Source organism: Mesorhizobium sp. M0106, from assembly GCF_040322715.1.
Lineage (GTDB): Bacteria > Pseudomonadota > Alphaproteobacteria > Rhizobiales > Rhizobiaceae > Mesorhizobium.
This window is the reverse complement of sequence record NZ_JAMYUA010000027.1, coordinates 1-82,456: the sequence shown is the minus strand read 5'-3', so window position 1 is coordinate 82,456 and position 82,456 is coordinate 1. Positions and strand designations below refer to the sequence as shown.

General features: G+C 63.4%; 77 protein-coding genes. 33 read left to right on the top strand and 44 right to left on the bottom strand.

The annotated features are described in order from the left end of the window. Nucleotides 1-177: 177 nt before the first annotated feature. From NKJ55_RS23730 to NKJ55_RS23720, 3 genes are all read right to left on the bottom strand, one after another. Nucleotides 178-597 (bottom strand): VOC family protein, encoded by a 420-nt coding sequence (locus tag NKJ55_RS23730; protein ID WP_352451986.1) that lies wholly within the window; start codon nucleotides 595-597, stop codon nucleotides 178-180. 73 nt (nucleotides 598-670) lie between these two features. Beyond that, on the bottom strand, nucleotides 671-1,498 hold the full coding sequence (locus tag NKJ55_RS23725) for a helix-turn-helix domain-containing protein (protein WP_352451985.1): 828 nt from the start codon (nucleotides 1,496-1,498) through the stop codon (nucleotides 671-673). A gap of 109 nt (nucleotides 1,499-1,607) precedes the next feature. Beyond that, a complete protein-coding gene (locus tag NKJ55_RS23720; protein WP_352451984.1) occupies nucleotides 1,608-1,778 on the bottom strand; it encodes a hypothetical protein in 171 nt (56 codons plus the stop codon). A 154-nt stretch (nucleotides 1,779-1,932) separates the two neighbouring features. Here NKJ55_RS23720 and NKJ55_RS23715 point away from each other — a divergent pair, with 154 nt between their 5' ends. Next, the gene (locus tag NKJ55_RS23715) at nucleotides 1,933-2,364 is read left to right on the top strand and encodes a TerB family tellurite resistance protein (protein ID WP_352451983.1); all 432 of its coding nucleotides are present in this window, start codon (nucleotides 1,933-1,935) and stop codon (nucleotides 2,362-2,364) included. Nucleotides 2,365-2,370: 6 nt separating this feature from the next. Here NKJ55_RS23715 and NKJ55_RS23710 read toward each other — a convergent pair whose 3' ends face one another. The 5 genes from NKJ55_RS23710 to NKJ55_RS23690 form a co-directional block, all read right to left on the bottom strand. Beyond that, the gene (locus NKJ55_RS23710) at nucleotides 2,371-3,990 is read right to left on the bottom strand and encodes an ABC transporter ATP-binding protein (protein ID WP_352451982.1); all 1,620 of its coding nucleotides are present in this window, start codon (nucleotides 3,988-3,990) and stop codon (nucleotides 2,371-2,373) included. Next, nucleotides 3,987-4,856 (bottom strand): ABC transporter permease, encoded by an 870-nt coding sequence (locus NKJ55_RS23705; RefSeq protein WP_352451981.1) that lies wholly within the window; start codon nucleotides 4,854-4,856, stop codon nucleotides 3,987-3,989. Before NKJ55_RS23705 ends, NKJ55_RS23710 begins: the two co-directional genes overlap by 4 nt. Continuing rightward, a complete protein-coding gene (locus tag NKJ55_RS23700) occupies nucleotides 4,853-5,800 on the bottom strand; it encodes an ABC transporter permease (protein ID WP_352451980.1) in 948 nt (315 codons plus the stop codon). Before NKJ55_RS23700 ends, NKJ55_RS23705 begins: the two co-directional genes overlap by 4 nt. A 233-nt stretch (nucleotides 5,801-6,033) precedes the next feature. Next, a complete protein-coding gene (locus NKJ55_RS23695) occupies nucleotides 6,034-7,512 on the bottom strand; it encodes an ABC transporter substrate-binding protein (protein WP_352451979.1) in 1,479 nt (492 codons plus the stop codon). Between the two features lie 130 nt (nucleotides 7,513-7,642). Then, entirely contained in the window at nucleotides 7,643-8,932 is a 1,290-nt protein-coding gene (locus NKJ55_RS23690) for an acetylornithine deacetylase/succinyl-diaminopimelate desuccinylase family protein (protein WP_352451978.1), read from the bottom strand. 222 nt (nucleotides 8,933-9,154) lie between these two features. Between NKJ55_RS23690 and NKJ55_RS23685 the strand changes: the two genes are divergently transcribed. Next, a complete protein-coding gene (locus NKJ55_RS23685; RefSeq protein WP_023676467.1) occupies nucleotides 9,155-9,583 on the top strand; it encodes a L,D-transpeptidase in 429 nt (142 codons plus the stop codon). Nucleotides 9,584-9,727: 144 nt separating this feature from the next. Here the strand turns inward: NKJ55_RS23685 and NKJ55_RS23680 are convergent, their stop codons facing one another. The 8 genes from NKJ55_RS23680 to NKJ55_RS23645 all read right to left on the bottom strand — a co-directional run bounded on the left by NKJ55_RS23680 (nucleotide 9,728) and on the right by NKJ55_RS23645 (nucleotide 18,540). Then, on the bottom strand, nucleotides 9,728-10,720 hold the full coding sequence (locus tag NKJ55_RS23680) for a lipid A biosynthesis lauroyl acyltransferase (protein ID WP_352451977.1): 993 nt from the start codon (nucleotides 10,718-10,720) through the stop codon (nucleotides 9,728-9,730). A 2-nt stretch (nucleotides 10,721-10,722) separates the two neighbouring features. Next, nucleotides 10,723-11,751, bottom strand: a complete 1,029-nt coding sequence (locus NKJ55_RS23675; RefSeq protein ID WP_352451976.1) for a zinc-binding dehydrogenase — start codon at nucleotides 11,749-11,751, stop codon at nucleotides 10,723-10,725. Nucleotides 11,752-11,787: 36 nt separating this feature from the next. Beyond that, entirely contained in the window at nucleotides 11,788-13,077 is a 1,290-nt protein-coding gene (locus tag NKJ55_RS23670; protein ID WP_352451975.1) for a beta-ketoacyl-ACP synthase, read from the bottom strand. A 75-nt stretch (nucleotides 13,078-13,152) separates the two neighbouring features. Next, on the bottom strand, nucleotides 13,153-14,340 hold the full coding sequence (locus NKJ55_RS23665) for a beta-ketoacyl-ACP synthase (RefSeq protein WP_352451974.1): 1,188 nt from the start codon (nucleotides 14,338-14,340) through the stop codon (nucleotides 13,153-13,155). Nucleotides 14,341-14,379: 39 nt separating this feature from the next. Then, a complete protein-coding gene (locus tag NKJ55_RS23660; RefSeq protein WP_023676462.1) occupies nucleotides 14,380-14,664 on the bottom strand; it encodes an acyl carrier protein in 285 nt (94 codons plus the stop codon). A 213-nt stretch (nucleotides 14,665-14,877) separates the two neighbouring features. Beyond that, entirely contained in the window at nucleotides 14,878-15,426 is a 549-nt protein-coding gene (locus NKJ55_RS23655) for a histidine phosphatase family protein (RefSeq protein ID WP_352451973.1), read from the bottom strand. Between the two features lie 105 nt (nucleotides 15,427-15,531). Next, nucleotides 15,532-17,328, bottom strand: a complete 1,797-nt coding sequence (locus tag NKJ55_RS23650) for a tetratricopeptide repeat protein (RefSeq protein WP_352451972.1) — start codon at nucleotides 17,326-17,328, stop codon at nucleotides 15,532-15,534. Between the two features lie 3 nt (nucleotides 17,329-17,331). Next, nucleotides 17,332-18,540, bottom strand: coding sequence for a caspase family protein (locus NKJ55_RS23645; RefSeq protein ID WP_352451971.1), 1,209 nt, complete (start codon nucleotides 18,538-18,540; stop codon nucleotides 17,332-17,334). Nucleotides 18,541-18,676: 136 nt separating this feature from the next. Here NKJ55_RS23645 and NKJ55_RS23640 point away from each other — a divergent pair, with 136 nt between their 5' ends. The 6 genes from NKJ55_RS23640 (at nucleotide 18,677) to NKJ55_RS23610 (ending at nucleotide 28,390) form a co-directional block, all read left to right on the top strand. Continuing rightward, nucleotides 18,677-19,627 carry an AEC family transporter gene (locus tag NKJ55_RS23640; RefSeq protein WP_352451970.1) on the top strand — a complete coding sequence of 317 codons (951 nt, stop codon included), beginning with the start codon at nucleotides 18,677-18,679 and terminating at the stop codon, nucleotides 19,625-19,627. Nucleotides 19,628-19,838: 211 nt separating this feature from the next. Then, on the top strand, nucleotides 19,839-21,296 hold the full coding sequence (locus tag NKJ55_RS23635) for an NAD-dependent succinate-semialdehyde dehydrogenase (RefSeq protein ID WP_352451969.1): 1,458 nt from the start codon (nucleotides 19,839-19,841) through the stop codon (nucleotides 21,294-21,296). 81 nt (nucleotides 21,297-21,377) lie between these two features. Further along, entirely contained in the window at nucleotides 21,378-22,403 is a 1,026-nt protein-coding gene (locus tag NKJ55_RS23630) for an aldose epimerase family protein (RefSeq protein ID WP_352451968.1), read from the top strand. A gap of 335 nt (nucleotides 22,404-22,738) precedes the next feature. Continuing rightward, nucleotides 22,739-24,667: an adenylate/guanylate cyclase domain-containing protein gene (locus NKJ55_RS23625; protein WP_352451967.1), complete on the top strand. Its 1,929-nt coding sequence runs from the start codon at nucleotides 22,739-22,741 to the stop codon at nucleotides 24,665-24,667. Between the two features lie 1,316 nt (nucleotides 24,668-25,983). Then, nucleotides 25,984-27,720 (top strand): adenylate/guanylate cyclase domain-containing protein, encoded by a 1,737-nt coding sequence (locus NKJ55_RS23615; RefSeq protein WP_352451966.1) that lies wholly within the window; start codon nucleotides 25,984-25,986, stop codon nucleotides 27,718-27,720. 187 nt (nucleotides 27,721-27,907) lie between these two features. After that, the gene (locus NKJ55_RS23610) at nucleotides 27,908-28,390 is read left to right on the top strand and encodes a GNAT family N-acetyltransferase (protein WP_352451965.1); all 483 of its coding nucleotides are present in this window, start codon (nucleotides 27,908-27,910) and stop codon (nucleotides 28,388-28,390) included. Between the two features lie 379 nt (nucleotides 28,391-28,769). On the opposite strand, the gene NKJ55_RS23605 is transcribed toward NKJ55_RS23610, so the two are convergent. The 5 genes from NKJ55_RS23605 to NKJ55_RS23585 form a co-directional block, all read right to left on the bottom strand. Then, nucleotides 28,770-29,690: a phosphorylase family protein gene (locus tag NKJ55_RS23605; protein WP_023676454.1), complete on the bottom strand. Its 921-nt coding sequence runs from the start codon at nucleotides 29,688-29,690 to the stop codon at nucleotides 28,770-28,772. Between the two features lie 14 nt (nucleotides 29,691-29,704). Further along, nucleotides 29,705-30,496 carry an ABC transporter permease gene (locus NKJ55_RS23600; RefSeq protein ID WP_352451964.1) on the bottom strand — a complete coding sequence of 264 codons (792 nt, stop codon included), beginning with the start codon at nucleotides 30,494-30,496 and terminating at the stop codon, nucleotides 29,705-29,707. Further along, nucleotides 30,489-31,376, bottom strand: coding sequence for an ABC transporter permease (locus NKJ55_RS23595; protein WP_352451963.1), 888 nt, complete (start codon nucleotides 31,374-31,376; stop codon nucleotides 30,489-30,491). Before NKJ55_RS23595 ends, NKJ55_RS23600 begins: the two co-directional genes overlap by 8 nt. Continuing rightward, the gene (locus tag NKJ55_RS23590) at nucleotides 31,373-32,410 is read right to left on the bottom strand and encodes an ABC transporter ATP-binding protein (RefSeq protein ID WP_352451962.1); all 1,038 of its coding nucleotides are present in this window, start codon (nucleotides 32,408-32,410) and stop codon (nucleotides 31,373-31,375) included. The genes NKJ55_RS23595 and NKJ55_RS23590 overlap by 4 nt, the downstream gene beginning before the upstream one ends. Before the next feature lie 127 nt (nucleotides 32,411-32,537). Beyond that, nucleotides 32,538-33,578 (bottom strand): ABC transporter substrate-binding protein, encoded by a 1,041-nt coding sequence (locus tag NKJ55_RS23585; protein WP_352451961.1) that lies wholly within the window; start codon nucleotides 33,576-33,578, stop codon nucleotides 32,538-32,540. A 145-nt stretch (nucleotides 33,579-33,723) separates the two neighbouring features. On the opposite strand from NKJ55_RS23585, the gene NKJ55_RS23580 reads away from it, so the two are divergent. Then, nucleotides 33,724-34,773 carry a LacI family DNA-binding transcriptional regulator gene (locus NKJ55_RS23580; protein WP_352451960.1) on the top strand — a complete coding sequence of 350 codons (1,050 nt, stop codon included), beginning with the start codon at nucleotides 33,724-33,726 and terminating at the stop codon, nucleotides 34,771-34,773. A 12-nt stretch (nucleotides 34,774-34,785) separates the two neighbouring features. Here NKJ55_RS23580 and NKJ55_RS23575 read toward each other — a convergent pair whose 3' ends face one another. Then, nucleotides 34,786-35,370, bottom strand: a complete 585-nt coding sequence (locus NKJ55_RS23575; protein ID WP_352451959.1) for a TetR/AcrR family transcriptional regulator — start codon at nucleotides 35,368-35,370, stop codon at nucleotides 34,786-34,788. A 106-nt stretch (nucleotides 35,371-35,476) separates the two neighbouring features. On the opposite strand from NKJ55_RS23575, the gene NKJ55_RS23570 reads away from it, so the two are divergent. From NKJ55_RS23570 to NKJ55_RS23560, 3 genes are all read left to right on the top strand, one after another. After that, a complete protein-coding gene (locus tag NKJ55_RS23570) occupies nucleotides 35,477-36,292 on the top strand; it encodes an oxidoreductase (protein ID WP_352451958.1) in 816 nt (271 codons plus the stop codon). Between the two features lie 86 nt (nucleotides 36,293-36,378). Continuing rightward, the gene (locus tag NKJ55_RS23565) at nucleotides 36,379-37,326 is read left to right on the top strand and encodes an alpha/beta fold hydrolase (protein ID WP_352451957.1); all 948 of its coding nucleotides are present in this window, start codon (nucleotides 36,379-36,381) and stop codon (nucleotides 37,324-37,326) included. 5 nt (nucleotides 37,327-37,331) lie between these two features. Beyond that, on the top strand, nucleotides 37,332-38,333 hold the full coding sequence (locus NKJ55_RS23560; RefSeq protein WP_352451956.1) for an NADP-dependent oxidoreductase: 1,002 nt from the start codon (nucleotides 37,332-37,334) through the stop codon (nucleotides 38,331-38,333). Here the strand turns inward: NKJ55_RS23560 and NKJ55_RS23555 are convergent. Beyond that, nucleotides 38,326-39,255 (bottom strand): sugar kinase, encoded by a 930-nt coding sequence (locus NKJ55_RS23555; protein WP_352451955.1) that lies wholly within the window; start codon nucleotides 39,253-39,255, stop codon nucleotides 38,326-38,328. The genes NKJ55_RS23560 and NKJ55_RS23555 overlap by 8 nt on opposite strands. A gap of 157 nt (nucleotides 39,256-39,412) precedes the next feature. Between NKJ55_RS23555 and NKJ55_RS23550 the strand changes: the two genes are divergently transcribed. Continuing rightward, the gene (locus tag NKJ55_RS23550) at nucleotides 39,413-39,859 is read left to right on the top strand and encodes a FixH family protein (RefSeq protein WP_352451991.1); all 447 of its coding nucleotides are present in this window, start codon (nucleotides 39,413-39,415) and stop codon (nucleotides 39,857-39,859) included. A 7-nt stretch (nucleotides 39,860-39,866) separates the two neighbouring features. Then, a complete protein-coding gene (locus NKJ55_RS23545; RefSeq protein WP_352451954.1) occupies nucleotides 39,867-41,066 on the top strand; it encodes a cytochrome-c peroxidase in 1,200 nt (399 codons plus the stop codon). Nucleotides 41,067-41,267: 201 nt separating this feature from the next. Here the strand turns inward: NKJ55_RS23545 and NKJ55_RS23540 are convergent, their stop codons facing one another. Then, complete coding sequence (locus NKJ55_RS23540) at nucleotides 41,268-41,720, bottom strand: Lrp/AsnC family transcriptional regulator (protein ID WP_023676441.1); 453 nt, start codon at nucleotides 41,718-41,720, stop codon at nucleotides 41,268-41,270. Nucleotides 41,721-41,882: 162 nt separating this feature from the next. Here NKJ55_RS23540 and putA point away from each other — a divergent pair, with 162 nt between their 5' ends. Continuing rightward, nucleotides 41,883-45,494 (top strand): bifunctional proline dehydrogenase/L-glutamate gamma-semialdehyde dehydrogenase PutA, encoded by a 3,612-nt coding sequence (gene putA, locus NKJ55_RS23535; RefSeq protein WP_352451953.1) that lies wholly within the window; start codon nucleotides 41,883-41,885, stop codon nucleotides 45,492-45,494. Between the two features lie 66 nt (nucleotides 45,495-45,560). Here the strand turns inward: putA and tolA are convergent, their stop codons facing one another. Genes tolA through NKJ55_RS23520 form a run of 3 tightly spaced genes read right to left on the bottom strand, consistent with a single transcriptional unit; the run spans nucleotide 45,561 to nucleotide 49,512 of the window. Then, a complete protein-coding gene (tolA, locus tag NKJ55_RS23530) occupies nucleotides 45,561-46,826 on the bottom strand; it encodes a cell envelope integrity protein TolA (RefSeq protein WP_352451952.1) in 1,266 nt (421 codons plus the stop codon). A 36-nt stretch (nucleotides 46,827-46,862) separates the two neighbouring features. Continuing rightward, nucleotides 46,863-47,294 carry a hypothetical protein gene (locus NKJ55_RS23525; RefSeq protein ID WP_352451951.1) on the bottom strand — a complete coding sequence of 144 codons (432 nt, stop codon included), beginning with the start codon at nucleotides 47,292-47,294 and terminating at the stop codon, nucleotides 46,863-46,865. Nucleotides 47,295-47,298: 4 nt separating this feature from the next. Beyond that, the gene (locus NKJ55_RS23520; RefSeq protein ID WP_502901441.1) at nucleotides 47,299-49,512 is read right to left on the bottom strand and encodes a TonB-dependent hemoglobin/transferrin/lactoferrin family receptor; all 2,214 of its coding nucleotides are present in this window, start codon (nucleotides 49,510-49,512) and stop codon (nucleotides 47,299-47,301) included. A 201-nt stretch (nucleotides 49,513-49,713) separates the two neighbouring features. Here NKJ55_RS23520 and hemP point away from each other — a divergent pair, with 201 nt between their 5' ends. Genes hemP through NKJ55_RS23495 form a run of 5 tightly spaced genes read left to right on the top strand, consistent with a single transcriptional unit; the run spans nucleotide 49,714 to nucleotide 53,810 of the window. Beyond that, nucleotides 49,714-49,920: a hemin uptake protein HemP gene (gene hemP, locus NKJ55_RS23515; protein WP_352451949.1), complete on the top strand. Its 207-nt coding sequence runs from the start codon at nucleotides 49,714-49,716 to the stop codon at nucleotides 49,918-49,920. A 9-nt stretch (nucleotides 49,921-49,929) separates the two neighbouring features. Beyond that, complete coding sequence (locus NKJ55_RS23510) at nucleotides 49,930-50,988, top strand: hemin-degrading factor (protein ID WP_352451948.1); 1,059 nt, start codon at nucleotides 49,930-49,932, stop codon at nucleotides 50,986-50,988. Between the two features lie 11 nt (nucleotides 50,989-50,999). Further along, nucleotides 51,000-51,908 (top strand): heme/hemin ABC transporter substrate-binding protein, encoded by a 909-nt coding sequence (locus tag NKJ55_RS23505; RefSeq protein WP_352451947.1) that lies wholly within the window; start codon nucleotides 51,000-51,002, stop codon nucleotides 51,906-51,908. Nucleotides 51,909-51,913: 5 nt separating this feature from the next. Further along, entirely contained in the window at nucleotides 51,914-53,011 is a 1,098-nt protein-coding gene (locus tag NKJ55_RS23500; RefSeq protein WP_352451946.1) for a FecCD family ABC transporter permease, read from the top strand. 10 nt (nucleotides 53,012-53,021) lie between these two features. Further along, nucleotides 53,022-53,810, top strand: coding sequence for a heme ABC transporter ATP-binding protein (locus NKJ55_RS23495; protein WP_352451945.1), 789 nt, complete (start codon nucleotides 53,022-53,024; stop codon nucleotides 53,808-53,810). A 65-nt stretch (nucleotides 53,811-53,875) separates the two neighbouring features. Here the strand turns inward: NKJ55_RS23495 and rirA are convergent, their stop codons facing one another. Beyond that, nucleotides 53,876-54,337, bottom strand: a complete 462-nt coding sequence (rirA, locus tag NKJ55_RS23490; RefSeq protein WP_023676431.1) for an iron-responsive transcriptional regulator RirA — start codon at nucleotides 54,335-54,337, stop codon at nucleotides 53,876-53,878. Between the two features lie 191 nt (nucleotides 54,338-54,528). Here rirA and NKJ55_RS23485 point away from each other — a divergent pair, with 191 nt between their 5' ends. From NKJ55_RS23485 to NKJ55_RS23475, 3 genes are all read left to right on the top strand, one after another. Beyond that, nucleotides 54,529-55,833 carry a DUF445 domain-containing protein gene (locus NKJ55_RS23485; protein WP_352451944.1) on the top strand — a complete coding sequence of 435 codons (1,305 nt, stop codon included), beginning with the start codon at nucleotides 54,529-54,531 and terminating at the stop codon, nucleotides 55,831-55,833. An 83-nt stretch (nucleotides 55,834-55,916) separates the two neighbouring features. Next, complete coding sequence (locus NKJ55_RS23480) at nucleotides 55,917-56,345, top strand: phasin family protein (RefSeq protein ID WP_352451943.1); 429 nt, start codon at nucleotides 55,917-55,919, stop codon at nucleotides 56,343-56,345. A gap of 138 nt (nucleotides 56,346-56,483) precedes the next feature. Continuing rightward, nucleotides 56,484-56,981: a MaoC family dehydratase gene (locus tag NKJ55_RS23475; RefSeq protein WP_292664992.1), complete on the top strand. Its 498-nt coding sequence runs from the start codon at nucleotides 56,484-56,486 to the stop codon at nucleotides 56,979-56,981. 30 nt (nucleotides 56,982-57,011) lie between these two features. Here NKJ55_RS23475 and NKJ55_RS23470 read toward each other — a convergent pair whose 3' ends face one another. Then, complete coding sequence (locus NKJ55_RS23470) at nucleotides 57,012-58,415, bottom strand: aminotransferase-like domain-containing protein (RefSeq protein ID WP_352451942.1); 1,404 nt, start codon at nucleotides 58,413-58,415, stop codon at nucleotides 57,012-57,014. 113 nt (nucleotides 58,416-58,528) lie between these two features. Between NKJ55_RS23470 and NKJ55_RS23465 the strand changes: the two genes are divergently transcribed. Next, nucleotides 58,529-59,428 carry a DMT family transporter gene (locus NKJ55_RS23465; protein WP_352451990.1) on the top strand — a complete coding sequence of 300 codons (900 nt, stop codon included), beginning with the start codon at nucleotides 58,529-58,531 and terminating at the stop codon, nucleotides 59,426-59,428. Between the two features lie 42 nt (nucleotides 59,429-59,470). Here NKJ55_RS23465 and NKJ55_RS23460 read toward each other — a convergent pair whose 3' ends face one another. Beyond that, entirely contained in the window at nucleotides 59,471-60,919 is a 1,449-nt protein-coding gene (locus tag NKJ55_RS23460) for an MFS transporter (RefSeq protein ID WP_502901440.1), read from the bottom strand. A gap of 139 nt (nucleotides 60,920-61,058) precedes the next feature. Here NKJ55_RS23460 and NKJ55_RS23455 point away from each other — a divergent pair, with 139 nt between their 5' ends. Continuing rightward, a complete protein-coding gene (locus NKJ55_RS23455; protein ID WP_352451988.1) occupies nucleotides 61,059-61,952 on the top strand; it encodes a LysR family transcriptional regulator in 894 nt (297 codons plus the stop codon). A 19-nt stretch (nucleotides 61,953-61,971) separates the two neighbouring features. Here the strand turns inward: NKJ55_RS23455 and NKJ55_RS23450 are convergent, their stop codons facing one another. Genes NKJ55_RS23450 through NKJ55_RS23440 form a run of 3 tightly spaced genes read right to left on the bottom strand, consistent with a single transcriptional unit; the run spans nucleotide 61,972 to nucleotide 64,403 of the window. Further along, complete coding sequence (locus NKJ55_RS23450) at nucleotides 61,972-63,012, bottom strand: zinc-dependent alcohol dehydrogenase family protein (RefSeq protein ID WP_352451941.1); 1,041 nt, start codon at nucleotides 63,010-63,012, stop codon at nucleotides 61,972-61,974. Nucleotides 63,013-63,045: 33 nt separating this feature from the next. Beyond that, nucleotides 63,046-63,696 carry a maleylacetoacetate isomerase gene (gene maiA, locus NKJ55_RS23445; protein WP_352451940.1) on the bottom strand — a complete coding sequence of 217 codons (651 nt, stop codon included), beginning with the start codon at nucleotides 63,694-63,696 and terminating at the stop codon, nucleotides 63,046-63,048. After that, nucleotides 63,693-64,403, bottom strand: a complete 711-nt coding sequence (locus tag NKJ55_RS23440) for a fumarylacetoacetate hydrolase family protein (RefSeq protein ID WP_352451939.1) — start codon at nucleotides 64,401-64,403, stop codon at nucleotides 63,693-63,695. The genes maiA and NKJ55_RS23440 overlap by 4 nt, the downstream gene beginning before the upstream one ends. 372 nt (nucleotides 64,404-64,775) lie before the next feature. Here NKJ55_RS23440 and NKJ55_RS23435 point away from each other — a divergent pair, with 372 nt between their 5' ends. Then, nucleotides 64,776-65,798, top strand: coding sequence for an acyltransferase family protein (locus tag NKJ55_RS23435; protein ID WP_352451938.1), 1,023 nt, complete (start codon nucleotides 64,776-64,778; stop codon nucleotides 65,796-65,798). Nucleotides 65,799-65,817: 19 nt separating this feature from the next. Here NKJ55_RS23435 and NKJ55_RS23430 read toward each other — a convergent pair whose 3' ends face one another. Both NKJ55_RS23430 and NKJ55_RS23425 read right to left on the bottom strand, forming a co-directional pair. After that, nucleotides 65,818-66,306: a GNAT family N-acetyltransferase gene (locus tag NKJ55_RS23430; protein ID WP_352451987.1), complete on the bottom strand. Its 489-nt coding sequence runs from the start codon at nucleotides 66,304-66,306 to the stop codon at nucleotides 65,818-65,820. Nucleotides 66,307-66,337: 31 nt separating this feature from the next. Continuing rightward, nucleotides 66,338-67,102, bottom strand: a complete 765-nt coding sequence (locus NKJ55_RS23425) for a copper homeostasis protein CutC (protein ID WP_352451937.1) — start codon at nucleotides 67,100-67,102, stop codon at nucleotides 66,338-66,340. Between the two features lie 241 nt (nucleotides 67,103-67,343). Between NKJ55_RS23425 and NKJ55_RS23420 the strand changes: the two genes are divergently transcribed. After that, the gene (locus NKJ55_RS23420) at nucleotides 67,344-67,799 is read left to right on the top strand and encodes a carboxymuconolactone decarboxylase family protein (protein WP_352451936.1); all 456 of its coding nucleotides are present in this window, start codon (nucleotides 67,344-67,346) and stop codon (nucleotides 67,797-67,799) included. Nucleotides 67,800-67,826: 27 nt separating this feature from the next. Here NKJ55_RS23420 and NKJ55_RS23415 read toward each other — a convergent pair whose 3' ends face one another. Then, a complete protein-coding gene (locus NKJ55_RS23415) occupies nucleotides 67,827-68,735 on the bottom strand; it encodes a LysR family transcriptional regulator (protein ID WP_352451935.1) in 909 nt (302 codons plus the stop codon). 122 nt (nucleotides 68,736-68,857) lie between these two features. On the opposite strand from NKJ55_RS23415, the gene NKJ55_RS23410 reads away from it, so the two are divergent. The 4 genes from NKJ55_RS23410 (at nucleotide 68,858) to NKJ55_RS23395 (ending at nucleotide 71,532) form a co-directional block, all read left to right on the top strand. Further along, entirely contained in the window at nucleotides 68,858-69,361 is a 504-nt protein-coding gene (locus tag NKJ55_RS23410; protein ID WP_352451934.1) for a nuclear transport factor 2 family protein, read from the top strand. 59 nt (nucleotides 69,362-69,420) lie between these two features. Further along, entirely contained in the window at nucleotides 69,421-70,404 is a 984-nt protein-coding gene (locus NKJ55_RS23405; protein ID WP_352451933.1) for an alpha/beta hydrolase, read from the top strand. Next, entirely contained in the window at nucleotides 70,401-70,955 is a 555-nt protein-coding gene (locus NKJ55_RS23400; protein WP_352451932.1) for a nuclear transport factor 2 family protein, read from the top strand. Before NKJ55_RS23405 ends, NKJ55_RS23400 begins: the two co-directional genes overlap by 4 nt. 130 nt (nucleotides 70,956-71,085) lie before the next feature. Continuing rightward, nucleotides 71,086-71,532: a nuclear transport factor 2 family protein gene (locus tag NKJ55_RS23395; protein WP_352451931.1), complete on the top strand. Its 447-nt coding sequence runs from the start codon at nucleotides 71,086-71,088 to the stop codon at nucleotides 71,530-71,532. A gap of 55 nt (nucleotides 71,533-71,587) precedes the next feature. Here the strand turns inward: NKJ55_RS23395 and NKJ55_RS23390 are convergent, their stop codons facing one another. Further along, nucleotides 71,588-72,019: a cupin domain-containing protein gene (locus tag NKJ55_RS23390; protein WP_352451930.1), complete on the bottom strand. Its 432-nt coding sequence runs from the start codon at nucleotides 72,017-72,019 to the stop codon at nucleotides 71,588-71,590. A gap of 70 nt (nucleotides 72,020-72,089) precedes the next feature. After that, nucleotides 72,090-72,920 (bottom strand): AraC family transcriptional regulator, encoded by an 831-nt coding sequence (locus NKJ55_RS23385; protein ID WP_352451929.1) that lies wholly within the window; start codon nucleotides 72,918-72,920, stop codon nucleotides 72,090-72,092. 84 nt (nucleotides 72,921-73,004) lie between these two features. Here NKJ55_RS23385 and NKJ55_RS23380 point away from each other — a divergent pair, with 84 nt between their 5' ends. Next, nucleotides 73,005-74,204, top strand: coding sequence for an amidohydrolase (locus NKJ55_RS23380; RefSeq protein ID WP_352451928.1), 1,200 nt, complete (start codon nucleotides 73,005-73,007; stop codon nucleotides 74,202-74,204). On the opposite strand, the gene NKJ55_RS23375 is transcribed toward NKJ55_RS23380, so the two are convergent. From NKJ55_RS23375 to NKJ55_RS23355, 5 genes are all read right to left on the bottom strand, one after another. Continuing rightward, nucleotides 74,143-76,404, bottom strand: coding sequence for a xanthine dehydrogenase family protein molybdopterin-binding subunit (locus NKJ55_RS23375; RefSeq protein ID WP_352451927.1), 2,262 nt, complete (start codon nucleotides 76,402-76,404; stop codon nucleotides 74,143-74,145). The genes NKJ55_RS23380 and NKJ55_RS23375 overlap by 62 nt on opposite strands. Beyond that, nucleotides 76,401-77,390 carry an FAD binding domain-containing protein gene (locus NKJ55_RS23370; RefSeq protein ID WP_352451925.1) on the bottom strand — a complete coding sequence of 330 codons (990 nt, stop codon included), beginning with the start codon at nucleotides 77,388-77,390 and terminating at the stop codon, nucleotides 76,401-76,403. Before NKJ55_RS23370 ends, NKJ55_RS23375 begins: the two co-directional genes overlap by 4 nt. Next, the gene (locus NKJ55_RS23365) at nucleotides 77,387-77,872 is read right to left on the bottom strand and encodes a (2Fe-2S)-binding protein (protein WP_352451924.1); all 486 of its coding nucleotides are present in this window, start codon (nucleotides 77,870-77,872) and stop codon (nucleotides 77,387-77,389) included. Before NKJ55_RS23365 ends, NKJ55_RS23370 begins: the two co-directional genes overlap by 4 nt. Nucleotides 77,873-78,121: 249 nt before the next feature. Continuing rightward, entirely contained in the window at nucleotides 78,122-79,102 is a 981-nt protein-coding gene (locus NKJ55_RS23360; RefSeq protein WP_352451923.1) for an NADP-dependent oxidoreductase, read from the bottom strand. Between the two features lie 128 nt (nucleotides 79,103-79,230). Continuing rightward, the gene (locus NKJ55_RS23355) at nucleotides 79,231-80,304 is read right to left on the bottom strand and encodes an alkene reductase (protein WP_352451922.1); all 1,074 of its coding nucleotides are present in this window, start codon (nucleotides 80,302-80,304) and stop codon (nucleotides 79,231-79,233) included. An 83-nt stretch (nucleotides 80,305-80,387) separates the two neighbouring features. Here NKJ55_RS23355 and NKJ55_RS23350 point away from each other — a divergent pair, with 83 nt between their 5' ends. Further along, complete coding sequence (locus tag NKJ55_RS23350; RefSeq protein WP_352451921.1) at nucleotides 80,388-81,257, top strand: LysR family transcriptional regulator; 870 nt, start codon at nucleotides 80,388-80,390, stop codon at nucleotides 81,255-81,257. A 432-nt stretch (nucleotides 81,258-81,689) separates the two neighbouring features. Here the strand turns inward: NKJ55_RS23350 and NKJ55_RS23345 are convergent, their stop codons facing one another. Next, nucleotides 81,690-82,340, bottom strand: coding sequence for a hydrolase (locus tag NKJ55_RS23345; RefSeq protein ID WP_352451920.1), 651 nt, complete (start codon nucleotides 82,338-82,340; stop codon nucleotides 81,690-81,692). Between the last annotated feature and the right edge of the window lie 116 nt (nucleotides 82,341-82,456).

Genomic DNA, 82,456 nt, shown 5'->3' with positions numbered 1-82,456 from the left:
TCAAAGGCCGGACATATGGACGCAAGCGATCGAAAACGACGCAAAACAACCGTTGCAGGCAGGGCGCCGTCCACATATGGATCCTGGGGTCTGCGCCGCGTCGCTTCGCTCCTGCTCCGCCCAGGGATGACGAAATTGGGAGGCTTCGGCCAATCCCGAATGTGCAGCGCTACTAGTTCATGCTTTCTCGTCAGCCTTCGGCCAGTAGGTGCCGAACGACCAGACGTTGCCTTCCGGATCGCGGCAGATGAATTCGCGGCTGCCATAGTCGCGGTCGGTGAGTTCTTCCAGAATCTCGGCGCCGGCGGTCTTTGCCCGCGCGTATGCCGCGTCTGCGTCAGCGACCGCAACGTAGATCGACTTGCCGCCACCCGAACCCGGCGCGCCGACCATCTTGCCATAGGCGTCGTCGCGCGCCGTGCCGAGCATGACGATCGAAGAGCCGAAAGCGAGTTCGGCGTGGTGCACCACGTCGCCTTCGCCATAGCGGGCGCGAACGCTGAAGCCGAAGGCCTCGCACAGCCAATCGATCATCTTGCCGGCATTCCTGTAGCGCAGCGCCGGATAAAGCCGCGGTGGTTCGGGGGTGTTCGGCATGGCTGATCTCCTTCAGCGGGTTGGTCGATCAACCCAGTCTGCGCGACGGCCGGTTGCGCGTCTTGAAGAAATGTTACCTCGCGGCAAGCGCCGTCGGCGCGACGCCTGCCAGGTCGCGAAACTCGCGTACCAGATGCGCCTGGTCGGCATAGCCGCAGTCGGCGGCGATGTCGGCCCAAGCGCTGTTCGCCTGTCTCGACAGGCCAAGCGCATGATTGAAGCGGACGATGCGCGAGAGCGTTTTTGGGCCGGTGCCGATAGCGTCCGAAAATTTTCCGGTAAGATGCTTGCGGCTCCAGCCAAGCTTTTCGGCCAGCGTCGAGATGCGGGTCCGCCCACGCGTCGAGACGATCGTCTCATAGGCCCAGACCATTTCGGCCTGGGTGCGGTCCGCGGTTGCCAACCGATCGCCAACGAAGGCTTCGGCGATGGCAAAGCGTGTGCTCCAATCCGGCGCATTGCCGAGCCTTTCGCGAAGCGCGATGCCTTCGACGCCGAGCACGTCATCCAGGCCGACCATGCGGTCGGTCAGTTCGCTCATCGGGCGGCCGAAGAAGCGACGAGCGCCGAGCGGGGTGAAATTGATCTGCACACAGCAGGTGCCGCCGCAGGATTCGATCACTACCGGCCCGGCATAAAGGCCGGAGGCAAAACTGGTGAAGCGGTCATTGTCGCCTGGGTCCTGGCCGAGCCCAATGGCAAAGGGTTCGGCAAAGCTGATGACCAGCGGCACGGTCAGCGAGGCATATTCGACGGCGCGGAAATGGCCTGGCATGGTTTCGCGAAAGCCGCACATGTCGGTGACGACGCCCTGAAGCCGATGGCTCGGCGCGCGCCGCACCATCTCGAACCGATCGAGGCCTGGGCTTTCGTGGCGGCTGCCGTCTTCGCTGTCGGGCATGCGCTTTCCTTCCGCCACGCGACTTTAACAGACCATACGCCGGAATCAAAAGCGCCCGGTTTTGGCCGGGCGCTCCGAGTTGCCTGAGATTCTGATTGTCTGGACGTGTTTAGGCGCCGCGCATCAGGCAGCCGGCGGCCAGCACGATGTAAGCGATGACAACAATCCACACAGCAGCCAAAGGGATGAACGCAAGGACGCCAAGCGCGGCGAGAACGCCGATGATGGCGATGACAAGGGATATAATGAAAATAAGCTGGGTAGGCGCACTGAGATTCATGTTCGGTCCCTCCTCAACATGATTCGTACAGCGGCATAGTATCAGGCGCGCGGTCACACACCAATGAGCGCACGCAGGCGGCTTTTCCACCATTCGCACCCCGTTTGCGCAAATCCGATTCCGCGCTACCTTCCGAACGAATCGGAAGGGGCTGATGGCGATGGGATTGCTGGACCAGATACGCTCGATCTTCGACGGCGACCCCGGCGTGCGCAAGGTGGCGGACGATCCGGTGCTGTCGGCGGAGCTGCTCATGCTGTTCCGTATGATCCTCGCCGACGGGTCGGTCAGCGAAAGCGAAATGACCGCCTTCAGGCGTATCTGCCGGGACGCCTTCGGCATACCCGAAACCAGCATCGACAGCGTCATCGAATATCTCAACGAATTCGGCTACGAGACCAACGGCTCGCAGGCCGTCGCGCAGTTCCGCGACCTCGACGTCGAACGGCGCAAGCTGCTCGCCCGCCACATGGCCGAAATCGCCAAGGCCGATTCGCAACTCGCCGGGAGCGAAATGCAGCTGTTGCGCCGCACTCTCGACCTGCTCGACATCAGCCCGGCCGATTTGGTCAAGCCACAAGGCTGAGTCCGCTCACCCCTGTTCCTGAAGTCGTTTCGCGATCGCCCGATTCAAATCGGGAGCGGCGGCGACCAGCGCCTTGGCCGCTTCGGATTGTGGGTGGTCGAGTACTTCGCTCGTCCTGCCGCGCTCGACGATCTTGCCGTCATGCATGACCATCACTTCGTCGGTGATGGCGCGGGCGACGGTCAGATCATGGGTGATGAACAGATAGGCGATGCCGAGTTTTTGGTTGAGCTCGGCGAACAAATCGAGAATCTGCGCGCGGATCGAGACGTCGAGCGCCGAGACCGGCTCGTCGGCGACGACCAGTTTCGGCCGGGTGATGATGGCGCGGGCGATCGACAGGCGCTGGCGCTGGCCGCCCGAAAACTCGTGCGGGTATTTGTCCATGTCGCCTGGTGAGAGGCCGACCTCGTGCAGCGCATGCGCCACCATCTCGCGCCGCGCGGCGGGCGCCGGCTTCTTCTCCAGCACATGCAGCGGCTCGGCCACCAATCTCTCGACCTTCTGGCGTGGGTCGAACGAGCCGTACGGGTCCTGGAACACGACCTGCATGTCGCGCCGCGCCGGCTTCAGCTCCGCCTCGCTCTTGCCGGTGAGGGTATCGCCGCGGAAGCGGATTGTCCCTGATGTCGGCCTGTCCAGCGCCAGGACCATGCGGGCCAGCGTCGACTTGCCGCAACCGGAGCGCCCGACCAGCGCCACCGACTGGCCGGGCGCCATGGAGAAGGAAACATCGTCGACGGCGCGGACGGGAGCCCCTCGCTTGAAAAGCGAAATGCGCCGTGCCGGATAGTCGCGCGTCACGCTGTCTACCTCAACCAGAGGTTTTCCTTGGCCGACGCTGTGCCTAGCCCGCGCGGGCACATGCATCGAGGCCTGCGCCAGCTGGCGCGTATAGGAATGAAGCTGTTCGGACAGGACACGCGCCGTGTCGCCGGCATCCATCACCTCGCCATGGCGCAGGATGGTGATGCGGTCCGCCATCTCGGTCACCACGGCGAGATCGTGCGAGATCAGCAGCAGCCCCATGCGGTTTTCCGCGACGAGGTCGCGCAGCAGGTCGAGGATCTGCGCCTGCAGCACCACGTCGAGCGCGGTCGTCGGTTCGTCGGCGATCAGCAGCTTGGGCTTCAGCGCACAGGCGATGGCGATGACGACGCGCTGGCGCTGGCCTCCGGACAGCTCATGCGGATAACGCGACAGCGGGAACTGCGCCGCCGGCAAGCCGACCCGGTCGAGCATTTTTCGCGCCCGTTGCTCGGCGTCCGCGCGGCTCGCCCTGGTGTGCCAGCGAATACCCTCGGCAACCTGCTCGCCAATGGTCTTGACCGGGTTGAGCGCCGTCATCGGCTCCTGGAACACCATGCCGATGTCGTCGCCGCGCAGCGCGCACATCTGGTCCTCGCTCGCCGCCAGAATATCGATGCCGTCGAAGGTAACGCGTCCGCTGGCGCGTGCCGCCCAGGGCAAGAGCTGCATCACGGTGAGGGCCGTCATCGACTTGCCGGAGCCGGATTCGCCGACCAGGCCCATGACTTCGCCGGGCGCGACGGACAGCTCGATGTCCCTGAGGATGGGCGTGCCGCCGATGGCCAGCGACAGCTTCTCGATTTCGAGCAGGCTCATCGCTGCCGCCGCGATTTCGGATCGAGGATGTCGGCGATGCCGTCGCCGAGCAGGTTCAGGCCAAGCACGGTGACGACGATCGCCATGCCCGGAAAGATCGCCATCCACGGCGCCACCACCATGCGGGTCTGGGCGTCGAACAGCATGCGGCCCCAGCTCGGCATCGGCGGCTGGGTGCCCAGCCCGACATAGGAAAGCCCGGCTTCGGCCAGTATGCCCAGCGCGAACTGGATGGTGCCTTGCACCAGCAGCAGCGTGGCGATGTTGGGCAGCACATGTTCGATGCTGATCAGCGTCGTGCTCTTGCCGGCGGCGCGGGCGGCGAGGATGAATTCGCGCGGCCAGATCGCCAGGGCGCCGGCGCGGGCGACGCGCGCGAAGACCGGGATGTTGAAGATGCCGATGGCAATGATGGCGTTGAACGCGCCGGGCCCGAAGATGGCGGTGATCATGATTGCCGAAAGCAGCGCCGGAAAGGCGAAGACCAGGTCGTTCAGCCGCATCAGCACGTCATCAACGAAGCCGCCGCGCGCCGCGGCAAAGGCGCCGAGCGGCACGCCGATGCCCATGCCGATGCCGACCGCCACCAGCGCCACGGCAATCGAGTTGCGGGCGCCGACCATGATCATCGACAGGATGTCGCGACCGAAATGGTCGGTGCCGAACCAGTGCGCCAGCGACGGCGCCTGGGTCTTGTCGGAAATGACCAGTCTGGTGACGTCGTAAGGCGTCCACAAGAAGGAGAGGATCGCGACCGCCGCCACCAGTGTGGTGACGACGAAGCCGGCGAGGAACGAACGGTTTCGAAACGCCTTGGCCAGGATGCTGGCAAGGTTCTCGTCGGGGATGTCGATGTGCAGCGTCATTGCCGGCCTCTCAGGCGCGGATCGACCACCGCATAGGAGAGATCGACAACGAAATTGACGATGATGACGGCGGCAACCAGCAGCATGACGACGCTCTCGACCACGATCAGGTCACGCTGGTTGATTGCCTGGAACACCAGCCGCCCGAGGCCGGGCAAATAGAAGACGTTCTCGATGATGATGGTGCCGGCAAGCAGGAAGGCGAATTGCAGGCCTAAAATGGTGACCACCGGGATCATGGCGTTGCGCAGCGCATGCCGCCACAAGACAAGGCGATAGGGCAGGCCCTTGGCGCGGGCGGTGCGGATGTAGTCCTCGTTCAGCACTTCGATCAGTGCCGAGCGGGTGACCCGGGCGAGGATCGCCGCCTGCGGCAGAGCGAGGGCGATTGCCGGCAGGAGCAGCGATTTCAGCGCCGGCCAGACGCCGGCGCTCCAGCCGGGAAAGCCGCCGCCGGGCACCAACCGCAGCCAGACGGCGAAAAGATAGATCAGCATCAGCGCGAACCAGAAGTTGGGCACGGCGACGCCAAGCTGGGCGGCGCCCATCGCGATCGTGTCGCCGGCGCGGCCGCGTCGGCTGGCGGAAAACAGTCCGACCGGAATGGCAATGACGGTGGACAGCGCCAGCGCCATCAGCGCCAGCGGCAGCGAGACGACGAGGCGCTCGCGGACCAGATCGATGACCGGCACCGAATAGGTGTAGGAACGGCCGAAATCGAGGCTCAGCAAGCCGCCGGCCCAGTGCAGGTAGCGCAGCACGACGGGAGCGTTGAGACCCATCTGGTTGCGCAGCAATTCGATCTGGTCGGCACTGGCGTTCAGGCCAAGCATCAGCCGCGCCGGGTCGCCGGGAATGATCTCCAGCACGGCAAAAACGACCATCGAGGCCAGAACCAGCGTGACGACGGCGATGGCGAGGCGCTTGAGGAGGTAGGCGGTCATGAGCTGCCTGATGCAAGCACTGGGCGAAGGTAGCGTTCCCGCCCACCCCCCTCTGTCCTGCCGGACATCTCCCCCTCAAGGGGGGAGATTGGCAGTTTCCACGCCCGTCTTCTCTTCAATGCTGGAGATTGGCGAAAACCGGAGCGACGTCCGATCTCCCCCCATGAGGGGGAGATGTCCGGCAGGACAGAGGGGGGTGTGACGGAGTGCAACTTTCGCCTTTCTGTCAGCGATCAATCCGTCCACTTCACCTTGGTCAGGTCGTTGGCCTGGATCGGGGCATTTTCCCACAGGCCCTGCAGTTTGGCGTCCCAGACGCCGACCTTCGGCAATTCGTAGAGGAAGCCGACCACGGCGTCATCGGCCAGGACCTTCTGCGCCTCGCCGAGCAGCGTCATGCGCTTGGCCTCGTCGGAGGTAAGGTTCAGCTCGTCGATGATCTTGTCGAAGGCCGGGTTGTCGTAGTTGAAGTAATAGTCCTTGCGCGAATAGATATCGATGTCGTTGGGCTCGGTGTGGGAAACGATGGTCAGGTCGTAGTCCTTCTTGGTGAAGACCTGGTCCAGCCATTGCGCCCATTCGACCGGGATGATCTCGAGATCGATGCCGATTTCGCGAAGCTCCGAGGCGATGATCTCGCCACCAAGCCGCGCATAGGAGGGCGGCGGCAGCTTCAGCATCGCCTTGAAGCCATTCTCCAGGCCGGCTTCCTTCAGCAACTCCTTGGCCTTCTCCACATTGTGCGGATAGAGGCCGGTGAGGTCGACATAGGCTTTGCTGGCGGGCGACATGTGCGAGCCGATCGGCACGCCGAGGCCGGCCGAGGCGCCGTCGATGATCGCCTTGCGATCGAGCGCAAAGGAAATCGCCTGCCTGACCTGCAGCTTGTCGAAGGGCGGCTTCTTGTTGTTGATCGACAGGATGGTTTCACCCTCGGTCGAGCCGATCACCACCTTGAAGCGTGGGTCGTCCTTGACCTGGGCGACGCTGTCGGGGTCGAAGAACGGAAAGGCCTGGACGTCGCCGGAAAGCAGCGCCGGAACGGCGGCGGCGGCATCGGGAATGATGCGGAACTCGGCCTTGTCGAGGAACACCGGGGCGCCCCAGTAATTGTCCGACTTGACCAGCGTGATCGACGAGCCCTTGGCCCAGTTCTGGAATTTGAACGGGCCGGTGCCGATCGGTTTTTCCTTGTTGGTGTCGGCTGTCTCAGGCGCCACGATCACCGCGTCGCCCCAGCCCATATTGTAGAGGAACGAGCCCTGCGGGTTCTTCAGCGTGACCTTCACCGTCGTGGGATCGACGACCTCGACCTTGTCGATGGCGGCGAACAGGCTCTTTTGCGCGTTGACGGAATTGTCGGCGCGGGCACGATCGAGCGAGAATTTCACGTCGTCGGCGTTGAAGTCGCTGCCGTCATGGAATTTCACGCCTGTATGCAGCTTGAAAGTGTAGACCTTGGCGTCGTCGGAAATGCTCCAGCTTTCGGCGAGATCGGGCAGCACCTCGCCGTTCGGGCCGATGCGGGTCAGGCCCTCGAAGACATTGGCATAGAGTACCTCGTCGATTGCCGCGGCGGCACCCGCGGTCGGGTCGAGATGCGGGGGTTCGAGCGTAATGCCGATGACCAGGTCGGTGCGCGCGGCCATCGCCGAGGTTCCGGCGGCCAACGCCAGCGCCGCGGCAGCCAGAATGGTTTTCCACAATTTCATCGTGCAACTCCCCATATCTAAAACACGTGCTCAAACCCGGGCGGATAGAAGCGTGAATTCGCCGCCGAGTAAATTGCGTTTCGTACCGTCCGCCATCGCCGGGAGGAATGTTTTTTCGCCCATGGCCGGATCATCGCGGGCCGGCGTCCCTCAGCAGAACGTCGAGGCCGATCGCCATCACCTTTGCCGAGTCCAGCATGTCGGCAATGCCGACCCATTCATCGGGCCGGTGGGCGAGATCGAGGATGCCCGGGCCATAGGCGATGCAGTCATAGATGTGGCCGATACGGGCGATGTGCTTCTGGTCGTAGGTGCCGGGCGAAATCACGTAATCCGGTTCGCGGTCGAATATCTCCATGATGCCTTGCGCGACCGCCTTAACCACCGGCGCGTCGCGCTCGGTCATCAGCGGCAGCACCTCCATCAGATCGCGGATTTCGTAGTCGAACTTTTTGCGCTCGCGCTTCAGCCGTTCCAGGATATCGGTCACCTCGCTCTTGACCGTAGCGAGATCCTCTTCGAGCAGAAAGCGGCGGTCGATGGTCAGCCGGCAGGAATCGGGCACGTTGGGCGAGGGCAGGCCGGGCCGGAAATCTTCCGTCTGGCCGCCATGGATCGAGTTGATGTTCATGGTCGAGCGTTTTGCGCCTTCGGGCACGACCGGCATGCGCGTCATCTTGCGGTCGAGCGCCGGAAACAATTCCTCCTCGAAGGCCCGCAGCACGGCGCCCATATGGCGCACCGCATTGTCGCCGAGGAACGGCATCGAGCCGTGCGCGATCTCGCCTTTGGTCTCGATCTCCGCCCACCAGACGCCGCGATGGCCAAGGCAGATGCGATCCTTGTTGAGCGGCTCGGGAATGATGACGTGGTCGACCTTCGGCCTGGAGAAATAGCCGAGCTTGGCCAGATGCGCGACGCCGCCAAAGCCGCCGGACTCCTCGTCGACCGTGCCTGAAATCTCGATGGCGCCGGGAAAATCGGGAAAGACCTCCATGAAGGCTTCAGCGGCGATGATCGAGGCGGCAAGCCCGCCTTTCATGTCGCAAGCGCCGCGGCCATAGACCTTGCCATCCCTGACGATGCCGGCGAACGGATCGAGGCTCCAGCCGTCGCCGGCCTCGACCACGTCGATATGCGAATTGAAGTGCACGCAAGCACCCGGCGCCCGGCCATCGAAGCGGGCGACGACGTTGACGCGCGGGTAACGGTCAGTGTCGCCAGGCGTGCCCTCGGCACGGATGAATTCGATCTCAAAACCACGCTTCTTCAGCCGCGCGCCGATATATTCGGCACATGGCCGATAGGCTTCGCCGGGCGGATTGATGGTCGGAAAGCGGATCAGATCCGCAGTCAGTGCAACCAGATCATCGGCTCGGTCATCGATAGCCTTGAGGAGCCGTTCGTTCGGTTCGTTCATTCGGCGAATTGAGCAGCGGATGAGGGAGTTTTGCAAGCCCGATGGCGAATTGCGAGGCGATTGCGTGTCGTTACGGCAACTATTGCGGGAAATCGTTCAAATTCGCTGCTTTGGATTGGTGAAATCGTCAGGGAGTGGGTGTTAGCTCGCTGGCTTGCCATCAAAACGCTGGAGAACAGCGCGAGGGCAGGCAGGCAAGGGGCATCAAAGGGGTTTGATTGCATGAAAAACACTGTTCTCATGGCAGCGGCATTGATGGCGATGCTGTTCGGTTCGTCGTTCGAGAGCCGGGCGGCCAGCCTGGTCGCGAACATCGACATATCCTCACAGACGATGACGGTAAGATACGGGCTTTCGTATTACCGGTGGAGCGTTTCCACCGCCCGCAAAGGCTACATCACGCCGCGCGGCAGTTACCGGCCACAGCGGACGGCCCGGATGTGGTATTCGCGCAAATACGACATGTCGCCGATGCCCTATTCGGTGTTCTTCCGCGGCGGCTATGCCATCCACGGCACCGGCGCGATCCGGCAATTGGGGCGCCCGGCATCGCATGGCTGTGTGCGCCTCCACCCCAGCAACGCCGCCGCTTTCTATTCGATGGTGCGCAAAGCCGGCTTCGGCAATACGCGGATCCTCGTGACGAATTAGGGCCTGCTCCTCGGCCCGCAATAAAAAACCCGCCGGAGCGGCGGGTTCGTCGGGGCCAAATAGCACCATACCAAAATTAGTAGCATAGCTGCCGGCACAAAGCAAGAACAAAATAGGGGCCGGTGCCCAAAAAGATCGTTCCGCTCAGGCGGCTTTGTCGCGCACTGTCGCCGGCCGACGCTTTTTGCGGCCGCTGATCTCCCAGCGCTTGTGGAACCACATCCACTGGCCGGGGTCTTCGCGCACCCAGCGCTCGACCACGTCGTTGAGGAGCTGGGTGGTGGCGCGGACGTCGACACTGCCGCCGGCGGTGCGCGGCAAGGTGAGCTTGTCCTCGATCTCGAGCCGGAAACGGTTGTTCGGCAGGCGCACGCAGCGCGCCGGGTAGACATCGCAATCGTAGTGCCGCGCCAGGGTGCCGAGGACCCGGTTGCTCTCGCAGGGGCGGCCGAAGAATGTCGTCTCGAGCCCGCCGGTGAATTTCTGGTCGACCAGCACGCCGATATTGCCGCCTTTCTCCAGGATGGCCGCAAGCGCAAACGAGGCACCGGTCGAAGACGGCAGCAGCGATCCCATGCTCGAGCGGCGGGTCGAGAGGATGTAATCGGCGAGATAAGGGTTGTTGGGCGGGCGAAACAGCGCCGTGATGTTCATGCCGAAGGTCGCCGCCGCCACCGGCAGCAGCTCGAAATTGCCGAGATGCCCGGTGAAGACGATATGCGGCTTATCCTCGCCCGCGATGCGCACGAAATGCTCCACGCCCTTGACCTCGACACGGCCCGGCTTCGTCGCAGCGGGATCGTAGTCGAACAAAGCATCGAGAAAGATGTATTCGGCGGCCAGGCGGGCCATGTTGCCCCACATGTCGGAAGCGATCGCCTCGATCTCGGCATCGCTCTTTTCCGGATAGGCCTTGCGCAGATTGTCGACGGCAACCTGATGGCGCGCTACCCAGGGGCCGATGCGGCGGGCAGCGCGGTCGGCGAAATTGAGCGCGCTGTCGGGCGGCAGCAGGCGCAGCGCTGAGATGATGAACATCGCGACCCGCGCGACCAGCCAGTAGTTGAACTGGCGAAGCCGCCTGCCATAGCGGAATCCCAGGTCCCTGCGGATCTTCCTGAAGGCGTTGCCGATCATTCTCAGCCGACGCGCAGGATGATCTTGCCGAAGACGTCGCGGCCTTCCATGCGTTTCAGCGCCGCATCGATGCCGTCGAAGCCAACCTCGGTGTCGATCACCGGCGCGACCAGGCCCGCCGCCATCTTCTGCATGGCGTCGGCCATGTTTTCCATGCGGCAGCCGAACGAGCCTAGCAGCTTCAGCTGCTGCTGGAACAACTGCATCAAATTGATCTGCGTCGACACGCCGGAGGTCGAGCCGCAGGTGACCAGCCGACCGCCGCGTTTGAGGCACAGCATCGAGGCGGCAAATGTGTCGGCGCCGACATGCTCGAACACCACGTCGACGCCCTTCTTCTTGGTCAGCTTGCGCACGACGCCTTCGAAGCGGTCGTCGCGGTAATTGATGACGTGGTCGGCGCCGAGCGCCTTGGCCTTGTCGATCTTGTCGTTCGAGCCGACGGTGGTGATGACCGTGCAGCCCATCTTCTTGGCCAGCTGAATCGCGGCGGAGCCGATGCCGGAGCCGCCGGCATGGACCAGTATCGTCTCGCCGGGCTGCAGCCGGGCATTGTCGAACAGCATGTGCTCGACCGTGCCGAAGGTGACAGGCGCCACCGCCGCGCCGATTTCGCTCACGCCGGGCGGAGCTGGGACCAGAAGGCGCGCCGGCAGGTTGATCTTTTCCTGCGCAAAGCCGTCGAGATGGAAGCCGTGCACGCCCGAAACATGCTCGCAGAGATTGTCGCGGCCTTCGCGGCAGGCGCGGCAAAGACCGCAAGTGCGGGCGCCATAGATCGACACCAATTGCCCGGGCACAAGGCTGGAAACGCCGGGGCCGACCGCCTCGACCTCGCCGGAAGCCTCGGCGCCGACGACCAGCGGCAGCTTGCGCTTGGCAAAAGCCATGCCGCGCCAGCCCCAGACGTCGATGTGGTTCAGCGCCACGGCCTTGATGCGCAGCGTCACCTCGCCGAGCGCAGGTTGCGGCGGGGGCGGCAGGTCCACCGTTTCAAGGCGGCGGTCCTCGATAAGTTGCAATGCGCGCATGGTGCCTGTCGGTTCAGTCTGGCTGAAAAAGGTCGCTTAGACCGGTTCCCGCGCCATGACAAGGCAGGTGTTCTGGCCGCCGAAGCCGAAGGAGTTCGACAGGACCGTGCCGACCTCGGCGTTGCGCTTGGTGTTCGGCACCACGTCGAGCACGATTGCCGGGTCGGGATTGTCGTAGTTGATGGTCGGCGGAATGACGCTTTCGCGCATCGTCATCAGCGAAAATGCGGCCTCGACGGCACCGGCAGCCGATAGGGTGTGGCCGATCATCGACTTATTCGACGAGACCGGCATTGACGAGATCCGCTCGCCGAACACCGTCGACAGCGACAAATGCTCCATCTTGTCGTTTTCGGGCGTCGAGGTGCCATGGGCGTTGACATAATCGATCCCGTTCTCACTCAAGCCGGCATCGGCAAGAGCGGCGCGCACCGCCGCGATCGCCGGCGAACCGTCCGGCTTGGAGCGGGTGCGATGGAAGTCGTCGGCCTTTTCGCCGCAGCCGCGCAATATGCCGAGAACGGTGGCGCCGCGGGTAAGTGCTGCCTCCAGCGACTCCAGCACAAGGGCGCCCGAGCCTTCGGCGAGCACGAAGCCGTCGCGATCCTTGGAGAAGGGTTTTGAGGCCTTTTCAGGGATGTCGTTATGGGTGGAGAGCGCCGATAGAAGCGAGAAGCGGATCAGCGCCTCGGCGGTCGCCGAGCCATCGGCGCCGATCGACAGCGCCCTGTCGCATTCGCCGCGGCGGATCGCCTCGACGCCGAGCTGGATCGCGGTGGCGCCCGAAGCGCAGGCTGTCGACAGCGTGATCGGCAGGCCGCGTGTGCCGAAACGGTCGGCAAGCCGGTCGGCAATCGAGCCGAACTGGGTGGTCTCGAAGATGTCGAGTTCCCTGAGGCCGCGCGCTACCCGCAGCAGCCTCTCGGCACCGGTGTCGTGCCTGTCTGAATTATTGGGCGTGTCGAAATTGTAGAGCGAAAAGCGCTCGCTCCAGTCGAGCTCGACCGGCGGCGAAGCGAGGAACAGCGGTCCGCCGAAATCGCCGGCATCGAGGCCGGCCTCCGACATCGCTTCCTGGGCGGCGGTTTCGGCAAGCTCATAGGTGAGGAGACTGGCGCCCTTGGAACTCGACGGCAGGAAATCGACCATGCCGGAGATGCGGGTGTTGAGATGATCGACCGGGAAGCGGGTGATCGGATGGATGCCGGATTTGCCTGACGTAAGTGCCGCCCAATTGTCGGCTTTGCCGACACCGAGCGACGTCACCACGCCGATGCCGGTGACGGCGACGATGGGCCTGCCCATATGGTCGTTCAGATTGGCCATTTGTTGTCCAAAAACCTGTTTCTCTTGGAGCGTCGGATCGCCCGAAAACCGCGCCACACGTTTCGGTCCGATGCTCTAGGCGGCTTTGATCAGCGCCATGCCCTCGAATTGGTGATAGCCGATTGCCGTTGCAAGGACGGTCTTCGGGACACCGGCAAACGGTTTTTCGACTGTGGCGTCGAAGACAGGGTAGGCGGCCTTGCGGTCGACAGCCAGGGCCGCCAGCGCAACGGCAAAGGGGAACTGCGCTTCCTTCATGTGGCCGGTCAACGTCGAAAAGCCGCGTGCGGCGATCGCCGGATTGGCGTCGAGCGCCGATTTCTCGGCGGCGGTCGCGGCATGGGCGCCCGAAGCGCCGGAGATCGCCAGCAGTTCGCCGTCCGGCAATGCCGCTTGCTTCAGCAGCGCGGCGATCTCACCGTCGAGTTCGCCCCGCCGGCGCCTGGCACGGCCGGACAGGATCGGGCCGAGTTCCGCATAGATCTTCCGGCCACGGCTTTCCGCATGCTCGCGCTGCTCCAGGACGAGAAACGCGCCGCCGGATCCGGTCACCACGCCGCCGCCCTCGGCACCTTGCCTTTGCCAGACCGGCGTCCACGGACCGCGATGCAGGTAGCCGGCCAGTTCATAGCCGAGCAGCATGTCGGAGTGTTCGGTCTGGAAAGCGCCGCCGACCAGTATATGCGTCGACTGGCCGGAGCGGATGCGCGCGGCCGCCGTCTCGACAGCGGCGACGCCGGCGCCTTCCTCGCCCATGAAGGTGCGCGACGATCCCGTCACCTTGTGGACGATCGAGATGTTGCCGGCGAGCAGGTTGGAGAGCTGTGCCAGAAACAGCGTCGGGCGCAATTCCGTGGTCAGCTTCTCGTTGAGCAGCACGTCGCGGTCATTGCGGCTTTCCGATGCTGCGAGAATGGCCGCGTCGACCGCCTCGTCGCGCTCGCCGCCGCCGGCGGCCACCACCATGTCCATGGTCGCGCAGAGTTCGTCATTGCCCTTGATGCCGGCATCGTCGAGCGCAAGGCCGGCCGCGTAGGTGCCGAGCCTCTGCCAGATCTCCATCTGCCGCTGGTCGCCACGCTTGGCGATCTGCAGGTTCCAGTCGATCTCCGGCAGCGGGTGGACCGTATAGGGCGAGAAGCGCGAGGCCTCCAGAACCGGCTCAAGGCGCGGCTGGACGAGCTTTTGCCAATGCGCATCCGGACCCTCGCCCAGTGACGAGACAAGGCCGATGCCTGATATGACGACGTCGCGGGGGTTCATGGGCGGCTGTTGTGGGTGAGGGCGCGTCAAGCGCTGTGCTTAGATGGCGTTCTTGGCGGCGACGAGCGCGTCGATCTTGGCGCACAGGTTCTTCATGACGAAATAGTCGTCGGTCGAGGCCTTGCCGTCGTTGACCTCCTGCGTCCACTTTTCCAACGGCACCTTGATGCCGAATTCCTTGTCGATGGCAAAGACGATGTCGAGGAAGTCGAGGCTGTCGATGCCGAGATCGTCGATGGTGTGGCTTTCGGGCGTGATCGTCTCGATGTCGATCTCGCTGGTGTCGGCGATGATCTTGGCGACTTTGTCGAACGTGGTGGACAAGGGCTTTTCCTTCGATTGCGGGCGGAATCTGTCCGCATGTGTTTTGGGCTGTCTAATCGGTTTTTCCGGGCAGGAAAAGGCCTGATACGCCGGGCGCAGATGGGATTGCTGCCCAGGCAGAGCAAGATGAGATCGGAATCCAACCACGGCTTCTCGTGGCAGTGGCATTTCGGCAACACCTATCTCGCTCGACGCGAGGAGCGACCGGCCCGGTCAGAAGGTAACGCGGCCGAGTACCCGCAGGCCGTCGCCCTGCGGCGCGACGACCACGGCTTCGCCTTCGCGCGGCGAGATGCCGGTCAATTCCTTGATGTCTTCGAGATGCGTGACCATGACCAGATTGTCGGAGCCGGAATAGCCGCGGATCTCGGCCAGGATCGCAGCGATCTGGGCGGCCTTCTCCTTTTCGTCGGTCTTCAGCAGGTCAAGCGGTGCGAACGGCTCCGGCTCGCTTTCGAAAGCGATGCGGGCGGTCTCGAGGCAGCGGCAATAGCGGCTGGACAGCACGCGCTCGACCGGTGCCGCGCGGGCGCCAAACAGCGCGCCGATCTTGCGTGCCTGCTGCTTGCCGCGCTCCGAGAGATTGACCTGGGTTGCACATTTGCCGAGGTCGAAATTGGCCGCATCGGTGGTGCCGGTGACCATGGCATGGCGGAGCAGGACCACATGCCCGCCGTCGCGCAGCAGCGCCCAGCCGGCTTCCGTCGCATGGGCTGTGGCGGAAACGGCAAGCAACAGCAGCGCCAGCACAAATCGAAGCATCGGACATCCTTTTCGGGTGACCGGCAGGCGGGCCCCGGTGACCGGCATATAGGGATGGCAAAGCCGGCTGAAAGACAAGCCGAGTGCAACCTGCGGCCGAAAAGCCTATTTCTTCGCTATCTGCTTCTTCACCAGATCGATCTTGCGGTCGGTCAGGGGGATGGGGAGTGTGTAGCCGGCTTCGGTAAAGCCCTGCTTGGCGTTCTCGAAGAATTCGATCGCCTTTTGGTATTCGGCATTCCCACCGCCATAGCTGCCGCGGTTCCAGTGGACGTCGCCGAGATTGTTCTGCTCGAAGGCCCATTGCATCGGCTGGCTTTCGCGAGTGAAGAGCTTGAGCGTTGCCTCGAAGGCGGCTTCGGCTTCGTCCAGATATTTGCCGGTGCGTTCGAGATTGCCGAGATTGATCAGGCTCATGCCGATGCCGTTCTGCGCGTTTGCCCAATCGACGGGCGCGGTTTCGAAGGTCAGTACCTCCAGCGCCGCCCGGCGCGCGGCGATCGATCCGGCCAGTTTGCCGGGATCGGCCTCGCTCATGCTCAGCCATTGCAGCGCCGAGCCTAGACCAGCCTGCGCCAGTGCCCATTGCCGCGGCGTCGTCTCGCGCTTGTATTCGCGAAGTGCATCGCGATAGGCCTCGATCGCCTCCTCGTAGTGCACCGGCTTGTCGGTCACGCCGCCGAGCAGTTGCAGCGTGTTGCCGAGATTGTAGTGGGTCATCGCCCAGTCGAGCGGAAACTCCTTTTTGGTATAGACGCGCTGTGCCGCCCGGTATGCAGCGGCCGATTGCTCAAGCCTGGCAGGATCGCGCGTGCGCTGGCCGAGCGTCTGGTAGATCGAGCCGAGATTGTTCTCCGCTGAAGCCCAATCCGTCGGAAAGCGCTGGCGTGTGAATATGGTCAGCGCGTCGCCATAGGCGGCAGCCGCCTCTTCGAGCAGGCCGGTGCCGAGATCGAAACGGGCAGCACTGCTCAACGCGTTACCCAGATTGAGACGGCTGCTCGCCCAGGAGAGGGGGAAGGTGTCGCGGGTGCGGATTTCGAGCGCGGCGCGGAATGCCGCGGCTGCCTCGTCGATTTTTGCCTTGTCGTTGCGTTGCGTGCCGAGAGACACCAGCGTATTGCCGAGATTGTGCTGGACCATCGCCCACTGAACGGGCGCCTTTTCGCGCGTGTATTCTTCAAGCGCCAGCCGGTAGGCGGCCTCGGCCTCGGTCAGGCGCTCGTCTCCCGGTTCGCGCTCCGAAAGCGCGTAAAGCGCAAGGCCAAGGTTGCTTTGCGAGGCGGCCCAGTCCAGCGGGACTTTGTCGCGCGGCCGCTTCTCCAGCGTGGCGCGCATCGCCACCACCGCCTCGTTCAAGCGTTTCGGGTCGCTCTCGCGTTCGCCGATCTTCAACAGCACATTGGCCAGGTTGTTCTGGGCCGCGGCCCAGTTGATGTCGTCCTTCTCGCGCTCGAACACGGCAAGCGAATCGCGAAAGATTTTCGTTGCCTCTTCCAGCCGGTCGGTTTCGCGCTCGCGCTCGCCGATCGTCTGCAGCACCACAGCCATGTTGTTGCGGGTGATCGCCCAGTCGCGGTTCTGCTCGCCATTGGGGATGAAGTTCAGGATGACGCGGTAGGCGTCGATGGCGCGCTGCAGCGCTTGCCTGTCGCCGGTGGCGTTGCCATGCGCGTTAAGCGCTTCCGCCTCCTGGTTCTTGTAGTTCCAGCGCAGCCTGTCGTCCCATTTCTCGACCAGCGAGAAGGCCTTGCCGTAATCGTTGGCGGCCGACAGATAGTCGAAGACCAGCGCCGAAGCGTCGGCGCGCCTGGCATAGATCGCCGCGTCGGCAAGACGCTTCTGTCTGACCAGATCCTCTGCCCGATCGACCACGCCGCTGGCCTGCTCGACCCGGCCCACCGCCTAGTCGAGGAAGTTGCGCGCGGTGACGATGGCGCCCTGGCCGATCGCCTTGTCGGCCGAGGCGACGAGGCGGCTGATCTCGGGGTCGTCGGTGCGCAGCGCGTCGCGCTCGGAGATCATCTTCTTCAGGCGCTCGGCCTGGGCGTCGAGCAGCTTTTGCAGGTCGGTGGGGTCCTCCGGCATCTTTTCGGTGCCGAGCGCCTTCAACACGCCATAAAGCGCGTCGAGCGGCACGCCGTCCTGCAGCGAGGCCAGTTCGACCTGTGCCCGCTTGGGGTCAGGCAACTCGGCGATCGTCAGCAGCAATTGCCGCCGCTCGCCGGTGATCAGGCCGTCGTCGCCGGTCGGTTCCTGCGGTGCTGCGCCGAAGTAGAGCAGCCGGCGCAGGCTTTCATTGACCCATGGCCGCTGCTTGGCCTTGGTGTCGAGATAGACCTCCTCTGTCACCATGCGCATGACCGAGCCGAATTCGGTGCCCTTCATCGCCGCGAGATGGCGCAGAAGTGCCGCTGCGTAGGGGCTGTTTTCGCCGACGATGCCATCGAGTGCCGGCCGCCCCGGCTCGGCGGCAAAGCCGATCACCGTTCCGAGATTTTCCGTCGCGGTCGCGTTTGCCAGTGCCCTGGCGCCGCGCACCGGCTCCAGGCCGCCGGCGCCAATCGGCGAGGCCGAGGCCGTCGGCGCCCGGCGCAGCACCGCATCCGCCGGAAACGGGTTGGTGCGGCAGGCATCGAGCAGCATGATCGTTACCGGCACGGTCGTGTTCAATTCGTCCATGACGGCGGAGATCGGCACCAGGGCCTGATCGGCGTCCTTCAATGAAGAAACGTCGGCGTCGACCGGCACCAGATAGTTGTCGCCGCCGGCCTCGATGCCGTGGCCGGAATAGTAGATCAAGGCGACGTCGGCGTCCTCTGCATCCTCGGCGAAACGCTCGAGGTCGCGCTTCAGCTTTGCCGTGTCGCGGTCGGTGACGCTGCGCGCGTCGAAGCCGAGATCGGTCAGCATCTTGGTGATGTCGCGGGCGTCGTTGGCGGGGTTGGGAAGAGCCGCTATGTGCTGGTATTTCGACTGGCCGACAATCAGCGCCACGCCCTTGAGGCTCGCCGGCTCCGCGCGAAGCAAGGTCGTGACTAGGCAGAGCAGGGCGGCGACGAAAACCGTCAGCCACGCCTGCTTGAAGAAGTGCTGATTTCCGACAAGGCCCATTCGCCGCGTGTCCCCCGACAACTCTGTATAGCGCCGGCATCCAACCATGAGCAAATTCGGGCAAGATCCGAGCGGCCGGATTGTTGGCCGGGAAGGGCGATTGCGCCGCCGCCGGGGCTCGCCTATCACGGGAAAAATGTCTCCGCTTACCGAAACCGTCCTCTTCGTCTTCAGTCTCGTCGGGCTCGGCTATCTTGCCGGGTTGACCGGCTATTTGAAGCCGGCGAGCGGCGAGGGCGTATCCGAATTCGCCATCAACGTGGCAATGCCGCTTTTGCTGTTCCAGACCATGGTAAAGGCCGATTTCCACGGCGTGGCGCCGTGGTCGCTATGGGGCGCTTATTTCGCGGCGGTCGCGCTCACCTGGGCCACCGGCCATCTGGTTATTACGCGCATTTTCGGACGAGACGCCCGCGCCGGCGTCGTCGGCGGCGTATCGTCGTCCTACTCCAACGTCGTCCTGCTCGGCGCGCCCTTCATCATCGGCGTGTTCGGGCCGGCCGGGTTCGAAGTGCTGTCACTGCTCGTCTCCATTCACCTGCCAGTGATGATGATGGCCTCGATCATCCTTTTCGAGATGTTCGGCCGCGGCGGCAGCGAGCCTGTGCATCCGCTCCGCGTCGTCAGGAGCTTTCTCAGGCGGGTATTCATCAATCCGCTGATCATAGGCATACTGGCCGGGCTGGCGTGGCGCTTCACCGGTGCGCCGCTGCCGGTGCTTGCGACGCGGCTGAGCGACGCGCTGGCCGGCACGGCCGCCCCGGTGGCGCTGTTCGCCATGGGGCTCAGCCTGCGCCGTTTCGGCATTTCCGGCAATGTAAGGCCGGCGCTGGCGCTGTCGGCGCTGAAACTGTTCCTAATGCCGGCGCTGGTTCTCGGCCTGGTCTGGCTGATCGGCCTGCCGCCATTGACGGCCAAGGTGGCGGTCATGGTTGCGGCGTTGCCGTCCGGCATCAATTCCTATCTCATCGCGGTGCAGTTCAACACCGGCCAGGCGCTGGCGTCGAACCAGATGACCATCGCCACCGCCTGTGCGGTCGTGACCACTGCGTTTTGGCTAACAGTGGTCGTCCATGTTTTTGGATAAGAACTCGGGTTTTTGGATAAGAGCCCGGGTTTTTGGATGAGAACCCGGCTGCATCGCCTCTCGCTTTGGCTGGCCCAAACCCTATATGCCATCTTGTGATTGCTTGCGGGGCTTGCCCTGGGCTAAGAGCAGTGGCTCTAGCGATGCTATCGCGCACGTCCATTCACGAAATCAGCGACCGGCCCGCCAGGTGCCGAACGGAGGCGAGATCATGCTTCAGAAAACCAGCCATTTCATGCGGCAGGCCAATCTCATCAATGGCGAATGGGTGCAGGCCGATTCAGGCCAGACGGTCGACGTCAACAATCCTGCCACCGGCCTCAAGATCGGCACCGTGCCGAAGTCGGGCAAGGCCGAGACCCGCCGCGCCATCGAAGCCGCCGACGCGGCCTTCCAGACATGGCGCAAGACCACCGCGCTCGAACGCTCGAAGCTGTTGCGCAAGCTGCACGACGCGATGATGGACAATCAGGACGTGCTGGCCGAACTGCTGACCATCGAACAGGGCAAGTCGCTGTTCGAATCGAAGGGCGAGATCGGCTCGGCCGCGTCCTACATATTGTGGTTCGCCGAAGAAGGCCGCCGCACCTATGGCGACGTCGTGCCGTCGCCCTGGGCGGACCGCCGTATCCTGGTGACCAAGGAACCGGTCGGCGTCATCGCCGCCATCACGCCATGGAATTTCCCGTCCTCGATGCTGGCCCGCAAGCTCGGCCCAGCACTTGCCGCCGGCTGTACCGCCGTGGTCAAGCCGGCGTCGCAGACGCCTTATTCCGGCCTTGCCTGGGGCGCGCTTGCCGAGGAAGTCGGCTTCCCCAAAGGCGTAATCAATATCCTGACCGGCGCTGCCGGTGAGATCGGCGACGAGATCTGTGCCAACCCGCTGGTCAAGAAGATCACCTTCACCGGCTCGACGGAGGTCGGCAAGATCCTGATCCAGAAGTCGTCGGTGACCGTCAAGAAAGTGTCGATGGAGCTCGGTGGCAATGCGCCGTTCATCGTCTTCGACGACGCCGACATCAAGCGGGCCGTCGCCGGCGCCATCACCGCCAAGTACCGCAATTCCGGCCAGACCTGCGTCTGCACCAACCGCTTCCTGGTGCAGGCCGGCATCTACGACCAGTTTGTCGAAAAGTTGGCTGCTGCGAGCAACGGGCTGAAGGTCGGTTCCGGCCTCGAAGACGGCGTCCAGCAGGGGCCGCTGATCGACGAAAAGGCGGTGGAGAAGGTCGAGGAGTTGATTGCCGACGCTACCGCCAAGGGCGGCAAGGTCGTCGCCGGCGGCAAGCGCCACGCGCTCGGCGGCTCGTTCTTCCAGCCGACGGTGATCGCCAATGCGACGCCGAGGATGCGCTTCATGAAGGAAGAGATCTTTGGCCCGGTAGCGCCGGTATTCAAGTTCGAGACCGAGGAAGAGGCCGTAGCACTCGCCAACGACACCGAGTTCGGCCTGGCCTGCTACTTCTACACCGGCGATCTCGGCCGCGCCTTCCGGGTCATGGAAGGGCTCAAATACGGCATGGTCGGCGTCAATGAAGGGCTCATCACTACCCCTGAAGCGCCGTTCGGCGGCGTCAAGGAATCGGGCCTCGGCAAGGAAGGCGGCCATCAGGGCATCGAGGACTATCTCGACACCAAATATGTCTGCATCGGCGGACTTGGTCTCTAGAAGCCTCATGCGGTAATACCGAAAAAGAACCCTGAGCCGCTTCGAAAGGCCGGGCTGGCGTCGAGCAACGAACTTGCGAGCATGGCGATGAAGGACGGCGAGGTTTTCGGCACGACGCAGGCGGGCGAGGAAGTCCGCCGTTTCACCATTCGTGGCGGCGGCCTCACCGCCAACATCATCGGCCTGGGTGCGATCATCCAGGATCTGCACCTGGCCGGGCACGACGCACCGCTGGTGCTCGGCTATGATCGTTTCGAGCACTATGAGACGGATACCGCCTTCTTCGGCACTGTCGTCGGGCGCTATGCCAACCGTATCCGCGACGGCCGCTTCACGCTTGCCGGCAAACGCTACCAGACCGAGCGCAATTTCCTCGAAAAGCACACGCTGCATGGCGGTTCGCAAGGTTTTTCGCGCCGTGCCTGGGCGGTTTCGCTGCATGGCAGGGATTTTGTCACGCTGACATTGCACGACCCGGACGGCACGATGGGCTTTCCCGGCGCGCTCGACGTGACCTGCACCTACCGGCTGAAGATCCCCGGCACGCTCAGCGTCGAACTGACCGCCACCTGCGAGGAGCCGACGCTCTGCAACCTCACCCAGCATTCCTATTTCAACCTGGACGACGGCGGCGCCGGCGACATTCTCGACCACCGGCTGATGCTGAATGCCGGCGCTTATCTTCCTGTCGACGCCGATCTGATCCCGACAGGCACGGTCAAGCCGGTTGACGGCACACCTTTCGATTTTCGCCAGGCGCGGCCGCTGCGCATGGAGACCGAGGGCGAGCAGCTCCCTTACGACCAGAATTTCTGCCTCGCCTCGACGCGTGGGCCGCTGAAGCAGGCGTCGTGGGCGCAAGGCGCGAATTCCGGCGTCGAGATGGAACTCTGGACCACCGAGCCGGGCGTCCAGCTCTATACCGGCCAGTATCTGGCACCGTCCTCGCCTGGACTGGGCGGGCGTCAATACAAGGCGTTTTCGGGCTTTTGCCTGGAGCCGCAAATCTGGCCGGATGCGCCCAACCGGCCCTATTTCCCGCAAGCCACGCTGTGGCCGGGCCAGATCTACCATCACGTGACGGAATACCGGTTCAGGCTGCCTTAGGGCATGACCCCCGGAAACCGGCATGGTTTTGCTGCGCTGACCTCCGGTTCGGAAAGGATCATGCAAAATTCAAAGTGTTATAGCGTCCTTTGCGCGTCCAATGACGCGCGGCGCTCTGGAGTCAAAACGCAATCACTCTGAACGACCGACTTCGAACCCTCTCGGACCTTTGACGCCGAGAGCCCTGACGACGCAAGTTGACCCGTTGAAGACGTTCATCCGCACCCGGTCGAAAGTCAGGAACGGCTGACGAGCGGTCATTCACCGCGCGGCCAACGGCGCGTTCTGGCTCCGACGCTTCCATGGGTGTAGGGTTGTGCCATAAAGAGGCGCATATGGCGGTTCCCCCTCTCAATCGGAAGCTGCTGGCGATCCTGGCGGCCGATATGGTTGGCTACTCGAAAGCGATGGAGGCCGATGAGGCCGGAACCATTGAGCGATTGAAAACCGTTCGTTCCGAGGTGTTCGACCCCGCCATCTCCCAGCACCATGGCCGCGTCGTCAAGTTGATGGGCGATGGCGCGCTTGTCGCCTTCGAAAGCGTGGTCGACGCAGTCGCCTGCGCAGCGGAAATCCAAAGCGCGGCGGCCGCGCGCAATGAAGGTCTGCCAGAGCCTGAGCGCATCGTGTTCCGCATCGGGGTCAATCTGGGCGACGTTGCGCTGGTTGACGGCGATGTCTATGGCGACGGCGTCAATGTCGCCGCGCGGTTGCAGCAACTCGCTGAGCCGGGCGGCGTGATCGTATCGGGCACGGCCTTTGACCATCTGCAGGGCAAGCTTGATTTGCCCCTCGATTTCGCCGGCGAGCAGCAGGTCAAGAACATCAGCCGCCCCGTGCGGATGTACCGACTGAGGCTCGATGGCAAGCGGGTGCGTTGGACCTTACGCAAGGCGATGCCGCGCTGGACCAGGACGACTGCAGCGGCCATCGTCGTGCTGGCTCTGGCGGGTGGAGGGACCTGGTGGTTCTTTCAGCCCGCGCCGCTGGGGGCCAAGCCATCGGTCGCGGTGCTGCCCTTCAATAATTATGGCGGCGACGAGGCCACCGGGCGTTTGGCCGATGGCTTGACTGAGGATATCATAACCGACCTCGCGCGGTTTCCCGAACTTGAGGTCGTGGCCCGGAATTCGACGGAAGTTTACAAAGGCAAGCCGGTGGATGCCCGCCAGGTAGCAAGTGCGCTCCATGTCGGCTTCGTACTAGAAGGCTCTATCCAGCGGCAAAATGGGCGGGTGCGGGTCACCGCGCAGTTGATCGATGCACAAACCGGCAACCATCTTTGGTCGGATCGTTGGGACCGGCCTGCTGAGGACGTTTTCGCCGTCCAGACCGAGATCGCAGAGCAAGTCACCAACCGTCTGGGCGGCGGCGTAGGGTTGATTCAGGCGGCCGGGCGGGCCGCGGCCAAACGTAAACGACCTGAAAACCTGAATGCTTATGATTATTATCTGCTCGGGACCGAGAAGATTGAAAAGATCACCATAGCGGATGAGGAGGAGGCCATCGCGCTTCTCAACCGCGCCGTTGAGCTGGACCCCGGGCTGGCCCGGGCCTGGGTAGAACTTTATCATGCTCATGGTATATTGGCTGGCTTCGGTATCAATCCCGAGAGCGAGATCAAGGCGGCTGCCGATGTGGCCGAACGCGCGGTGCGGCTCGATCCAAGTGACGCTGAGGCACACGCCGTGTTTGGTATGAGCCTCAGCCAGAAGGGCGACAACGCCCGCGCCAAGGCTGAGCTGGACACGGCCCTTCGTCTAGCTCCCGGTTCGTCCGAAATCCTGACATTCTATACCGGCTTTGCGGCACGCTTCAATGAACCCGAACGCGGCGCTCAGATGGTCGACCAAGTAATGCGGCTCGACCCGAACTACCCGATGTGGACGTCCAACTTCTTCGCCCCTGCCTATTTTATGGCCGGCCGATATGAGGACGCGTTGAAGATGCTGGAGCGCATGACGCCTAACAACTACGACAAGTGGAAGTGGGTGGTGCTTAGCAGCTCCCTTGCGGCTCTGGGTCGAATGGATGAGGCGAATGCTTCGGTTAGGGAAACTCTCAAGCAGTACCCGGACCTGACCGTCGAGAGCATGATTAATGAAGTGGGCTTGAGCACTAAAGAGCGCAGCCGGTTTATTGAAACAATGCCGCTCGCCGGCTTTCCGGCTTGCGCCAAGCCCGAGGCGCTGGCGAAACTCGCCAAACCTGTGCGATTGTCGGAATGCGAGACGGGGGAGGCGAAGCCTCTCGGGCAGCCATAGAACACCCCTGTGCAAAGAAAGGCGAGGGCCGCTGCTCGCCAGCGCGCGAACGGCGCGCGTTGCCAGGAACGACCGCTGTGCATCGAAAGCGACAGTTCACTGGCCAAACGATGAATGGCGGCAAGTGGCGCTTAAATTTGGGTCCTTATCGGCTGCCGGAGAGCCAATCGCTCTCGAGTGCAGGCACTCCAGTGGAGTCCAGACGTTGGATTGGACCCTCGACCTCTACAAAAGCTCACTGAGCTTCGGGTCGGGCTACGACGGCATTCCGAAGCGATCGCTTCGGCGAGAAGTCGTCGTTCTCAATCGGGCGAAGGGGGAGACATCGGCGAAGACGGCATAAGGGAGGATGGGCCAGACCGAGCCGACGGAAAGGTCGTAGCCATTGGAGCGCATAGCGCCTGGCCGGGAGGCCGCCGCCAGCCAGACTTACGCGGCGCGTCGTTGAGCGAGGTGGAGACCCGAACGGGCTCGACGAGGGTCCACGGCGGTCACAATGTGGTGGTGGTGATCGCAGTAGACGCGATCCGGCGAAGTTGGCCCAGCACAAAAACGATAGCCGCCGGGTACTGACGGGTCTTCGCTCACCGGGAAGCGGCACTGATAGAGGCCTAGCTGAATGAGAGGGACGTCTCTCGAAGTTAGTCTGATATTTTCAGGCATGATGGTTTCCTAGTTCACAGCAATTGCCGGCTGACGGCCGCAGTGCGACCCGTCGGGGCGAGCTTCTCTCGTTTGGGAGGGCTACGGACTATATGGTGTTGGTAGCACCGTCAATGAAGCCCGACGCCCTGCTTCTGAAGCCAATAGTTTGCGACTTAAGGCCACACCCGCGAACGCATTGGCAATCTACCATCGTGTCCCCGAGGCACCCGCCCGCCGGTGTTTGTCGGCGGCGGGGCACTGGCTTGTGGCCCCCTATGAGACGCGCTCTGCCGACCCCCTCGTTCACAGTCCGGACCACCTCATGCCGGGTCGCTCTAGCCGCCAAAACCCAAATCACTCTAAGACGACCGAGTTCCGACCCTTGCAGTCGATCAGTTGCGAGCGTCGCATGACGCGATCTGACCCTGAGCTGCCCTTCGTCGGCCCATTTCACTGCCCGATAGCCGACATTCGCGGCACTCGGCACTGACCCCTTGCTGACCTTCTCCAAGACGAGCCCCAAGCCCAAGTCGTGGCCCCAGTGGGGACAATCGACAGGCGCGATCACCCTATGTAGCTGCTTGGCGATCGAGCCTCGAAGTCAACCTGATAGACTTTTGAAATGGGCGGCATAAAATTCGCTTTTCTGCTTTCAATGAAAGCAACGCGAAATGGCCGAAGAACGCGCCCAACGCCGCCTTGCCGCCATATTGGCTGCCGACGTGGTGGGCTACAGTCGACTTCTGGACCAGGACGAGCAAGGAACGTTGGCCGCTTTAAGGAGGAGGAGGAAGGAAATCCTCGAACCACTCGTCCGCGACCGTCATGGCCGTATTGTGAAACTGATGGGTGATGGCGTTCTGGTCGAGTTCGGAAGCGCGGTGAACGCCGTGTCATGCGCCGTGGACCTTCAGAAGCGGATGGCGGCCGCAAACGAGGGTGTGACCGCCGACCGGAGAATCTACCTGCATATCGGCATCAATCTGGGCGATGTCGTTGTCGAGGACGGCGATCTGTTCGGCGACGGCGTCATTGTCGCAGTGCGGCTCCAGGCAATGGCCGGGGCAGGAGACGTCTGTGTGTCCGGCAGCGTCTACGACCAAGTCAAGCGGAAGCTCGATTGCGGCTTCGACGAACTTGGTCCGCAAGCGATCAAGAACGTCACCGAACCAGTGTCTGTCTACCGGATCCGGCTGTCGACCGCATCGGACGATGGCGGGTTCGCGGAGAAAGCGCCTCTGCAGCTCCCCGCCAAGCCCTCCATTGCCGTCCTCCCCTTTACGAACATGAGCAATGATCCGGAGCAGGAGGCATTTGTCGATGGCCTCACCGAAGACTTGATCACGGATCTGTCGAGGACAAGCGAGTTGTTCGTCATCGCCAGCAACTCGGCATTTGCATACAAAGGCAGGCACGTGGATGTGCGTCGCATCGCGCGAGAACTGGGAGTTCGCCATCTTCTTGAAGGTAGTGCACGGCGGGCCGCTGGACGGGTGCGTATCAACGCCCAACTGATCGACGCGATCGCGGGTGACCACCTTTGGGCCGAAAGATTCGACCGGAGCCTAGAAGATATCTTCGCCGTTCAGGACGAGGTGACCGGCAAGATTGTCGAGGCTCTGGTTGGACGCCTGACCACCGCGCCGGCGCGCAACAGACCGAGCAACCTGGAGGCCTATGATCTCTGTGTGCGTGCCCGGGCCCTTGGCTTGCAAACCGCGCTCACCGCGAAAGAGGCCATTTTGCTGCTAGACCGGGCAATCGCGCTCGACCCGGAATACGCGGAGGCGCACCGTTGGCTGGCACTCAACCTCTGGCTGGGCTGGGAGTTCTGGGACGAACCGATGGACCCCAACCGCGCAAGAGCGCTCGCCGAAGCACAGCTGGCGGTCGAACTCGACCCGAACGACGCCGGGAACAGATGGGTATTGGGCGTCATACTTGGACATGAGAGTCGCTGGGTGGAATCGGATGCCGAATTCGATGCTGCCCACGAGTTGGACCCCAACCACGCCGACGCCTGGGCAATGCAGGCCGAGTTGACGACGGAAAAGGGCCAACCTGCCGAAGCCATAGAGCAGGTCCGCAGGGCACTGCGACTCAACCCTCACCCGCCCGGTTGGTATTACTGGATGTTGGGCCAGGCCCAATATGCCCTGGGCGACTACGAATCGGCGATCCAAACGCTGCGCAGGCCCGAAACCTATCGCACGACTTCACGACGCCTGCTTGCAGCAAGCCTTGCGCAACTTGGCCGTTTGGAGGAAGCGCGCTGGGAGGCGAAAATGTTCATGATAAGCAATCCGCACTTCACTATCCGGCACTGGTCGGATTCGCAGCCATTCCCAGCCGAAGACGTGCGCCGGCATATCGTGGAAGGTTATCGCATGGCGGGTCTGCCAGAATGACTGTCATTGGTTATACCTTCGGCCTGCTGTCGACAGGCGTCCCAAGGCTGCCGCAGCAGCGAATATTTTGGTCTTCTGACGGAACGAAATTCGCCATATCGTGCGTTTGTTTCGCCTCATGGCGTGCTTGAACATGGCCAGTGAAGACTTTCGGCACCGGATAGCGCGACGCGAGGACCTCGCCTCCATGATTGCGCTCATGGATGCAGCGATCTCCGAACTCCAGAAACCGTTTCTCGACGATGACCAGATCCGATCCAGCCGCGCAATCATGGGGCTGGACACGCAGCTTGTCGATGATGGCACCTATTTCGTCGTGGAGCACGAGGGCGTCCTGGCAGGCTGCGGTGGCTGGAGCCGGCGCACGACCATGTATGGTGGTGATCAGTCACCGGGACGCAACGCGGCACTGCTTGATCCAGCCACGGACGCGGCGCGTATCAGAGCCATGTATACGCATCCGGACTTTGTCCGGCGAGGCGTCGGCCGCCTTATCCTTTCGCTGTGTGAACGTGCCGCTAAGGCTGAGGGCTTCCGCCGTGCCGATCTGGCAGCCACGATGGCAGGAGAGCCGCTCTATCGAGCCTGCGGCTACCAACCCGCCGAGAAATTCGTCGATGACCGTGGCGGCGCTCCGGTTCCGATCCTGATGATGAGCAAGACGCTCTGAGCTACGCTCAAAGGCCACTCGCTCGCGGCCGGCATTCGCTCCGGCCAGTTTGGCAGGAGGAGGATGCTGGAGATTGAACCAGGCCATCTCGAACGAAACAGTACTTCGCCTGTACTTCCGCTCCATGGTCGAGTCGCGACCGACGTGGAGGTTTTCGCGAACGTCTCGAGATGGCGCACGTGGTCGGGTGGCGCGTTGAGTTTAACCGGATCAAACGACCATCCGCTTCGGGTCCGCATCAGGTCGTAGCGAGAACGACCGCAATGGTGAAGCGCCATGATTGTCAGCAAATGGCGCTCTGTGCTCATTCCCGCCGACTAATGCAGCGCCCTCGGGATCTTTGGTCGGCGGCAGAGCCTCAGCTATCTGGCGGGTTATCTCAGAACCGGCTGGAGCGTTCTTTCGGCTGAGGCGACTTCAAGCCGTGACAGGAGCATTCTGGATCAGCGGGAAGTCGCGCGGCGGTCTCCAGCGCGACCCGCGAGGCTGTCATGGAGAGACTGGGCAGCACGTCCTCCTGCAGCAATTTCTGGCGATTGCGATCCATATAGTCGTTGAAGCCCGCCGTCACGAACGCGCAAGGCACGAAACACGCGCCGATCTCGCGCGACAAGGTCGCCTCAGGGGCGATGGAATGGTTGAGTACATCCGCCCCCATGCCCCGATATGCCAAGGCTTCGGCAGGCGTTGTCAGCCGGGGCCCATAACAATGGGCAGCCACCAACTGCTGTTCGATGCCATAAACGCGGCATTCGGCTGGCCAATGACGGCGGGCCGTTTCGACCAGAACCGCCGCACATCTTGGACACACGATTTGCTTGCCCGAACAGTCAAAGCTCTGACGGTCAGGAAGCAGTGAAAACGGGGTCTGCGTCAGTTCAATGATATCGGCGGTCACCACCATGTCGCCCGGCTGGATCGCCTTGTTGACGGCGCCTACAGTCGAGCAGGCGAGAACTTGCCGTACACCCGCCCGCATCAATACCCAGAACGCGCGGCGATGGCAGGAATGGTCGATACGGTCGCGGGGATTGCCGTGCGAATACATGCACAGCGCGCGTTTTGCTCTCCCTTCCGCTGTGATCGACGCATCGAATTCGAGCAGCTTCCAGTTGTCGGTGCGACCGAAAGGTGTTTCAAAACTCATGTCGCGCCGCAAGGTGCGCACACCATCGAATTCGACATCTTCCGGGAAGGCAAGCCCCCAGTTTGCCGACCCGGTGATGATGGCCAACCCTACCTGAGGGATGTCCGTCGAATGATCCGTCAGATCGTCGGCTGCATGGTAATTGGTGGGCATGTTTCCAGTCTCGGTCAGGATTTTTGGCGAAGGGTCACAATCAGGACCACGGCCACGACGATGACGGTCCACAATGTCGAGATCGCCGCAATGGTCGGATCGATCTGATCGCGCAGCGACAGGAACATAAGCTTCGGCATCGTGCTGTTGCGACCGCTTGCGATGAAGATCGAAATCACGGACTCGTCGAGCGAAGTCAGGAACGCCATCAATGTCGCCGACAGCAAGCTGATCCGAAGTTGCGGAACGATGATTCCGCCAATGGACCTGGCCCAGTTTGCACCGAGGCTGCGCGCCGCCTGAACCTGGTTCCAGTCAAAGCGGGCGACAGCGGGTAGCAACACAATGCAGGCGACCGGAACTGCCAGCACCACATGTCCGACCAGCACACCGAATAGCGTTCCGATCAGATGTTGTGCGGCCAACACAAAGAAGAGACCGATCGCAAGCAGGATACCTGGGGTGATCGAGGGGGTCAGCAGGACGCTCTGGATGGCCGCAGCGGTCTTTCCGCCCAGCCGATTCATTGAAATGCAGGCGAGCAGCGCGAAAGGCACCGTGATCGACGCCGTCAAAGTCCCAAGGATCAAACTCGTTCTGAGCGCGGCCATCCACGTTGCCGAGCCGAAGAAGTTCTCGTACCAGCGCAACGAGTAGGCGTGCGGCGGAAACTCGAGGAGATTCGACGCCGAAAAGGAAAGCGGCACCACCACGAGCGTCGGCAGCATCAGAAATGCCATGACAAGAGCGGCAAAGCTCCAGAGCAAAATGCGGGCGAGCCTGTTTTGCGGATAGGCTTCAAGCATGGGAGGCTTCCACGGTGTTCTGGGCCACCAGGCGGCGTGCCGCCAGCAACATCACACCGATCAGCGCCATAAGAACGAGGAGCAGAATGCCCAGGACGCTTGCCGACCCCCAGTCCTGAAAGGTCGATAGTGTACGCTCGATCCGGGTAGAGAGCGGATTTACCTTGCCGCCGCCAAGCACCGCCGGCGTGATGAAAAAACCTATGGCGTAGATGAGGACGATGATCGAACCCGAGAAGATGCCGCCCGCCGAAAGCGGCATAATGACTGTGCGGATGACCTGCCTGAGAGTGGCTCCCATGCTCGCAGCCGCGCGAATGAGATTTGGGTCGATATCGCGCATCGCAGCATAAACAGGCAGCAGAAAAAGTGGCAGCATGTAGTGCACCATGCCGATGAGCGTTCCCGTGAAGTTGTAGACCAGCGGCAATGGCTCCGCCGTCAGGCCTGAACCGGTCAAAGCCGCGTTGATCAGGCCGTCGCGCCGCAAGAGCACGAGCCAACCATAGGTACGCACCAGAATAGAGGTCCACAGCGGCAGCATGACGAACGCCATGAGCACGTTGGCCAGCCTTGGTCTGACGCTGGCCAGAGCCAGCGCCAGAGGGGTACCGAGAACAATGCAGGCCGCCAGCGTACCCAAGGATAGTTCGAGGGTCGTGACGAGCGCCGACCACGTCAGTCCGCTCGAAAGGACCTTCTCGTAGTTGCCGACGGAGTACTCGCCCCCGGTGGTCAGGAAGGATTGCCGGATGATCCAAAGGATGGGCAGTATCGCCGCCAGTCCAACGATGAACAGCGCCGGGAGCGAAAGTGAAAGAAAAAACCGCCGCTCGCGCCGCGCATCCGCCGCGAGCGCCGGGTCCCGGACGACGGTCACGCCATCGCTCCCGGTATCGCGTGAACCTTCGCTGCCGGTGCATATGCGGTCATCCGCTGACCGGCGGCAAGCTCGGCGCAGCCGCCGGCCAGCGCTGCCGGAATGCAGACAAGAACCTCTTGCCCGCCGTCAAGCGCCAGCGTCAAAAGCCAGTTCTCGCCGCGGAACGCTTTGGCGCGCAGTATTCCTTCGAGAGCCACTCCGTCTCCCCCGACGAGCTTCGCATCAAGATGGAAGCTTTCGGCGCGGATCATCAGAGTTTCGCGTGATGCTTCGGCGCCGTCGATTCTGCGCGCTGAGCCCGGGGCCACAATGTTGGCCTCGCCCATGAACTCCGCGACGAAGCGGGTCGATGGACGATCATAAATCCGCTGCGGCGTATCTATCTGCTGGATGCGGCCAGAATTCATCACCGCAATCCGGTCAGACATAATCAGCGCTTCGCGCTGGTCGTGGGTTACATAGATCGTGGTGATCCGTAGATGATCATGCAGACGCCGGATCTCATACTGCATGGTCTCGCGCAGGTTCTTGTCGAGCGCCGACAGCGGCTCGTCCATCAACATCACGCGCGGTTCGAAGACGATAGCCCGCGCCAATGCCACCCGTTGACGTTGGCCGCCGGATAGTGCGGCAATATTGCGCTCCGCCAGACCATCCAGCTTCACGCGGGCCAAGGTATCAAGCGCCCGCTGACGCGCCTCCGCTCTCGGTACCTTGCGCAGCACCAGCGGATACGCGACGTTCGCCAGGACATTCATGTGGGGAAACAAGGCGTAATTCTGGAATACTATGCCGATGTCTCGTTTGTTGGGCGGCAGGCGGGTGATGTCTCGATCGCCCAAGAAAAGTTTACCGGAATCCGGCCGGACAAAACCGGCCAGAGCCATGAGTAACGTGGTCTTGCCCGATCCCGATGGCCCTAGCAGCGTGAGGAATTCGCCAGCCTGAATGTCGAGCGAAACATCATCCAGTGCGACGTAGGACTCATAAGCCTTGTGCACGCTTTCGATGGTGATCGCGAGCGACTTCATGATGTGCTCCAGCCTTAAAGCGCGTCGCGTTCGACCGGCTTCACGCGACGCGCTTTAGGTTCTTGTTTTCATGCATGTCGTTGTCGCGCGCTGCACATTTTTGCGCGACATGCGTCAGAGCTGAGAGTCAGCGAGCCATCATTTCATCGAAGGCTCTTTGGGCAGCCTCGCCATTCTTGACCCACCATTCTGAATTGGAAAACACCGAAGTGCCAGCATTTTCAGGCGCGGTCGCAAGGGTCTTCAGACGGTCCTCGGGAATAAGGCCACCCTCATATGCCGCAGGATTGACTGGGCCGTAGGCAATGAAATCGGTCAGCTTGGCAACCCGCGCGGGCTGCGTCATCGCTGCGATGAGCTTCATCGCGGCTTCCTTGTTCGGCGCTCCCTTCGGCACCCCAAGACAGTCCGTGCCGATGACCGAACCCTTGAACGTGTAGTCAGCCGCGCCGCCATCTGCTTTCACGGTTTGGGCGCGTCCGTTCCAGGTAATGACCAAATCCGCCTCACCGTCTTTCAGCAACTGCGCGGACTGGGCGCCCGAGGTCCACCACACGGCGACATCTGGTTTGATCGCTTCAAGCCGCTTGATGGCGCGCTCTAGCCCTTCCGGGGTGCTGAGCACGGAATAGACGTCCGCCGGTGCCACGCCATCGGAGAGAAGCGCGATCTCGATCGAGTCTTGCGCATTGGCGCGCAACGCGCGACGGCCAGAAAATTTGGCAACATCCCAGAATTCAGCCCACGTCTTCGGCGGGTTCTCGCCATAGGTCTTGGTGTTCCACGACATGACGGTGCCATAGGAGTCAAACGGATAGCAGTAGTCGGACTTCGCACCCTCCGGCACGGATTTCGGATCGATGATCTTGTAGTCGAGCGGCTCCAGCAGCGATTGTGCGGCCGCCTGGGCACCTTCCGGCGAACCCAGGTGAATGACGTCGGTCGTGACCGCACCCGAGGTGACCTGCATCTTCAAGGCGGCCAGGCCGTCGCTTAGGGTCTCCTCGTGGACATCATAGCCAAGCTCTTTTGCAGCCGGGCCCCACATGGCCTCCTTCATGGCGTTACCATAATCCCCACCTGCGGTCGTGATGGTGACCGTCTGCGCATGAACGGGCAGGGCAGCCGAGATTGCGAATGCTGTTAAGGAAATGCGTAGCCAGGACATAGGTTCTCCTCCCCAACTTTATCAAACATCGCTCAAAAGAGCCCTTATTTTGTAATCGTAACGTTACGATTGCATCTCAATGCACTGGAGTCAAGCTGCTTCCTACGGGAGTTCGATTGACCGGGATGTCGAATTCGGTAACGTTATGGCGGTCAGCAAATCAGCCGGCGCTTTCGCAAATGAAGTCGGGCGAACAATGGCCAATCTAAAGCAGATCGCCGCGGAACTTTCGCTCTCGGTGACCACGGTTTCCCGCGCTCTGAAAGATGGACCGGAAGTGCAGCCCTCGACCATAGCCCGCGTCAAGGAGGCGGCTAAGCGGGTCGGCTATTTACCAAATCATCATGGTCGCGCGCTCAAAACCGGTCGAACGCAGACGCTGACGGCCGTACTCCCGATGGAAACACGAGACCATCTGTCCGATCTGTTGAAGCTTCCTTTAATCGAAGGCATGACGCTGGCGGCGCGGCAAGCCGGTTATAGTCTGTCCATCTATTCCACCACTCCCGACGACGATCCCGTTGAGAGTGTGCAGCGGCAGCTTCAGGCGCACAGCGCAGACGGCCTGATCATCACGCGCCTGGTGTCGGCTGATCCGCGCGTCAAGCTGCTGCTGGATAAACGCATGCCGTTCGTTGCGTTTGGAAGAACCGACCTGGATATCGCGTATCCTTATGTCGATGTCGATAATGAACAGATTGCCTACGAGGCGACCCGGCGGCTCATGGATAAGGGCTGTCGACGCATTGCGCTGCAACTTCTCGTTCCGGAGGACCAGACGAGTGCTATGCGTCTTGCCGGGTATGGAAGGGCAATGGCCGAGGCCGGTATTCCGATCGACCAATCGCTGATCGGTCATGGCATGTTCACCATGGAATCGAGCGCAGGCTGGTTCGATCGCTTGCTGGCGTCATCAGATCCGCCAACGGGCTTGGCGTGCGCCAACGAACTGGGCCTTCTGGGAGCGTTGCACGCTCTCGGCAAGCGGGATCTTACACCAGGCCGCGACGTCCACATCGTCACCCGTGACAGCACGCGGCTGGCACGCTTCCTGCCGGCAAAGATCGGAGTTCATTCCGTGGATATGGCGGGTGTTGGACGCAAACTTATCGAAGTCCTGGTTAGCCGGATCATCAATCCGCTTGGGCCGGTGGAGACAGTCTTGGTGCAAGGCAGATTCGAGCCGGCCGAATAATCCGGGCTGCCATCAGGAGGCCACCTCGTCTTGAACCGGCCGGATCAGCGCCTTTGCGGCAGCTGCTCCCGCCGCTAGGATACGATCCGACAATTCCGTTCCTTCCACGGCGCGCGCGAGTTGAAGCGCGCCGATGAGCGTTGCAAACATGCCCAACGCAGCGCCCTCGGGATCGTTCGTCTGCGGCAGAGCTTCAGCTATCTGGCGCACCAGGGATTGAGCGCGCTCGGCATAGAGGGCTCGCGTTTCAGGCGGCTGCCGCGCGATTTCCGGCAACAACGCGGCCGAAGCGCAACCCTTTCCAGGATTGTCCCGGTGCTCGGCCGATAGATACGTCTCTATGGCCATTTCCGGACCGCCGGCGGCCAATGCTTCCTGCACTTCATGCGACTGCGCGTCCAAGGCCGCCGCCACGCTTTCACGGACGAGCTCCGCCTTCGACTGGAAGTGCGGATAGAAGGCGCCGTTCGTCAGCCCGGCGTCGCTCATGATGGTTGCCAGCCCGGACGCCGCGATGCCGTCAGATCGAAAACGTTCGGCGGCGACCTCCATGATCCGGCTGCGTGACGCGTCTTTTCGGCCCTTTTCGTAGCGCATGGTCTTTCTTTCCTGTCCTGCTATTGCATTATGCTCATAATCGGATATTACGACCATAATTCAATTTGTGGAAATAAGCTAGACCTCTCGACCTGGAACATCAAAAATGAATGGGAATTCTGAAAAAACCGCAATCGTGACCGGAGCCTCCTCCGGCATCGGCCGCGCCAGCGCCGAGGCCTTGGCGCGGGCGGGTTTCACTGTCTTCGGGACAAGTCGCCGCAAGACCAGTAATGGTCCGGGCGGAGTGACCATGCTGGCATGCGACGTGACCGATGATGCGGCCGTCAATGCGCTCGTTGCCACCGTGCTCGCGCAGACCGGCCGGATCGACCTCCTGGTCAACAATGCCGGTGTCGGTCTGCTAGGAGGCGCCGAGGAATCCTCGGTCGCCCAGGTACAAGCCCTGTTCGACGTCAATCTGTTCGGCGTCATGCGAATGACCAATGCGGTGTTGCCGTCGATGCGGCGGCGCGGCGAAGGGCGCATCATCAATATCGGCTCCATTCTGGGACTGGTACCCGCGCCATACTCAGCTCATTACTCGGCGGTCAAGCACGCGCTCGAAGGCTATTCGGAATCGCTCGACCACGAGGTGCGCGCCTTCAACGTCCGCGTTTCCGTCATCGAGCCGGCATTCGTCCGCACCGTCTTCGACCAGAACGGCATCGAGCCGGATTCGCTGTTGAAGGAATACGATCGGGCTCGAGCCGGGCTCAAGGCGCTGCTGGGCGATGTGATGCCCAAAGCCGATCGGCCGGAAGTGGTGGCGGATGTGGTTGTCAAGGCAGCGACCGATGCCCGCCCGCGACGGCGCTATACCGCTGGCAACGCAGCGCGCCAGGTCAGCCTGCTGCGCCGCTTTGCCCCCGCGGGGATTTTCGACAAGAGCCTGCGCAAGCAGTTCCGACTGCCGGTCTGAACAACGGCGAGCCAGAGGATTTCACGCACATGCGACTAGCAACTACGACACATTTGGCCAGGCCCTACGAAACGGAGGCGCCAAGCATGACACATAGATCCAATCGGTCGCCGCGTTCACCGGCGTTGTTCCATGACGCGCCAACGCGCTCCGTCGATGTCGGCGGCATAGCTTTTGCGTACAGGGAACTCGGGCCCAGGACGGGCGTGCCAGTGATCCTGCTCAACCATCTGGCTGCTCAGCTGGACAATTTTGATCCGCGCATCGTCGATGGCCTCGCTGCGACCCGGCGGGTAATTGCCTTCGACAATCGCGGCATCGGTGCTTCGGGTGGCAAAACTCCGTCGACCATTTCCGGCATGGCGCGGGATGCAATCGCCTTTGTCCGGGCGCTGGGGTTCGAAGAAGTCGATCTCTTCGGCTTTTCACTCGGCGGCTTCGTGGCGCAAGAGATTGTGCTGACCGAGCCCAAGCTTGTGCGCAAACTCATCCTGGCTGGCACGGGGCCGGCCGGTGGGCAAGGCATCGACAAGGTGACGCCGCTGACGATCGTGGACATGATCAAGGGCGCGCTGACTTTTCGGGATCCGAAGTACTATCTCTTCTTCACAAGAACGCCGAATGGGCGCCGCGCCGCAAACGCATTTCTGGAACGGCTGAAGGAGCGCCGGAACAACCGGGACAAGGCGATATCGCTGAGCGCGTTCGGCGCGCAACTCAAGGCGATCAAGGCCTACGGACTCCAGGCGCCACAAGACCTGAGCACCATCCGCATTCCCACTTTGGTTGCGAATGGCGACCAGGACAGGATGGTGCCGAGCAGCAATACCTACGATCTCGCCGGGCGTATCCCTGGGGCGCATCTGGTCATCTACCCGGATGCCGGGCATGGCGGGGTATTTCAGAACTACGCCGATTTTGTCCCGAAGGCGCTGTCCTTCCTCGAGGCTGAGGCCTTGCCGCAGGGCGGCCATGCAGCTGAAAACGTTCGGCTTGTTTCGTCCCGAACAGCAACAGACATTCTTAGAAAGTAACTGCCATGAAGGCATTCGTTGTCGATAAGTATAATAAAAAGGGCACCCTGCGGCTGGCCGAAATGCCGGAGCCGGAGCTCCAGGACAGCGATGTCTTGGTCGAGGTCCATGCCGCAGGGGTGAACCTGCTCGATTCCAAGGTCAAAACCGGAGAATTCAAGCTCATCCTGCCCTATCGCCGGCCCTTCATCCTGGGCCACGACGTGGCTGGGAAGGTTATCCGCGTGGGATCGAAAGTCAGCAAGTTCAAGGCCGGCGACGAGGTCTATGCGCGGCCGCGCGACGGCCGGATTGGGACATTCGCCGAATTCATTGCCGTGAATGAGGCCGACGTAGCCTTGAAGCCCGAGAATCTCAGTATGGAAGAGGCGGCGTCGATTCCCCTGGTCGGTCTCACCGCCTGGCAGACGCTCATCGAACGGGCAAACCTGAAGAAGGGGCAGAAGGTCTTCATTCAGGCTGGTTCCGGCGGCGTCGGGACATTTGCTATTCAGTTGGCCAAGCACCTCGGCGCGACCGTTGCGACAACCGCGAGCGCGGCGAGTGCCGATCTGGTCAAAAGTCTCGGCGCCGATGTCGTCGTCGACTACAGGAAAGACGACTTGGAGAAAGTTCTGTCGGGCTACGATGTCGTCTTGAACAGCCAGGACGCCAAGACACTGGAAAAATCCCTGAGGGTGCTGAAACCGGGTGGCAAGCTCATCTCCATCTCCGGTCCACTGGATGCCGAATTTGCCAGGGAAAAGGGACTGAACTTAATGCTGAGGCTGGTGCTCAGCTTCCTGAGTCGCGGAATTCGGGCCAAAGCCAAGCGCCGCGGCGTGCAGTTTTCGTTCCTTTTCATGTGGGCGCAGGGCGATCAGCTGAGCAAAATCACCGCTCTCATCGAAGCCGGCGCGATCCGCCCGGTTGTGGATCGGGTCTTTCCATTCGAGGCGACCAATGACGCCCTGGCCTATGTCGAAACAGGACGCGCCAAGGGCAAGGTCGTCATCAAGGTCAGATAGCAGTTGCCTCGAACGCAGCCTTGAGCGTCTCGAACGGCGCCAGGGCGCCGCGCACCTGCACGACGGCGGCGGCGACGCGATGGGCGCGCAGCACCGCCTCTGCCGGGGCATGGCTGGCAAGGCGAGCGGCGAGGTAGGCGCCGTTGAAGGAGTCGCCGGCGCCGGTGGTGTCGACCGGGGTGGCGACGTGTACCGCCGGCACCGATTGCGAGGTTCCGTTTTGCGCGATCAGCGCCGGTTCCTCGCCGTTCTTGACGACGACTTCGCCGACCAGCTTTCGCAGCCGTTCAGCTGTTTTCTGCGGTGTTGTATCACCAAACAGCATCTGCTCGTCGGGAAAGGTCGGTAGCGCGATGTCGGCGACGGCGAGCGCCTCGAGGATCGCGGCCTGCGCTTCCTCGCTTTGGCGCCACAGCCTCGGCCGGTAATTGGGGTCGAAGGCAATCAGCGAGCCGGCCGCGCGCGCCTTGGCCACGGCCGTCAGCAGTACCTTGCGTGGAGCCTCGTTGAGGATTGCCAAAGTTATACCGGAAAAATAGACAAGCGCTTGGTTTTCAAGGCTTTTCTGCAATGCGGCTGGGTCCGAAGCCAACTGCCTTGCGGCCGCATCGGCCCGCCAGTAGGTGAAAGAACGTTCGGCGCCGGTCAGCGTGATCGCATAGAGGCCGGGGCGGGCGCCCGCTATCACCGGGCTGGCGCCGATGCCGATGCCGTTCTCGGCCAGGAACTTGATCTGGTCGCGTGAGAACGGGTCGTCGCCGAAGGCCGACACATAGGTCGCCGGCCGCTCGCCGCTCAAAGCATGCAGCGCCCACAAAGTGTTGAACGTGTCGCCGGCAAAGCCCATGCGCCAGTTCGGCCCGGCCTGGCCCGAAAGCTCGAGCATGCACTCGCCGATCGAGGCGATGCCGATTCCTGCCATGAAGCACTCCTCCATCCTGCAATTGCGGTGCTGTAGCTTTTTGCTGCCGGCAGCGCCATGCTTGGCGACGGCGGATTCTTGCACTGGGCGCGATTTCCCACAGGGGCGTGGGACGCGATCTGCCCAGCGAAACGTTATCCGCAGAACAGGAATGGGTTTGGCATCGTTATGGCGTTATCTTCTTGGAGGCCTCGGCTTGGCTGCCTTGCTCGCCGGCGTGCTGGCAATCGTCTATCTGACGGCGCCGCATGCACCGCAACCAAGCTCGGACGTCGGCCGTTCCAAGACGACGGCGAACAAGCTGTTCGCGGCGACTTTCGAGCCCGAGAAAGGCGTCATCCGGCAGGGCGAACTGGAATCCTGGCTGCTGACGCTGAAAACCGTCGAAGGTGCGCCGGTGGAAGGTGCTGCGATAACGATTTCCGGCGGCATGCCGCAGCACAAGCACGGTCTGCCGACCAGCCCGCAGGCGACCGATTACCTCGGCGCGGGGCGCTATCGCATCGACGGCGTGAAATTCACGATGAGCGGGTGGTGGCAATTGCATTTTGCCATTTCCGCTGCGGCCGGTTCGGACACTGTCGTCTTCAATGTGGTGCTGTGAGCCACTGATGAGCCGGTTTCCCAGTCTTCTCGCGTTGGTGGTGGTGGCCGTACTTGCCGGCTGCGGCAGACCGGAGTTTTCCGATGCCGAAAAGCAGACCATCGCCTCGCTGGCGCTATCCAAGCTGCCGCCGCTGAAGCCCGATACCACCAATCGCTTCGCCGATGTGCCGGCCGCCGCGGCACTCGGCTCGACGCTGTTTTTCGACACCGGGATGAGCGGCGACGGCACGGTATCGTGCTCGACCTGCCACAAGATCGACCGGCAGTTCCAGGACGACCTGCCGCAAGCGGTCGGCGTCGGCCGCACCAACCGTCGTACCATGCCGTTGGCCGGCGTCGCGCATGATCCCTGGTTCTTCTGGGACGGGCGGCGCGACAGCCTATGGGCGCAAGCGCTGACACCGCTCGAAAATCCGCTGGAGCAGGCCGGCAACCGCGCCGCCTTCGCGCATTACGTCAAGGCCCGCTTCGGCGGGCGCTACGAGCGCATCTTCGGGCCGCTGCCTGACCTTTCGGGCGTGCCGGCCAATGCCGGCCCGTTCGGCACCGATGCCGAGAAGGCGGCCTGGAACGCCATGCCCGCCAGCCAAGCCGAGGAGGTCAACCGCGTCTTTGCCAATATCGGCAAGGCGATCGCCGCCTTCGAGCGCTCGATCGCGCCGCCGCAGACACGCTTCGACCGCTTTGCCCTCGACCTGGCTGCGGGCGCCGAGCCGAAAGGCGACGCCGCCTTTTCGTCGGAGGAAATCCTCGGCCTGAAATTGTTCATCGGCAAGGCCAATTGCGTGACCTGCCACAACGGCCCGCGTTTTACCGACGGCAGCTTCCACAACACCGGCGTGCCGCTGGTCGCGGGCCTGCCGCCGGATCGCGGCCGCGTCGAGGCGGTGGCGCAGGTCGAGGCCGATCCGTTCAACTGTTTCGGCGCCTTTCGCGACGGCGATGCCAGCGCCTGCCGCGAGTTGCGCTTCATGGTCAAGACCGGGCCGGAACTCGTCCGCGCCTACAAGACGCCGTCGCTGCGCGGTGCCGCCACCCGGCCGCCCTACATGCACGCCGGGCAGTTTTCCTCGCTCGACGAGGTGGTGGCGCATTATTCCAAGGCGCCGGCAAGTGTCGAAGGCGTATCCGAGATCCACCCGCTGCAGCTTTCGGATCGCGAACGCGCGGCGCTGGTGGCGTTTTTGAAGACGCTGACGGAGTGAAGGCGGCGGGGTAGCGATCCTTCGCGCCCCCCTCTGTCCTGCCGGACATCTCCCCCTCTAGTGGGGAGATTGGCAGCTTCGGCGCGCCGTTCACTCCTGCGACGTTTAGAGATTGGCGAAAGCGGCAGTGACAACCGATCTCCCCCCTGGAGGGGGAGATGTCCGGCAGGACAGAGGGGGGCGCTGTCCCGCCGGCGTTTCCTACCGATCCTTCACCGTCTCCATCGCGACAAACGTCGAGGTCTGGGCTACGTGCGGCAGGGCGGAGATGCGCTCGCCGAGCACGCGGCGGTAGGCGGCGATATCGGTAGTGCGGACCTTCAGCAGATAGTCGAAGCTCGATGCCATCATGTGGCACTGCTCGATCTCCGGCACCGCCTGCACGGCGCGGTTGAAGGCGTCGAGCGCGGCCGAGCGGGTGTCGGACAGTTTCACCTGGACGAAGGCGACATGGCCTTCGCCCATGCGCTCACGGTCGATGATCGCCTGGTAGCCCCTGATGAAGCCGTCCTTCTCCAGCCGTTTCACCCGTGCCTGCACCGGCGTCTTCGACAGGCCGACTTTCGCTGCCAGTTCCGACATGGAAAGCCGGCCATTGCTGCCCAGAGCCGACAGGATGTTCCTGTCGATCCGGTCCAATTGGTCTTCTGTCACTGGATTCCTGGTCGAATTGGAGGTGATCAGTCCTAATGATAGATCGATCGATCTGTTCTGTCGACTTCTTTGGACCGACTGCAATCCCTACTTATGTTAGCTTGCGCCGTTCGGTCCGGTGACCGCCGGCCCGCTCCCTTATGCTCGCTCCACAGGACCGCCATGCCAGCGCTCGACATCATCCGCCAGCAAATCCGTGCCAATTATTTGCCCGACGAAGACCAGGCGGTGAAGCGGCTGGCCGAGGCGGCCGGGCTGTCCGCGCAAGACCGCAACGCGATTTCGGCCCGTGCCGCCGATCTGGTGCGCGCGGTGCGCGGCTCGTCCGATCCGCGGCTGATGGAGGTCTTCCTGTCCGCCTATGGCCTCTCGACCAAGGAGGGCGTGGCGCTGATGTGCCTGGCCGAGGCGCTGCTGCGGGTGCCCGACACCGAGACGATGGACGACCTCATCGCCGACAAGATCGCGCCGCACGACTGGTCGGCGCATTCGGGCGGCTCGAGCTCGATCTTCATCAATGCATCGACCTGGGCGCTGATGCTGACCGGCCGCGTGCTCGACGAAGGCGAGGGCGGCATCGAAGGCACGCTGCGCGCGATGGTGCGCCGGCTGGGCGAGCCGGTCATCCGCAAGGCGGTCGCCGCCGCCATGCGCGAGATGGGCGAGCAGTTCGTGCTCGGCCGCACCATTGCCGAGGCGGTCAGGCGCGGCCGGCCGATGACGCAGAAGGGCTATCTCTATTCTTTCGACATGCTGGGCGAGGCGGCCCGCACCGAGGCCGACGCGCTGCGCTACCTCAAGGCATATGCCGATGCCATCTCTTCGCTCGATGCCGGCGCCAACGGCCCCGACATCCGCCAGAACCACGGCATTTCGGTCAAGCTTTCGGCGCTGCATCCGCGCTATGAAGTGACGCAGAAGGAAAAGATGCTGCCCGTCATGGCCGAGCGGCTGCTGTCGCTGGCGCTGGCGGCGCGCCATTCGCGCATGGGCCTCAACATCGACGCCGAGGAGGCCGACCGCCTCGACCTGTCGCTCGACGTCATCGAACGGGTACTGGCCGAACCGGAGCTTGCCGGCTGGAACGGCTTTGGCGTCGTCGTGCAGGCCTACGGTCCGCGCGCGGCCTTCACCATCGACTGGCTCAATGAGCTGGCGAGGAAATACGACCGCAGCATCATGGTGCGGCTGGTCAAGGGCGCCTATTGGGACACCGAGATCAAGCGGGCGCAGACGCTCGGGCTCGACGGCTATCCGGTTTTTACCCGCAAAGCCAATACCGACGTCTCCTACCTGGCCTGCGCGAAGAAGCTTTTGTCGATGACCGACCGGATCTACCCGCAATTCGCCACCCACAACGCCCACACCGTCGCCGCCATCCTGTCGATGACGACGGACCGCGATACGTTCGAGTTCCAGCGGCTGCACGGCATGGGCGAGGCGCTGCATGAGACGGTGCGGCGGGCCGAAGGCACGCGCTGCCGCATCTATGCGCCGGTCGGCGCGCATTCCGACCTGCTCGCCTATTTGGTCCGCCGGCTGCTGGAGAACGGCGCCAATTCCTCCTTTGTCCACCAGCTTACCGATGAAGAGGTCGAGCCCGAGGACATCGCCCGCGACCCGATCGACACGATGGAGAAACAAGGCCCCGCCGCCAATCCGGCGATCGTGCCGCCGTCGGCGATCTTTGGCCCCGGCCGGCGCAATTCCAAGGGCTTCGATATCACCGACACGCTGACGCTGGCTGCGATCGACAAGGCGAGGGCCGAGTTCGCCGGGCCGGAGCGCTGGCACGCCAAGCCGGTCAGCCGCGCCGCCGGCTACGGCAAGCAGCGTCCGGTGGTCAATCCGGCAAAACCTTCCGAAGTGGTCGGCACGGTCAGCGAGGCCGGCGCCAAGCAGGTCGAGACCGCCGTGCGCATCGCCGTCGAGGCACAACCGGCATGGGCAAGACGCCCGGTCGCCGAGCGTGCCGCCATCCTCAACCGCACGGCTGATCTCTACGAAGCCAATGCCGTCGAGTTTTTCGCGCTTGCCAGCCGCGAGGCCGGCAAGTCGCTCGCCGACGGCGTTGCCGAGGTGCGCGAGGCGGTCGATTTCCTGCGCTACTATGCGGCCGAGGCCGCCAATGCCGAGGCGGGCACCGAGGCGCGCGGCGCCATCGCCTGCATCTCGCCGTGGAATTTTCCGCTCGCCATCTTCACCGGCCAGATTGCAGCGGCACTCGTCACCGGCAATTCGGTGATCGCCAAGCCAGCCGAACAGACGCCGCTGATCGCCTTCCGCGCTGTCCAGCTGCTGCGCGAGGCCGGCGTGCCGGAAGATATCATCCAGCTTCTGCCCGGCGACGGCCCCACGGTCGGCGGCCCGCTGACCGCCGATCCGCGCATTGCCGGCGTCTGCTTCACCGGCTCGACCGAGGTCGCCAAGCTGATCGAAAAGCAGCTCGCCGACACCGCCGCGCCTGACGCCATGCTGATTGCCGAGACCGGCGGCCTCAACGCCATGATCGTCGATTCCACCGCACTTCCCGAACAGGCGGTGCGCGACATCCTCGCCTCCGCCTTCCAGAGCGCCGGCCAGCGCTGCTCGGCATTGCGCATTCTCTACGTCCAGAAGGACGTCGAGAAGAAGATGCTTGAGATGCTGAAAGGCGCGATGGAAGCGCTCAGCCTCGGCGACCCGTGGCGGATCTCGACCGATGTCGGCCCGGTCATCGATGACGAGGCGCAAGCGTCGATCCGTGACTATTGCACCAAAATGGGCCTGCAGGGCCGGCTGATCGCCAAGCTCGAAGCGCCGAAGGACGGCCGCTTCGTCGCCCCGCACGTCTTTCGGGTCAAGGGCATCGAGGAGTTGGAGCGCGAGGTGTTCGGCCCCGTGCTGCATGTCGCCACCTTCGATGCCGACGAGATCGATGCGGTGATCGCTGCGATCAACCGCAAAGGCTATGGCCTGACCTTTGGCCTGCACACCCGCATCGAAGGCCGCGCCCAGCATTTCGTCGATGGCATCCATGCCGGCAACATCTACGTCAACCGCAACCAGATCGGCGCCGTCGTCGGCGCGCAGCCGTTCGGCGGCGAGGGCCTTTCCGGCACCGGGCCGAAGGCCGGCGGCCCACATTATCTTCGACGCTTCCGCAAGGGACCGGAGGCCGGCACCCATCTTGCCGAAGGCCGCAAGGTGACGGCGACCGAGCTCGCCGACAATCTGCCGGACCCGGCGTTTGGCGGCTGGTCGACGCGGCCGGATCGCGTCGCCATCCTGAGGAAACATCTGCGCGGCAAGGGCGCCGCGGCTATCGGCACTGCCGCCGGCATCGATTTCGGCCAGGTCGACCTGCCCGGGCCGACCGGCGAGGCCAACACGCTGTCGCTGTCGCCGCGCGGGCGCGTGCTGTGTCTGGGTCCCGACGCGGATACGCTGCTTGCGCAGACGATCCAGGCGCTGGCCGCCGGCAATGCCGTGCTCGCCGTCGCACCCGGCGCGCCGGCGGCACTTTCATCATTGACCGGCAAGGGCCTGCCGCTCGCGGCGATCGATGGGCGGCCGGACCCGGTCGAAGCGCGCTCGCTGCGGGTCGATGTCGTCGCCTTTTCCGGCACGCCCGAGGCCGCGCGCATCGTGCGCAAGGTCATCGCCGAGCGCGCCGGCCCGATCGTGCCGCTGATCAGCGAAGTCTATTATCCGGCCGCCTACGCCCACGAGCGCGCCGTCTGCGTCGACACCACGGCGGCGGGCGGCAATGCCAGCCTGCTGGCCGCGGCCTGAGGGTTTCGCCAGGGCTCGCGTGTCGCGGGCAGGCGGCGCCAACTGGTGCCGGCATGGGGACGATCGCTACCTGATACCGAGCGGCACCTCGAACTGCCAGGCCGAGCGACCGGCTCCGTCTGGAATAGGGGGAAAGGGAGAAGCCCGGCGGACTGCGTCGAGTGCGGCCTTGTCCAGCGCGGCAACACCCGAACTGCCCGTCAGCCTGGCCGACCGGACGCTGCCGTTCGAGCCGACGGTAAAGGCAACCGTAGCTGTGCCGGTGGCGCGCGTGCGTGTCGAATTGAAGGCCCGCACCAGTTTTGACCTGATCTTGCCGGGATAGTTCGTGACGGCTGCATTGCCGATGCCTGATTTGCCGCCCCTGCTGGCGGTCAGGATCTTGCCGTCCTTCTTGCCGTCGGCCATGCCGCGCGCGACATCCGTTTCGTCGCGGCCGCCGGAGCCGGTCTTTTTCTTCTTGGAATCGGCTTTCGCAAGTGCCTTGCTCGCCTTCCTGCGCAGGGCCGGCTTTTCAGGCTCGTTTGGTTCGGCCTTCCTGGCCGGCTTGTTCTTTGCGGTTGCCTTCTTCGGCTGCTTGGGCTCCGGCCTGTCCGGCTTCGGTTCTTCCGCCGCGCCGACTGTCTCGGTCGTCTGAACTGTTTCGGCTGGCTTCGGATCGGCTGGTGCCGGTGCACTTGTCTCGGCAGGCTCGGCCGTTTCGGCCGCACCGACTGGCGGCGGCACGGCATTGTCGTCGGCAGGCACCAGCCTGTCGGTCACAAGAACGTCGGGCGATGGGTCCTGGCGCGCCGGCTGCGCGGGTGCTGGTTCGGTGCGATCGGCAGGCGCAGCAGTTTCCGTGGCGGCCTCGTTGACCGGCTCAACCACATCGGTGACCGGCTGGAGCGTCTCCTCTGCCGCGGCCGCCTGCGCCTCGACCGTCTCGACCGGCTTGGCGTCCAGCATGGTCACCATCGTCACGTTGGCCACTTCCGGGTCGTCTGCGACATCGCCGGCCGCCTGCTGCGGGTCGGCGCCGAGCAGCATTTCGCCTTGCTGGTCGGCACCTTCGATGCTTGGCCGGTCGTCCGGCAGCGTGAGAAAGGCCAGCGCCACGGCTACGTGGAATGCGCAAGAGCAGGCGATCGCCACCGTCCAGTTGCGGCGGCGCCGCGTCTGTCGTGCCTGCCGCAATGGCTCCGCAGGCACCGTCGGCAAGTCGCCGTCGGCATCCGCGATGTAACTGTCTTCCGGCCTGTCGCGCAGCGAAACACGCAGCGCCTCGCGCGGGATGGCGAAGTCCGGATCGTCCGGCTCCGGCGGCAGGAAACCGGCTAGTGGCCACGCCACGGCGTTTCGCGCGAATGCGGGTTCCGGTCCCAAAATTCAGACCCCGAAGGCGATGCCGGTCCTGGTCTGCGTCTTCAGCCCGCGCATGCAGGCATTCGGCTCGGCGCCGGCGCATTCCGTGGCGCTGTTGATCAACACGCGGCTGACCTTGCCGCAATCCGTGCCGGCAAGATCGAAACGCGTCACCTTGGTCTTGCCTGCCGGCAGCTCCTTGAAGTCGAGCACGGTCAGCCGCTCGACGACGCCGGCCTCGTTGAACAATGCGATCTCGAATGCCGCCTTGGAAAGGTCGGCGCCGAGATTGTTGGTGACCACGAAGGTCAGGCGGCAGCCCTTGTCGGAGGGCTGCGCGCCGTTGAGCTCGAGGATCAGCGCCGGTGCTTGCTGTTGTGTCCACGCTGGAGCCGCCGCAAGCAATATTGCCAGCACCGCGGCGAACAGACGAAGGGATGCCGTCATGCCTTTCATTGTCTCAGCCTCCAAACCTCATGGTCGCCGCCAGCTTCAGGGTGACGCCGGGCTCGTAGACGACGCTCGTCGTCGATGCGTTCAGCGGGTTGGCGTATTTGACGTCGAACAGATTGTCGGCGCGGAAATCGACCTTGAAATTGTCGGTCGCCTGGTAGCTGGCGAAGGCATTGACCAGCGTATAGTCCTTGGCCACCGGGTTGCCCTGCGGCTTGCCATTGTACTGCACCTCGCCACCGATGGTCAGCCTGTCCTCGAGGAAGCGAAAGCCGAGTTGCCCGGTGATCTGTGAGGAGGGGACGGTGACAAGGTCCGCCCGTTCGCCTTCATAGGAAATCGTGTGGCCGTCGGTGAACGACGCCGAAAGCCCGGCAAAGCCCCAGGTGGCATCATAGACGCCCTCCATCTCGAAGCCGTGAATCTTGGCCTTGGCGAAATTCTGATACTGGAAGCAGATCGGTATGCCCGGACCGAACGGGCAGCCGCTGGTCGGGTCGAACGGCGAGAGCGTCACGCCGTCGATGTAGTCATCGACATTGTTGTTGAAATAGGCCGCCTTCAGCCGCAGCGCGTCGTCGGCCTCAATGACGCCGTTGGTGCTGTAATTGACGCCGAATTCCACGGTCTTGCCGGTTTCAGGCTTGAGATCGGGATTGGAGAGGAACGGGAAGCTGACGCCGGCCGGATGATTGCCGCTGATCAGGGTCTCCGACAGCGACGGAGAACGGTAGCCTTCCGCATAGGTGCCGTAGAATTGCAGGCCGGAAAGGCTGGCGGTTTCGAAGGGCGAAATGCCCACTGTGATGCGTGGCGACAGCCGGTCGCCAGAGGTTTCGCCGACATCACTGTCGAGCTTGTAGCTGTCGTAACGCAGCCCGGCGATGACCTCGAGCCAGTCCCAGGTGAGCTTGTCCTGAACGTAAGCGCCGGAGACGTTCCTGTTGCCCGAGGGCGTATAGAAGCTGTCGCCGCCCGCCGTGCCGCCTGTCTCGACATCGTCGCCAACCCAGTCGCCGCCATAGGTCAGCTCATGCGCGATTCCAACGGTCTCGAATCTCGACGTGTTCCAAATGTCGATGCCGGAGGTGCCGATGTCGAACGTCGATTTCGAACCCGCCGGCAAAACCACGGGCAGACCGGTGACCGGATCAAACCGGTTTTGCGCCACAAGGGTCGTCAGATCGAGCTTGGTCTTGTTGTAGGACGCGTTGATGTGGAGGTCGAGCCAGCTCTTGTCTTCGTCGGTGATGTTGTAGCGGGCCGTGAAGGTATTCGCCTTCAGGTCGGCGTCGTTCACCGGCGCGCTGCCGCTGGTCTCGGTCCATCCGTCGTTCGAGCCGATCCAGCCCAGCTTCAGCTCGCTGTTTTCGCTGGGGCGGATGGTCGTCTTGAGGAGGCCGCTCAAGACGTCGAAGCCGGTGCCCGCTACAGCGTCGCCGCCGCCATGCTTGTAGTCGTCATAGTCGCGGTAGACGATATTGCCGAGCACGTCCCAGTTCTCGTTGATCCGATAGGCGCCGGTGGCGCTGGTGGTCCAGCCTTCGCCGTTGGTTTCGTAGCGCCCGGTCGCGGATGCCGCCCAGGTCTCGTCAGGCTTGAGGAAATCCTGCGCATCCTTGGTGTCGAAAAATACGACGCCGCCGATCGCCCCGGAGCCATAGGTGTTGGCGACCGGGCCGCGGATCACATCGACGGATTTGATCAATTCGGGATCGATGTAGAAGGTCGATTGCGTGCCATGATCCGAGCGCTGGAAATTCTGGCGGGCGCCGTCGACGATGACGGAGACGCGGCCGAAGTCCTGCAGGCCGCGGATGTTGATGCTGGAACTGACACGCCTTGCGTCGGCCTGGACGGCGACACCCGGCACACCGAACAGCATTTCGTTGGGCGTGGTCGCCATGCGGCGCTCGAGCTGTTCCTCGTCGACATGGCTGGCTGAAGCAAGCGACTCGATCGCCGTCTCGCCGGTACGGCTGAGGATCAGGATCTTGTCGAGCAGTGTGGCACCCGCCGGGGCCGGCTTTACCTTTTCGCGCTGTTGAGACGGGTCAGTCTGCTGCTGGTCGGCTGCTGGTTGGGCGGCCTGCTGTGCGCCGGCCGGTGTGGCGAGCAGCGGGATCGCCGCCGCGCCGGCCAGCAACGCGGCCATTTTGCTTGTCATAGAACAATGTGTCAGGCCGCTGCCCGCCAGCCGTCCCCAATTCGCCAACCCCATGCTGCAACTCCAAGAATCCATGTTCGATGCTGGCTGGCTTGGGGCTCGCTGGCATTTTTCATCGCGTCCGGCGTCTTAAATGTTGACTCATTTACTCCGGTATTGCACTGCTAGATAACATGATCATTCGAGTCAAGAATTGAATCGGCATTTCACGCAGGCCCCGAGCCAGATGCCAGGCACAGGAAAGGGATCGAACCCATGAACACGCACAATCCCAGCGACTTTCGCTATCGCGTCCGCCGTTCCGACGAAAATTCCGTCCGTTTCGACCGGGTCCAATCGGCCGTGAGAACGCTGTCCAGCAACACGCTGTTCCAGGGCGAGCACGAGATCGGCATCGAGCATCATGGTGCGCTGTACCGGCTGAAGATCACCCGGCAGGGCAAGCTCATCCTCAACAAGTAGGTGGCAGAAATGGACCAGCGCGTAAAACCCGCCCCGCACGAGATCCGGCGGGCACGGGCAGACAATCCGAAAATGCGCGAGCGCGACCTCGCCGCCCAGCTCGGTATTTCGGAGGCCGAACTGGTCGCCGCGCATTGCGGCGACGGCGTCGTGCGCGTCGAGCCGCGTGTCAACGACCTTTTGACTGGCCTCGAAGCTGTCGGTGAGGTGATGGCGCTGACCCGCAACGAAAGCGCGGTGCACGAGAAGATCGGCGTCTACGACAAGGTTGTCACCGGTAATCACAATGCCATGGTGCTCGGCGAAAATATCGACCTGCGTATTTTCCCAAAAGTTTGGGCGCACGGCTTTGCCGTGGAAAAGCGCGATGGCGCCGACATCCGCCGCAGCCTGCAGTTCTTCGACACCGCAGGCGAGGCGGTACACAAGGTGCATCTCAGGCCAGCCTCCAACCTCTACGCCTATCAGAAACTGGTGGCCGGGCTGGAATCGCCGAACCGGGAGCCGACGGTGGCGATTTCAGCGGGCACCACCGACGAGACCGAGACTGCGGACAACCCGGCGAGCATCGACGATCTGCGCGACCGCTGGAGCCAGCTGACCGACGTGCACCAGTTCTTCGGCATGCTGAAGACACTGAAGCTCAGCCGCCGACAGGCGGTGCGCATGGTCGGCCAGGACTACGCCTGGCTGGTCGATAAGGATGCGGTGAGCGCCATGTTCCACCACGCCGCTGCCGGCGCCATGCCGATCATGTGCTTTGTCGGCAATCGCGGCTGCATCCAGATCCATTCCGGCCCCGTCGCCTCGATCAAGCCGATGGGACCATGGCTCAACGTGCTCGACCAGAACTTCCATCTGCACCTGCGGACCGACCACATCGATGAGGTCTGGGCCGTGCGCAAGCCGACCAAGGACGGCCATGTCACGTCGCTCGAAATCTATGGCGCCGACGGCAAGATGATCATCCAGTTCTTCGGTAAGCGGCATGAAGGCGAAAGCGAGCGCGAAGACTGGCGCTTTCTGGCCGAAAACCTGCCGCGTATCCCAAGCCCGACCGCAGCCTGAGGAAAACGACGATGGTTCTTTTCTCCAGGCTGGCATCGGTCTCCAGGTCGGCGCCTGGTCCTGCGGCGGCTGTTTTCCTGGCGTTCGCCGCGCTGATGCCGGCTCAAGCCGCCGAGGGCATCGCGACTTTCGCCGACCGCTCGAGGATCGTTGCCATCGGCGGCTCGATCACCGAGATCGTCTATGCGCTCGGTGAACAGGATCGTCTTGTCGCGCGCGATTCGACCAGCCGCTATCCGCAAGCGGCGGCGGAACTGCCTGATGTCGGCTACATGCGCCAGCTGTCGCCGGAGGGTGTGCTGTCGGTCAATCCGTCGGGCATATTGGCCCTGCACGGCAGCGGACCGAAGGAAGCCGTCGACGTCTTGAAGAAATCAAGCATCCCATTCATCGAGGTGACCGAGCGCTATGATAATCAAGGCATTCTCGAAAAGATCCACATCGTCGGCAAGGCGCTTGGCACCGAGGCCAAGGCCGATGCGCTGGCGGCCCAGATAGACGCCAGGCTGAAGGCAGCCGAAAAGCAGACCGCCTCGATCAAGGATCGCAAGCGCATCCTGTTCGTGCTGTCGATGCAGGGCGGCAAGCTGCTTGCCGCCGGCAGCGACACCGCCGCCGACGGCATCATCAAGCTTTCGGGCGGCATCAACGCCATCGACGGCTTTGCCGGCTACAAGCAATTGTCGGACGAGGCAGTCATCACCGCCAGGCCCGACGTGATCCTGATGATGAACAATGCCGGACCGGCCACCGCGGATGACGAATTGTTTTCGAACCCTGCCGTGGCTTCGACGCCGGCGGGTGCAGCCCGCAGGCTGATCCGCATGGACGGCGGCTACCTGCTCGGCTTCGGTCCGCGCACGGCCGAGGCCATCCACGATCTCGCCGTCTCGCTCTATGGCAGCCAGGTCGCGGATTGAGCGCGATGGCCGAACATTCGATCGCCGGTACGGCGGGCATTATGGCGACGGCAGGTGACCGTTCGCGGCGTGCCCGCCTCGTCATCGTGCTGCTCTGCGTCGGGCTGGTTATCGCCGTGCTGTTGTCGCTGACCTCCGGCGCGTCCGATGCCTCGGCCATTGGCGTCATGCACAACTGGCTGTTCGGCGCGTTGCCCGGCGACGCGGCGTTGAGCGCCCGCGACCGCCTGATCATCCATGACATCCGTCTGCCGCGCATCATTCTGGGCGTGCTGATCGGCGCATCGCTTGCCGTCTCCGGTGCCGTCATGCAGGGGCTGTTCCGCAATCCCCTGGCCGACCCCGGCCTGATCGGCGTTTCGGCCGGATCGAGCCTCGGTGCGGTCACCGTCATCGTGCTTGGCTCGACCATGCTGGCGCCGCTGACTTCGGCGCTCGGCACGTTGGCTTTGCCGCTGGCTGCGTTCTGCGGCGGGCTGGCTACGACATTGCTGCTCTATCGGGTCGCGACACGGCAAGGCCGGACCTCGGTCGCCACCATGCTGCTCGCCGGCATCGCGCTGGCGGCGCTTGCCATGGCGCTGACCGGCATCCTGATCTTCATGGCCGACGATCGGCAATTGCGCGACCTGACCTTCTGGCAGCTCGGCTCGCTGGGCGGCGCAACCTGGCAGAAGATCGGCTCGGTCGGGCCGGTCATCGTGCTGGCGCTGGCGGCAATGCCGTTCCTGGCGCGCGGCCTCAACGCGCTGGCGCTCGGCGAGGCCACGGCCGGCCATCTCGGCATTCCGGTTCAGCGGCTGAAATACACCGCGATTGTCGGCGTCTCAGCAGCGGTCGGCGCCTCCGTCGCGGTCAGCGGCGGAATCGGCTTCGTCGGCATCGTCGTGCCGCATCTGCTGCGTCTGCTGATCGGCCCCGACAACCGTTACCTGCTGCCGGCATCGGCCCTGCTTGGTGCGGCGCTGCTGTTGTTGGGAGACGCCGTTGCCCGCACCATCGTTGCCCCGGCCGAATTGCCGATTGGGATCGTCACCGCGGTCGCCGGTGCGCCGTTCTTCCTGTGGATCCTGCTGCGCAAGCGCGGCGTCATTGACCTGTGAAAGTTTGCTTATGATCGAAGCGCGGGATGTCTCGGTGGCGATCGGCTGCAAGCGCATTGTCGCCAATGTCGATTTCGAGGCGCGGCCGGGCGAAATCGCGGCCATCGTCGGCCCCAACGGTTCGGGCAAGACGACCTTCCTCCGAGCACTGTCCGGCGATCTTGGCTATTCGGGAGAGGTCACCGTCAACGGCCGCAATCTATCGGCGATGAAGCCGGTCGATGCGGCGACGGTCCGTGCGGTGCTGCCGCAGGCGACGACGCTGTCGTTTCCGTTCACCGTGCGTGAGATCGTCAGGCTAGGCCTGGTCGGCGGGCGCTCCGGCGCGTTGCCCGGCGAGGACCAGCGCCTGCCCGAACGGGCGCTGGCTCGCGTCGACCTCGACGGTTTTGCCGGCCGCTTCTACCAGGAGCTGTCCGGCGGCGAACAGCAGCGCGTGCAGCTTGCTCGCGTGCTCTGCCAGGTGTGGGCGCCGGTGCTCGACGGCAAGCCGCGCTATTTGTTCCTCGATGAGCCGGTGTCCAGCCTCGACATCAAACACCAGCTGATCATCATGGACATCGCGCGCGATTTCGCCAGACGGGGAGGCGGCGTGGTCGCCATCCTGCACGACCTCAATTTGACGGCGATGTATGCCGACCGGATTTTCGTCATGCATTGCGGCAGGCTCGCCGCTACAGGTTCGCCGCAACAGGTGCTCAGCGACGAGCTGATCGAAAAGGTCTTCGATTGCCGGCTGAAGGTCGGCGTGTTGCCGGCGGCAAACATGCCGTTCGTATTGCCGCAGTCGGTCTGTTGATATTCAGGTGATGCCGGCCTGACCTGAATCTCAACAGACCTCACCAACTGAGATGCGACCAAAAATCAGGCGGCCGGCGCCCTTTGCACCAGCATGTCGATGCCGAGCAGGTGCCGCACATTCGGGCGCGCCGCCACCAGATCGGCGATCGTGTAGCGCGACAGCACGGCGAAGAAGGCGTTGAGCGCTTCGCGCAATGCCGAATTCAACGCGCAGCTGTCGACCAGCGGACATTCGGCGGCGTCGTTCTCGAAGCACTCGGCCATGGCAAAGCTTTCCTCCGTCACCCGCACGACATCGAACAGGCTGATTGATTCGGCCGCGCGGCCGAGCCTGACGCCGCCATTCCTGCCGCGCACCGTTTCGATCAGGCCGTTTTCGACCAGCGGCTGCAGGATCTTGAACAGGAAAAGTTCCGATACCGAATAGGCGGCGGCGATCTCGGGGATGCGGCTCAACCGCTCGGTGTTGGCGGCGCAATACATCAGAATGCGCATGGCGTAGTTGGTCTGACGGGTAAGCCGCATTGTGTCCTCACATAACAGTGGTTGGCGTCAATATGGCCTATAGTTTGGAACAATTCCAGACTGGCGCTGCATAATAGATGAATTCCGGCGTCAAGTTTGCGTGCACGATTGCGCGCACCGGAACCAGCGGCGCGCTTTCTGGGGCAGGCGACACTAGATAAGTTCGCATACACGATCAGGAGCGGCCCATCATGTCACGACCAGCCCCGGCATTTGCATCCGTCGCGTCCGTCCGGTTCGACGCCGATGCCGACGCCAAGCTTTCGGCGCTCAGGCGCACCAAGTTCGTCGCCGCCGCAGCACTCGCGGTTTGCGTGCTGATCTTCGCGGTGGCGAAATCGCTCGAGAGCCGGCATGCATGGTTGGGCTTCGTCGCCGCTTTCGCCGAGGCGGCGACGATCGGCGGGCTGGCCGACTGGTATGCGGTGGTGGCGCTGTTTCGGCGGCCACTCGGCCTGCCGATCCCGCATACGGCCATCATCCCGGAGAACCAGAACCGCATCGCCGACAATCTCGGCCGCTTCATCGAGGTCAATTTCCTGGCGCCGGAGCCGGTGCGCGAAAAGCTCGCCGAAGTCGACTTTTCGGCGCTGGTCGCGGACTGGCTGGCCGACCCGAACCGCGCCGCCGACCTGTCGCGCTTCGTCGGCCGGCTGGTGCCGCAGACCCTGGCGGCGGTCGAGCAATCCGGACTGCGCGGCTTCGTCACCAGCCGCATGCTGGAGCAGATCGAAAAGGTGCCGCTGGCGCCGCTCGCCGCCGAGCTGCTGTCGGCGCTGACCGACGATCGCCGCCACCAGAAATTATTCGACGAGTTCACCAAGGTGGTCGGCCGCTTCCTGAGCGACGAGCAGGCGCTGGCGACGATGCGCGAGAAGATCCGTGAGGAACTGCCGTCGCTGTTCAACCTGTTTCGCGCCGACGCCTATCTGTTGAAGAAGATCATTGCGTCGGCCGGCTCGCTGCTCGATGAGGTGCGCGCCGATCCGCACCATCCGATGCGAGCCGAATTCGACCTTTTCGTCGAAACCTTCGTCGAGCGGTTGAGGACATCCAAACAATATGCCAGGCGCGCTGAAAAGCTGAAGCGCGATTTCCTTGCCCGGCCAGAGCTCAGCGCGCTGGCCGACGATATGTGGGACAGCCTGCGGCTGTTCATCGAACAGGACGCCGAGGCGCCGAATTCGATGATCCGCGACCATCTCGCCACCATGTTCGTCGAGGTCGGCCGCCATCTTGCCGACGACGCGCAGATCAGGGCCGACATGAACCAGGGGTTCATCGTGGCGCTGGCGTCCTTCGTCGAAAGCCAGAAGAGCGGCGTGTCGAAGTTCATCGCCGACCAGGTCAAGCGCTGGGACCTCGCGCAACTGACAAAGCTTATCGAGATGAACATCGGCAAGGATCTGCAATATATCCGCTTCAACGGCATGATCATCGGTGGCCTTGCCGGGCTCGTGCTCTACACCGCCGAACGGCTGTTTCTTGTCGGCTGACTCGTCCGAATGGACCGCTGAGCTTCGCTGCACTATCTTCCGTGCAGTGGCGGCGTTCACGGCAACAGGGGGAGAGTACCAGCATGGCAAAACGACCGGAGTCCGAGTCCTTCATCGACATGTTCGGCAAATTCGGCCGCGACCTGAAGCTGCCGAATATCGATGTCGAGGCGATCCTCGCCCACCACGCCAGGAACCTGGAAGCGCTGGAGAAGTCGGCACGGGCGAGTGCCGCCGGAGCGTCGGCGTTGTTATCAAGGCAACGCGAGATGCTGCAGGACACGCTGCGCGAAATCACCGACATGGCACAAAACTACAGAGCGCCCGGCAATCCGCAGGAAATGATGCAGAAGCAGGCGGCGTTCGCCAGGAAATCCTTCGAGACCGCGCTGAAGAATGCCGGCGAGATGGCCGAACTGGCGAGGGCGTCCGGCACCGAATCGATCGAAATCCTGCGCAGCCGCATCAAGGAGGCGATGGAGGAGATCCGCGCCGGCCACGACAAGAAATAAGCTGTTCCCCAGCAGCACGCTTGCCGGCGGCGAAGACTGGCGGTTCGCGGCCGAAGATTATGGGCTGGAATCGCACTGGCGAATTGACAGGGGCGGCCCGTCGTGGTCCGGAACAGGCAAGCGATCGGGAAAGCAGGAATGACGCAGATACGGCCGAGGACGCCGCCGACCTTCGAGCAACTCAGGGCGATGGCCGGGCAGGAGTTGGGCGTTTCGGACTGGACACTGGTCGATCAGCACCGCATCGACCAGTTTGCCGAATGTACGGGCGATCATCAATGGATCCATGTCGATCCCGAGCGGGCGAAGCGGCAAAGCCCGTTCCGCACCACGATCGCGCATGGCTATCTGACCCTGTCGATCATCGGCGCGCTGGCGCTCGAGATGGGGATCGTACCCGAAAACACGCAGGCCGCGTTCAATTACGGTTTCGACAAAGTGCGCTTCGTGGCGCCGGTCAGGGTCGGCTCGCGTATCAGGCTGCGCACCACGCTGTTGTCGATGGAAGACAAAGGTCCGGGGCAATATCTAATGAAGGCCGCCAATACGGTCGAGATCGAAGGCGAGCAGAGGCCGGCGCTGACCGCCGAGACGCTCGTCATGCTTTACGCACGCCGCAAGCGGGCCGGCACCTGAGAGTTCAGCCTCAGTTTTGCGGCAGCGCAATCAACGCGACATCGCCTCTTCAAGCGCCCTGAAAACCCGGTCGTCTCCCGATTGGGCGACATTGAAGCGCATGTAACGGCTGGCCGAACGGGACAGGCTGAACGCATTGCCGGGCGCAAGCACGACATTGGCCGACAGGGCATGGCGGGCGACATCCGCGGCATCTATCCCCTCCGGCAGCCTGCACCATAGAAACATGCCGGCGGGCTGATCTATCCATGGCACGATGCCGATCGCCCTGAGGCGGGTGCCGGTTTCTTCCATGGCGCGCGAGAGCCGCGCGCGCAGCAGATCGACGTGCTTGCGATAGAGGCCGTCCTTCAGCAGCGTCAGCACCAGTTCGGATGCAAGTCGCCCGCTGCCAAACGACGTGGCGATCTTGAGATCGGTCAAACCTTCCATCCAGTCGCGAGGAGCGGCGATGAAGCCGCAGCGCACCGATGCCGACAGCGTCTTGGAAAAGCTTCCGATATGGATGACCCGGCTGAGGCCGTCGAAGGCCGCCAGCCTGGGCGCGGGCGTGTGTTCGAAGTCGGCGAAGATATCGTCCTCGATGATCGTCAGCCCCGACTGGTCAGCGAGCTTCAGCAGCCGATGGGCAACGACCGGGGACAATATCGCGCCGGTCGGATTGTGGAGCGCCGAATTGGTGATGTAGAGGCGCGGCCGGTGCTCGTTCAGCGCCTGCGCGAACAGTTCGATGTCCGGACCCGAGCGCGTGTAGGGGACGCTGATCACCTTGGCCCGATGGGCGCGCAACAGGGCATGGAAGTTGAAGTAGCAGGGATCGTCGACCAACACCGTGTCACCCGGTTCGAGCAGGAACCGGCACAGCAGGTCGATCGCCTGGGTGCCCGATTCCGTCAGCATGATCTGGTCCGGAGAGGCTTCGATGCCGTGCTCGGCCATGCGCCGCGCCAGCAGATGGCGTAGCGCCGGCAAGCCGAGCGGCGTGCCGTAGTCGGTCAGAGCGGCGTCGTCGGCGCGGGCCGTCGTCCGCAGTGCCCGGCGCAATCCAGCCTCGGGCATCCATGTTGCCGGCAGCCAGCCGCAACCTGGTTTCAGGACGCCGTCGCCCGCTTCCAGCGATTGGCGCGAGACCCAGAGCGGGTCGACGGCACGGTCAAGCCTGGGGCCGATCTCGGCCAGCGACAACGGAGCCAACGGTCCGGCGGCATAGAAACCCGAGCCCGGCCGCGAGCGGATCATGCCTTCCGCCGCAAGACGCTCATAGGCTTCGACCACGGTGGATTTGGAAACCTGCATGGCCTTGGCGAACGCCCGGATCGAAGGCAGCCGCGTTCCCGGTGTGAGGCTGCGCGCGGCGATCCTGTGCCTGATCGTCGCCATGACGCTTTCGACAAGCGTCCGGCTGCCTTCATCAGTTGTCGTCTGCTCGTCCATCCGTACTGCTCGCCCTACCATGACGGTTTTGTCAAACTGTACCTGATTGTCTCTGGCGGAGCCAGACGCCCGGCCCGATAGAGGGCGAAATCAGCGGGGCATCGATGGACAAGATGGCGAGTAGTTGGGCGGCGAGTAGTTGGGCGGCGAGTGGTTGGGCGGCGAGTGGCTGGGTCAACGGGTTCATAGGCGTGCTGATCTTCAGCGGTTCGCTTCCGGCGACGCGCGTGGCGGTGATGGATTTCGATCCGGTATTCGTAACGGTCGCCCGTGCGGCTTCGGCGGGCATCCTCGGCCTGGCGCTGCTGCTCGTTTTTCGTCAGAAGCGTCCGGAGCGGCGAGAACTGTTCCCGCTGGCGATCGTGGCGCTTGGCGTCGTGGTCGGCTTTCCCCTGCTGACGGCGCTGGCGCTCAAGCACATCACGTCGGCTCACTCCATCATTTTCGTCGGCCTGTTGCCGTTGGCGACCGCGATCTTCGGCGTGGTTCGAGGCGGCGATCGCCCGAAGCCGGCGTTCTGGCTGTTCTCGTGCCTCGGTAGCGCCCTTGTCGCCGGTTTTGCAGTCACGCAAGGCCTGTCGGTCTCGCCGCTCGGCGACATCTTGATGCTGGCCGCCATCATCGTGTGTGGATTGGGCTATGCCGAAGGAGCGGCGCTGTCGCGCAAACTCGGCGGTTGGCAGGTGATTTCGTGGGCGCTGGTGCTGTCGCTGCCCCTCATGCTGGCGCTGACGTTCATCACCATGCCGCCGTCGCTCGAAAGTGCCGGCAGGGGCGCATGGATTGGCCTGGCCTATGTTTCGCTGTTCAGCATGCTGATTGGTTTCGTGTTCTGGTATCGCGGCCTGGCGCAAGGCGGCATCGCCGCGGTCGGGCAGTTGCAACTGCTGCAGCCTTTCTTCGGCCTTGGGCTGGCAGCAGCGCTGCTGCATGAGCAGGTCAGTCCCGCCATGATCGTCGTCACCGCCGCCGTCGTGCTTTGCGTCGTCGGTGCCAAGAGATATGCGAGATAGATGCGCCGGCTGCCGGAGTTGCATGCGAACCGGGTGGAATCCTCAAGGATGCTTGGCAACGATATCAGTTCGCCCGGCAGTGGCGCGGGCTGAAAATACCGCAAGGATCAGCGCCATCAGCACCAGGCCCGTCGCCACCTGGAAGGTGACCTGCATCCCTCGTGCCGCTGCCGCAGGTGCCAACACTGCCAAGCCAGTGCCTTCCCCAGCCGATGCGAAGGCGAACACCGCGCCCATCACCGACGCACCGGTGATCAGGCCGAGATTGCGCGACAGATTGAGCAGGCCGGAGACGACGCCACGCTGGTCGGATGCGACGCCCGTCATCACGGCCGAATTGTTGGAGGTCTGAAACAGGCTGTAGCCGGTGCAGACGATGATGATTGGTACGGCATAGCCGGCAATACCGAATTCCGCCCGCGACAGAGCAAAGGTGCCAATAGCGAGATCGAACAGGCCGACGATCATGATCCGGTTCGCCCCGAAACGATCGACCAGGCGTCCGGCCGGCAGCGCCGCCAATGCGGTAATCAGAGGGCCGGTCGACAGAACCAGCCCGACCATGGCTGCGTTCAGCCCGAGCGCGCGCGACAGATAGAATGGTGCGACCACCAGCGTCGCCATCATCACCGTGGCGACGATCAGGTTCATGGCGAGGCTTGCGTTCAACGCCTGGTCGCGGAACCTCGCAGGTTGAATCAAAGGGTTCTGGACCCTTGTCTGCGCAACGACAAACAGCAGGCCAGCCACGGTTGCGGCAATCAGCAAGCCGACATTGAGAGAACCAAAACTGCCACGCCCAAGGGTCATGGCGAGCGCATAGGCGGCTAGCGTCAGCGCGAGCAAAGCCGTGCCGATCCCGTCGAAACCGCGCCGACCTGGCGTCTTTTTTCCGGCCGGCAGGAAGCGCCAGGCAAGCGCAAAGGCCAGCACCCCCAACGGCAGATTGATGAGGAAGATCGCGCGCCAGCCGAGGCCGGCAATCAACAGTCCGCCAAGGGAGGGGCCAAGCGTGGTGCCGATCGCCGACATGGCGCCGAGCAGGCCCATGGCGCTGCCGGTTTTATCCCGGGGAACTGCGTCGGCGACAAAGGCCAGCGTCAGAGCCATCATGACGGCCGCGCCGAGCCCCTGTGCCGCCCGTGCGGCAATCAGCAGCCAGAACGTCGGCGCGAGCCCGCAAAGCACCGATGCGAAGGTGAACAGGGCGATGCCGCCGAGCAATAGCGGGCGGCGACCGACTATATCGGCGAGGCGCCCGGTGCTGACAATCAAGGTGGTGATGGCGAGCAGATAGGCCAGGACGACCCATTGCACGAGCTGGAACGATGCGCCGAATGCCTGCATCAGCGATGGCAGCCCGACGCTGGCGATGCTGGTGGCGAGCGACGACAGCAGCGTTGAAAGCGACAGGCTTGCCAATGCCCATCGGGTCGAGCGTGCGCTCACCGGGGCAACTTCGGCCCAGGTCTTTTCAGCGGTCGATGCCAAGGTGAACTCCTTTGCCGGCAGCCCCCAATCGGAGCTGTCGGACGCTATTCCCTCGCATGATGTGGCGGAAGGCGCAGTATTTGCATCTTATTCGTGCATGAAACGCCACATCGCGGCCGAGCTGTGCTACGGTCCTTCCATGTCGTCGCCAGATCTCAATCTGCTTGTCGCCCTCGATGTGCTGCTGACCGAGGGCAGTGTGGCGCGCGCGGCCGGGCGGCTGCGCCTCAGTCCCTCGGCGATGAGCCGGACGTTGGCGCGGTTGCGCCAGGCGACAGGCGACCCATTGTTGGTCCGGGCCGGCCGTGGCCTGGTTGCGACGCCGCGCGCGCTCGAATTGCAGCAACAGGTAGGCCGAGTCGTTCAGGATGCGGAAGCGCTGCTGCGCCCGGCCAAGCTCCTCGACCTCTCTGCTCTCGACAAGGTCTTCACGCTGCGCGCCAACGAAAGTTTCGTCGAGGAGTTCGCACCGCGTCTTCTGACCCGTGTCGAAGCGGATGCACCTGGCGTGCGGCTGCGTTTTGCGCCGAAATCCGACAAGAACGACATCTCGTTGCGTGACGCGGCGGTTGATCTCGAAATCGGGGTTGCCAGTGAAACGAGCCCTGAAATGCGCATTCAGGCGCTGTTTCGCGACCGCTTCATCGGTGCGGTGCGAACGGGTCACAGGCTGGGCGAGGGCCCAATGACGCCGGAACGCTATGCGGCCGGCCGCCACATCAGCGTTTCGCGGCGCGGCCGCGAAAGGGGCCCGATCGACGAGGCCTTGAAGCGGCTGGGACTCGAACGGACGATCGTGTGCATGGTTTCCAGCTTCTCGGCCACGCTCGCCATGGCGCGCGCCTCCGATCTGATCGCCAGCGTCCCCGAACGGCACACGCTGGGCGCGCGCACGGGCATGTACAGCTTCCCGTTGCCGGTCGATATCGAGGAGGTCACCATTTCGATGCTGTGGCATCCGCGACTCGATGCCGATCCGGCACAAGGCTGGCTGCGAGCCTGCGTGCGGGAGGTCTGCGCGTCGTTTCGCTGATCCAGACTCGGGGCGTGATCTAGAATCTGGTCACCACGCCGATGCCTATGCCTTCGAAGCTGCCCATCGCCATCAATGCGGCCGGCGCCTCTTCGAGGCTGATCTTCTTGCCGACCAGCAGCTCGGGTTTCAGCTTGCCGGTGCGGATCATCTCCATCATCGCCTGGTAGCGGAAGGCCTGCATGCCGTGGCTACCGCGGATTTCGAGCTCGAATGCGATCACCTTGTCCATCGGTATCTGCGGCCTGGCATGGTCGCCGAGCATCAGGCCGACCTGCACGTGGCGGCCGCGGCGGCGCAGGTTTGCGATCGAGTTGAACGAGGTACTGGGGTGGCCGAGCGCGTCCATCGACATGTGCGCGCCGCCATTGGTGATCTGCTTGACCGCCTTGACCACGTTCGGCGTCTTTGCCGCGTTGATCGTCGCCACCGCGCCGATCTTTTTGGCAAAGTCCAGCTTCTCGTCCGTGAGGTCAATGGCGACGACATTGGCGCCCATGGCGCTGGCGATCATGATCGCCGACAGGCCGACGCCGCCGCAGCCGTGCACCGCCACCCATTCGCCGGGCGTCACCCGGCCCTGGTCGACGATGGCGCGGAACGAGGTGACGAACCGGCAGCCGAGGCTGGCGGCGGTGGCGAATTCCATCTCGTCGGGCAAGCGCACGAGATTGGTGTCGGCATGGTCGATGGCGACATATTCGGCGAACGAACCCCAGGCGCTGAAGCCGGGCTGGAACTGATGTTCGCACACCTGGTGGTTGCCCGAGGTGCATTCGAAGCAGCGGCCGCAGCCGACGGCAAACGGCACGGTGACGCGCTCGCCGTCCTTCCAGCGGGTCACCTGGTTGCCTGCGGAGACCACGACGCCGGCCAGTTCGTGGCCCGGCACATGCGGCAGGCGGATGCCGTCGTCGTGGCCCATCCAGCCATGCCAGTCGCTGCGGCAGAGGCCGGTCGCCTCGACCTTGATGACGACGCCTTCCGGCGAAGGCGTCGGATCCGGCACCGTCTGGATCGTCGGCGCCTCGCCGAATTTTTCGAAGACGACGGCTTTCATCGGCAGTTCCTCATCACTTCACGCAATTTGCGGCTATTCGGCATCGATCTGGTTCTCAGGCGCGGCCTTCTGGAACGCCGGCAGCGCCATGCAGGCGGCATTGATGCGCGAGATCGTCGGGTAGGGCGTCATGTCGACGCCGAAGCGGGCATTGCTGGTGACCTGTGCGACCAGGCAGATGTCGGCCAGCCCCGGCGTGTCGCCATGACAGAATGTCTTGGTCTCGGGCGAGGAAGCCAGAATCTTTTCAAGCGGCTGGAAGCCTTCGTTGACCCAGTGCCGGAACCAGTTGACGACATCCTGGTCGCCGGCGCCGAACAGTGTGCGCAGCGAGGTCAGCACGCGCAGATTGTTCACCGGATGGATGTCGCAGGCGATCATCTGCGCCAGCATCCTGACGCGGGCGCGGCCAGGCGCATCCTTGGGCAGCAGCGGTGGCTCAGGCGTGGTCTCGTCGAGATATTCGATGATCGCCAGCGATTGCGTCAGCAGCGTGCCATCGCCCAGGACCAGTGCCGGCACCAGCCCTTGCGGATTGACCGCGAGGTAGGCGGGTTCGAGATGCTCGCCGTGGCGCAAATGATGCGGCACGTAGTCGTAGGACAGGCCCTTCATCTCCAGCGCGATCCGCACCCGGTAAGAGGTCGAGGAGCGGTAATAGTTATGGAGGACGATGTCGCTCATCGGATCGGTTGGCCGATGGTCAGTTCGATTTCGCCGATGCCGTCGACGCCACCGGTGATCTTTTCGCCCGGCCCGACGGCGCCGACGCCAGCCGGTGTTCCGGTGAAGATCAGGTCGCCTGGCCGGAGTTCTACCGCCTCGCTGCAAATCGACACGATGTCGGGAACCGGCCAGATCAGTTCGGCAAGGTCGCCGTCCTGCCTGATCTCGCCGTCGACCGCGAGCCAGATGCAGCCCTTTTCGGGATGACCGGATTTTTGCGCCGGGACCAGCGGGCCGCAGGGCGCTGAACGGTCGAAGGCTTTCGACCAGTCCCACGGCCTTGCCGCCTTTTTCGCCTCGTCCTGAAGGTCGCGGCGGGTCAGGTCGACACCGACGCCGTAACCCCAGACATGGTCCAGTGCGCGCTCGCGCCGGATGCGGAAGCCGGCTCCGCCGATCGCGACGACCAGCTCGATTTCGTGATGCAGGTTTTGGGTCAGCGGCGGGTAGGGGATAATCGTACCCGAACCGACCGCCGCATCGACCACTGCGTCGCCTGGCTTGGTGAAGAAGAAGGGCGGGTCGCGCTCATCATTGCCGAGCTCGCGGGCATGAGCGGCGTAGTTGCGGCCGACGCAGAAGATCCGGCGCACCGCAAAACGCTCCGGCGAGCCGGCCACGGCCACCGACGGGGTTGCGGGCAGGGGAAGGACGAAGCCGGTCATGCACTGTCTCTGTTTCAGTGGATATGTCGCCGGCACATTCGACCGATTTGGCCGGTCGGGCAAGGCATTGCATCGCGCAAAGGCTAGGCCTGCCGCACGGTGCCGCGGAAATCGCCGGTACATTTTGCTCTGCCGGCCAGATGGCAATGTACCATTTGGGAATAAGCCGGCCACGGCGCGAAGCGCCTGCCGCCAACGCCTGAGACTGTCGACCGTTGGTTTCGGGGAACGGACGTAACAGCCCCATTCGGTCCGTCCTGTGCTTCGGGCGTGTCGTTATCTCGCACTTGCACAAAGTTCTGGTGCGCTGCAATATAGCTGGAGGAATGCGGCCTCCAGCCCGCCTTTCGCAGGTTCAATGAAGGGACCGGCATGACGGACATCTCCGCGACGCGTCTTGTCGTGTCCAGGCCTGTCGCCGATAGCTCGGCAAGAACCAGGCTTGCCTATCTCGACGGCTGGCGCGGCCTGTCGATCGCGCTGGTGCTGATCGGCCATTTCTTCCCCGTTCCCGGCATCAATCTCGGCGTCCTGGGCGTCGAATTCTTCTTCGTGCTCAGCGGCCGGCTGATGGCCGAGATCCTGTTTGTCGAATACTATCCGCTGAAGAAATTCTTCAAGCGCCGGTTCTCCCGCATCTACCCGGCACTGCTGATTTTTGTCGTCGCCGCGATGGTTGCCTTGTCCGGCACATTCATCGCCTTCAAATGGAAGGCGGCGCTGACGGCGCTGACGTTCACCTACAACTATGCCGGAATTCTCGTCACCCGCGCCGGCGCGCTCGACCATATCTGGTCGCTGTGCGTCGAAGAGCACGCCTATATCATCTTGGCGCTGATCAGCGTCGTCGTCTCGGGGCGGTCCCGGGTCATCATGTTGCTCGGCGCATTGTCGGTGCTGGCCATGGCAAACGGCGCCATCTCCTACCGGGTGCTCGCAATAGGCTACGAGGGCACCTATTGGCGCACCGACGTGCACATCGCCTCGATCCTGCTGTCAGCGGTGATATGCCTGCTCAAGGCCGACGACAGGCTGCCGGCGCTGCTCAAGGGCCCGCATGTCGCCTTGGCGGCCGCTGTCGTGGCGATGCTAGTGTTCATGGCTGCCGTGCCTACCCCGATCCACTATCTGGTCGCGGTGCCGCTGCTGGCGCTCGCCGTCAATTTGCTCGACTTCAGCAGCCGGTATCTGACCGGGTTTCTATCGTCCCTGCCGATGACGATGCTGGGGCTGTGGTCGTATTCGCTCTATCTTTGGCAGCAGCCCTTTTATCAATTCGTCGACATAAAAGGCAGTTCGCCGTGGTTGATGCTTGCGGCGGCGTTCGCTTGCGCGCTGTGCAGCTACTACATCATCGAAAAGCCGGCCCGCTCCTGGCTGAACCGCAATTGGTAGGGCGAACGGCGCCCGCCGTTCAGCCGGCGATCCGTCTTGCATAATACCGCACGGCTTTCCTGCCGCCGTGGATCACCGCGTCGCCCACTTCCGCAAAGCCGAGTGCGGCATGGAAGGCGTCCGAAGCCGGATTGGGTGGCTCGGCATTGACTTCGCAGGTGACGATCGCCTGGCCCGCGCGTGACGCCTGCTCGAACAGATCCTCATACAGCCGGCGGGCATGGCCGCGCCCGCGCGCTGCGGCGGCGACCACGACGCGATCGACATAGACGAACCGCGGGAAGCGCTGGCGAAACCACAGGAAGTTCGGGCTGTCGTAGCTCGCGTGCTGGTCGAAGGTCATGATGAAGGCTTCGAGCGCACCGATACGGCGCGCGTAAAACGCTTCGCCGAGCAGGAAGGACAGGCTCTCAGGTTCGAGCCATGATAATTCCGCAGCGTGCTCGTTGTTGAGCGCGAGGATGGCGGGCTCATCCTGCGGCGAAACCCGTTCGATCGGCAAACGCATTTCGATCATGTTTTTGTTCGATCTTCCAGGATCATGTCCGGGCAGCGGCGATGGTCGCCGCCACCAGCGCCTCGTCGGTCACGGTGTTGCGGTATTCGCGGTCGAGGTCGGTGCCGCCCATGCCGACCCTTGGGTTGCGGTAACGCATGGCGCTCGGCACGTCCTTGAGCGCGGCGAAGTGCATTTCGCTCAACCCGGTTTTCCTCCGCACCTTGCCGATGTTCTCGGGATCAAGCCCGCCGCAGCCGAGGATGATGATGCGGTCGCCGGCCTGCCTGACAAGATCGGCGAGCAGGTCAGCGCCCTCCAGTGCCGTGTCGCGCTGGCCGCTGGTCAGCACGCGGCCGACCTTGCAGCGGATCAGCGTCTCCAGCGCCTCGGTCGGGTCGCGGGTCATGTCGAAGGCGCGGTGGCAGGTGACGTTCAAGCTCCCCGCTGCCTGCGCCAGTTCGCTCATGCGCTGCTCATCGATCGTGCCGTCGGCATTAAGGCAGCCGATAACGACACCGGCGACGCCGAGCTCGGCAAGCGCACGGACATCGGCGAGCATCGAACGATATTCGGCTTCGCTATAGAGAAAATCGCCGCCGCGCGGCCGCACGATGACGTGGAACGGGATCGTCGCCAGCTCGAGCGCGGCGCGCACCGTGCCGAAGCTCGGCGTGATGCCGCCCTCGATCAGGCTGGCACAGAGCTCGACACGGTCGGCGCCTGCGGCTTGCGCGGCCAGCAGGCCGTCTATGCCTTCGACGCAGATCTCGATCAGCGGGAGGCGAGGGCGTTCGGTCTCGGTCATGGGCGATCCGTCGATGATTTCAGCTGGCCAGCGGTAGCATCGGGCATGGTGCGATGAAAGCCGGAAGTGTTGGCTCAACACGCGACAGGGCGGCCGGCGGTGCTCCAATTTTGCCGCTTGACACATCCATAACCGTTCAGCTATATGTCGATTCATAGCTAGCGAGTTATTGATTGATTAACAGCGCAGCCGACCGAAAGCTAAATGTGCGGCCGGCAAAAACACGCCTAAGGAGACCACCATGCAAGCACGGTTGAAAAACCCGGTGATGCTCATTCCCGGCGCCTTGCAGGCACTGCTCGCGCTGGACAAGTCGACGGAGACGGCCGACCTGTCCTATGTGACGCGCAAGCTCGTCCATTTACGCGCCAGCCAGATCAACGGATGCAGCCTCTGCGTCGATATGCATGCGCGCGAATTGAAGAAGGCCGGCGAAAAGGACGAGCGCATCTTTGCCGTGTCCGCATGGCGGGAGACACCCTACTTCACCGACGCCGAACGCGCGGCGCTGGCACTGACCGAGACGGCAACCCGGTTGGCCGACCGGCCAGACGCGGTAACGGATGCGGTCTGGGATGAAGCCGCCCGGCACTATGACGAAAAGGCGCTTGCCGCCCTGGTCGTCCAGATTGCCCTGATCAACGCATTCAACCGGCTCAACGCAACCACCAGGCAGATGGTCGGCGCCTGGGGCTGAACGGGACTCGCTTTTCGCAACGGCACGTCAGATCCGCAACTCGTGAGCGTTCGCGCGCACGAAGTCGATGAAGGCCCGCAGCTTCGGCGGTACCAGGCGGCGGCTGGGATAATAGAGGTGAAGCGGCTCGTAAGCGGGACAGAAAGGCTCCAGCACCTTGACCAGCGCGCCTGAGGCGAGAAGCGGCGCGGCGAGGCCCTCGACGGCGAAGGCGAGGCCAAGCCCTTGCGCGGCGGCGGTAATGCACAGCGGAAGCGTGTTCACGACCAGACATGCGTCCGGCGTGAATGCGACTTCGCGTCCCTCCACGATGAACTCCCAGGGTGAAATCGTGCGGGTGCGGGTGAGGGCGAATGCGATGCAGCGATGGGCGGCGAGGTCTGCCGGCCGTTTCGGTGTGCCGTTGCGCGCCAGATAATCGGGGCTGCCCACCACGACCATCTGCAGGGGCCCGCCCAGGCGCGCGCCGATCATATCTCTCTCGAGAAGCTCGCCGATGCGCAGGCCGGCATCGAAGCCGTCGGCGGCGATGTCGACGAAGCTGTCGTCGAAGATCAGACTAAGCCGCACTTCGGGATAAGCATCCATGAACGGCCGCATCAATGGCTCTATCAGCAGCGGCGCGGCGATCCAGGGCAAGCTGAGGCGCAGCGTGCCGGCGGGACGGTCGCGGCTCTCGCGCAGAGCCGCACCAGCCGCCCAGATGTCTTCGGCTGCCGGGCGCACGTGGTCGAGGTAGTGGGCGCCAGCCTCGGTCAAGCCAACGCTGCGGGTCGTGCGGTTGAGCAGCCGCACCCCCAGACGCTCCTCGAGCCCCTTGACCGCCTCACTCAACGAGGCCGGAGCGACGCCGAGCTCGGCGGCGGCGCGGGTGAAGCTCCTGGCCTCGGCGACTTTCACGAAGGCGACGATGCCGCTGAATTGGTCGAGGCGCATTGTAAGGATTTTCCAAATAGCCCTGTCGAATTCTACTGGTTTTTCCGGCGAACAAAAGGCGTCATGTTGGGTCCGACGAACGGGCCTCGGGAACGGCTCGAAAAGACAAGGAAACAGGATCGATGACCAGGCTTGCTTTACTCGCCGCCGGCACTCTTCTGGCGGTGTCTGCCGCCCCGGCGCACAGCGGGTCACTGGAAGACCGCAATATCCAGCTCATCAAAGACTATTACGCAGCTTACGCGACCGGCAATACCGAGGCCGTGCGGCCCTTCCTCGCGCCCGACATCGTGTGGCGCATTCCCGGTCATCATCCGCTCGCCGGCGACAAGCGCGGGCCGGACGAGGTGGTCGCCTTCTTCCGCGGCCTGGCCGATGGCAAGTTCAAGGCCGGGCCGATCTTCTTCCAGGCGCAAGGCGACCTCGTCGTCGACGTCCATCGCGGCTGGTCGAATGTCGGCTCAGGTCCGGAGATCGACCAGCTCTACGCGCTGATGTTTCGCATCCAGGACGGCAAGATCGCCGAGGCACAGAATTTTTTGACCGACATGTACCAGTCGGACGCTTTCTACTGGGCGCATTACCCGCTGAAGCCGCTGCCCGGCCGACTGGCTGGCGAGCGCTGAGACGGCGGTCTTTCTCGCAACGCGCCGCGCTTCTCATTCCAAGCCAAAGGAGACTTGCTATGCTTAAAACCCTGACACTTGTCGTAGCAACCACCGCCGCGCTCGCCGCCTCCAATGCCGTCGCCGTACCGCGCGTCGAGCGCGTCGCTTTTGCCTCGTACGGTGAGCAGATCATCGGCGAGCTCTATCTGCCGGAGGATATGGACGCGGCGAAACCTCGGCCGGCGCTGGTCGTGACCGGCGCCTGGATGACGGTGAAGGAACAGATGCCGGCCCGCTACGCCCGCGAGATGGCCGATCGTGGCTTCGTCGCCTTGACCTTCGATTTTCGTGGGTGGGGCGAAAGCGGCGGCATACGCCGCCAGTACGAGGATCCTAACGCCAAGATCGCCGACATCGAAGCGGCGGTCGCCTATCTCTCGCGCCGGCCCGAAGCCGATCAGGACCGCATCGGCGGGCTCGGCATTTGCGCCAGCTCCGGCTATATGGTCACCGCCGCCGCCGAAAACGCCGCGATCAAATCGGTCGCCCTCGTTGCGCCCTGGTTGCAGGATGCCGAAGTGGTCGAGCAGGCCTATGGCGGCCGGAATGGCGTCGTCAGGCTTGAGGCCGTGGGCGATGCGGCCGAGGCTGAGTATCGCCGCACCGGCAAGCAAGCGTTCTTGCCGGCCGCCAGCCTGACCGACGAGCGCGCGATCATGTTCAAGGTGCCCTATTACACCGAACCCGATCGCGGCATGCTCCCGGCCTGGCGCAACGAGGCCGATCCGGCGTTCTGGCGCGGCTGGCTGAGGTTCGACGCTATCCAGGCTGCTCCGCGCCTGCACCAGCCCTTTCTGATGGTGCACAGCGAGGCGGCTGCCATTCCGAAGGGGGCGCACAAATTCTACACGCGGCTGACCAGCTCCAGGCGGGAGCTGTGGCTCGACAATGTCACCCAATTCGATTTCTACGATCGTGCCGCGCCGGTGAAGGCCGCAAGCGATGCCGTCGCCGCGCACTTCCGCGCGACGCTGGGCAGTGCGGGGGAGGCGGGACAATGAGCCTCGTCACCCGCCGGCATGTCCTGGCCTCGGCGGTTTCCGCCGCGATGGTTTCCGCCGTCTCGGCGCCCGCCTCGAGCGCTCCGGGAGATGCGCTGACAGTCGAAGACAGGATCGCAATCGCCGAGGCAGTGGCCGGGATCGGCCTCTATGCCGATCTGCGTGAATGGAACCGGGTCAGATCCTATCTCGCGGCCCGTGTCACGACCGACTATACCAGCCTCTTCGGCGGCGAGGTCACGACCAGCGGCCGCGACGCGCTGATCGCCCAATGGCAAGCGCTGCTGCCGGGCTTCGACGCCACCCAGCACCTCATCACCAACATCATTGTAGAAGGCGGGGATAACGGTGCGGTTGCGCGCAGCCATATCCGCGCAACCCACTGGATCGGCGGTCGGTTCTGGACGGTCGGTGGCAGCTATCTCCACCGGCTGGTGCGGACGCCGGAAGGCTGGCGCGTCAAGGCAATCTCCATCCGCCGCTTGTACGAAGAGGGGGATCGCGCCGTGCTGGCCGCCGCTGCCGGCCGGGTAAAGGCGGAGGCCAAATGAGTGTTCGGGTTTGCGCATGCCCAATCGCGCGGCGAGGTTGCTCGGAGCATCGGCAACGTGAATATTGATCGAAATGTCGGGGCAGGCTTGGCGCATGCGGCATTAGTGCCGCCAACCGCGGAGACAGGACATGACCCTTTCATTGCAGGAGGTTTCCGATAGGCTTGAGATCGAACAACTGCTTGTTCGCTATTGCTATGCGGTGGACGATCGCGACTGGGAAGCCTATCGCAAAATATTCACACCCGATGCCGTGCTTGACGACACTGTAACAGGTGGAATCAGGAGCGGTGTGGATGAGCATGTTGCTTACATGAAAGGCGCCCTTTCGAAGATATTGATCTCGCAGCACGCCATTTCGACAATCCTTCTGGATCTCCGAGGGGATGAGGCCAGCGTGCGCGCGCATTGTTCATGCCCGATGGTGGTAGACCTCGGCGAAGGCAAAAGGCAGGTCTTCTTCCAGGGGCTTTGGTATCGAGACCGCGTCGTACGCACGTCCGAGGGCTGGCGCATAAGTGAACTTGTCGAGGAAGGCTATTGGAATCACAATTTGCCGGAGGGGTTCGCGTTCTGACGCCTGTTACGCGCTGTGCTGGATCCGCCCCGGACGCCGTTTTCAGACGTGGCAGCTACTGGCGCAACACCGTGTTCTTGGTGCCTTCTTCGACCTGGTCGATGACCAGCAGCTTGACCGGATCGGCGCCGACATTGGTCGCCTGATGCCACTGCCCGATCATCTCGATGATGAAATCACCTGTTTGATAGGTGTTGCTCTTGCCGGTCTCGACATTGGTGACCTGAAGCGTGCCGGCCTCGACATATGCATAGCGCGGAAACGGATGCTTGTGGACCGGCAAGGTCGCGCCCGGCGCGATCTGATAGGCCGAGACCAGGACCTGTACGTTCTTCTGCGGCAGCGTGATCGGCTGGCCGGACGCGGTCTCGGTGCGAGAGGCAAGCGGGGTCACGACAACCGGCGTGCCGCTGGCATCGAGCGCCTGGGCGTTGTTTGCAAACAGTGCAGCCGCGAGCAGCAGCGTCGATACCAAGATTTTTCGCATGATTCCCCCCGAGCTGCGCCAGCATTGCGCAGCAAGCTTTGAGGCACAAGCTTGTCTGTTCAGGAGCGCCTTATCCCGCTCTTCTGAACATGCCCGGCGTCATGCCATGCATGGCCCGGAATGTACGGGAAAAATGGCTCTGGTCGGCGAAACCCGCCGTAATAGCGGCGTCGGCGAGGCCAAATCCCTGTTCGATCAGCGCGCTCGCCCGGCGCAATCGCCGGTCGCGGATATAGGCCGCCGGCGTCAGGCCAATTACCTTGTTGAAGTCGCGGATGACCTGGAACCGGGTCACGCCAGCCGCGCCGGCAAGCCGCTTGAGGTCGACCTGCGAGCCAAGCTCGCTTTCGACAAGATCGCGGTAGAGGGAAAATCTTCGCTGCGATCCGGAGCTTTCGATCTCTTCGGCCTGTCCGCTCGAGTCGCCATGCCGAACGATCAGCCGTCGCAGCGCCACGAGCAGGGACGTCTCGGCCGTCATTGTGTCCGGGGATGTCGAGCCCTGGTGTGCTGCCATCAATGCTGCGGCGAGACTGCTGTCTTCGATAGTCGCGCGCGAAAATACTGGAGCGCCGTCGCGGCCGAGTTCGCGGGTAAGCGCGGTCATCATCGGCACCGAAGGATAAAACGTCCGGTAGGCCCAGCCTTCATCCGCCCCGCGTTCGCCGTCATGCCACTCCTCGGGATTGACGACGGCAATGGTGCCTGCCGGAGCGAGAACGCTTTTGCGGCCGATGCGAATGCGCTCGCAGCCAGAGGTGATCAGGGCGATCACATAGGTCGGGTGCGTGTGCAAGTCATAGCGGTGCCGGGTGAAGCGCGCCTCGAACAGGCCCAGGTCGGGGAAGCACGGATGGCGCCAGTATTTCCCGGTCTCTGCCGCTTCGTTTGTCCTTGCCATGGTCAATCCGGTTCAAGACGCCTCTCGCCGGGCCTTCTATGGCAGGCAAACCAAGCCGCTTTTTGTCGGCGGAAAGGAGGCATCATGTTGCATAATGACCCCGTCGCCGCGCTGACACCAGAGGTTATAGGCTGGCGGCACCATATCCATGCCAATCCGGAACTCGCATTCAATGAATACGAAACGGCGCGTTTCGTTGCAGAGAAGCTGCGCTCCTTCGGCGTCGACGAGGTGCATGAAGGGATCGGCGGCACCGGCGTCGTCGGTGTCCTGCGCAGCGGCGCTGGAACGTGCGCTATCGGCCTTCGCGCCGAGCTCGACGCGCTTCCGGTGCTGGAGAAAACCGGCCTGTCCTATGCTTCGAGGCACGAGGGCGTGATGCACGCCTGCGGCCATGACGGCCACGCCGCCATGCTGCTCGGCGCCGCCAAACTGCTCAGTCAATCGCGCGCCTTCGACGGAGCCGTCACTTTCATCTTTCAGCCGGCCGAGGAAAACGAGGGCGGCAGCATGCGCATGATCGAGGACGGCCTGTTCAAGCGCTTTCCGGTCGAAGCGGTCTATGCGGTTCACAACTGGCCGGGCATCAGGCTGGGGACGATCGCCGCCCGCGTCGGGCCGCAAATGGCGGCCGTCGATAATTTCGAACTGACCTTTGAGGGTCTTGGCGCTCATGCCGCCATGCCGCAGCTCGGGGATGACCCGATCCTGGCCGCGGGCGCCTTCGTGCAAGCCGTCCAGCGCATCGTCAGCCGCTCGGTCGACCCTCAGAGCGCGCTTGTCGTCAGCATCACGCAGATTCATGGCGGCAATGTCGGCAATATCGTGCCGGGCAAGGTCTGGCTGCAAGGCACCTGCCGCTTCTTCGAGCACGGCCTTTCCGACCATTGCGAGAGGCTGATCGGCGAGATCGCACAAGGTATTGCCGCCGCGCATTCGCTCAAGGCCAGGCTCGACTACAGGAAGGGCTATCCGCCGCTGATCAATACGGCCGATGCGACGGCCCGCGCCGTCGAGGCCGCCGCCTCCGTCGTCGGCCGGGAGAATGTCTTGACCGAGTTCAGCCCCAGTCTCGGCTGCGAGGATTTCGCTTTCATGATCCGCGCCGCCGGCGGCTGCTATGCGTGGATCGGCGCCGGCGAGGTCGGCCCGGGCGAAGGCCTGCACGGCGACCGCTACGTTTTCAACGACGAGATCGTGCCGACGGTGATGCGCTATTACGTCAACCTCGTCGAGCAGACGCTTCCGCGGGCCGATCCTTCCACAGCAGTTTTTCCGGCGTGATCGGCAACTCCCGGATCCGCTTGCCTGTAGCGTCGAAGACGGCGTTGGCAACAGCAGCGGCAACGCCGGTGGCGCCGAGTTCGCCGATGCCTTTGCCGCCGATCGGGCTGGCATGCTCGTCCACCTCATCGACGAAGTGGATTATGATGTCGCCGGGAATGTCGGCGTTGACCGGAATGGCGACTCCGGAAAGGTTCTTCGACAGGAACCGGCCAAGCACCGGTTCGTGCCTGCTCTGCTCCATTGCCGCCATGCCCCAGCCCCAGATGATGCCGCCCGTCATCTGGCTGCGTGCGGTGCGGGGATTGACGATGCGGCCGGCGCTGTAGCTGCCCACGGCGCGACGAAGCCTGAGCAGGCCGAGCCCCGGATCGACGCCGACCTCCATGAAAATCGCGCCGAAAGTGCGCATCGCGAGGCCTTTGCCATGCTGCGCCGGATCGAACGAGCCGGAGCCGGTGATCTCGCCGATGTCGGTATGGCTCATCACGTCGGCGATCGTCTGACCGCCGGCAGCGCCTCTGCGGCGAATCTTGCCGTCCTGCATCTCGACCTCGTCCGGCAGCAGATTGGCAAGACGGGCAAGCTGCGAACGCGCATCTTCGGCAGCGGCAAGCACCGCCGCGCCCACCCCCATGGTCGATGACGAGCCATAGGTCGGTCCCGCCTCCGGCAGCTGTGTATCGCCCATTTCCATCTCAATCCTCTCCATCGGCAGGCCCAGCACGTCGGCCGCGATCTGCGGAAAGATGGTGAGTGTTCCGGTCCCTATGTCCTGGGTGCCGGTGCGGATGAGCACCGTGCCATCTCGGTGCAACCTGACCTCGGCTGCAGGCGTCGGGTTGCGGAAACAGCCCATGCTGCAGGTCGCCATGCCGTAGCCGATCAGCCAATCGCCGTCGCGTTGCGGCTTGCGCGGGCGCTCGCGCCAGCCGAACAGGCGGGCGCCTTCCTCATAAGCCTCGCGCAGCTTCTTCGACGACCAGGGCTGGCCGGTGGCCGGATCCGTGTCCGCATGGTTGACCAGACGCAGATCGAGCGGATCGATGCCGAGGCGGTGGGCGAGCTCGTCCATCGCGCTTTCGAGCGCCCAGGTGCCCGGACCCTCGACCGGCGCGCGCAGCGGCGTCGGCATGGCGACGTTTGCGCGCTCCACGCGCTGGCTGAGACGCATGGCCGGCGTGGCGTAGAGACCCTTCGAGGCTTCGGTGGCGAACTCGACGAAATCGTCGGTCACGGTGGTCAGGTTGACCACGTCCTGTTGCACGGCGGTCAGCTTGCCCGACCTGTCCGCCGCCAGCACGATCTTCTGTGCCATGCGCGGCTGATAACCGAGGCACGAATAGGCATTGGCTCGGCTTAGCGCCAGCCTGACCGGGCGCTCCATGATGCGCGCGGCGGCGGCGGCCAGCACCTGATGCGGCCAGATCCAGCCCTTGCCGCCGAAGCCGCCGCCGGTATGGCGGGAAATCACGCGGACCTTCTCGGCCGGGACATTCATGCGGGCGGCAACCACCTGGCGGACACCGTAGACGTGCTGCGTGGCGTCGTGCAGCGTCAGCTCTCCGTCATTCCATTCGGCGAGCGTCGCCGAGGGCTCCATGGCGTTGTGATGGCGCGACGGCTGCAAATAGACGGCTTCGACCGTGGCGGCGGCATCAGCAAGCCCGCGGTCGACCTCGCCCTTCGTAAACGTCGGCTCCAGGAACAGGAAGCCGCTCTCCCTCGGCACGACAGCAGCCTTGTCGATGGCGGTCCACTCGGGGGGTGCCGGCAACTCCGGCTCGGCGAACGCGTAGCGCAACGCGACGCGGCGAGCGCCGGCCTCCGCCGCCTCCAGCGTCTCGCCCAGCACAATGGCAAGCGGCTGGCCCTCGTGACGTATTTCGTCGCCCTGCATGGGCATGAAGCTCTGCGCCGCGGGCGGGCCTTCGGCTTGCTGCATCTGCGTATCGGGCTCGGCCCTTGGCGATACGAACCGGCCGAATTTGGGCATGTCCTCATGCGTGAGCACACGCACGACGCCGTTCTCGGCGAGCGCGTCGTCGACCATGATCGACGTCACGCGGCCGGCCGGAACGGGCGCGGTCACGAGTACCGCATAGAGCAGGTCGGGGGCGAAATAGTCGGCCGCATAGCGGGCGCGGCCGGTGACCTTGACGCCGCCGTCAGGGCGGGCAACAGGCTGGCTGATCATCATGACGGCATCCTCGCTGCTCTTTCGATCGCCCGCAAAGCGGCGGTCTTGGCCAGTTCGATCTTGTAGGCGTTCTGCGACAAGGGACGCGCTTCGGCGAAGGATTGCTCGATAGCGGTGCTCAACGCCTCGCGATCGCCGATTTCGGCACCGGCGAGCTGCTGGTCGGCGGCGCTCAGCCGCCACGGCCGCAGCGCGACGGACCCCAGCGCCAGGGCCGCCCGACGGATGGTTTGGCCGTCCATCTCCAGCACAGCGGCGGCAGAGACGATGGCGTACTCGTAGGATTCGCGCTCGCGCACCTTGAGGTAAGCCGATCGCGGCGCCGGCGCCGGCAGCTCGATTGCCGTGATCAGTTCGCCTTGCTGCAACACATTGTCTGCCTCGGGCCGCGTGTCGGGAAGCAGGTGGAATTCCGCTGCCGGAATGCGCCGGCCGCCGCTGCGGTGCGCGGTGACGATGACCGCATCAAGTGCTGCCAGCGCCACCGCCGGGTCGGATGGCTGGGTGGCGACGCAATCCTCGGTCCAGCCGAATATCGCGTGATTGTCGTTGATGCCATGCAATGCCGAGCAGCCGGAGCCGAGCTGACGCTTGTTGCATGGCAACTGCTCTTCGGCACGGAAATAGGCACAGCGCGTCTTCTGCAGAAGATTGCCGCCTATCGTTGCTAGGTTTCTCAGCTGCGGCGATGCGGCGTTGAGGATCGCCTGGCTCAACACCGGATAATCGCGCATCACCAGCGCATGCTGCGCGACATCGTTGAGATGCGTCAGCGCGCCGATCGTCAAGCCGCCGCCGGGCAGTGCCTCGATCTGATCCAGCCCGTCGAGGCGGGAGATATCGATGATCCGCGCCGGCCCGGCAATTCCAAGGCGCAGCCAGTTGAGCAATTCGGTGCCGCCGGCGAGAAAGGCGCTGTCGGGCGCGGCACCGGCTGCGATCGTGTCGCCCAGGCTGTCGGCGCGCGCATAGACGAATGGGGTCATTGGATCGCCCTCCCGGCCGCTGAGCGCACCGCCTCGACGATTTGCGGATAGGCCGAGCAGCGGCACAGATTACCGCTCATCCATTCGCGGATCTCGGCATCGGAGCCGGTATGTCCCTCCTCGATCAGTGCCGCCGCCGACATCACCTGTCCGGGCGTGCAGAATCCGCACTGGAACCCATCATGATCGATGAACGCCTGCTGCACGGGATGAAGCGCATCGCCGTTTGCCAAGCCTTCGATCGTCGTGACCTCGCGTCCCTCGCAGGACACGGCAAGTATCATGCAGGCATTCACACGCCGTTCGTCGAGATGCACGGTGCAGGCGCCGCACTCGCCGAAATTGCATCCCTTTTTCGTTCCGGTCAGATGAAGCCGCTCGCGCAGCAGGTCGAGCAGCGTGACGCGGGGATCGAGATCGGAAAGGCTGTGATCCTCTCCGTTCACCCGCAACCGCAATAGGTGCCGATCGTGGAAGTCCATTGGGGGTTACCTCGAAGCACATGCCGTACTCGTCGCAGGGACTCGTCCAGCAAGCAGCCACCCACCTGTCGAGGCGAAATAGGGCGGTCGATTCCGGTGAAAAGGCGCTGCCGGTCAGGGAAGGCTAAAAAACGCGCATTTGAGATTTGCGGCGGAGCGGAAAGGCCCTGCATAACTGTGGTTCACGGCCGTCCCAACATGAGCCGAATGCAGACGGTCCCCTTTAGGGACGATTACCATGAGCTGAAGTCACCTGGTGAGGTCTAAGACTATCTTTCCGGGAGCGTGGCCGGTGCGATTGCGCTCGATCGCGGATGCCAGATCGTCGAAGCCGATCACTTCTGCAATCGTCGACCGCAGCGGGCCGCCAGCGATCTCTTGAGCGATTGTGGCTAGGCGCGCGGTGTCAGGTTTGACTGACAACCAGATGCCACGACGGCCTGCCGGGGCGCGCGAAACCACATCAGTTGCAGCGATGCTGGCCAGGACGCCGCCAGGCGATAGGACCGACCAAGATTTGTCTAAGACCTGGCCCCCGACAAGATCGACGATAAGGTCAATGTCGCTCGCAAGAACCTCGAAGTTCTGTTTCTGGTAATCGATCACTTCGTCAGCGCCCAAGGCTTGGACATGGGCCACGCTCTTGGTTGAGGCTGTAGCATAGACGGTCGCTCCAGCCGTCTTGGCGAACTGGACAGCGAAGCTGCCCACCCCACCCGCCGCGCCGTGGATCAACACCCGCCGCCCCCGAAGGTTGAAATCGGCGACCTGAAGGACTTGCCATGCCGTCATCGCCGCCACCGGTACTGCCGCTGCGTCAATGTCTGACAGGACCGCAGGCGTCTTGACGAGTTTTTCGGCATTTATCAGCAAGTGGTCAGCATAAGCGCCCAGGCCACCCAGCGCGGCCATGACCCGGTCTCCGACCCTCACGCCTTCGACGCTGGAGCCGGTCCGCAGCACGACCCCCGCCATTTCGATGCCAAGCGTCGCGGGCAAAGATAACTTGAACTTGTCGCGGACGTAGCCTTCACGGATTTTCCAGTCGATTCCGTTTACTCCGGCAGCCTTGACCTGGACGAGCACTTGGTCGGGACCAGGCTCGGGGGCGGATAGCCAATCGACTTTCAAGCTCTCTGTGCCGCCATATGCTTGAAGGCGTAGGGCCCGGCCGGAGCCAAGCGGTTCAGCCCGGCCGGGGGCGCTTTGGAAGTCATTGTGTTGGTTCATCAGGCTTCTCCTTCCTGTTGGGCGATATAGTTTGAAGTCTCTCAAGAAAAACTTCGAATTATGCAGTCCACCTCGGGTGAGAAATTGTTATTAGATTGCTGGCGCTTTGAAATTTACTTGCTTGCGCTTTACGCGCTCAAAGCAGGATAGTCGGTGTAGCCCAAGGCGGTGCCACCATAGAAAGTGGCTTGGACTGCCGCATTCAGCGCCGCATTGGTCTTCAACCGTTCCACAAAGTCCGGATTGGCCAGGACCATCTGGCCGTAGGACTCCTGATCGGCCAGCCCCGAAGCTACGTCGGCGCCGATCTGGTCACGCGGACGACTTGGCCGATTGAGGATCAGCGATTGGTGCCAGAGCTTGCGGATATCGGCCAGCAGCGCCTCGTCGCCCTGGTGCATGATGTGCACGTAAGCGAGCCCGAGCTTGTCGAGTTCGGCGACCAGATAGCGGTAGAGGTCCGGCCCTTCGGCGCCTTCGTCGATCCCCCATATCGTCGTCCCGGGTGACAGGCGGATCGCGGTGCGGTCCGCGCCAATCTCCTCGGCGATCGCCGTGGCGACTTCGATGGCGAAGCGCGCTCGGTTCTCGATCGACCCGCCATATTCGTCCGTGCGCGTGTTGGCGCTGGGCGCGAAGAACTGCTGGACCAGGTAGGCGTTCGCGCCGTGAATCTCGATGCCGTCGGCGCCCGCCTCGACCGCCGAGCGCGCGGCATGGCGGAAATCGGCGACCGTCTGGCGCACCTCTTCGGTCGTCAGCGCGCGCGGCGTGGGAATATCCTGCATCCCGGTCATCGTGAACATACCCGCCCCCGGCGCGATCGCGGAGGGCGCGACGGCTTGGCGGTGATGCAGCGTATTGTCGGGATGCGACATGCGCCCGGCGTGCATCAGCTGGATGAAGATGCGGCCGCCCTTGTCGTGCACGGCGGAAGCGATCTTCCGCCAGCCGGCGACATGGACAGGCGTGTAGATGCCCGGTGTGGTGAGATAGCCCTGGCCGTCATCAGAGGGCTGGGTGCCTTCGGTGACGATCAGGCCGACGCCGGCGCGCTGGGCATAATATTCGGTGGCCAGCTCGCCCGGCGTGCCGTCGAACCCGGCGCGGCTGCGCGTCATCGGGGCCATGACGAGGCGGTTAGGCAGAGTGTAGCGGCCGACGCGGACAGGGGTGAATAAGGGACTCATTGGGATCTCCATTTGCTGGAGCCCTTGTCCACTATTCCAATGTCGGGATAAATCCGGCGAAAGTGAAATCAATATTGCAAATATGGAGCAATAGCATGAGCCATTTGAACGACATGGCGCTGTTCGTGGAGGTGGCGAGAGCGAGGAGCTTCCGGAAGGCGGCTGAGGCTCTGGGCATGCCCAACTCGACTCTGTCGCGACGTATCAGCGCGCTGGAGAAGGCGATCGGCCTGAGGCTTCTGCATCGAACGACGCGCAGGATCGAGCTCACCGAGGCCGGCCAGCTCTATTACGAACGAAGCAAGCGCATCGTCGACGAGGCACGGCTCGCACACGAGCAGCTCGGCGCCATGCTGGAGCAGCCGAGCGGTGTCCTGCGGGTCTCGCTCCCGGTCGACTTCGCCACGCTTTACCTGACGCCGATCATCGTCGATTTCGTGCGGCACTATCCCGGCATCACCTTCGAGTTCGACCTGACCCCGCGCCGCGTCGATTTGGTGGCCGAGCCGTTCGATGTAGCGATCCGCATCGGCGAGCTGGAAGACTCCAGCCTGATCGCTCGCCTGATCGGGCGCCACGCGCGCCACCTCTATGCATCTCCTGGCTACATCGAAGCGTCCGACGAGCCGGCGACACCGGCGGATCTGGCGGAGCATGAATGCATCTGCATGCCGAAGATCTGGACCCTGCATCAGGGGATGAACAAGGTCGAAGTCGAGGTTGGAGGCCGCTTCACGGTCAACAGCGTCGGGATGATCCGCGCCCTCGCGGTCAACCACCAGGGCATTGCCCTGCTTGCCGAGAAGATCGTCGCCGAAGATTTGGCCTCGGGCAGGCTCCGGCGTGTCCTGCCCGAATGGCAGGGGTCGCCGGTCAGCATTCACGCCGTCACCGAAACTCGCCTCATTCCAGCCAAGACCCAGCGCTTCATCGAATTCCTGTCCGCTAGGCTGGTGGAAACTTGACCCAGATCGTTACGCGGAAAAAAGTCGGACGGCGGCGCGCTGCATGCGCCTTAGCGTCGAAAAGACGGTGGCTCGCCGGAGTCGATGAAGCTGAGAAACACGAATTTGCCATACCCCTACACCAGAATGCACCAGAGTCGCCAAAAATGCGCAAACGTGACCGGACGGCGCAGAAGCCCTACGCCTCGCCGGCGGGCCGACACCGACGCTCAGGGAGCGGGCCATCGCTCTACCGCGAGGGCGGGGCGAGGTGCGCACGGCTGAACTCACGGCCATCGGCATCCCCGATGCTATCTATCCAGGATGTGCGACGAGCGACTGCTCGTGAAGGTGGGTTCGGCATCACAAGGCTTCCCTGTGAGGTGAGATGGCGAGGGCCGGCAAACGGATCGATTCCGACCCTCACCGAAATGCTCGCCATCCCGGCCCGAATCAGCCTTCGCTCGGCACAGGCGTCTTGAGGAGTTGTTGCTCCCACAGGAAGGCGATGCCGCTGCCGCCGAAGTGCTGGATGAGAATCTCGGTCAGCTCTTCGACATGCTCGGTGCGCGCCCAGTCGCGCTGCCATTCGCCAGCGAGCGCCATCACGGTCATCATGTTTGCGCCAGCCGCGATCATCCGCTGGATGGCGATCTGGTGGGACTCGGTCGAAACGCCGCCCGACGCATCGGTGATCACGGACACGTCCCAGCCTTCGCCGAGGGCTTGGATGACAGGCATCGCGACGCAGACTTCGGTCCAAAGGCCTGCGATAATCAGTTGTTTGCGGCCGGTCGCCTTGACCACGTCCACCACCTTCTCGTCCTGCCAGGTGTTCACCCAAGTCCGGTCGATCACTTCCTGCCCCGGGAAGACGTCAGTGATCTGCTTGAAGAGGATGCCGCCACGACCCGCGATCACGCTGGTGAGAATGGTCGGAACATTGAAGGCTTTTGCTAGCTTCGCTAGCGCGGTCGCGTTGTTGACCACAGCTTGCGGATCGTGGCTGTTCAGGTTCGCGAGTTGGTAAGGCTGGTGGTCGATCAGAACGAGTACCGAGTCTTCAGGACGAAGAAGCGAATCAAGGCCGTTGCGAGGGGTCATCAAGACTTCCTTTCTCTGCCGCCATGGACGGCATGCGTATTTCAGACGATCGTGAGCACGGATTTCACGGGATCATGAGCAACGATTTCAGGCCATCGTGAGCAACGATTTCAGAT

Bases quoted from the DNA above. Each gene is read 5' to 3' on its own strand.
- NKJ55_RS23680 (WP_352451977.1), bottom strand. From the start codon at position 10,720: ATGATCGGCAACGCCTTCAGGAAGATCCGCAGGGACCTGGGATTCCGC.
- NKJ55_RS23360 (WP_352451923.1), bottom strand. From the start codon at position 79,102: ATGAACCAACACAATGACTTCCAAAGCGCCCCCGGCCGGGCTGAACCG.
- hemP (WP_352451949.1), top strand. From the start codon at position 49,714: ATGAACACGCACAATCCCAGCGACTTTCGCTATCGCGTCCGCCGTTCC.
- NKJ55_RS23705 (WP_352451981.1), bottom strand. From the start codon at position 4,856: ATGACGCTGCACATCGACATCCCCGACGAGAACCTTGCCAGCATCCTG.
- NKJ55_RS23725 (WP_352451985.1), bottom strand. From the start codon at position 1,498: ATGCCCGACAGCGAAGACGGCAGCCGCCACGAAAGCCCAGGCCTCGAT.
- NKJ55_RS23390 (WP_352451930.1), bottom strand. From the start codon at position 72,019: ATGCGAAAAATCTTGGTATCGACGCTGCTGCTCGCGGCTGCACTGTTT.
- NKJ55_RS23610 (WP_352451965.1), top strand. From the start codon at position 27,908: ATGATTGCGCTCATGGATGCAGCGATCTCCGAACTCCAGAAACCGTTT.
- NKJ55_RS23380 (WP_352451928.1), top strand. From the start codon at position 73,005: ATGTTGCATAATGACCCCGTCGCCGCGCTGACACCAGAGGTTATAGGC.
- maiA (WP_352451940.1), bottom strand. From the start codon at position 63,696: ATGAGCGACATCGTCCTCCATAACTATTACCGCTCCTCGACCTCTTAC.
- NKJ55_RS23675 (WP_352451976.1), bottom strand. From the start codon at position 11,751: ATGCGCGCATTGCAACTTATCGAGGACCGCCGCCTTGAAACGGTGGAC.
- NKJ55_RS23560 (WP_352451956.1), top strand. From the start codon at position 37,332: ATGAAGGCATTCGTTGTCGATAAGTATAATAAAAAGGGCACCCTGCGG.
- NKJ55_RS23655 (WP_352451973.1), bottom strand. From the start codon at position 15,426: ATGCTTCGATTTGTGCTGGCGCTGCTGTTGCTTGCCGTTTCCGCCACA.
- NKJ55_RS23420 (WP_352451936.1), top strand. From the start codon at position 67,344: ATGCAAGCACGGTTGAAAAACCCGGTGATGCTCATTCCCGGCGCCTTG.
- NKJ55_RS23600 (WP_352451964.1), bottom strand. From the start codon at position 30,496: ATGCTTGAAGCCTATCCGCAAAACAGGCTCGCCCGCATTTTGCTCTGG.
- NKJ55_RS23625 (WP_352451967.1), top strand. From the start codon at position 22,739: ATGGCGGTTCCCCCTCTCAATCGGAAGCTGCTGGCGATCCTGGCGGCC.
- NKJ55_RS23585 (WP_352451961.1), bottom strand. From the start codon at position 33,578: ATGTCCTGGCTACGCATTTCCTTAACAGCATTCGCAATCTCGGCTGCC.
- putA (WP_352451953.1), top strand. From the start codon at position 41,883: ATGCCAGCGCTCGACATCATCCGCCAGCAAATCCGTGCCAATTATTTG.
- NKJ55_RS23405 (WP_352451933.1), top strand. From the start codon at position 69,421: ATGCTTAAAACCCTGACACTTGTCGTAGCAACCACCGCCGCGCTCGCC.
- NKJ55_RS23500 (WP_352451946.1), top strand. From the start codon at position 51,914: ATGGCCGAACATTCGATCGCCGGTACGGCGGGCATTATGGCGACGGCA.
- NKJ55_RS23510 (WP_352451948.1), top strand. From the start codon at position 49,930: ATGGACCAGCGCGTAAAACCCGCCCCGCACGAGATCCGGCGGGCACGG.
- NKJ55_RS23730 (WP_352451986.1), bottom strand. From the start codon at position 597: ATGCCGAACACCCCCGAACCACCGCGGCTTTATCCGGCGCTGCGCTAC.
- NKJ55_RS23485 (WP_352451944.1), top strand. From the start codon at position 54,529: ATGTCACGACCAGCCCCGGCATTTGCATCCGTCGCGTCCGTCCGGTTC.
- NKJ55_RS23395 (WP_352451931.1), top strand. From the start codon at position 71,086: ATGACCCTTTCATTGCAGGAGGTTTCCGATAGGCTTGAGATCGAACAA.
- NKJ55_RS23525 (WP_352451951.1), bottom strand. From the start codon at position 47,294: ATGAAAGGCATGACGGCATCCCTTCGTCTGTTCGCCGCGGTGCTGGCA.
- NKJ55_RS23495 (WP_352451945.1), top strand. From the start codon at position 53,022: ATGATCGAAGCGCGGGATGTCTCGGTGGCGATCGGCTGCAAGCGCATT.
- NKJ55_RS23450 (WP_352451941.1), bottom strand. From the start codon at position 63,012: ATGAAAGCCGTCGTCTTCGAAAAATTCGGCGAGGCGCCGACGATCCAG.
- NKJ55_RS23385 (WP_352451929.1), bottom strand. From the start codon at position 72,920: ATGGCAAGGACAAACGAAGCGGCAGAGACCGGGAAATACTGGCGCCAT.
- NKJ55_RS23685 (WP_023676467.1), top strand. From the start codon at position 9,155: ATGAAAAACACTGTTCTCATGGCAGCGGCATTGATGGCGATGCTGTTC.
- NKJ55_RS23435 (WP_352451938.1), top strand. From the start codon at position 64,776: ATGACGGACATCTCCGCGACGCGTCTTGTCGTGTCCAGGCCTGTCGCC.
- NKJ55_RS23575 (WP_352451959.1), bottom strand. From the start codon at position 35,370: ATGCGCTACGAAAAGGGCCGAAAAGACGCGTCACGCAGCCGGATCATG.
- NKJ55_RS23480 (WP_352451943.1), top strand. From the start codon at position 55,917: ATGGCAAAACGACCGGAGTCCGAGTCCTTCATCGACATGTTCGGCAAA.
- NKJ55_RS23415 (WP_352451935.1), bottom strand. From the start codon at position 68,735: ATGCGCCTCGACCAATTCAGCGGCATCGTCGCCTTCGTGAAAGTCGCC.
- NKJ55_RS23345 (WP_352451920.1), bottom strand. From the start codon at position 82,340: ATGACCCCTCGCAACGGCCTTGATTCGCTTCTTCGTCCTGAAGACTCG.
- rirA (WP_023676431.1), bottom strand. From the start codon at position 54,337: ATGCGGCTTACCCGTCAGACCAACTACGCCATGCGCATTCTGATGTAT.
- NKJ55_RS23670 (WP_352451975.1), bottom strand. From the start codon at position 13,077: ATGGCCAATCTGAACGACCATATGGGCAGGCCCATCGTCGCCGTCACC.
- NKJ55_RS23720 (WP_352451984.1), bottom strand. From the start codon at position 1,778: ATGAATCTCAGTGCGCCTACCCAGCTTATTTTCATTATATCCCTTGTC.
- NKJ55_RS23570 (WP_352451958.1), top strand. From the start codon at position 35,477: ATGAATGGGAATTCTGAAAAAACCGCAATCGTGACCGGAGCCTCCTCC.
- NKJ55_RS23455 (WP_352451988.1), top strand. From the start codon at position 61,059: ATGTCGTCGCCAGATCTCAATCTGCTTGTCGCCCTCGATGTGCTGCTG.
- NKJ55_RS23590 (WP_352451962.1), bottom strand. From the start codon at position 32,410: ATGAAGTCGCTCGCGATCACCATCGAAAGCGTGCACAAGGCTTATGAG.
- NKJ55_RS23425 (WP_352451937.1), bottom strand. From the start codon at position 67,102: ATGACCGAGACCGAACGCCCTCGCCTCCCGCTGATCGAGATCTGCGTC.
- NKJ55_RS23370 (WP_352451925.1), bottom strand. From the start codon at position 77,390: ATGACCCCATTCGTCTATGCGCGCGCCGACAGCCTGGGCGACACGATC.
- NKJ55_RS23690 (WP_352451978.1), bottom strand. From the start codon at position 8,932: ATGAACGAACCGAACGAACGGCTCCTCAAGGCTATCGATGACCGAGCC.
- NKJ55_RS23555 (WP_352451955.1), bottom strand. From the start codon at position 39,255: ATGGCAGGAATCGGCATCGCCTCGATCGGCGAGTGCATGCTCGAGCTT.
- NKJ55_RS23665 (WP_352451974.1), bottom strand. From the start codon at position 14,340: ATGAACCCCCGCGACGTCGTCATATCAGGCATCGGCCTTGTCTCGTCA.
- NKJ55_RS23400 (WP_352451932.1), top strand. From the start codon at position 70,401: ATGAGCCTCGTCACCCGCCGGCATGTCCTGGCCTCGGCGGTTTCCGCC.
- NKJ55_RS23440 (WP_352451939.1), bottom strand. From the start codon at position 64,403: ATGACCGGCTTCGTCCTTCCCCTGCCCGCAACCCCGTCGGTGGCCGTG.
- NKJ55_RS23355 (WP_352451922.1), bottom strand. From the start codon at position 80,304: ATGGAGATCCCAATGAGTCCCTTATTCACCCCTGTCCGCGTCGGCCGC.
- NKJ55_RS23350 (WP_352451921.1), top strand. From the start codon at position 80,388: ATGAGCCATTTGAACGACATGGCGCTGTTCGTGGAGGTGGCGAGAGCG.
- NKJ55_RS23615 (WP_352451966.1), top strand. From the start codon at position 25,984: ATGGCCGAAGAACGCGCCCAACGCCGCCTTGCCGCCATATTGGCTGCC.
- NKJ55_RS23715 (WP_352451983.1), top strand. From the start codon at position 1,933: ATGGCGATGGGATTGCTGGACCAGATACGCTCGATCTTCGACGGCGAC.
- NKJ55_RS23505 (WP_352451947.1), top strand. From the start codon at position 51,000: ATGGTTCTTTTCTCCAGGCTGGCATCGGTCTCCAGGTCGGCGCCTGGT.
- NKJ55_RS23375 (WP_352451927.1), bottom strand. From the start codon at position 76,404: ATGATGATCAGCCAGCCTGTTGCCCGCCCTGACGGCGGCGTCAAGGTC.
- NKJ55_RS23580 (WP_352451960.1), top strand. From the start codon at position 33,724: ATGGCGGTCAGCAAATCAGCCGGCGCTTTCGCAAATGAAGTCGGGCGA.
- NKJ55_RS23710 (WP_352451982.1), bottom strand. From the start codon at position 3,990: ATGAGCCTGCTCGAAATCGAGAAGCTGTCGCTGGCCATCGGCGGCACG.
- NKJ55_RS23635 (WP_352451969.1), top strand. From the start codon at position 19,839: ATGCTTCAGAAAACCAGCCATTTCATGCGGCAGGCCAATCTCATCAAT.
- NKJ55_RS23520 (WP_502901441.1), bottom strand. From the start codon at position 49,512: ATGGGGTTGGCGAATTGGGGACGGCTGGCGGGCAGCGGCCTGACACAT.
- NKJ55_RS23365 (WP_352451924.1), bottom strand. From the start codon at position 77,872: ATGGACTTCCACGATCGGCACCTATTGCGGTTGCGGGTGAACGGAGAG.
- NKJ55_RS23410 (WP_352451934.1), top strand. From the start codon at position 68,858: ATGACCAGGCTTGCTTTACTCGCCGCCGGCACTCTTCTGGCGGTGTCT.
- NKJ55_RS23470 (WP_352451942.1), bottom strand. From the start codon at position 58,415: ATGGACGAGCAGACGACAACTGATGAAGGCAGCCGGACGCTTGTCGAA.
- NKJ55_RS23700 (WP_352451980.1), bottom strand. From the start codon at position 5,800: ATGACCGCCTACCTCCTCAAGCGCCTCGCCATCGCCGTCGTCACGCTG.
- NKJ55_RS23465 (WP_352451990.1), top strand. From the start codon at position 58,529: ATGGCGAGTAGTTGGGCGGCGAGTAGTTGGGCGGCGAGTGGTTGGGCG.
- NKJ55_RS23695 (WP_352451979.1), bottom strand. From the start codon at position 7,512: ATGAAATTGTGGAAAACCATTCTGGCTGCCGCGGCGCTGGCGTTGGCC.
- NKJ55_RS23630 (WP_352451968.1), top strand. From the start codon at position 21,378: ATGGCGATGAAGGACGGCGAGGTTTTCGGCACGACGCAGGCGGGCGAG.
- NKJ55_RS23475 (WP_292664992.1), top strand. From the start codon at position 56,484: ATGACGCAGATACGGCCGAGGACGCCGCCGACCTTCGAGCAACTCAGG.
- NKJ55_RS23645 (WP_352451971.1), bottom strand. From the start codon at position 18,540: ATGGGCCTTGTCGGAAATCAGCACTTCTTCAAGCAGGCGTGGCTGACG.
- NKJ55_RS23640 (WP_352451970.1), top strand. From the start codon at position 18,677: ATGTCTCCGCTTACCGAAACCGTCCTCTTCGTCTTCAGTCTCGTCGGG.
- NKJ55_RS23565 (WP_352451957.1), top strand. From the start codon at position 36,379: ATGACACATAGATCCAATCGGTCGCCGCGTTCACCGGCGTTGTTCCAT.
- NKJ55_RS23545 (WP_352451954.1), top strand. From the start codon at position 39,867: ATGAGCCGGTTTCCCAGTCTTCTCGCGTTGGTGGTGGTGGCCGTACTT.
- NKJ55_RS23430 (WP_352451987.1), bottom strand. From the start codon at position 66,306: ATGCGTTTGCCGATCGAACGGGTTTCGCCGCAGGATGAGCCCGCCATC.
- NKJ55_RS23605 (WP_023676454.1), bottom strand. From the start codon at position 29,690: ATGCCCACCAATTACCATGCAGCCGACGATCTGACGGATCATTCGACG.